At 58.7% G+C, this 113,082-nt stretch carries 111 protein-coding genes and 4 tRNA genes (1 of these 115 only partly in view); 57 read left to right on the top strand and 58 right to left on the bottom strand.

Going from position 1 to position 113,082, the window contains the following annotated elements:
* From GH784_RS15545 to GH784_RS15520, 6 genes are all read right to left on the bottom strand, one after another.
* Nucleotides 1-812, bottom strand: partial view of an outer membrane protein transport protein gene (locus GH784_RS15545; RefSeq protein ID WP_003515621.1) — the 5' portion only. It extends 478 nt beyond the left edge of the window; 812 of the gene's 1,290 nt are visible here — the first part of the coding sequence; it begins with the start codon at nt 810-812; its stop codon lies off the left edge, out of view.
* A 449-nt stretch (nt 813-1,261) separates the two neighbouring features.
* The gene (locus tag GH784_RS15540) at nt 1,262-4,105 is read right to left on the bottom strand and encodes a valine--tRNA ligase (RefSeq protein WP_065702446.1); all 2,844 of its coding nucleotides are present in this window, start codon (nt 4,103-4,105) and stop codon (nt 1,262-1,264) included.
* A 193-nt stretch (nt 4,106-4,298) separates the two neighbouring features.
* The gene (gene popZ / locus GH784_RS15535; RefSeq protein WP_065702445.1) at nt 4,299-5,258 is read right to left on the bottom strand and encodes a cell division protein PopZ; all 960 of its coding nucleotides are present in this window, start codon (nt 5,256-5,258) and stop codon (nt 4,299-4,301) included.
* Between the two features lie 356 nt (nt 5,259-5,614).
* Nucleotides 5,615-6,286 (bottom strand): protein-L-isoaspartate O-methyltransferase family protein, encoded by a 672-nt coding sequence (locus GH784_RS15530; protein WP_003515626.1) that lies wholly within the window; start codon nt 6,284-6,286, stop codon nt 5,615-5,617.
* A 245-nt stretch (nt 6,287-6,531) separates the two neighbouring features.
* Nucleotides 6,532-6,605 (bottom strand) — tRNA-Cys (locus GH784_RS15525).
* A gap of 241 nt (nt 6,606-6,846) precedes the next feature.
* On the bottom strand, nt 6,847-6,999 hold the full coding sequence (locus GH784_RS15520; RefSeq protein ID WP_003515628.1) for a DUF3309 family protein: 153 nt from the start codon (nt 6,997-6,999) through the stop codon (nt 6,847-6,849).
* Between the two features lie 696 nt (nt 7,000-7,695).
* On the opposite strand from GH784_RS15520, the gene GH784_RS15515 reads away from it, so the two are divergent.
* A complete protein-coding gene (locus GH784_RS15515; protein ID WP_003515633.1) occupies nt 7,696-7,977 on the top strand; it encodes a hypothetical protein in 282 nt (93 codons plus the stop codon).
* Nucleotides 7,978-8,060: 83 nt separating this feature from the next.
* Nucleotides 8,061-8,306 carry a DUF982 domain-containing protein gene (locus GH784_RS15510; RefSeq protein ID WP_003515635.1) on the top strand — a complete coding sequence of 82 codons (246 nt, stop codon included), beginning with the start codon at nt 8,061-8,063 and terminating at the stop codon, nt 8,304-8,306.
* A gap of 509 nt (nt 8,307-8,815) precedes the next feature.
* Here GH784_RS15510 and wrbA read toward each other — a convergent pair.
* Nucleotides 8,816-9,415 (bottom strand): NAD(P)H:quinone oxidoreductase type IV, encoded by a 600-nt coding sequence (gene wrbA / locus GH784_RS15500; protein WP_019566148.1) that lies wholly within the window; start codon nt 9,413-9,415, stop codon nt 8,816-8,818.
* A 277-nt stretch (nt 9,416-9,692) separates the two neighbouring features.
* Here wrbA and GH784_RS15495 point away from each other — a divergent pair, with 277 nt between their 5' ends.
* From GH784_RS15495 to GH784_RS15465, 7 genes are all read left to right on the top strand, one after another.
* Nucleotides 9,693-10,484 (top strand): competence/damage-inducible protein A, encoded by a 792-nt coding sequence (locus tag GH784_RS15495; RefSeq protein WP_013636292.1) that lies wholly within the window; start codon nt 9,693-9,695, stop codon nt 10,482-10,484.
* Between the two features lie 87 nt (nt 10,485-10,571).
* Nucleotides 10,572-11,417, top strand: coding sequence for a universal stress protein (locus tag GH784_RS15490; RefSeq protein WP_003515639.1), 846 nt, complete (start codon nt 10,572-10,574; stop codon nt 11,415-11,417).
* Between the two features lie 113 nt (nt 11,418-11,530).
* The gene (gene gpt, locus GH784_RS15485; RefSeq protein ID WP_003515641.1) at nt 11,531-12,028 is read left to right on the top strand and encodes a xanthine phosphoribosyltransferase; all 498 of its coding nucleotides are present in this window, start codon (nt 11,531-11,533) and stop codon (nt 12,026-12,028) included.
* A gap of 22 nt (nt 12,029-12,050) precedes the next feature.
* Nucleotides 12,051-12,323 carry a hypothetical protein gene (locus GH784_RS15480; RefSeq protein WP_153793569.1) on the top strand — a complete coding sequence of 91 codons (273 nt, stop codon included), beginning with the start codon at nt 12,051-12,053 and terminating at the stop codon, nt 12,321-12,323.
* A 382-nt stretch (nt 12,324-12,705) separates the two neighbouring features.
* On the top strand, nt 12,706-16,524 hold the full coding sequence (locus GH784_RS15475; RefSeq protein WP_013636294.1) for a vitamin B12-dependent ribonucleotide reductase: 3,819 nt from the start codon (nt 12,706-12,708) through the stop codon (nt 16,522-16,524).
* 106 nt (nt 16,525-16,630) lie between these two features.
* The gene (locus GH784_RS15470) at nt 16,631-17,260 is read left to right on the top strand and encodes a DUF4145 domain-containing protein (RefSeq protein ID WP_196811689.1); all 630 of its coding nucleotides are present in this window, start codon (nt 16,631-16,633) and stop codon (nt 17,258-17,260) included.
* A 46-nt stretch (nt 17,261-17,306) separates the two neighbouring features.
* Nucleotides 17,307-17,639, top strand: coding sequence for a helix-turn-helix domain-containing protein (locus GH784_RS15465; protein ID WP_019566144.1), 333 nt, complete (start codon nt 17,307-17,309; stop codon nt 17,637-17,639).
* 9 nt (nt 17,640-17,648) lie between these two features.
* Here GH784_RS15465 and GH784_RS15460 read toward each other — a convergent pair whose 3' ends face one another.
* Nucleotides 17,649-18,974, bottom strand: a complete 1,326-nt coding sequence (locus GH784_RS15460; protein ID WP_019566143.1) for an Nramp family divalent metal transporter — start codon at nt 18,972-18,974, stop codon at nt 17,649-17,651.
* A gap of 397 nt (nt 18,975-19,371) precedes the next feature.
* Here GH784_RS15460 and GH784_RS15455 point away from each other — a divergent pair, with 397 nt between their 5' ends.
* Complete coding sequence (locus GH784_RS15455) at nt 19,372-19,596, top strand: hypothetical protein (protein ID WP_013636298.1); 225 nt, start codon at nt 19,372-19,374, stop codon at nt 19,594-19,596.
* Nucleotides 19,597-19,618: 22 nt separating this feature from the next.
* On the opposite strand, the gene GH784_RS15450 is transcribed toward GH784_RS15455, so the two are convergent.
* On the bottom strand, nt 19,619-21,352 hold the full coding sequence (locus GH784_RS15450) for an ABC transporter ATP-binding protein (RefSeq protein ID WP_019566142.1): 1,734 nt from the start codon (nt 21,350-21,352) through the stop codon (nt 19,619-19,621).
* 229 nt (nt 21,353-21,581) lie between these two features.
* Here GH784_RS15450 and GH784_RS15445 point away from each other — a divergent pair, with 229 nt between their 5' ends.
* Entirely contained in the window at nt 21,582-22,820 is a 1,239-nt protein-coding gene (locus GH784_RS15445) for an AI-2E family transporter (protein ID WP_003515654.1), read from the top strand.
* A gap of 154 nt (nt 22,821-22,974) precedes the next feature.
* Here the strand turns inward: GH784_RS15445 and GH784_RS15440 are convergent, their stop codons facing one another.
* A complete protein-coding gene (locus tag GH784_RS15440) occupies nt 22,975-23,430 on the bottom strand; it encodes a GNAT family N-acetyltransferase (protein ID WP_025593662.1) in 456 nt (151 codons plus the stop codon).
* Between the two features lie 107 nt (nt 23,431-23,537).
* On the opposite strand from GH784_RS15440, the gene GH784_RS15435 reads away from it, so the two are divergent.
* Nucleotides 23,538-23,972, top strand: a complete 435-nt coding sequence (locus GH784_RS15435) for a hypothetical protein (protein ID WP_003515657.1) — start codon at nt 23,538-23,540, stop codon at nt 23,970-23,972.
* A 3-nt stretch (nt 23,973-23,975) separates the two neighbouring features.
* Here GH784_RS15435 and GH784_RS15430 read toward each other — a convergent pair whose 3' ends face one another.
* The 3 genes from GH784_RS15430 to GH784_RS15420 form a co-directional block, all read right to left on the bottom strand.
* Entirely contained in the window at nt 23,976-25,130 is a 1,155-nt protein-coding gene (locus tag GH784_RS15430; protein ID WP_065702444.1) for a DUF2336 domain-containing protein, read from the bottom strand.
* 109 nt (nt 25,131-25,239) lie between these two features.
* Entirely contained in the window at nt 25,240-25,851 is a 612-nt protein-coding gene (locus GH784_RS15425) for a flavin reductase family protein (RefSeq protein ID WP_065660862.1), read from the bottom strand.
* Nucleotides 25,851-26,432: a nitroreductase family protein gene (locus GH784_RS15420; RefSeq protein ID WP_025593669.1), complete on the bottom strand. Its 582-nt coding sequence runs from the start codon at nt 26,430-26,432 to the stop codon at nt 25,851-25,853. The genes GH784_RS15425 and GH784_RS15420 overlap by 1 nt, the downstream gene beginning before the upstream one ends.
* A 110-nt stretch (nt 26,433-26,542) precedes the next feature.
* On the opposite strand from GH784_RS15420, the gene GH784_RS15415 reads away from it, so the two are divergent.
* The gene (locus GH784_RS15415) at nt 26,543-27,523 is read left to right on the top strand and encodes a hypothetical protein (RefSeq protein ID WP_003515664.1); all 981 of its coding nucleotides are present in this window, start codon (nt 26,543-26,545) and stop codon (nt 27,521-27,523) included.
* A 57-nt stretch (nt 27,524-27,580) separates the two neighbouring features.
* Here GH784_RS15415 and thrS read toward each other — a convergent pair whose 3' ends face one another.
* The 4 genes from thrS to GH784_RS15395 all read right to left on the bottom strand — a co-directional run bounded on the left by thrS (nt 27,581) and on the right by GH784_RS15395 (nt 31,043).
* Nucleotides 27,581-29,584, bottom strand: coding sequence for a threonine--tRNA ligase (thrS, locus tag GH784_RS15410; protein WP_065702443.1), 2,004 nt, complete (start codon nt 29,582-29,584; stop codon nt 27,581-27,583).
* 131 nt (nt 29,585-29,715) lie between these two features.
* A complete protein-coding gene (locus tag GH784_RS15405) occupies nt 29,716-30,237 on the bottom strand; it encodes a DUF1697 domain-containing protein (RefSeq protein WP_065702442.1) in 522 nt (173 codons plus the stop codon).
* Nucleotides 30,234-30,593, bottom strand: a complete 360-nt coding sequence (gene yidD, locus GH784_RS15400) for a membrane protein insertion efficiency factor YidD (protein WP_065702441.1) — start codon at nt 30,591-30,593, stop codon at nt 30,234-30,236. The genes GH784_RS15405 and yidD overlap by 4 nt, the downstream gene beginning before the upstream one ends.
* A 3-nt stretch (nt 30,594-30,596) precedes the next feature.
* Nucleotides 30,597-31,043 carry an iron-sulfur cluster assembly scaffold protein gene (locus tag GH784_RS15395; protein ID WP_025593674.1) on the bottom strand — a complete coding sequence of 149 codons (447 nt, stop codon included), beginning with the start codon at nt 31,041-31,043 and terminating at the stop codon, nt 30,597-30,599.
* 283 nt (nt 31,044-31,326) lie between these two features.
* Here GH784_RS15395 and folE point away from each other — a divergent pair, with 283 nt between their 5' ends.
* The 3 genes from folE to GH784_RS15380 all read left to right on the top strand — a co-directional run bounded on the left by folE (nt 31,327) and on the right by GH784_RS15380 (nt 33,458).
* Nucleotides 31,327-31,953 (top strand): GTP cyclohydrolase I FolE, encoded by a 627-nt coding sequence (gene folE / locus GH784_RS15390; RefSeq protein WP_003515674.1) that lies wholly within the window; start codon nt 31,327-31,329, stop codon nt 31,951-31,953.
* Nucleotides 31,954-31,980: 27 nt separating this feature from the next.
* Nucleotides 31,981-32,433 (top strand): phosphoribosyl-AMP cyclohydrolase, encoded by a 453-nt coding sequence (gene hisI / locus GH784_RS15385; RefSeq protein WP_013636306.1) that lies wholly within the window; start codon nt 31,981-31,983, stop codon nt 32,431-32,433.
* Nucleotides 32,434-32,531: 98 nt separating this feature from the next.
* A complete protein-coding gene (locus tag GH784_RS15380) occupies nt 32,532-33,458 on the top strand; it encodes a patatin-like phospholipase family protein (protein ID WP_013636307.1) in 927 nt (308 codons plus the stop codon).
* A 136-nt stretch (nt 33,459-33,594) separates the two neighbouring features.
* On the opposite strand, the gene GH784_RS15375 is transcribed toward GH784_RS15380, so the two are convergent.
* Entirely contained in the window at nt 33,595-34,029 is a 435-nt protein-coding gene (locus GH784_RS15375) for a CBS domain-containing protein (protein ID WP_003515681.1), read from the bottom strand.
* Nucleotides 34,030-34,183: 154 nt separating this feature from the next.
* The gene (locus GH784_RS15370; protein ID WP_013636308.1) at nt 34,184-34,957 is read right to left on the bottom strand and encodes a rhomboid family intramembrane serine protease; all 774 of its coding nucleotides are present in this window, start codon (nt 34,955-34,957) and stop codon (nt 34,184-34,186) included.
* A 359-nt stretch (nt 34,958-35,316) separates the two neighbouring features.
* Here GH784_RS15370 and GH784_RS15365 point away from each other — a divergent pair, with 359 nt between their 5' ends.
* From GH784_RS15365 to GH784_RS15355, 3 genes are all read left to right on the top strand, one after another.
* A complete protein-coding gene (locus GH784_RS15365; protein WP_013636309.1) occupies nt 35,317-35,874 on the top strand; it encodes a PAS domain-containing protein in 558 nt (185 codons plus the stop codon).
* A 183-nt stretch (nt 35,875-36,057) separates the two neighbouring features.
* Nucleotides 36,058-36,675 (top strand): PilZ domain-containing protein, encoded by a 618-nt coding sequence (locus GH784_RS15360; RefSeq protein WP_003515693.1) that lies wholly within the window; start codon nt 36,058-36,060, stop codon nt 36,673-36,675.
* Nucleotides 36,676-37,430: 755 nt separating this feature from the next.
* Nucleotides 37,431-38,039, top strand: coding sequence for a transglutaminase-like cysteine peptidase (locus GH784_RS15355; protein ID WP_019566128.1), 609 nt, complete (start codon nt 37,431-37,433; stop codon nt 38,037-38,039).
* Between the two features lie 95 nt (nt 38,040-38,134).
* On the opposite strand, the gene GH784_RS15350 is transcribed toward GH784_RS15355, so the two are convergent.
* Together GH784_RS15350 and GH784_RS15345 are read right to left on the bottom strand one after the other, a co-directional pair.
* On the bottom strand, nt 38,135-38,572 hold the full coding sequence (locus GH784_RS15350; protein ID WP_065702440.1) for a DUF1489 family protein: 438 nt from the start codon (nt 38,570-38,572) through the stop codon (nt 38,135-38,137).
* Nucleotides 38,573-38,637: 65 nt separating this feature from the next.
* On the bottom strand, nt 38,638-40,041 hold the full coding sequence (locus tag GH784_RS15345; RefSeq protein ID WP_013636313.1) for an L-serine ammonia-lyase: 1,404 nt from the start codon (nt 40,039-40,041) through the stop codon (nt 38,638-38,640).
* On the opposite strand from GH784_RS15345, the gene GH784_RS27175 reads away from it, so the two are divergent.
* Nucleotides 40,040-40,306, top strand: coding sequence for a hypothetical protein (locus GH784_RS27175; RefSeq protein WP_019566127.1), 267 nt, complete (start codon nt 40,040-40,042; stop codon nt 40,304-40,306). The two genes, GH784_RS15345 and GH784_RS27175, sit on opposite strands and share 2 nt — an antisense overlap.
* 390 nt (nt 40,307-40,696) lie before the next feature.
* On the top strand, nt 40,697-41,047 hold the full coding sequence (locus GH784_RS15335; RefSeq protein ID WP_003515702.1) for a hypothetical protein: 351 nt from the start codon (nt 40,697-40,699) through the stop codon (nt 41,045-41,047).
* A gap of 1 nt (nt 41,048) precedes the next feature.
* Here the strand turns inward: GH784_RS15335 and GH784_RS15330 are convergent, their stop codons facing one another.
* Together GH784_RS15330 and GH784_RS15325 are read right to left on the bottom strand one after the other, a co-directional pair.
* On the bottom strand, nt 41,049-41,816 hold the full coding sequence (locus GH784_RS15330) for a phosphodiester glycosidase family protein (RefSeq protein WP_065702439.1): 768 nt from the start codon (nt 41,814-41,816) through the stop codon (nt 41,049-41,051).
* 134 nt (nt 41,817-41,950) lie between these two features.
* The gene (locus tag GH784_RS15325; protein ID WP_003515706.1) at nt 41,951-42,112 is read right to left on the bottom strand and encodes an entericidin domain-containing protein; all 162 of its coding nucleotides are present in this window, start codon (nt 42,110-42,112) and stop codon (nt 41,951-41,953) included.
* 192 nt (nt 42,113-42,304) lie between these two features.
* Here GH784_RS15325 and GH784_RS15320 point away from each other — a divergent pair, with 192 nt between their 5' ends.
* On the top strand, nt 42,305-43,081 hold the full coding sequence (locus GH784_RS15320; RefSeq protein WP_065702438.1) for a formyl transferase: 777 nt from the start codon (nt 42,305-42,307) through the stop codon (nt 43,079-43,081).
* Between the two features lie 105 nt (nt 43,082-43,186).
* Nucleotides 43,187-44,107 (top strand): methylenetetrahydrofolate reductase, encoded by a 921-nt coding sequence (locus GH784_RS15315; protein WP_153793568.1) that lies wholly within the window; start codon nt 43,187-43,189, stop codon nt 44,105-44,107.
* Nucleotides 44,108-44,171: 64 nt separating this feature from the next.
* Here GH784_RS15315 and GH784_RS15310 read toward each other — a convergent pair whose 3' ends face one another.
* The gene (locus GH784_RS15310) at nt 44,172-45,110 is read right to left on the bottom strand and encodes a LysR family transcriptional regulator (protein ID WP_003515711.1); all 939 of its coding nucleotides are present in this window, start codon (nt 45,108-45,110) and stop codon (nt 44,172-44,174) included.
* Nucleotides 45,111-45,349: 239 nt separating this feature from the next.
* Between GH784_RS15310 and GH784_RS15305 the strand changes: the two genes are divergently transcribed.
* On the top strand, nt 45,350-45,568 hold the full coding sequence (locus GH784_RS15305; protein ID WP_013636319.1) for a hypothetical protein: 219 nt from the start codon (nt 45,350-45,352) through the stop codon (nt 45,566-45,568).
* A 272-nt stretch (nt 45,569-45,840) separates the two neighbouring features.
* Nucleotides 45,841-46,878: a GlxA family transcriptional regulator gene (locus GH784_RS27740; protein ID WP_003515714.1), complete on the top strand. Its 1,038-nt coding sequence runs from the start codon at nt 45,841-45,843 to the stop codon at nt 46,876-46,878.
* Between the two features lie 162 nt (nt 46,879-47,040).
* Here the strand turns inward: GH784_RS27740 and GH784_RS15295 are convergent, their stop codons facing one another.
* A complete protein-coding gene (locus GH784_RS15295; RefSeq protein WP_065702436.1) occupies nt 47,041-48,516 on the bottom strand; it encodes an NAD(P)H-hydrate dehydratase in 1,476 nt (491 codons plus the stop codon).
* Between the two features lie 113 nt (nt 48,517-48,629).
* Nucleotides 48,630-48,785: a hypothetical protein gene (locus GH784_RS27170; RefSeq protein ID WP_173994982.1), complete on the bottom strand. Its 156-nt coding sequence runs from the start codon at nt 48,783-48,785 to the stop codon at nt 48,630-48,632.
* Nucleotides 48,786-48,874: 89 nt separating this feature from the next.
* Between GH784_RS27170 and GH784_RS15290 the strand changes: the two genes are divergently transcribed.
* The 4 genes from GH784_RS15290 (at nt 48,875) to hspQ (ending at nt 52,138) form a co-directional block, all read left to right on the top strand.
* Nucleotides 48,875-49,213 (top strand): P-II family nitrogen regulator, encoded by a 339-nt coding sequence (locus tag GH784_RS15290; protein ID WP_003515720.1) that lies wholly within the window; start codon nt 48,875-48,877, stop codon nt 49,211-49,213.
* Between the two features lie 74 nt (nt 49,214-49,287).
* Entirely contained in the window at nt 49,288-50,697 is a 1,410-nt protein-coding gene (gene glnA, locus GH784_RS15285; protein WP_003515722.1) for a type I glutamate--ammonia ligase, read from the top strand.
* Nucleotides 50,698-50,795: 98 nt separating this feature from the next.
* Nucleotides 50,796-51,719 (top strand): DMT family transporter, encoded by a 924-nt coding sequence (locus tag GH784_RS15280; RefSeq protein ID WP_075807527.1) that lies wholly within the window; start codon nt 50,796-50,798, stop codon nt 51,717-51,719.
* A gap of 89 nt (nt 51,720-51,808) precedes the next feature.
* Nucleotides 51,809-52,138: a heat shock protein HspQ gene (hspQ, locus tag GH784_RS15275; RefSeq protein ID WP_003515726.1), complete on the top strand. Its 330-nt coding sequence runs from the start codon at nt 51,809-51,811 to the stop codon at nt 52,136-52,138.
* A gap of 128 nt (nt 52,139-52,266) precedes the next feature.
* Here hspQ and GH784_RS15270 read toward each other — a convergent pair whose 3' ends face one another.
* Entirely contained in the window at nt 52,267-52,920 is a 654-nt protein-coding gene (locus GH784_RS15270) for an invasion associated locus B family protein (protein WP_013636323.1), read from the bottom strand.
* 322 nt (nt 52,921-53,242) lie between these two features.
* On the opposite strand from GH784_RS15270, the gene GH784_RS15265 reads away from it, so the two are divergent.
* From GH784_RS15265 to GH784_RS15255, 3 genes are read left to right on the top strand one after another with little or no spacing between them, the layout of a single operon-like run.
* On the top strand, nt 53,243-55,090 hold the full coding sequence (locus GH784_RS15265; RefSeq protein ID WP_065702435.1) for an extracellular solute-binding protein: 1,848 nt from the start codon (nt 53,243-53,245) through the stop codon (nt 55,088-55,090).
* Between the two features lie 39 nt (nt 55,091-55,129).
* On the top strand, nt 55,130-55,798 hold the full coding sequence (locus tag GH784_RS15260; RefSeq protein WP_153793567.1) for a DsbA family oxidoreductase: 669 nt from the start codon (nt 55,130-55,132) through the stop codon (nt 55,796-55,798).
* A 51-nt stretch (nt 55,799-55,849) separates the two neighbouring features.
* Nucleotides 55,850-56,782 (top strand): DMT family transporter, encoded by a 933-nt coding sequence (locus GH784_RS15255; protein ID WP_003515734.1) that lies wholly within the window; start codon nt 55,850-55,852, stop codon nt 56,780-56,782.
* Between the two features lie 57 nt (nt 56,783-56,839).
* Here the strand turns inward: GH784_RS15255 and GH784_RS15250 are convergent, their stop codons facing one another.
* From GH784_RS15250 to GH784_RS15240, 3 genes are all read right to left on the bottom strand, one after another.
* Nucleotides 56,840-57,184, bottom strand: a complete 345-nt coding sequence (locus GH784_RS15250; protein ID WP_013636325.1) for a hypothetical protein — start codon at nt 57,182-57,184, stop codon at nt 56,840-56,842.
* 373 nt (nt 57,185-57,557) lie between these two features.
* A complete protein-coding gene (gene mfd, locus GH784_RS15245) occupies nt 57,558-61,055 on the bottom strand; it encodes a transcription-repair coupling factor (RefSeq protein ID WP_065702434.1) in 3,498 nt (1,165 codons plus the stop codon).
* Nucleotides 61,056-61,058: 3 nt separating this feature from the next.
* The gene (locus GH784_RS15240) at nt 61,059-61,370 is read right to left on the bottom strand and encodes an FAD assembly factor SdhE (protein ID WP_003515739.1); all 312 of its coding nucleotides are present in this window, start codon (nt 61,368-61,370) and stop codon (nt 61,059-61,061) included.
* Between the two features lie 187 nt (nt 61,371-61,557).
* Here GH784_RS15240 and recG point away from each other — a divergent pair, with 187 nt between their 5' ends.
* From recG to GH784_RS15220, 4 genes are read left to right on the top strand one after another with little or no spacing between them, the layout of a single operon-like run.
* The gene (gene recG, locus GH784_RS15235) at nt 61,558-63,663 is read left to right on the top strand and encodes an ATP-dependent DNA helicase RecG (protein ID WP_003515741.1); all 2,106 of its coding nucleotides are present in this window, start codon (nt 61,558-61,560) and stop codon (nt 63,661-63,663) included.
* Between the two features lie 12 nt (nt 63,664-63,675).
* Complete coding sequence (locus GH784_RS15230; protein WP_003515743.1) at nt 63,676-63,948, top strand: hypothetical protein; 273 nt, start codon at nt 63,676-63,678, stop codon at nt 63,946-63,948.
* A gap of 54 nt (nt 63,949-64,002) precedes the next feature.
* Nucleotides 64,003-64,260, top strand: coding sequence for a type II toxin-antitoxin system Phd/YefM family antitoxin (locus GH784_RS15225; protein WP_003515745.1), 258 nt, complete (start codon nt 64,003-64,005; stop codon nt 64,258-64,260).
* Entirely contained in the window at nt 64,257-64,640 is a 384-nt protein-coding gene (locus GH784_RS15220; protein WP_035198363.1) for a type II toxin-antitoxin system VapC family toxin, read from the top strand. Before GH784_RS15225 ends, GH784_RS15220 begins: the two co-directional genes overlap by 4 nt.
* Before the next feature lie 3 nt (nt 64,641-64,643).
* Here the strand turns inward: GH784_RS15220 and GH784_RS15215 are convergent, their stop codons facing one another.
* The 10 genes from GH784_RS15215 to pcsA all read right to left on the bottom strand — a co-directional run bounded on the left by GH784_RS15215 (nt 64,644) and on the right by pcsA (nt 76,001).
* Entirely contained in the window at nt 64,644-65,312 is a 669-nt protein-coding gene (locus GH784_RS15215; RefSeq protein WP_003515749.1) for a DUF502 domain-containing protein, read from the bottom strand.
* Between the two features lie 13 nt (nt 65,313-65,325).
* Nucleotides 65,326-65,829 carry a GNAT family N-acetyltransferase gene (locus tag GH784_RS15210; RefSeq protein WP_065702432.1) on the bottom strand — a complete coding sequence of 168 codons (504 nt, stop codon included), beginning with the start codon at nt 65,827-65,829 and terminating at the stop codon, nt 65,326-65,328.
* Nucleotides 65,826-67,652 (bottom strand): glutamine--fructose-6-phosphate transaminase (isomerizing), encoded by a 1,827-nt coding sequence (gene glmS, locus GH784_RS15205; RefSeq protein ID WP_003515753.1) that lies wholly within the window; start codon nt 67,650-67,652, stop codon nt 65,826-65,828. Before glmS ends, GH784_RS15210 begins: the two co-directional genes overlap by 4 nt.
* A 204-nt stretch (nt 67,653-67,856) precedes the next feature.
* Nucleotides 67,857-69,218 carry a bifunctional UDP-N-acetylglucosamine diphosphorylase/glucosamine-1-phosphate N-acetyltransferase GlmU gene (gene glmU / locus GH784_RS15200; RefSeq protein ID WP_019566111.1) on the bottom strand — a complete coding sequence of 454 codons (1,362 nt, stop codon included), beginning with the start codon at nt 69,216-69,218 and terminating at the stop codon, nt 67,857-67,859.
* A 206-nt stretch (nt 69,219-69,424) separates the two neighbouring features.
* A complete protein-coding gene (locus GH784_RS15195) occupies nt 69,425-70,162 on the bottom strand; it encodes a FadR/GntR family transcriptional regulator (protein WP_003515757.1) in 738 nt (245 codons plus the stop codon).
* Between the two features lie 232 nt (nt 70,163-70,394).
* A complete protein-coding gene (locus tag GH784_RS15190; protein ID WP_003515759.1) occupies nt 70,395-71,468 on the bottom strand; it encodes a BMP family ABC transporter substrate-binding protein in 1,074 nt (357 codons plus the stop codon).
* 37 nt (nt 71,469-71,505) lie between these two features.
* Nucleotides 71,506-72,426, bottom strand: a complete 921-nt coding sequence (locus GH784_RS15185; protein WP_019566110.1) for an ABC transporter permease — start codon at nt 72,424-72,426, stop codon at nt 71,506-71,508.
* Nucleotides 72,426-73,517 (bottom strand): ABC transporter permease, encoded by a 1,092-nt coding sequence (locus GH784_RS15180; protein ID WP_065702431.1) that lies wholly within the window; start codon nt 73,515-73,517, stop codon nt 72,426-72,428. The genes GH784_RS15185 and GH784_RS15180 overlap by 1 nt, the downstream gene beginning before the upstream one ends.
* Nucleotides 73,507-75,063 carry an ABC transporter ATP-binding protein gene (locus tag GH784_RS15175; RefSeq protein WP_003515765.1) on the bottom strand — a complete coding sequence of 519 codons (1,557 nt, stop codon included), beginning with the start codon at nt 75,061-75,063 and terminating at the stop codon, nt 73,507-73,509. Before GH784_RS15175 ends, GH784_RS15180 begins: the two co-directional genes overlap by 11 nt.
* Nucleotides 75,064-75,275: 212 nt before the next feature.
* Nucleotides 75,276-76,001, bottom strand: a complete 726-nt coding sequence (gene pcsA, locus GH784_RS15170; RefSeq protein ID WP_025593712.1) for a phosphatidylcholine synthase — start codon at nt 75,999-76,001, stop codon at nt 75,276-75,278.
* Nucleotides 76,002-76,210: 209 nt separating this feature from the next.
* Here pcsA and GH784_RS15165 point away from each other — a divergent pair, with 209 nt between their 5' ends.
* Nucleotides 76,211-77,419: a UbiH/UbiF family hydroxylase gene (locus GH784_RS15165; protein WP_065702430.1), complete on the top strand. Its 1,209-nt coding sequence runs from the start codon at nt 76,211-76,213 to the stop codon at nt 77,417-77,419.
* On the opposite strand, the gene GH784_RS15160 is transcribed toward GH784_RS15165, so the two are convergent.
* Complete coding sequence (locus GH784_RS15160; protein ID WP_003515770.1) at nt 77,403-78,341, bottom strand: AEC family transporter; 939 nt, start codon at nt 78,339-78,341, stop codon at nt 77,403-77,405. The two genes, GH784_RS15165 and GH784_RS15160, sit on opposite strands and share 17 nt — an antisense overlap.
* Nucleotides 78,342-78,376: 35 nt before the next feature.
* Complete coding sequence (locus tag GH784_RS15155; protein WP_025593718.1) at nt 78,377-79,123, bottom strand: cytochrome c biogenesis CcdA family protein; 747 nt, start codon at nt 79,121-79,123, stop codon at nt 78,377-78,379.
* Nucleotides 79,124-79,464: 341 nt separating this feature from the next.
* Between GH784_RS15155 and GH784_RS15150 the strand changes: the two genes are divergently transcribed.
* From GH784_RS15150 to GH784_RS15140, 3 genes are all read left to right on the top strand, one after another.
* Nucleotides 79,465-79,540 (top strand) — tRNA-Lys (locus GH784_RS15150).
* A gap of 310 nt (nt 79,541-79,850) precedes the next feature.
* Nucleotides 79,851-80,432 (top strand): DUF1003 domain-containing protein, encoded by a 582-nt coding sequence (locus tag GH784_RS15145; RefSeq protein WP_065702429.1) that lies wholly within the window; start codon nt 79,851-79,853, stop codon nt 80,430-80,432.
* Between the two features lie 557 nt (nt 80,433-80,989).
* Complete coding sequence (locus GH784_RS15140; RefSeq protein WP_236735593.1) at nt 80,990-81,469, top strand: pyridoxamine 5'-phosphate oxidase family protein; 480 nt, start codon at nt 80,990-80,992, stop codon at nt 81,467-81,469.
* 11 nt (nt 81,470-81,480) lie between these two features.
* Here GH784_RS15140 and GH784_RS15135 read toward each other — a convergent pair whose 3' ends face one another.
* The 3 genes from GH784_RS15135 to GH784_RS15125 form a co-directional block, all read right to left on the bottom strand.
* Nucleotides 81,481-82,224, bottom strand: coding sequence for a glycosyltransferase family 25 protein (locus tag GH784_RS15135; protein ID WP_065702428.1), 744 nt, complete (start codon nt 82,222-82,224; stop codon nt 81,481-81,483).
* Nucleotides 82,225-82,367: 143 nt separating this feature from the next.
* A complete protein-coding gene (locus GH784_RS15130) occupies nt 82,368-83,624 on the bottom strand; it encodes a YcbK family protein (RefSeq protein WP_065702427.1) in 1,257 nt (418 codons plus the stop codon).
* A gap of 156 nt (nt 83,625-83,780) precedes the next feature.
* Nucleotides 83,781-84,221, bottom strand: a complete 441-nt coding sequence (locus GH784_RS15125) for a VOC family protein (RefSeq protein WP_003515949.1) — start codon at nt 84,219-84,221, stop codon at nt 83,781-83,783.
* A 190-nt stretch (nt 84,222-84,411) separates the two neighbouring features.
* On the opposite strand from GH784_RS15125, the gene GH784_RS15120 reads away from it, so the two are divergent.
* Together GH784_RS15120 and GH784_RS15115 are read left to right on the top strand one after the other, a co-directional pair.
* Complete coding sequence (locus tag GH784_RS15120; RefSeq protein WP_013636345.1) at nt 84,412-84,990, top strand: cold-shock protein; 579 nt, start codon at nt 84,412-84,414, stop codon at nt 84,988-84,990.
* Nucleotides 84,990-85,475 carry a DUF192 domain-containing protein gene (locus GH784_RS15115; protein WP_019567113.1) on the top strand — a complete coding sequence of 162 codons (486 nt, stop codon included), beginning with the start codon at nt 84,990-84,992 and terminating at the stop codon, nt 85,473-85,475. Before GH784_RS15120 ends, GH784_RS15115 begins: the two co-directional genes overlap by 1 nt.
* Nucleotides 85,476-85,534: 59 nt before the next feature.
* Here the strand turns inward: GH784_RS15115 and GH784_RS15110 are convergent, their stop codons facing one another.
* Nucleotides 85,535-85,783 carry a BON domain-containing protein gene (locus GH784_RS15110; protein WP_003515953.1) on the bottom strand — a complete coding sequence of 83 codons (249 nt, stop codon included), beginning with the start codon at nt 85,781-85,783 and terminating at the stop codon, nt 85,535-85,537.
* 211 nt (nt 85,784-85,994) lie between these two features.
* Between GH784_RS15110 and GH784_RS15105 the strand changes: the two genes are divergently transcribed.
* Both GH784_RS15105 and GH784_RS15100 read left to right on the top strand, forming a co-directional pair.
* Nucleotides 85,995-86,264 (top strand): DUF982 domain-containing protein, encoded by a 270-nt coding sequence (locus tag GH784_RS15105; RefSeq protein WP_003515956.1) that lies wholly within the window; start codon nt 85,995-85,997, stop codon nt 86,262-86,264.
* Between the two features lie 583 nt (nt 86,265-86,847).
* Entirely contained in the window at nt 86,848-87,990 is a 1,143-nt protein-coding gene (locus GH784_RS15100) for a ceramide glucosyltransferase (protein ID WP_065702426.1), read from the top strand.
* Nucleotides 87,991-88,044: 54 nt separating this feature from the next.
* Here the strand turns inward: GH784_RS15100 and GH784_RS15095 are convergent.
* A tRNA-Pro gene (locus GH784_RS15095) sits at nt 88,045-88,121 on the bottom strand.
* Between the two features lie 265 nt (nt 88,122-88,386).
* On the opposite strand from GH784_RS15095, the gene GH784_RS15090 reads away from it, so the two are divergent.
* Nucleotides 88,387-88,692 carry an ETC complex I subunit gene (locus GH784_RS15090; protein ID WP_003495468.1) on the top strand — a complete coding sequence of 102 codons (306 nt, stop codon included), beginning with the start codon at nt 88,387-88,389 and terminating at the stop codon, nt 88,690-88,692.
* 51 nt (nt 88,693-88,743) lie between these two features.
* Nucleotides 88,744-88,820, top strand: a tRNA-Arg gene (locus tag GH784_RS15085).
* Between the two features lie 7 nt (nt 88,821-88,827).
* Here the strand turns inward: GH784_RS15085 and GH784_RS15080 are convergent.
* Both GH784_RS15080 and GH784_RS15075 read right to left on the bottom strand, forming a co-directional pair.
* Nucleotides 88,828-89,565 carry a DUF429 domain-containing protein gene (locus GH784_RS15080; RefSeq protein WP_065702544.1) on the bottom strand — a complete coding sequence of 246 codons (738 nt, stop codon included), beginning with the start codon at nt 89,563-89,565 and terminating at the stop codon, nt 88,828-88,830.
* Between the two features lie 64 nt (nt 89,566-89,629).
* Nucleotides 89,630-89,785 carry a hypothetical protein gene (locus GH784_RS15075; protein WP_003515963.1) on the bottom strand — a complete coding sequence of 52 codons (156 nt, stop codon included), beginning with the start codon at nt 89,783-89,785 and terminating at the stop codon, nt 89,630-89,632.
* 236 nt (nt 89,786-90,021) lie between these two features.
* On the opposite strand from GH784_RS15075, the gene GH784_RS15070 reads away from it, so the two are divergent.
* The 4 genes from GH784_RS15070 (at nt 90,022) to GH784_RS15055 (ending at nt 93,596) form a co-directional block, all read left to right on the top strand.
* The gene (locus GH784_RS15070; RefSeq protein WP_065687401.1) at nt 90,022-91,320 is read left to right on the top strand and encodes an efflux RND transporter periplasmic adaptor subunit; all 1,299 of its coding nucleotides are present in this window, start codon (nt 90,022-90,024) and stop codon (nt 91,318-91,320) included.
* A 14-nt stretch (nt 91,321-91,334) separates the two neighbouring features.
* Nucleotides 91,335-92,054: an ABC transporter ATP-binding protein gene (locus GH784_RS15065; protein WP_065702425.1), complete on the top strand. Its 720-nt coding sequence runs from the start codon at nt 91,335-91,337 to the stop codon at nt 92,052-92,054.
* Nucleotides 92,044-93,252, top strand: coding sequence for an ABC transporter permease (locus GH784_RS15060; protein ID WP_003515968.1), 1,209 nt, complete (start codon nt 92,044-92,046; stop codon nt 93,250-93,252). The genes GH784_RS15065 and GH784_RS15060 overlap by 11 nt, the downstream gene beginning before the upstream one ends.
* 62 nt (nt 93,253-93,314) lie before the next feature.
* Nucleotides 93,315-93,596, top strand: a complete 282-nt coding sequence (locus tag GH784_RS15055; protein WP_065702424.1) for a hypothetical protein — start codon at nt 93,315-93,317, stop codon at nt 93,594-93,596.
* 21 nt (nt 93,597-93,617) lie between these two features.
* Here the strand turns inward: GH784_RS15055 and sufA are convergent, their stop codons facing one another.
* The 7 genes from sufA to GH784_RS15020 form a co-directional block, all read right to left on the bottom strand.
* Nucleotides 93,618-94,007, bottom strand: a complete 390-nt coding sequence (gene sufA / locus GH784_RS15050) for a Fe-S cluster assembly scaffold SufA (protein WP_003515971.1) — start codon at nt 94,005-94,007, stop codon at nt 93,618-93,620.
* Nucleotides 94,008-94,119: 112 nt separating this feature from the next.
* On the bottom strand, nt 94,120-94,503 hold the full coding sequence (locus GH784_RS15045; protein ID WP_003515972.1) for an SUF system Fe-S cluster assembly protein: 384 nt from the start codon (nt 94,501-94,503) through the stop codon (nt 94,120-94,122).
* A 23-nt stretch (nt 94,504-94,526) separates the two neighbouring features.
* Nucleotides 94,527-95,777, bottom strand: coding sequence for a cysteine desulfurase (locus GH784_RS15040; RefSeq protein ID WP_065702423.1), 1,251 nt, complete (start codon nt 95,775-95,777; stop codon nt 94,527-94,529).
* Nucleotides 95,770-97,041, bottom strand: a complete 1,272-nt coding sequence (gene sufD, locus GH784_RS15035) for a Fe-S cluster assembly protein SufD (RefSeq protein ID WP_065702422.1) — start codon at nt 97,039-97,041, stop codon at nt 95,770-95,772. Before sufD ends, GH784_RS15040 begins: the two co-directional genes overlap by 8 nt.
* A 24-nt stretch (nt 97,042-97,065) precedes the next feature.
* Nucleotides 97,066-97,821, bottom strand: a complete 756-nt coding sequence (sufC, locus tag GH784_RS15030; protein WP_003507958.1) for a Fe-S cluster assembly ATPase SufC — start codon at nt 97,819-97,821, stop codon at nt 97,066-97,068.
* 72 nt (nt 97,822-97,893) lie between these two features.
* Complete coding sequence (gene sufB / locus GH784_RS15025; RefSeq protein WP_065702421.1) at nt 97,894-99,363, bottom strand: Fe-S cluster assembly protein SufB; 1,470 nt, start codon at nt 99,361-99,363, stop codon at nt 97,894-97,896.
* 200 nt (nt 99,364-99,563) lie between these two features.
* The gene (locus tag GH784_RS15020) at nt 99,564-100,733 is read right to left on the bottom strand and encodes a cysteine desulfurase family protein (RefSeq protein ID WP_065702543.1); all 1,170 of its coding nucleotides are present in this window, start codon (nt 100,731-100,733) and stop codon (nt 99,564-99,566) included.
* Nucleotides 100,734-100,944: 211 nt separating this feature from the next.
* Between GH784_RS15020 and GH784_RS15015 the strand changes: the two genes are divergently transcribed.
* Nucleotides 100,945-101,622 (top strand): alpha/beta hydrolase, encoded by a 678-nt coding sequence (locus tag GH784_RS15015; RefSeq protein WP_003507952.1) that lies wholly within the window; start codon nt 100,945-100,947, stop codon nt 101,620-101,622.
* Nucleotides 101,623-101,695: 73 nt separating this feature from the next.
* Here GH784_RS15015 and GH784_RS15010 read toward each other — a convergent pair whose 3' ends face one another.
* Nucleotides 101,696-102,817 carry an anhydro-N-acetylmuramic acid kinase gene (locus tag GH784_RS15010; RefSeq protein WP_065702419.1) on the bottom strand — a complete coding sequence of 374 codons (1,122 nt, stop codon included), beginning with the start codon at nt 102,815-102,817 and terminating at the stop codon, nt 101,696-101,698.
* A 150-nt stretch (nt 102,818-102,967) separates the two neighbouring features.
* Between GH784_RS15010 and tyrS the strand changes: the two genes are divergently transcribed.
* Nucleotides 102,968-104,221 carry a tyrosine--tRNA ligase gene (gene tyrS, locus GH784_RS15005; RefSeq protein ID WP_065702418.1) on the top strand — a complete coding sequence of 418 codons (1,254 nt, stop codon included), beginning with the start codon at nt 102,968-102,970 and terminating at the stop codon, nt 104,219-104,221.
* 45 nt (nt 104,222-104,266) lie between these two features.
* Here the strand turns inward: tyrS and GH784_RS15000 are convergent, their stop codons facing one another.
* Nucleotides 104,267-107,650 (bottom strand): YhdP family protein, encoded by a 3,384-nt coding sequence (locus tag GH784_RS15000; protein WP_065702417.1) that lies wholly within the window; start codon nt 107,648-107,650, stop codon nt 104,267-104,269.
* A 118-nt stretch (nt 107,651-107,768) separates the two neighbouring features.
* Between GH784_RS15000 and GH784_RS14995 the strand changes: the two genes are divergently transcribed.
* From GH784_RS14995 to GH784_RS14975, 5 genes are all read left to right on the top strand, one after another.
* On the top strand, nt 107,769-108,236 hold the full coding sequence (locus GH784_RS14995) for a peroxiredoxin (protein ID WP_065702542.1): 468 nt from the start codon (nt 107,769-107,771) through the stop codon (nt 108,234-108,236).
* A 14-nt stretch (nt 108,237-108,250) separates the two neighbouring features.
* Nucleotides 108,251-109,081 (top strand): ferritin-like domain-containing protein, encoded by an 831-nt coding sequence (locus GH784_RS14990; protein ID WP_065702416.1) that lies wholly within the window; start codon nt 108,251-108,253, stop codon nt 109,079-109,081.
* Between the two features lie 89 nt (nt 109,082-109,170).
* Complete coding sequence (locus GH784_RS14985) at nt 109,171-110,487, top strand: peptidoglycan DD-metalloendopeptidase family protein (RefSeq protein WP_038491369.1); 1,317 nt, start codon at nt 109,171-109,173, stop codon at nt 110,485-110,487.
* A gap of 219 nt (nt 110,488-110,706) precedes the next feature.
* Nucleotides 110,707-112,221 carry a DEAD/DEAH box helicase gene (locus GH784_RS14980; RefSeq protein ID WP_019567097.1) on the top strand — a complete coding sequence of 505 codons (1,515 nt, stop codon included), beginning with the start codon at nt 110,707-110,709 and terminating at the stop codon, nt 112,219-112,221.
* Between the two features lie 32 nt (nt 112,222-112,253).
* Nucleotides 112,254-112,673: an NUDIX domain-containing protein gene (locus GH784_RS14975; protein WP_065702415.1), complete on the top strand. Its 420-nt coding sequence runs from the start codon at nt 112,254-112,256 to the stop codon at nt 112,671-112,673.
* Nucleotides 112,674-113,082: the final 409 nt, after the last annotated feature.

The following is a 113,082-nucleotide window of genomic DNA, read 5'->3' as shown; positions in this document are numbered from 1 at the left end:
ACCTTGAGTTCGATGCTGTCTGGCATCGAAACGGAGCCATAGATCGGCACCAGCTTGCCGCCGTATTTCGCCAGCGTCGGAGAGATGGACGGCGGCGTCTGCGGAACTCCTCTGACGTCGGCGAAACCGGTCAGGTCATGATCGACGGCGCTGTTATAAACAAGGCTCGCCCGGAAGGCGACCTCGGGGATTTCGTAGGCAACGCCGGCGCGCCAACCCCAACCGTCACCTTCCATCTCAAGTTTGCCGACGCCGCTGAAGCTGGACCAGGCCGGATTGAGGCCAAGAACAGCTGGGCCAAGAACCTGACGGTATTTATAACCGCTGATCTCCTGGTAAAAGCCGCCGCCAATAATCGAGAAGTCGCCCTTGCCAAGATCAAACTTCACACGGCAGGTGGTGGCGTAATTGTGCGACTTTACCTTGGTTTCGATATTGTAGCTCGATCCCTGCCAGATGCCCGGATTGAGGTGCGCGCCCCAAGGCTGCGAATAATCGAACATGCAGTCGCCGAAATCGCCGATTGCCGCCTTGGCGCCGATGCGGGTCGACCAGAAGTTTTCAGAGTCATCTGCGCTCCTTGACCAAGTCGCAGGCAGCGGACCGCTCTTCAGCGGATTGTCACGCGCATTCTCAACCTTGCGCTGTGGCGCAACGAATGTAGCGGAACTGTCGAGAACATAGTCCGACGGGTCGAACAGCAGGTCGATATTGTAGCCACCGCGCTCGAGGCCGCCCGCCAGTGAAGGCGTGACCGCCGCGATGCTGGCTACGAAACATACTGCGCCGCGAAAAAATGCAGTTTTTGCCATCTCTCTCCCCAATCAAGGCAATGTGATCATTGAGAGAGTGAAATGCTTTGCGGCAAATGACAATCTGCCGTGGCGCGGCGCGGTTGCCACCGGATGGCCATTTTTTTACGTAAGTTTTTGATGTTTGGCATCTTACATAATCATTTTAGGCTATTATTCTAATCCAATTAGAAAAAACGACACAAAACGAAACAAACTCCCAATCCACACCGGAAATGTCGCCAAATAACCACAGTTGGACGTTTCCGAAGAAAATCGCTTATCAGGCCGTTTTTATTGATCTTTTTCGTCTTCCCGCGCGGTTTTGTGCGCCTCGCGGCAGAAATAATCGCGCTATCACGCAGTGCATGATTCGCCATTGCAACGCAGCAATGAATTGAGCCGGCCCTGACAGAACGCAAAACGCCCCGTTTTCACGGGGCGTTTTGATTTTACACGCAACAGGAACCTTATCCTGCTTCGCTGACCCGCTGCAGGGCGGTTCGAAGACTTGTCAGCTGAACTTCCAGTTCCGCCTTACGCTCGCGCTCGGCGGCCACAACCTCCGGATCGGCATTGGCCACGAATTTTTCGTTCGACAGCTTCTTGTCGATGCGTTCCATCTCCGCATCCACCTTGCCGATCGCCTTTTCGAGACGGGCCTTTTCGGCCGCGAGATCGACGAGGTTACCGAGCGGCAGGCAGACCGTGGCCTCACCGATGATGATCTGCGCGGAACCTTTTGGCGCCACATCGGCACCACGGATTTCATCGGCACGCGCCAGGCGCCGGATGGCGGCGGCATGGCGGTCCAGCCGCGCTTCTGTCGAGGTATTGGCACCGACCACCACCAGCGATGCGGTGGCGCCCGGCGGCACGTTCATCTCGGCACGCGTAGAGCGGATGCCCGAAACCAGATCGATCAGCCAGTTGATTTCCGCAGCCGCGGCATCGTCGCGGAATTCCGGAGTCGGCCAGTCGGTAAGGCAGAGAAGATCAGCCCGCTCCTCGCCCTCGCCCGCCGTATGCGCCCACAGCTCTTCCGTCATGAAAGGCATGAAGGGATGCAGGAGCTTGTAGATCTCATCCAGAACATAGGCCGCGCAGACCTGCGATTCCGCCTTTGCCGCCTCATCCTCGCCACCGAACACGGGCTTGAGCAGTTCCAGGTACCAGTCGCAGAACTGGTTCCAGACGAAACGGTAGAGGATACCGGATGCATCGTTGAACCGGAAGTTCTCAAGAGCCGCCGTCACATCGCGCGCGGTGTTGGCAAGCTCGGTAAGGATCCACCGGTTGATCGTCAGCGATGCGGTTTCGGCCAGGAAATGTGGATCGCGCTTTACACCGTTCATTTCGGCAAAACGCGTGGCGTTCCATAGCTTCGTGCCGAAGTTGCGATAACCGGCGATACGTGCCGGATCGAGTTTCACGTCACGACCCTGCGCCGCCATGATGGCGAGCGTGAAGCGCAGCGCATCCGCACCGTATTCGTCGATCAGTTCCAGGGGATCGATGACGTTGCCCTTGGACTTGGACATCTTCTGGCCGTTCTTGTCGCGAACGAGCGCATGGATGTAGACGGTGCTGAACGGCTCGACCGGATTGCCGGCATCGTCCTTCATGAAATGCAGACCCATCTGCATCATGCGGACGACCCAGAACGGGATGATGTCGAAACCGGTGACAAGCACATTGGTTGGATAATACCGCGCCAGTTCCGGTGTCTTTTCCGGCCAGCCGAGCGTCGAGAACGGCCACAGCGCCGATGAGAACCAAGTATCGAGAACGTCTTCGTCACGGGTCAGAATTTCACCCGGCTTGAAGTTTTCAAGCTTCTCCTCGACCCAGGCCTTCCACGGACCTTCATGGGCAATATAATGCTGGATAGCGGCCTGAAGCGCCTCTTCCTCGGTCTTTTCAACGAAGACCTGCCCGTCAGGGCCGTACCATGCCGGAATCTGGTGTCCCCACCACAATTGCCGCGAGATACACCAGGGCTGGATGTTCTCCATCCACTGAAAATAGGTGTTTTCCCAGTTCTTAGGCACGAAATTGGTGCGGCCTTCGCGAACCGAGGCAATGGCCGGTTGAGCCAGCGTCTTGTTGTCCACCCACCACTGGTCGGTGAGGCGCGGCTCGATCGGCACGCCGCCACGGTCGCCATGCGGCACGACGTGCTTGTGCGGCTCGATCTTGTCGAGCAGGCCGGCTTCCTCGAAGATTTCGACGATGACCTTGCGGGCGAAGAAACGATCCTGTCCTTCCAGGCGGTCCCATGCGCCGTGCAGCGCCGCCGGATGATTGAGGCCCTCGAGGAAATCCTCGTTTTCCTTGATGGAGATCGTGCCATCGATATTCATGACGTTGATGGCGCGCAGACCGCAACGCTTGCCGACCTCGAAATCGTTGAAGTCGTGCGCAGGCGTGATCTTCACGGCGCCAGTTCCGGCCGTCGGATCGGCATAGTCATCGGCAACGATCGGGATCTTGCGGCCAACGATCGGCAGGATGACATGCTTGCCAATGATGCCCTTGTAACGCTCGTCTTCCGGGTTCACCGCAACACCGGTATCGCCGAGCATGGTCTCTGGCCGCGTGGTAGCAACAACGATGTAATCGCGCGTTTCGAACTCGGTCGGCTTGCCCTCCTCGTCAAATGCGGTCGGGTGCTGATAGCTCACACCCTTTTCCAGCGGATAACGGAAGTGCCAAAGGTTGCCCTTCACTTCCAGCTGTTCGACTTCCATGTCGGAAATCGCGGTCTGCAGCTTCGGGTCCCAGTTGACGAGGCGCTTGTCCTTGTAGATCAGGTTCTGCTTGTAAAGGGTGACGAACACCTCGAGAACGGCCTCGGACAGCCCCTCATCCATGGTGAAGCGCTCACGCGACCAGTCGCAGGACGCGCCGAGACGCTTCAGCTGGTTGAAGATCAAGCCGCCGGATTCGGCTTTCCATTCCCAGACCTTGTCCACGAAGGCCTCACGACCCATTTCGCGGCGGCCCGGAAGCTGCTGTTCCATCAGCTTGCGCTCGACGACCATCTGCGTGGCGATGCCCGCATGGTCCATGCCCGGCTGCCACAACACGTCCTTGCCGCGCATGCGCTCGAAGCGGACCAATATGTCCTGAAGCGTGTTGTTGAGCGCATGGCCCATATGCAGTGAGCCGGTGACATTCGGCGGCGGGATGACGATGGTGAAGGTTTCCGCGCCCGGTTTGGCGTTGGCGCCGGCACGAAAAGCGTTCGCCTCGTCCCAGGCTTTGGCGATTTTCGGTTCGACGGATGCGGAATCGTAGGTCTTTTCGAGCATTTCCTGACCTGAATTTTAGAGTTCTTGTGTGGATTTTTTAAATAAGGATGGATGGTCGAGAGTCAACAGAAACCGACCCGTCAGCGACTATGACCCCATAGCGCCTTCATCTTCAACAAAAAAGCCGCCCCGGTGCCGGAGCGGCCTCTGTTTCATTATCTTGCGCATGTTACAAGATGCGGACGAACAGAGCCTAGCGGCGCGAGCCCCGCGCCACACGTTCGATTTCCTCACGCACGAGACGCTCCACCAGCGTCGGCAGATTGTCTTCCAGCCAGTCCTGCAGCATCGGACGCAGCATTTCGGCGGCCATATCCTCGATTGAGCGTCGTTCGACGCCATCGAAAATTTCCGCAAGTTCGCTGAAGGAACGGGCGATCTGCGCACCGGCAGCCTCGGAAATGAGGTTGAGCGACAAACCGCCCTCTTCCTTGGGTTCGGCCAGATCGAATGACGGCATCTGGACAGCAGGTTCCTGCACCGAAATCTCGAAATGATCCTGGGCTACAGGCGTTTCGATGGCGCCACGCAGCGTCAGCTGGTCGAAGCGGTTCTCGAAAGCTGCGCTCTCGACAGCGGCAGCAGCAGCACGATCCTCGGCGGCAAAAGCTGCCGGCTGTTCACTGGTGCTCGCGGCAGCGGCCGCCAGCAGCGGCCGCACATCCGTCGGGCGCTGCGGCGCAGGGCGTTCAACCTGTTGCGCAGCCGAAGGCTGCGGTACGCTGGAGGAATGAGCGGCCGGGGCCGCCTGCGCGGGCTCACGCTGCGCCTGGGCAGCAAATGCCTGCGGCCCCATGGCAGCGTTGCGGTCGGCGGCAGCGCGAACGCGCGCGGCGACATCGGCAAGCGACATGCTTTTCTCGGCCGAGATTTCCTGCTGTTCTGGCGTCTGCTTTTCGGAGGCCGCGGAAAAATCCTGCACCGGCCTTGCGCCAAATGCCTGGTTTGCGGCTGGGGGAACGCGCGCCGGCGGGCTGATGGCCTCCGTCACGAAGGACGCTTCGCCTGCGCCATCGTCTTCGTCGTCATAGACAGGCGGCAACTGCCCGGAAAACGCGCCGGTAGGCCCGGTCTCGTTGCTTTCGATGATCCGGCGTATGGACGCCAAGATCTCTTCCATGGACGGTTCACGCGCTACGCTTGGCTGAGCCATATCAATCCCCGGTTTCCACTCTCTAGACCGCCTTGCGTCCATACGGACGCCCAAAGGACGCTCCAACATTTTAAATCTGCACACCGTCCCTGTCGAAAATCGCTTCCGGTTTTCGGGCCGATGGCCTGAAAAGGGGTAGAAATACGCACACCCCGAATCACCCTTAGTCTAGGGCAGCATAGTCAGGAACTAAATCACTGATTCGACAAGTTTCGCCGTGATGCACAGCTTTGTGAGAATGGTCTTTTTGGGCAATTGGGTGGGCGAAGCGGGTCTGCCGGTGCGGCACCCGTAAAAAACAAACGCCGGGGCGGAAAGTCCACCCCGGCGTCCAAAACAATGATCGCTTTTAAAGATCAGAAAACGAATTCGGCCGCCTTGGCAAAACCGGGCAGAGGCTTGATCGACGCGTTGAAAGAGGTTGCAGCCGATGTGCTGTTGCCATCGCGACGGTAAACGGTTGCCTTGGCAGCGTTACCGTATCCGACAACGACGACCAGACGTCCGCCATCGCGCAGCTGGTCGGTCAGTGCCGCCGGCACTTCCTCTACAGAGCCGTTGATGAAAATCAGGTCATAGGGTGCTTCGCCCGCATAACCCTTTTCGAGATCGCCGGTGACAACAGCAACATTGTCATATCCGAGTGAGGCCAGCGTCTCAGTCGCCTCAGCCGCCAGCGTTTCGTCGCATTCGAGCGAAACCACCGAACCGGCGAGCTGGGACAGGATGGCCGCGGTATAACCGGCGCCGCCACCGACTTCCAGCACCACGTCTTCCTTGGTCACTGCCGCAAGCTGCAAAAGCTTCGCCAGCGGCGAGGCCTTCATGACGTAACGGGCCGGGCGACCATCCCGGGCGGGACAGATCTGCAGATCCTCGTCCACATAGGCAATCTGCCGCACACCCGCCGGCACGAAAGCTTCGCGCGGCACGCTCAAAAACGCCTTCAGCACAGAATGCGACGTCACGTCGGTCGTGCGCAACTGGCTGTCGACCATGTTGGCGCGTGCGGTTTCGAAATCCATCATATCGTTATCGCCTCAATTTCGCGGATGCCGGTCGGGAAGCCTCGGCCCCAAAAGCTCAAAACGGCACGGGTCTCCCCTCGCCTTTAAACAATCTCATAATTGCCCAAGCCTGCGCTTTCAAGCGCGGTGAGCCCTAAGTGCTGGAAAAAGCGAAATGGCCGGGATTTTTTAGAACAGCAAGGGCAGCCGATGACCGCAAGGTGAGCCAAAGGTTCAAAAAAACAGGTTCTATTCGGTGAAGTTTTTGGAGGCCTCGCCCGGAATTGAACCGGGGTACAAGGATTTGCAGTCCTCTGCGTCACCACTCCGCCACGAGGCCTCACACGCTCATGAATTCGAGCGATGGCGGGCATTTAGAACGAATCCATTATGCGCGCAAGAGGGTTCGTTCCGAATGTGCTGTTTTTTCCGATCCGATGGGCAAAGGGCAATAGTCCACGTCCTAAGCCCTTCGGATTCCGTCATTTTTTGTATCTCACTCATATTCCAGAAGAAACAATGCCCGCGACCGGCGCTTTTGCGCGGGTGCGGGCAGTCGCTGCATCTTCAATGCGGATCGATCAGATGCGACCCAGCAGAACAAGAACGAGGACGATAACCAGAACCAGTCCGAGGCCACCCGAGGGACCATAACCGTAATTGTGGTAACCCCAGCTTGGCAAAGCACCGATCAGGAAAAGAATGATGAGGATAACGAGAATGGTGCCGATCATGTTTAGCCCTCCATGAATAATAGGTATGCGCTGTATTTAATGATCAAACACGCAAAAAGTTCCGTTTACTTCATCCGCTTATGGCGTGGGCCGAGAATGCATCTCCAGCCGATTCAACGGGTTAAACGGCATTTGCGGACAACGCGGCGGGTCGTGCGCGCATGGCGGCAGCAATTAGCTACGCACCACGCCCAGGCCCCGGGGTGATCGACCAAGGTAGCGATTTATTCGAGGTAATTTCTCGGTCTATGTATATCGCATGCCGTTCGTCATACTAAATCAAGTCACCCGTTCCCTGAAACTGGCGGGGGACTGGGAGACCTGGTATCACTGGCAGTGCGCCAGGTCTCACCTGTTTCCTTCTTCTCCGGCGATCTTCCCGCCGCACGCAAACCGTTCCCCAAACAGGCACACGGACATTTTACCTGCGGCGCTGCACGCCACGCTTGCCTTGCCTCTTTCTCTCCGGTTAGACCCCGGATCGGGAGGGAGAAATGAGAATCATATGTCCGGTTTTGCGAACCTCATCCCGCTTTTCATCTTCGGCCTGCTCGTCTACGCTTTCTTCCGCTGGGTCGCGCGCGACACTCAAAATCCGAGACGCAAGTAGCAGTTGCGAATAGCTCTGCCCTTTATCACTCGCGGGGAACCGTTGCGCCTCCATATCGTTTTCGCAGACGCACTTCGGAGGACAGGATGAAAACGCTCGTATCATTGGCCGCAATCGCGCTTACGCTTGCGGGCTGCACGACCTCAGGCCCGGCCGCTTATGTCGAACCGATCCCCGGCAGCATCACCTATAAGGGCCAGCCGCGCACCAAGCTGACGAAATCGCCGATCGGCAGCACCTTCAGCCACGAGTTCCGCATCGACGGCAGCACGAGGGCGGTGGAAACCTATCGCATTGCGCCCGATCGCTCGCTCGAACTCATAGACCGCCGCATCATTCGCGATTGGCTGTTCGGACGCGACGACTGACCGCACCGCGAGCCAACCGAAACCAATTGCGCATCCTGCCCGCTTGGTTTAGAGCCGGGCACGATAACCAACACGGATGAGCGATGAACACGCGCTGGCAAAAACCCGTCCTGATCGCGTTCGAAACGCCGGGCGACTATACGAGCATCGAGACCACGCAGGCGGCGTCCTGGGCCATGATCGAGGATTGGCCGATAGAGGACGGCGATGCGTTGGACGCGGCGTTGCTGGTCTGCGCCGCCGTCGATGCCGGCAGGAAAAAGCCGGAGGATGCGCGCAAGGCCTTCATCGCCGCCGCAATCGAGGCTGGCCTCGACATCAAGGCCTGACGGCATCAAGACCCATGGTCGAGAATTAAAATGGCGTCCTGAGGCGAAACAAGTCAGGACAACAGGTTTAAAGGGTAAAAACAGATGGAAGCTTCTGGAAACATGAAAAAAGCCCTGTTCATATTTCTCCTCTCCTGCCTCGCCATCGGCCTTCTCGGTCACCTCGTGGTCGCCTTCGTCGTTACCGGCTGAAGCACCGATGTCCACTCCGTATTGTGACGGAGCGGCAGGGCATTAAAATTTCCTAAATTTCATTCTGCTGTTATGGAACCGCGATAAATCTTTTCCGTTCTCTCTTCGATCAACAAGGAGGATTGAAATGCGTGACGGATTGAATGGTTTTCTCGAAATTTCCATGCTCGGCGTCGTGATTGCAAGCTGCCTTTTCATGGTCAACCTGCCGATCTGACCCGCCTTAAAAATCATTCCCTGCGGTACCGGCGACGTTAGATGCCGGAGTAAGAAAATGCGGCCTTTCGGGCCGCATTTCTTTTTCCAGCAATGCAGGCTCAAGCAGAAAGCTTGGCGGCCAGCTTGGCTACATGTGCGCCTTGGTAGCGTGCGGCTTCCAGTTCGATAGCGGAAGGCTGACGCGAGCCGTCGCCATCGGTGATGGTGGAGGCGCCATAAGGCGAGCCGCCCTTGATTTCATCGACGCCCATCTGGCCCTGGAAGGCATAGGGCAGACCGACAACGGCCATGCCGTGGTGCAGGAAGGTGGGGAGGAAACCAAGGATGGTCGATTCCTGACCGCCGTGCTGCGTGGCCGACGAGGTGAAGGCAGAGCCGACCTTGCCGACAAGCTTGCCGCCGAACCACAGACCGCCGGTCTGGTCCCAGAAATTGCGCATCTGTGAGGCAACCGTGCCGAAGCGGGTGCCGGCGCCGACGATGATGGCATCGTATTCTGCCAGTTCGTCAACAGTCGCGATGGGGGCAGCCTGATCGAGCTTGAAGTGCGAGGATTTGGCGACTTCCTCAGGAACCAGTTCCGGAACGCGCTTGACGACAACTTCCGCGCCGGCAGACTTCACGCCTTCGGCAACGGCATATGCCATCGTCTCGATATGGCCGTAAGATGAATAATAAAGCACCAGAACTTTTGTCATTTTCTTTGTATCCTTAGGGTTAATCGTCTCAGGCGTACCAGCCAGAAGCCTTTTTAAGAACGCGATGATCATTAGTGGTGACCAGTTACAAGCATGTGATGCAAAGGTAGCCCAGAGGCCGGTCCCACACCAGCGGTGCATCCGCATACGCACTGTTCGCAATCAGTGAACGAAACGCCGGAACGTCAACCTTTCACAGATAGACATTTTTTCAAAACCGCTTTGCATTCACCGGGCGGCGGACTAACGTCGGACAAAACAGCTGACGAGTACCCCCATGTCCAATCCCTCACCCACCCCATCCGTCGTGACCGCCGCCATGCTCGCCATCGGCGACGAATTGCTGTCGGGACGCACCAAGGACAAGAATATCGGGCACCTCGCGGATGTGCTCACCATGTCCGGAATAGACTTGAAGGAAGTGCGCATCGTCGCCGACGAGGAGCACGCAATCGTCGAAGCGCTGAATGCGCTACGCGCCCGCTATGATTATGTCTTCACCTCCGGCGGCATCGGCCCGACCCATGACGACATCACCGCTGATGCGGTATCCGTGGCTTTCGGCCTGCCCTGCGAGCACGATGCCGAGGCTTTGCGGATATTGGGTGACATGTACCGTGTACGCGAGATGGAATTCACCGAAGCGCGCAAGCGCATGGCCCGCATGCCAAGGGGGGCAAGCCACATCGCCAATCCCGTCTCGGTCGCCCCCGGCTTCGTCATCGGCAACGTCCACGTCATGGCCGGCGTTCCGCAGGTGTTTCAGGCCATGCTGGACAATGTCATGCCAACGCTGCGCACCGGCGCGAAAGTCATGTCGCAGTCGGTGCGCTCTCCCTATGGCGAAGGTGACATCGGCACGCCGCTGACCGCAATCCAGAAAGCGCACCCGGAAACCAGCATCGGCTCCTACCCGAAATATGACGGACAACGCTTTTCGACGGAGATCGTCGTGCGCGCCCGTGATGCCACCGTGCTGAAAGCGGCGGCGGATGCAGTGGCGACGATGATCGAAACCATTGGTCAGGAAAAAACACTGTCGGCCAGCAAGGGCGATGCAACCGCCTGAGACGGAAGCGGATTGACCAAAATCAAGGTGGTACCCGGCAAAGGCAGCCACTCTCCCCAAAACGACGCGTCACCGAGGAGCTAAAAAATGGGTTACAAAACGATACTGGCAGTGATCGACAATGTGGAGAACACGCAAAAGCTCGGCGATTTCGTGGTAAGTCTTGCCAACCAGTTTTCCTCGCATGTGATTGGCCTGCACATGGAAACGCTGGCCGCCGTTCCGCTCGTCGCGCCGATGGAAATTCCCGACCCCGCTACCGTTCAGGTGCTTCAGGACGTGGCGCACAAAGAAACCACGGATGTTGGAAACCTCTTCGAACACACGCTGTCTGCCAATGGCATCTCGCATGAGTGGCGCAGCTTTGTAACCTCGGTGGGTTACGCCTCGTCATCGGCAATCGATAGCGCGCGCTGCGCCGATCTCATCGTCGCCCGCCAGAGCAACTCCTCCGCACTCTCCGACAGCCGCTCGGATATAGACGGCTTTCTCCATGAAAGCGGCCGCCCTGTTCTTCTCGTTCCGCATGTGCTGACGGTTGCCAAACCGGTCAAGCGTGTACTGATCGCCTGGAACGGCTCCCGCGAGGCAACACGCGCCACCTTCGATGCCCTGCCCTTCCTGATTGCAGCCGAGAGCGTCGAGATCTTCTCCGTCGATCAGGCCGAGAGCGAAACGCAATCGTCTGGACTTGCCGGAACCGAACTGGCCGCAACACTCGCCCGCCACGGCGTCAACGTCACGGTAACCTCGCAGGAAAAAATCGCCGGCATCTCGCCGCAGGCGGCTATCGAAAACCGGCTGTCAGACCACAGCATCGACCTTCTGGTCATGGGCGCCTACGGCCATTCCCGTTGGTGGGAACTGCTGTTCGGCGGCGTGACGCGCACGCTGCTCGATTCCATGACGGCGATGACGCTTTTGTCGCGTTAAACACCGGTAGCCGTGGATGAAGCCGCAAGAGCCTGCGCGCAATGCTTGCCTTTTTGCGGGTCTTGCGGCTATTAGCCAAAGCCATCGACAATTTTGACCAGATGGTAGACGACATGTCCCTTCCCGATAAAGCCTTTCCCGTAACCTGGGATCAGTTTCACCGCGACGCCCGCGCGCTTGCGTGGCGTCTTGCCGGCCTTGGCCGGGAGTTCCGGGCGATCGTCTGTATCACCCGCGGCGGTCTCGTGCCGGCAGCGATCATTTCCCGCGAGCTGAACATCCGCCTGATCGATACGGTCTGCATCGCCACCCGCCACGATTACGTCAACCAGGGCGACACGGTTCTCCTGAAGGGCGTGGCGCCGGAGCTGATGTCCGACGGCGGCGAAGGCGTGCTCGTCGTTGACGATCTGACCGACACCGGCAAGACCGCACTGGAAGTGCGCGAAATGTTACCGAAGGCGCATTTTGCCTGCGTTTACGCCAAGCCGAAGGGCGTGCCCACCATTGACACCTTTGTCACCGAGGTCAGCCAGGACACCTGGATTTATTTTCCCTGGGACATGGGCTTCACCTATCAGGAACCGATCGCCAAGGGATCGCGCGGCTGATCGCCTGTCGCAACCCAAAACCATGCCTGAAAAGCCGTCCCTTCGGGGCGGTTTTTTTGTGTGGAAATGCTTTTTTGGTAACGGCAAAAAAACACGGAAAAACCGCAGTGTCGCCTTTATGCCGCACCCCGGAAATGCGGGGTTTTCGCTTTCCGCTGCGGAAACCAGCCTCGCGCAAGCTTCAAAGTCTCGCGCCAAGTCACTGATTTTTTTGAACGCTTTTGCTATCCCCGTTTTCCACAGGCGCTGCACACAATATCTTGTGGTTAAAAAACGGTTTCAATCTATGGCTTGACGAATCTATGCCGCAGGAGGAAAGTGACAGTTATGTTGCGGCGGCAACGGACCGGAAAGTAACGAGGCCGGTTCCTTTCAATCTCAGTTCGCAAGTCCAGAAGGGGCGTCCCGACCATCAGGGGGCGGTTCGCCGGTGGATTTTGCGTGCCTTGCGGATACCGCCAAAAACATGACGCGGGGACTGGCGGCAGGAAGCTGTTGATACTATATTTAGTACTCACATGACTCTTGCAGCCAAATAAGCCACGAGATACAGGGATCACATCCAAGGATGAACATCCCTTACAGATCGGCAAAAACCGGCTGCGCGCATAGTTCGCACGGCTGGAACGAATTTTTGCGCCCTTTGCCGGGCGCCCAATGGACGAGGACACGAAACCATGCGCATCGAACGCCGCTTCACGAAGCCCGGCCAATCGTCTTATGCGGAAATCGAATTCCGCAAGGCCGTCAGTGAAATCAAGAACCCGGACGGTTCCATCGTGTTCCGTCTGGCGGATATCGACGTTCCCGCGCAGTTCAGCCAGGTCGCGACCGACGTTCTGGCGCAGAAATACTTCCGCAAGGCCGGCGTGCCGAAGGTGCTTAAGAAGGTTGAGGAAAACGATGTTCCTTCCTTCCTGTGGCGTTCGGTTGCCGATGAGAAGGCCATGAAGGACCTCCCCGAGGGTGAGCGTTATGGCTCCGAAACCGATGCGCGTCAGGTTTTCGACCGCCTGGCTGGCACCTGGACCTACTGGGGCTGGAAGGGCAAATATTTCTCCACCGAGGAAGACGCACTCGCCTTCCGCGACGAGCTTGCCTATATGCTGGCGACCCAGCGTGTAGCCCCCAACAGCCCGCAGTGGTTCAACACCGGCCTGCACTGGGCCTATGGCATCGACGGCCCGGGCCAGGGCCACTTCTACGTCGACCCCTTCACCGGCAAGCTGACCAAGTCCAAGTCCTCTTACGAACATCCGCAGCCGCATGCCTGCTTCATCCAGTCTGTCGAAGACGATCTGGTCAACGAAGGCGGCATCATGGACCTGTGGGTGCGTGAAGCGCGCCTGTTCAAATACGGTTCCGGTACCGGCTCCAACTTCTCCTACCTGCGCGGCGAAGGCGAAAAGCTTTCCGGCGGCGGCAAGTCCTCCGGCCTGATGAGCTTCCTCAAGATCGGCGACCGGGCAGCCGGCGCAATCAAGTCTGGCGGCACCACCCGCCGTGCGGCCAAGATGGTCGTCGTTGATGCCGACCATCCCGATATTGAAGCCTATATCGACTGGAAGGTGAACGAGGAGCAGAAGGTTGCCGCTCTCGTCACCGGTTCCAAGATCGTTGCCAAGCATCTCAAGGCAATCATGAAGGCCTGCGTCAATTGCGAGGCAGATAACGGCGATTGCTTCGACCCGGCCAAGAACCCTGCCCTGAAGCGCGAAATCCGCGCTGCCAAGAAGGACATGGTGCCGGAAAACTACGTCAAGCGCGTCATCCAGTTCGCGCAGCAGGGTTACAAGGACATCCAGTTCAAAACCTACGACACGGATTGGGATTCCGAAGCCTACCTCACGGTTTCAGGCCAGAATTCCAACAACTCCGTATCGCTGAAGGATGACTTCCTGCGCGCTGTTGAAAACGACGGTGACTGGAACCTGACCGCCCGCAAGGACGGCAAGGTCATGAAGACGCTGAAGGCCCGCGACCTCTGGGAAAAGATCTCCCACGCCGCCTGGGCATCGGCCGACCCCGGCCTGCACTTCAACACCACCATGAACGACTGGCACACCTCGCCGGCCGAAGGCCCTATCCGTGCTTCCAACCCGTGCTCGGAATATATGTTCCTCGACGACACGGCCTGCAACCTTGCTTCGCTGAACCTGCTTCAGTTCAAGGATCAGGCAACGAAGCGCATCGACATCGCCGATTACGAACATGCGGTTCGCCTGTGGACCGTCGTTCTCGAAGTCTCGGTCATGATGGCGCAGTTCCCCTCGCGCCAGATTGCCGAACGCTCCTACGAATACCGCACGCTCGGCCTCGGTTACGCCAATATCGGCGGCCTGCTGATGTCCTCGGGCATTCCCTATGACAGCGACGAAGGCCGCGCCATTGCCGGTGCGCTGACCGCCATCATGACCGGCGTTTCCTATGCCACCTCGGCTGAAATGGCAGGCGAGCTTGGCCCCTTCCCGGGCTTCGCGCCGAACCGCGACAACATGCTGCGCGTCATCCGCAACCACCGCCGCGCCGCCCATGGCCTTTCCTACGGTTATGAAGGCCTGTCGGTGAACCCGGTTGCCCTCATCCATTCCGATTGCACGGATCAGGACCTTGTGGCCCACGCTACCGCCGCCTGGGACAAGGCGCTGGAGCTTGGCGAAAAGCACGGCTACCGCAACGCCCAGACCACCGTTATCGCGCCGACAGGTACGATCGGCCTTGTGATGGATTGCGACACGACCGGCATCGAGCCGGACTTCGCGCTGGTGAAATTCAAGAAGCTCGCCGGCGGCGGCTACTTCAAGATCATCAACCGCGCCGTGCCGGAATCCCTGCGTTCGCTCGGTTATTCGGAAAGCCAGATCGCCGAAATCGAAGCCTATGCCGTTGGCCACGGCAATCTCAACCAGGCACCTGCCATCAATCCCTCGTCGCTGAAGGCCAAGGGCTTCACCGATGAGAAGATCGAAGCCGTCAACGGCGCACTGAAAAGCGCCTTCGACATCAAGTTCGTCTTCAACCAGTGGACGCTGGGCGCCGATTTCCTCAAAGGCACGCTCAAGGTTTCCGATGAGCAGTTGTCCGACATGAGCTTCAACCTGCTGGAGCACCTCGGCTTCAGCAAAAAGGACATCGAAGCGGCCAACGTGCACGTCTGCGGTGCGATGACACTGGAAGGCGCACCGTTCCTCAAGAACGAGCACTTGGCCGTATTCGATTGCGCCAACCCCTGCGGCAAGATCGGCAAGCGTTATCTCTCGGTCGAATCGCATATCCGCATGATGGCGGCAGCACAGCCGTTCATTTCGGGTGCGATCTCCAAGACGATCAACATGCCGAATGATGCAACCGTGGAAGATTGCGGCGCAGCCTACATGCTGTCCTGGAAGCTGGCGCTCAAGGCCAACGCCCTTTACCGCGATGGCTCCAAGCTTTCCCAGCCGCTCAACGCTTCGCTGGTGGAAGATGAGGACGACGAAGACTTCGTTGAAGAACTGATCCAGCAGCCGCTCGCCCAGCAGGCCGTGACGATCACCGAAAAGATCGTCGAGCGCGTCATCGAGCGGGTATCGCGCGAGCGTGAAAAGCTGCCGAACCGCCGTCAGGGTTACACCCAGAAGGCAACGGTCGGCGGTCACAAGGTCTATCTGCGCACCGGCGAATTCGGTGACGGCCGCATCGGCGAAATCTTCATCGACATGCACAAGGAAGGCGCTGCCTTCCGTGCGATGATGAACAACTTCGCCATCGCCATTTCGCTTGGCCTGCAATATGGCGTGCCGCTGGAAGAATATGTGGAGGCCTTCACCTTTACCAAGTTCGAGCCGGCCGGCATGGTGCAGGGCAACGACGCGATAAAGAACGCCACGTCAATCCTTGACTACGTGTTCCGCGAACTCGCCGTCTCCTATCTCGGCCGCCACGACCTTGCTCATGTCGATACGTCTGACTTCTCCAATACCGCACTCGGCAAGGGTATCCAGGAAGGCAAGACCAATCTGCTCTCCACCGGCTGGACACGCGGTTACAAGCCGACGCTGGTTTCCAACAACGAAGGCGAACGTGCTGCTTCCGAACCCAAGGGCTCGGCAACGGCAGCCCCCGCCCGCGCCTCGGCCAACGTCACTTCCTTTGCAGGCTCAGCCGCCCGCAAGCTGGAACCGACAGTCGCGATCTCCACCTCGGAAATCGTCTCCTTCAAGCGCGATTATGAAGAACGCGCCAAGGAACTGGCGGAAGAGATTGCCGAAGAGGTAATCGACGACGTGGTTCAGGAAGCCAAGCAGACCGCCACCGCCCTCTTCTCCGACAAGGCCGCCGCCGACGCGGCATCGGCCAAGGCGGAAGCCAAGAAGAAGGAAAACGAACGCCGCATGCGCTCGATCGCGCAAGGCTATACCGGCAACATGTGCTCGGAATGCCAGAACTTCACGATGGTGCGCAACGGCACCTGCGAGAAGTGCGATACTTGCGGTGCGACGAGCGGTTGCTCTTAAGAAATACATGGATAAGTGGTGAATCCACTTTCCAGTCTTGGAAGGTGAAGTGAATATGTCCCGCAGTGATTAAGGTTCACTGCGGGACTTTTTATTGGAGGCATATATGCGCTGCCCACATTGCAATATTAATTTCCATGAAAATTGGGTTCCTGGCAGCTTTAGCCGCAACGGTTATGTTACAAACTGGTCCTACGAAACGGCTGTATGTCCAAGCTGCAAAAAATTGACTATTGTTATCGAAAGCCCATCCGGTAACGCACGGATGGTTGAACCAATGAGTCCCAACCGCGGCTCAATTTCGCAATTTGTTCCAGATGACATTACTCGAGATTACCTAGAAGCGTGCGATGTTCTTCCCATTAGCGCCAAAGCTTCAGCAGCTCTTTCCCGGAGATGCCTGCAAAACATTCTAAACAGCCTAGATTACAAGGCGACGGATTTAGCAAAACAGATCGACGCATTAATTAATGAGACGGATCCCAAAAAAGCGTTACCGATTGGATTACACGAAACGGTCGATGCTATCCGTAATTTTGGAAACTTCTCAGCTCATCCAATAGATGAAAAAACAACCTTGCAAGTGATTGATGTTGAGGCAGAAGAAGCCGAATGGTGCCTTGAAATATTAGAAGAGCTGTTCGAACACTTTTACGAACGTCCCGCAATCGCAGCTCAGAAAAAAGCCGCGTTGGACGCAAAATTGGCAGCAGCAGGAAAGCCACCATCGAAGTAGCAGTCAACACATTCGACGCGCGCAGAGCGCAAGGAATATGACGACAATGGCTGGTAAAACCGATCAAACCGACTGGGCGCGTCTTCACGCAATGACCGACGAAGAAGCGGAAACCAACGCGCTTGCTGACCCCGACAATCCACCGCTTTCCGCCGAACAGCTCGCCTCCGCCTCGAGAATGCTCCGCATCAAGATAATCCGCCGAGCACTGAAACTGACGCAGGAAGAGTTTTCCGCCCGTTATCATATTCCGCTTGGCACCTTGCGTGATTGGGAACAGGGCCGCAGCGAGCCGGATCAACCGGCCCGCGCCTATCTGAAAGCCATCGCCGTCGATCCCGAGGGAACGGCAGCCGCGCTCCGTAGAGGCGCGGCCTGACTCCTTCCCTCACCCCACAAAATCAAACAGCAGCTTCACATTCAGCGCCGCAATTACCACCGCGATAAGCCATGCAAACGCCGAGAGCCATCGCGGGGCGCACAGTTCGCCCATCTTGGCGCGGTCGGCGGTGAACATGACCAGCGGGAAGACGGCGAAGGAAAGTTGCAGGCTTAAGACCACCTGCGTCAGTATCAGCAGTTGAGACGTGCCGCTTTCGCCGAAGGCGATGGTGACGCCGGCGGCGGGGATGATGGCGATGCCGCGGGTGATAAGGCGGCGCAGCCACGGGGCAAGCCGCATCTTGAGGAAACCTTCCATCACGATCTGGCCCGCAAGCGTTGCCGTAACAGTGGAGTTGATGCCACAGCACAAAAGCGCCACCCCGAACAGCGTCGGCGCAATCGCAAGGCCGAGCAGCGGCGCGAGCAGACTATGCGCTTCACCCAGTTCGGCAACATTCGTCTGACCCGTTTTGTTGAAGGTCGCCGCTGCGAGGATGAGGATCGCGGCATTGATGACGAGAGCAAACGTCAGGGCGATGGTTGAATCGAGTGTCGCGAATTTGAGCGCCTCGCGTTTTTCGGCCAGCGTCTCGCCGATGGCGCGCGTCTGCACGATCCCTGAATGCAGATAGAGATTATGCGGCATCACCGTCGCGCCCAGAATGCCAAGCGCCAGATAGAGCATCTCGGGGTTGGTGACGATCTCCGTCGTCGGCGCAAAACCACGAATCACCTGGCTCCAGTCGGGATCGGCCAGCGCCAGCTGAATGGCGAAACACACCGCGATGACGCCGAGAAGCGTGATGACAAGCGCCTCCACCCAGCGGAAGCCAAGCCTTTGCAGATAAAGGATCAGGAACACGTCAAGCGCCGTGATGAGGACGCCGAGTTCGAGCGGAATGCCGAAAATCAGGTTGAGGCCGATCGCCGTGCCGATGACCTCGGCGATATCAGTCGCGATGATTGCGATTTCGGCCAGCAGCCAGAGCACAATCGCCACCGGTTTCGGATAGGCATCGCGACAGGCCTGCGCCAGATCGCGCCCGGAAGCAATCGCCAGACGGGCACAGAGCGCCTGTAGAACGACGGCCATGATGTTCGATATCAGTGCCACCGTCAGCAGCGTGTAGCCGAACTTGGAGCCACCGGCGAGCGACGTTGCCCAGTTGCCGGGGTCCATGTAACCGACCGCGACGAGATATCCGGGTCCGAAGAACGCCATCGCCCGGCGAAACGTACCGGCATTCGGGCTTATCTTGATCGAGCTGTGAACGTCGGACAGCGAGAGATCGTCGCCATTCCGCCGCCATCCAAAGACAGGCTTGTCCATCTTGCGAACTTTCAAATGGAAATTGAATTAATGCAATTGCAAATCATTCGCATAAAAGGGTGTGGACTGGCAAGCGGAGTTTCGAAGCTGTGTGCCGGCGCGAGAGGCCGCAGTAACATTCGGCCTGAACGCAACCATCGGCGCAGCGCGTCATGGATTTAATGAAATGAGACCCCTCCTCCGTCATTCCAGCCTTAAGCCGGAAGCCAGCCAGCCAAGGTCTCTGGGCTGAAAAGACTCTTCTACGCGGCGTAGTAGCCAGTAAACAACGGCAACCCACGGCCAATCCTACCGCGAAACCTCACGGCGTTGTCATCGCTCTGCCCCGCCATTGCGGAACAGCCGCGTGCATGCCCGCGTTTGTCTGTCACGAAGCAACGATAGTCCGGGGAAGTTCATGCGAGACGGCAATAAATTCAGCGTGGCGAACCAGCCTTACCGGTGGCCGAAATATATCATGGCGCAGCGAAGGCCGCGCGACTGGCTGATGACCATCAGCGGCGTGGTGCTGCTGGTCATCGTCGCCGCCGCTGTCGCCATGGGTTATCTCGTCACCAGCCATCCCGGCAAGCCCGAGCCGAATACCGGCATCATCGAGGAAAACGCAGCGGAGAACGCCTGATATGCGGCGCAAGATGCGCCGCTTAACTCAGACCCTGAAGATGCCCGCTGAACTGCGCCTCATGCAGGCGGCTGTAATGGCCCTTGGCGGCCAGAAGCTCGGCATGCGCGCCGGTTTCGGCAATACCCGTCTGGTCTACTACCACGATGCGTGACGCATCGCGGATCGTTGCCAGCCGGTGAGCGATGACGAGCGTTGTGCGGCCCTTGGCAAGCTCCGTCAGCGATTGCTGGATGGCCCGCTCGGTTTCGGTATCCAGCGCCGAGGTCGCCTCGTCGAGAATGAGGATAGGCGGGTTCTTGAGGAACATGCGGGCGATGGCAAGACGCTGTTTCTGTCCACCGGAAAGTTTCACGCCACGCTCACCGATGACGGTGTCGAGTCCCATCGGCATCGCTTCGATGACGCCATCGAGCCGGGCACGCCGAGCCGCATCCATGATCTCGACATCGGAAGCGCCGAGCCGGCCATATTCGATATTCTCGCGGATCGTGCCGCCAAACAGGAACACATCCTGCTGCACGATTCCGATCTGGTTGCGCAGCGAGGCAAGCTTCATCTTGCGGATATCGATGCCGTCAATGGTGATCGAACCGCTGGTGACATCATAAAAGCGCGGCAGCAGCGAGCAAAGCGTCGTTTTGCCCGCCCCCGAAGGCCCGACGAAAGCCACCGTCTCGCCCGCATTGATCTTCAGGTCGATATTGTCGAGAACCTGCTTGCCCTCGGCATAACCGAAACCGACATGGCGATATTCAATGGCGCCGGAAAGCGCCGGTGCCTCGATCGCATCCGGTGCGTCGGTGATATCCGGCGCCGTGTCCAGAAGCTCGGTAAAGCGGCGAAAACCGGCAATGCCCTTCGGATAGGTCTCGATGACCGAGTTGATCTTTTCCACCGGGCGGAAAAACACGCCGACCAGAAGCAGGAAGCCAACGAAGCCCCCTTCCGTCAGGCCGCCATGCAGCACGAACCAGGCGCCGCAGATCATCACGATCATCTGCGTCAGCCGCATGCTCATGTAGCTGAGCGAAGTGCTGGCAGCCATGATCTTGTAGGCATCCAGCTTCGTGCGGCGGTATTTCTGGTTGTCCTTCTCAAACAGCGCGCGTTCGTGGTCCTCATTGGCAAAGGCCTGCACCACCCGCATGCCACCGACATTTTCCTCGATACGGGCGTTGAAATCGCCTACCCGACCGTAGAGCGCGCGAAAGTTCTGCGTCATACGGCCACCGTAACGGCTCGTCACCCAGGCGGTGACAGGCACGACGGCAGCGGTGACAAGCGCCAGCGGCACATTGACCGACAGCATCAGCAGGAAAGCGCCGATGAAGGTCATGATGGCGATGAACAGATCCTCGGGGCCGTGATGGGCCACCTCACCGATCTCTTCCAGATCCTTCGTCAGCCGGCCAACCAGATGACCGGTCTTCTGGTTGTCGAAATAGCGGAAGGAGAGCTTCTGCAGGTGGTCGAAAGCAAGCCGCCGCATGTCGGTCTCGATATTGATGCCGAGCATATGTCCCCAGTAGGTGACGGTCGCCATCAGACCCGTATTCAGGACATAGATGACGAGCAGCCCGACCGATGCGGCGAGGATGATGCCCCATTCGCCACCCGGCAACAGCACGTCCACAAAGGCCTTCACCGCCATCGGAAAGCCGAGTTCGAGCACGCCCGACAGAACCGCGCAGGAAAAATCGAGAATGAACAGACCGCGATAGGGACGGTAATAGGCGAAGAAACGGCGCAGCATGGCGTGACCTGAAGAGCGGGCGCGGCAAGCGGAGGCCGCAATAAAAACGGAGTTCAATTGTCATATTTCAATGCGCGCGCCAAGACCGATGTTCTATTTTTACCAAAATCGTTCAATAGGCTGAGCGATAAACACACAACGGTAATGTGATACGGCTATATTGCACTTATATGTATTGGTGTGACAGAGTGAATGCACCCTTCGGGGAGAATGCGAGAAAGAGCCTGCCGTGAGTAATATTGACAGCCGTAAGCCCAGTGGCGAACCGAGATGGCTTGGTCCTGCAAGCCCGACGCGGATCGCTCTGATCCCGCCAATATCGGCTGCGCGCTGGCTGCTGGTTCTCGTCGCCCTTGCGGGCATCTACTTCTTCCACGGCTTTCTCGTTCCGGTTCTGGCGGCCCTTGTCATCGGCTTCGCCAGCTGGCCGGTCTATACGCGGCTTCTGCGGCAGGTGGGCGGCAACACCACGCTCGGCGCCTCCATCGCCATCATCCTCATCCTCACCTTCCTCGTGGTGCCTATCTTCATCGCCGCTTCCTATACGGCCAGCGAAATCCGCGAATGGTTCGGCTGGGCGGTGCATGTCAACAAGGTGGGCGCACCCGTGCCAGACTGGATCGCGGCGCTCCCCGGCGTAGGCTCCTGGCTCGGCGAGCAGTGGGTGAAATATATCGGCACACCGGGTGCGATCGGCGAAGTGATCCAGCTCGTCAGCGGTGCCAATATCGGCAATATCTACCGGGCGATCCTCGCCGCGGGCAACGGCGCGTTCCACCTGGTGCTGACCCTGCTGTTCATGTTGATCGCGCTGTTCTTTGTCTATCGCAACGGTGCCGGCTTCTCCCATCAGGTCGATCTTGTGGGAGAACGCATACTGCCGACGCGGTGGGAGCGCATTTCCCGCGTCGTGCCAGCCACCATCAGCTCCACCGTCACCGGCATGACATTGATCGCCATCGGCGAAGGCATAATCCTCGGCATCGCCTACTGGATTGCCGGCGTCCCCTCGCCCGTCACACTCGGCGTGCTCACCGGTGTCATGGCGCTCATCCCGGGCGGCGCGCCGCTCTCTTTCACTCTCGTATCGATCTATCTGGTCGCCAGCGGCTCTCCCGCTTATGGCCTGGGGCTATTCATCTGGGGTTCGGTAGAGCTTTTCATCGTCGACAAGACCATCCGTCCGAAACTCGTTGGCGGCCCGATCAAGCTGCCTTTCCTGCCGACCTTTTTCGGCCTCGTCGGCGGCGTCAAGACCATGGGCTTCCTCGGCCTCTTCATCGGCCCGGTGCTGATGGCGCTGCTGGTGGCAATCTGGCGGGAATGGGTGCGAGAGGTGGAAATCTCCACTGGCGCCACCGTCGACGTTCCGCCGACCCCTACAGCTGAAAATGACCCGCTCGACGACATCGTTGCGCGTGAAGAGGATAGCAACGAAGCGACGGCGTTCCGAAAAGCAGCGTCTTAAACCTCGTCTTCGTCATGCTCGGGCCTGTCCCTGGCATCTGCAACCCAACGATGTTACCAGACGTCGGCAGATCCCCGGCACGAGGCCGAGGATGACATGGCCAAGGGCGGCATCGAGTGTTCTGCAAAGCGCGCCGATAGCGCCCGCCTCGCCTTTAAAGCGTCTTCTCCATGAACAGGCTGAGCGGGTCCGGCTTATAGGGCGCAAACGCCTCAATCTCGACAAACCCCGCCTTGCGGTAAAGACCAATCGCCTCCGGCTGGCTGATGCCGGTTTCAAGCCGGATGGCGGTAAGCCCGAGCTCGGCGCCGCGCGCAATGAGCGTATCCATGATCAGCTTGCCGATCCGCAATCCCCTCGCCTCCGGATCGACAAACATGCGCTTGACCTCCGCCGTACCGTCACCCGCCTCCACCAGCGCGCCGCAGCCAACGACACGGCCATCATGCCGCGCCACGAAAAAGGAGACATTGTCCTTTTCCAGCTGGCCGATATCGACCAGATGATTGCTTTCGGCGGGATAAAGCGACGCCATATAGACGTTAGACAGATCGATAAGGCGCAGAACCGCTTCCTGCCGGGGTGTTTCAAGCTTGATTTCGGGGGCCAATGCGATGCCTGCTTTCTCTCAAAAAAATGCGTATTTCGTCGTAATGTCACTGCAATCGGGATAGATGAGTTTCTAGAGCATAATTCCCGACAGAGGCAACACACACCATGAAAACAGCCCTCGTTCTCATGACCTTCCTAGGCTGTGACGACACCGCCACCGATTGCCATTACCTCGCCACCTCGCAGCAGCGCTGGACGAGCATCGAACTATGCGACGCCGTGTCGGAGAAAGAGCTGGAACGTTTCGCAAATGCGTCCTACCCGGTCGTGGTGGCCGTGTGCCAGACACCGGGCGAGCAGACGCCCCAGACTGCGGGCAACGCGCCCGCAACGCAGCCTCCCGCCGCAACGGCCCCGGCCGGAACAGAGGAGCCACCGGCACAGGTCACGCAAAAGGAGGAAGAAAGCCTGACAAAACAGGCGATCAGCCGCGTCAGCCGCATCCTGCCTTCCACTGAAGGCGTGAAGCACCTGCTCGGAACGCCGGTCAGAATGGTGGAAAACAGCTATTCGTGGATTGCCAAGCGGTTCGAGAAGTAAGCCTCAGGCCGCCTCGACCGTCAGCGCTTCCGCATAGTGCCGCGCTTTCTGCCGTTCCTCGGCAATGGTCAGTTTACGCACGGCGTGCAAGAGTTCGAAAAGCGTTTCGGAACCATCGACGTTGCGGAAATGCGCAAGCAGTTCTGCCGATACAGAGGCTGCGGCCTGCGACAGATGCGATCGGGCGGCACGGCGCCACATCAGCGTCGCCTCAATGAAGACATCAACCACATCGCCCAAAAGACCGACGGACTGGAACAGCGCCTTCAGCGCGTGCGGCCGTCCGGTCGCCAGAATGGCGCGCACCTTGCTGTCATCGAGACCTGAGAGATTGACCATCGCCGCCGTGAAAAACTCCAGCCTGCCCGAACAGACGGCATGGATGAGAAGCGCCGGTGTCAGTTCCAGCCTTTGCCGCAGATGCTCCACCAGCGCCGGCAACTCCGGCGACGAAACATTGGCGGCGATGAGGATGGTGGCGGAATCTTCCGCTTCGCGGAAAATACTGTCGGCGCGGTTGCGCGCGATCAGGGCATGAACCAGCGCCGAACCTGCCAGGGCCTCGCTGACGCGCGCCATCAGAAGATGGCGGGTATCGGCGGGCAGCACCTCTCGGCACAGCAGCAGGTCGCGAATGTCGGCGTTGCAGCCATGCCGCTCGGCAATGCGGCGCAGCGAAAACGGTGTGATGAAGGCGTCGTCGTTCTCTAGAAGGATCATCGTTTCCGGCAGATCACCGACTTCGGCAAGTGCTGCGCAGACACCGCGCGGCAGGCCCCGCCTTGCCGCAATGAAGGCGCGTGTCAGGCTCTCGCCGCGCCCGGCAAGATCGACCAGATCGGCCTCGCCAAGAACCGGCGAGCGGGCAATCACGGTGCAGGCAATCTCCGGCTGGTCTTCGGCAAGCGAAACGAGAATGGCGCGCGGCGCATCGGGATCATCCGCCAGCGCCTCGGCAAGTGCCAGCCGCACGCGCGGAGAAGGGTCGTCGAGAAGATAGGTCATCGCCATATAGGCGGCGTCACGGTTCTCCCGCGCCATGTCTGAATGCAGATAGGCACGGCCAAGCGCATTGGCGGCCTTCGCCCGCTCGGTCGATCCAGCCTTTTCAGACCAGCGAAGAAATGCCTGTACGATCACCTGAGCCTCGAAACACATTCGCAACAATGGACGACGGCATCATTGCCGCCGCCATGTATAAAACTCTAGGCGCAAATAGTTTACGTTTGGTTCACCATAAAATTTAACAGTTGCCGGCGAAGAAGTTCTACGGCGCAGTAGACGGACGCTTCAACTGAAACACGTCGCTGCCGCCGTCGCAGTAGTCCATGTAACCCATACGGGCCACCGGACGTGCCAGTCCCATATCGATGCGACCATCACGAATGATCGTATCGTCGATGTGAATAGCCATGACCTGCCCTATCACCATCCACGAGTCCGCCGGCGTGCCGTCGATGTCCTTCAGCTGGATGATCTCGGTCACGCGGCATTCCAGAACGGCCAGCGCCTCCCCCACGAAGGGCGCATCCACCACCCGCCCGTCAACGGCAGTCAGACCGGCAAGCCGGAACTCGTCGACATCATAGTTCACCGGCGCAGAAGACGCGTTCATCCGGTCGACGAGGTGGCGGCTGACGAGGTTGGCGGTGAAGACACCGGTCTCCTCGACATTGCGAAGGCTGTCCTTGCGCCCGCTGGAGGAAAACATCACCAGCTTCGGCCGGTCCGAAATCGCGTTGAAAAACGAATAGGGCGACAGGTTGAAAGAGCCGTCCCGGCCTTTAGAACCAATCCAGCCGATCGGCCGGGGCGCGACGATAGCCTTGAACGGATCATGCGGCAGGCCGTGCTGGTTGGTGTCGGTGGTATAGAACATCAGACGTCCCCAACCCAGGTTACCACATCCGCAAGCTCCGGCCGCGGCCGCTCCACAAGCGGGAATGTCGTTGAGCCGATGTGAATATATCCGGCGACCTTCTCGTCTGCGGCAATCCCCAGTTCCGACAGGAAGGCCGGGTCGAAGGCAAGCCATTCCGTCAGCCAGTTCGCCGCATAACCATTGGCGTTGGCGGCGAAGATGAGATTGAGGCACACCGCACCGGCGGACATGATCTGTTCCCATTCCGGAATCTTGAAATGCGGCTTGGCGGTGCTGATGACGGCGATGACGACGGGAGCGCGCGTGAAGCGGGTGCGCTCCGCGTCCTGCTGCTGCAGGTCCAGTTCCGGGTTCTTCTCAAGCGCGATCCGGAGCGCTTCTTCCCCCAGACGCACGCGGTCTTCGCCGCGATAAACGATGAAGCGCCACGGCGCCAGTTTGCCATGGTCAGGCACGCGCACGGCAAGGCGCAGGATTTCCTCGATTTCCGCTTTCGATGGACCCGGCTCAGCAAGTTGCAGGGCGGGGGTGGAGCGGCGAACCTTGAGATAGTCGAGGAGCTTGATGTCACTTGTCATGATCAAAATTCTTCCATTGTGCTGTCATCGCGAAATTATGGGCCTTGAAATAGCCACGGCATTGGTTTTGAAGTGATGCGGGAAAATCAAGAAGTCAATCGGTATCGAAAATGTCGGCAATCAAAATCGCGGCACGTCTGGCCATTGCGTTCGCCGCGATCGGCGTTTTATCACAGGCAGCCTTTTCGCAAGACGCTTTCAAGGACTTCAAGCAGCTTGGCGGCACGCCTAAAATGCCGAAACTCAATGCTTTCACCGCTCCTACTGCCCCGAATGCCCCCGCAAGCACCGCCCGTGATATCGACATGGAAGCGAAACTGACGAGTGAAGGCGAAGCGGTGAAGGAAGGCCTTTCCTGGCGCGTCTTCAGCCCCATTCCGGGCGCTGACGGCAAATTGCCGATGCTGGCAAGCTCCGAGGGTGGTTCGGCGCAGTTCCATCTGGTACCCGGCGAATATTTCGTCAACGTTGCCTTCGGGCGCGCAGGTGTTACCAAGAAACTCAATGTTCCGAGCTCCGGTAATGTCCAGAAACAGGTGCTGATTCTCGATGCTGGCGGTTTCGTTCTGAATGCGATCGCGGGTTCCGACAAACAGATCTCCGCTAACCAGCTCAAATTTTCCGTCTATTCCTCCGACGCCCGACCGGATGGCGAGCGCGGCCTTGTCATGGCCGACATCAAGCCCAACACCGTCGTTCGCCTCAATGCCGGCACCTATCATGTCGTTTCCGAATACGGCAACGTCAATGCGGTGGTGCGCGCCGATATTCAGGTGGAGGCAGGCAAGCTGACCGAAGCGACCCTGCAGCATCAGGCGGCACAGATCACGCTCAAGCTCGTCTCTGAACAGGGCGGCGAAGCAATTGCCGATACGGCCTGGTCAGTGTTGAACGGCGGCGGCGACGTTGTGAACGAAAGCGTCAGCGCGTTTTCGACCATGGTTCTGGCGGAAGGCGAATATACCGCCATGGCCCGAAACAAGGACAAGGTCTACCAGCGCAACTTCAAGGTCACGTCCGGCCGGGACGCCGATGTGGAAGTGCTGATGAAGGATCAGGCGCCGGAAGACATGACCGGCGATTTCGAATAGGCCTCACTACCCTCAGCCAGTAACGAAAACGGCCCCCGAAGGGGCCGTTGTCTTTTGTCACGCAACCTGCTTCTTCGCCGCAAGCTTGCGCTTTACATCCGGCGGCGTCGCCTCTTCCACGAGGCTTGTAATCGCGTCTTCGAGCGACATCGGCGTCTGGTTCTGGGAACCGAGACGGCGGATGTTGACAGTGCGCTCTTCCGCTTCCTTGCGTCCGCAGACGATGATGACCGGCACCTTGGTCACCGAGTGCTCGCGGACCTTGTAGTTGATCTTCTCGTTGCGGAAGTCGGTTTCGACAGCCATGCCCGCCTCGCGCAGTGCTTCGGCAACCTCGCGGCCATAATCGTCCGCATCCGAAGTGATCGTCGCGACCACGACCTGAAGCGGCGCGAACCACAATGGCATGTGACCGGCAAAGTTCTCGATCAGGATACCAAGGAAGCGCTCCATCGAGCCGCAGATGGCGCGATGGATCATCACCGGCTGCGTCTTTTCGGAGTTCTGGTCGATATAGAAGGCGCCGAAACGTTCCGGCAGGTTGAAGTCCACCTGCGTCGTGCCGCACTGCCATTCACGACCGATGGCATCCTTCAGCGTATATTCGAACTTTGGCCCGTAGAAAGCGCCCTCGCCCGGCAGAATGCCGGTCTTGATGCGGCCGCCGGACTGTTCCTCGATGGTCTTCAGAACCTCCATCATGACGCTTTCGGCACGGTCCCAGAGATCGTCGGAACCGACACGCTTTTCCGGGCGGGTCGAAAGCTTGACGACGATCTCGCTGAAACCGAAATCCTCATAGACCGAGAGGATCAGGTCGTTGATGCGCAGGCATTCCGCAGCCATCTGCTCTTCCGTGCAGAAGACATGCGCATCGTCCTGCGTGAAGCCGCGAACGCGCATCAGGCCATGCAGTGCACCTGAAGCCTCGTAGCGATGGACATTGCCAAATTCAGCAAGGCGAACGGGCATTTCGCGGTAAGACTTCAAGCCATGCTTGAAGATCTGCACGTGGCCGGGGCAGTTCATCGGCTTCAAGGCAAAGACGCGCTGGTCCGCATCCTCGTCATCGGGATGGGTAAAGGCATGGGCGGATTTCACCGCGAACATGTTTTCCTGATACCAACCCCAGTGACCGGAGGTTTCCCACAACGACTTGTCCAGCACCTGCGGCGCGTTGACTTCCTGATAGGTATTGGCAAGCCGACGGCGCATATAGGCCGTCAGCGTCTGGAACATGCGCCAGCCCTTGCCGTGCCAGAAGACCACGCCCGGACCTTCTTCCTGGAAATGGAACAGGTCCATTTCCCGGCCAAGACGGCGGTGGTCGCGCTTTTCGGCTTCGGCCAGAACGTGCAGGTAATTGTCCAGCTCTTCCTGCGTCGCCCAGGCGGTGCCGTAGATGCGCGACAGCATCGCATTGTTGCTGTCACCACGCCAATAGGCGCCGGCTACCTTCATCAGCTTAAAGGCCGTACCGACCTGACCCGTGGACGCCATATGCGGGCCGCGGCAAAGATCGAACCAGTCGCCCTGATAATAGATCTTCAGATCCTGACCTTCGGGAATGGCATCGACCAGCTCAACCTTGTAGTTTTCGCCCTTTGCGGCAAACACTTCCTTGGCCTTCTCGCGCGACCAGACTTCGCGGGTAAACGGCTTGTTGCGCTGAATGATCTCCTTCATCCGCTTTTCGATCTTCGGCAGATCTTCCGGCGTAAAAGGTTCGTTCTTGGCAAAGTCGTAATAGAAGCCATTCTCGATGACAGGGCCGATCGTCACCTGCGTGCCGGGCCACAACTCCTGCACGGCCTCGGCCATGATGTGGGCGGCATCGTGGCGGATGAGTTCCAGCGCGCGGCTGTCCTCACGCGTGACGATTTCTATCTTGCCATCGGTGATTGGCTCGGACAAATCGCGCACGGTGCCATCAAGCGCAATGGCGACAGCCTTCTTCGCAAGCGATTTGGAGATGGATTCGGCGACCTCGCGGCCGGTCGTGCCGGCGGGATAGCTGCGTACGGAACCATCGGGAAATGTAAGGGAAACGGTTTGTGACATCGTCGAATGCTCCTGATCCAGTCCCGCCAACGAATGCGGGTGGTGTTGGAATAAAAAGAACGCCCTCTTTCGCAGATGGGCAGGCAGGCTGATAAAGAATTTTGCCGTTCCAGTCAAAGGTGAACGGCGGCTCAGCGAAGCATTTCGGCAATTCCATTGACGGTATTGGCGTTGCGGGTCGTGCCGATGCCGAGCTTCTTCGTGGTCAACGCAGAGAGAAGCCGGCTTTCGCTTGGCTTGCCGCAAAAGTCGATCCACAGGTCACCGCCGACAATGGCGATCTTTTCCTTCTGGCGGTACTTCTCCAAGAGTCCAAGATAATCCCCGGCAAGCGGCTTGCGCATCACCCTTACGCAGACATCCGGTGGATTGCCATCCGGAAACGGGTTTGTGGCAGTCAGGGCCAGCCAATCAGACGCTGAGCGAACGAGAATATCGACGTGTTTGCCGAACCGTTTTTCAAAGGCACGCTCCAACGCCTCCTCGATTTCGCAGACAGGCGCCTCCGGTGCACGGAAGACCAGATTTCCGGTCGCAACCAGCGTCCTGCATTCCTCAAAGCCCAGCTCCTGCGCCATTTCACGCAGATCGGCCATGATGAGCCGCTTGCCCGCCCCGAGCACGATGCTGTGCAGAAGAGCGACATAGGTCATCGATGCAGCATCCAATACCGCCAGGGCGTCCACCAGTGCTTGTCAGCGGCCAGCGTTTCCGGCACGGGGTCCAGCCCGCTGGTGCCGCCCGGACCGCAACGCGCGACGCGAAATAGCGTCATCCACCCGCCCGGCCAAAGGCCGTGGCGGGCGATCGCCTCATACCCATATTCGGAACAGGTAGGAATGTGGCGGCAGGAATTGCCGACGAAACCCGACAAAGTCAGCTGATAGAGCCGGATGAAGCCAACGCCGAAAAGACGGCCTGGGGTCTTCGCAAACACTCCCCCCCAGTTGCGGGATCGCCCGACCTTATCCCCCGTCTTCTGATGTCCGCAGTCCGGTTCACCGCACATCGCCTAACCCGCAGCGTTCAGAACCGGCCGGGCTTCGATCTGGTCGAGAGCATCGACGACCGCTTCGAAGGTCAGCATGGTCGAGGCGTGGCGTGCCTTGAAATCCCGGACGGGTGAAAGCACCCGCATATCCTCGAAACGGCCTGTCGGCCCCTCGCCGCCCTGTTTCAGCATGGCAAGCATGTCTTCCCGCGCCTGCCGGATCTCACCGCTGGAAGCGCCGACGACATGATGCGCCATGATCGAGGCGGATGCCTGGCCGAGCGCGCACGCGCGAACCTCATGTGAAAAAGCCGTGACAATGCCGCCTTCCACCTTCAGATAGACCTTGAGTTTGGAGCCGCACAGCCGCGAGTGTTTTTCAGCGCTGGCATCGGCATCATCAAGCACGCCGGTCAGCGGAATATTTCCGGCAAATTCCAGAATTCGGTTGTTGTAGATATCGTCCATCATCAGGTATCCGGCGTTCAAGAATGCCCAAAAACGGGACAGGATATTTTTTTCAAACACAGCGTTTGTCGCAGTGGAGCTTTCCTGCCCTTCATTCCCATTATATGCTAACGAGCTTTCTGGACATCAAGCCGATATGAAATTAACGGCTCCGATACCGAAATATCAGCATCGGCCTTGCCAAAATGCTGTAAAACAACCAGATAGCAGCAACGGTGGACGAAGTCCCCGCTACGAAAAACAAAGTTCAGGTGCGGCCTTGACCCGCATCGGGAGAGACGGAATGGATGCGATCGTGAAGAATTTCCCCGGCGCTGGCGCAAAACCCGATGTGGCAGAGGCTCGCCCAAGCCAGACGGAAGCGGAAGAAGCAGTGCGCGTTCTTCTGCGCTGGGCAGGAGAAAATCCCGCCCGCGAAGGACTCCTGGACACGCCGAAGCGGGTTGCCAAGGCCTATCGCGAACTCTTCGCCGGTTACGAGCTGAACGTCCAGGACGTTCTCGGCACGACCTTCGAGGAAGTTGGCGGTTATGACGATGTGGTGCTGGTGCGCGACATCCCCTTCTTCTCCCATTGCGAACACCACATGGTTCCGATCGTCGGCAAGGCGCATGTCGCCTATCTTCCGGCTGGGCGCGTGCTCGGCCTGTCGAAGATCGCCCGCGTCGTTGAAATCTTTGGCCGCCGCCTGCAGACGCAGGAAAACATGACCGCGCAGATCGCAAGATCCATCGAGGAAACCCTGAAGCCGCGCGGCGTGGCCGTCATGATCGACGCCGAACATATGTGCATGTCCATGCGCGGCGTAAACAAGCAGGGGTCCACGACCCTCACCACCAGCTTCACCGGCACCTTCAAGAACGACCCGGCGGAGCAGGTGCGCTTCATGACCATGGTGCGGAACCGCTGACGGTTCCGCTTTTTCCCCGGGGTAGCAATGTCCATTTCGTTTCCGTCTGCGCCTGCGGACAAGGAAGTGCTTGAAAATTCAGGTCTCTTCTCACCGAAATTCGATGCCCACGGCCTTGTCACCGCCGTGGTCACCGATGCGCGTGATGGTGAATTGCTGATGGTCGCCCATATGAATGCGCAAGCCCTGTCGCTGACGCTGGAAACGGGCATCGCCCACTATTACAGCCGCTCGCGCGACAAGATCTGGAAAAAGGGTGAAACCTCCGGCAACCTGCAGACGGTGAAGGAATTCCGCACCGATTGCGATCAGGACGCCGTATGGCTGAAGGTCTCCGTCGCCGGTCATGACGCAACCTGCCATACCGGCCGCCGCTCCTGCTTCTACCGCACGGTCGAGTTGGCCGATGGCAATGCCGTCACCAGAATCACCGACGATACCCGCCATTTCGACCCGGCGACTACCTATTCAGGCACGTGAACGGCCACCTTCCATCCGCCGCACCAATTTGCTACCAATAATTCAGGATTCGGGGAGGAACAGACCGGGTCCTGGGAGCAGGCAGGGAGTGTACGGTCATGTTGGGCTGGGGAAGCAATCGTCATAGTGCTCTTGCGGCTGGCAGCACCGAAACAATCGTCAACGAGATCGTTGATACGCGCCGGATTGCGCTTGCGCTCGGCGGTGGCGCTGCGCGCGGCTGGGCACATATCGGCGTCCTGAGGGCACTAGACGAAGCCGGTGTAAAAATCGGCATGATTGCCGGAACCTCGATAGGCGCGCTGGTCGGCGGTTGTTATCTCGCCGGAAAGCTCGACGAGCTGGAGGAATTTGCCCGTTCGCTGACGATGCGGCGCATTGCCGGCCTGCTCGATCTAACGATTGGCGGCGGCGGTCTCTTCGGCGGCATGCGGCTGACCAAGCGCATGCAGGAGCATCTCGAAGGCTTGCGCGTCGAAAACCTCGAGCACCCTTTCATCGCCGTCGCCACGGAATTGCGCACCGGACACGAGGTCTGGATTCACCAGGGCGACCTCGTCACCGCACTGCGCTCATCCTATGCGTTGCCGGGCATTTTCGAGCCCGTGCAATGCAACGGCCGCACCCTGATCGACGGCGCTCTCGTCAACCCCGTGCCGGTTTCGGTCTGCAGGGCCTATGAGCAGGCGCTCGTCGTCGCCGTCAATCTCAATTACGATCTGTTCGGCCGCTCTGCCGTGGTCAAACATTCCTCTTCGCCCCCGAATGGCGCAGCACCTTCCCTGGAAGGTCCGCCGCGCCCCGGCCTGCCGGGTGTCATGGTGCAGGCCTTCAATATCATTCAGGACCGGATTTCGCGCTCGCGTCTGGCGGGCGACCCGCCCGACCTTATGCTGCATCCCCGTATCAACGATATCGGCCTGTCAGAATTCCATCGCGCCAGCGAAGCCATCGACAGGGGATACGAGGAAACACGCGCCCGCGTTCCCGAGCTGGAGCGCATGCAGCAGGCGTTCCGACGCTAACGTACACTACAAATATTCGTGCTGAGCATTCCAGCTTGCGGTAGCCGCAGCCTCCTAGTCCGTCATTCCTGCGCGTGTCACAGGAATGACGGAGTCGTTTCGAAATGACTATTGCGGACGCGCCGGAAACGAAACCTCATCCGGCGATATAGGCCTTGATATGTTCGGCTTCCGCCTCGATCTCGCCGATCCGCGCCTTTACCACGTCACCGATGGAGATGATGCCGGCCAGACGACCGTCGTCCTCAACCGGAATATGGCGGAACCGCCCTCCGGTCATGATTTCCATCAATTCGTCGGTGGTGGAATTGTGATGACAGCGGATGACGTTCTTCGTCATGGCCACCGAAACGGATTGCAGAAGGGAGGCAGCGCCCTCGCCTGCCACGACCTTCACCAGATCGCGTTCCGTGAAAATACCGAGAACAACGCCGTCGGCATCGGTCACGACGAGTGCGCCGATCTTGTGCGCATTCAGCGTTGCTGCCGCCTCGCCGATGCTTACGCTCGGTCCCACAGTCACGACATTCCGGCCCTTGCGGTCGAGAAGATCTTTTACGAATGTTGCCATGCCTTCCTCCTCCTGTCAGCAATCTGCAACGCGGCGAAGTCTCTCCGCGGTTGCAAATCATGGAACATGGTGCGCTGAGGCCTATGCGAATGCAATCCCGGATGGGACCTGCACAAGCAAATTTGCGCCACGGCCGACAAGGAGCGTGATCGCCCTAGAGCGGGTGTTCCACACTTCCACTGGAAAGGTTCCCGCGGATCGGGCGATCAAACAGGCCGAAGAACAGGAAGCCGAGCAGAAAGCCGAAGACATGGGCATCCCAGGCGACTTCGCCGCCGACATCGCCAAACAGCGGCACGCCGACCGCGATCAGGACATTGCCGAAAAGCCACATCAGCGTGAAGATCAGCACGGTCCTGTTCGAAAGCGCCGCGACAATGCTCTGCCTCGGCATCAGATGGCCGAAAGAGGCGCTGTAGCCGCCGCGCGACGGGAAAGCGAAACGGCATGCGGCTCCCATCAGGGCCGAAACGACACCAGATGCTCCGATCAGAACCGTCACATCGCCCCAGTTCAGCGCCGCGTGGCCAAAAGCTGAAACGGCGGCGGATATGCACCATAACAGCACGAAGCGAAGCGTTCCGATCCGGCGCAGAACCGGCGCGCCAAAGGCCATCAACCACAATCCGTTAAAAAGAATATGCTCGATGCCGCCGTGCAAAAAAGAATATGTCACTGGCGTCCAGAGCCATTCCAGCCCCTGCTGGGATAATGGCACCGCGTAACGCAGCGGAATGAAGCCGAAGGTGAAGATGAACCAGCCGTTGCCATCCTCCGAAAGAAGATAGGCCGGAACCACGAAGGCCAAGAGCAGCGCCGCCAATATGCCGACCAGAAGCGGCGGCAGGTTGAAGACGGGATTATGTGCGTCCTCTTTCAGTTCCTGACTTTCCGAAACCGGCGGCTGTTCGCCGTCGCCGTTGGACATGATTCCATCCCTGTTTTTGTGGAAATTTGCGTCCCCCGAGCAATATAGGAAGCCCAGGCGAAAAAAAAGCCGTCCTGCCTTTCGAGCCACGACGCAAAAACCGCAATCGGTTCAAGCGCCTGTACCCAGGGGCAGTCCGGCCTGCGCGCCCGCCGTAAAGTTACGGGCGAAAGCATCAATTGTGCTGACTGGGAGCATGTCCCCGACATGGCCGCAGCGATGCCACGACCTTGGTCGCCGCGCAATCTCAACCATTTGTTAACCTTAACAAAATCGGTTGGCATGAAATTCGCTACACCACAAGTATCAGACGTTCGGATGGACATGATGTCCCAAAAACGAACATGGAGAACGATGCTATGAAGAGCATGGCCGGACTGGAGATATATGCCTATTGGGACACGCTGCGCGGCAATAAACCTGCGCCCCGCCGAGAAGACTTCGATCCCGCAAAGCTGAAACATCATCTCGGCGACCTCTTTATCCTGACGGACAAGGGAGAAAGAACGCCATTCTTCCGCCTTGCAGGCACGCACCTGTGCGACCTGTTCGGCCGGGAATTGCGCGACAGCCCGTTCTCGGATCTGTGGCCAGCGGCAAGTGCCACCTTCCCCTGCCGTGTCGCACGCGGCATCCTGCAACATCAATTGCCCGTGGTGTTCGATATCGAAGCGGAGGACGACCATGGCGCGGCGCCGCTTGCTTTCGAAATGCTGCTCTTGCCACTAAGTTCGGATAATGACACAGCCCCGAGATTGCTCGGAGCGCTGCTGCCGGAACGGCCCCGTCACGAATTCGCAGCACCGATCAGTTGCCTCGTCATGAAAAGCAGCCGCCTGCTACGCATGGATATCGCGCCGACAACGTATTCTACGAATGCGCGAACCGCTGTCATGCCGCATGCGGTAACCCGCTGACTGCCGCATCCCACCCCGCATGGTGAGGGTGGATCGCGTATGATCGCGCCGGAATTTCGTACGAAATACGTCAAAGCTGTAACGATTTTGACGATTGCAAAAATTGTAAGGGTTAAACAATACAGTCTGTTAACCCGGGCGGCGTAGAGATTTGTCATCATCACTGGTTACAATTGCGCTGCCATGTTCTCATCACGTTCGGTCAACACTGCCCAAACCCTGCGTCCGGTTGAAGAGGTTCACTTCGACGATCCCGTCCGTGTGTCCTTCACCGGCCGCCTCATGTTGCCCGATCACCAGGAATATGATTGCACCGCAACCGAGATGACCGCCGAAAGAGCGCTGTTCGCCTGCTCGGGCATTGCGCGCAACGGTGATCGCGTCATCTCCTATCTGCAGCATATCGGTCGCATCGAAGGAACGGTTACGGCGCTTACCGCGTCAGGCTTCGTCATTGCCATCAATGCGCCCGAACGCAAGCGGGAAAAGCTGGCCGCCCAGCTCGCATGGATCGCCAAGCGCCAGCTGCTCGGCCTGCCGGAAGACCGCCGCCACGACCGCCTGACACCACGCAATACCCGGGCACATCTGATGCTGGAAGACGGCGTGCTTCTCGCCTGCCGGCTGATCGACCTTTCCTTGTCGGGCGCAGCCATCGAGATCGAAAACCGGCCTCCACTCGGCACCAGGGTCCAGCTTGGCAAGAACATGAGCGGCAAGATCGTACGCCACTTCATGGAAGGCGTTGCGGTCGAATTCGACCGGGTCCAGTCGCCCGACGCCCTGATCGAATTTCTCTAGGTCATTTCCCGTAATACCATGGAGCGGTATGTCCGTGCGGCAAGTGCGGCATTCGCCAGATCTTGTCACGGCTATCGCTTTCAGGCGCTCCGGCCGTGAGCCGAAATACAGCCAGCACAGGTCTCTGCGCCTAAAGAGCTTTTCCCGCCACGCAGGCGCACATCGATCCGATTCCGGCTCAAGGCCGGAATGATGGGAGCAGACTGCTTTCGTCTACAAAAATGCCGCTCGTGCATTTGCGCTGACAGTTTAAAATACTGCTTTCCCGCATTGTGGATTCCGTTGAAGCTGACTTCCGTGCTATCCGGTCAGAGTGCCCGGCGCACTCCATTTCGCGTTAGTTCTTGCGCAAAACCGCACTGGAAAATCCCGCTCCAGGCATTTTTTCCAAGAAAAAAACAGTTTTCTTGAAGTTTTTTTCGCTGCCTTTTTGCCCTGTCCCGACTTGAAACACCAATCCCAAAACGGGAAATGCGCGTCTTCGATACGCTCCGCGGCCTGACTACCCAGCATCGCAAAAATATCTCTGTGGCGAAAATCGCTTTCAATACAGCGGCCTAAATGGCTACCAAAAACTTAAGGTCGAGATGCGTAAAATTGTAATAAAATTTGCTTCAAAAACGCGTAAAAACTAACTCGAATACAGTTCAAAACAAGCGCTAATTTGCTGAAATATAAGCTCAAATTGACACGCGCATCTTTCCGCGGGGTCAAAATATACATGCGAGTGTCTCCTCAACACGGGGAGACAAGCAATGAACAAAAACAACCGTTTCGGTTTCTTTCTGATCGCATTCATCGTCAGCGCCATCGCCCATCAGGCCAGCGCTTCGCCATCCGCCGCCATGCGCGTGATTGGCAAGGCCAACCCGCCGATCGGCCACTACGAGTTCTGCCAGACCTATCAGAGCGAATGCCAGCCGACATCGCTGGACAACGGCCCGATGAAACTGACCGAAGAGCGCTGGAAGACGATGCTGGACGTCAACTATACCGCCAACACCACGATCACGCCGATGACCGACATGGAAATCTACGGCGTCGAAGAGCGCTGGGCCTACCCCACCACGGTCGGCGATTGCGAAGATTTCGTGCTTCTGAAGCGCAAAATGCTGATGAACAAGGGCTTCTCCGCCAACAACCTGCTGATCACGGTTGTTCTGCAGCCGAATGGCGAAGGCCATGCAGTTCTAACCGTTCGCACCGATCGCGGTGATTTCGTCCTCGACAACATGCGCAACAAGGTCATGAACTGGTCGGAGACCGAATATACCTACCTGAAGCGTCAGGACACCGCCAATCCCGGACGCTGGGTGAAAATACAGGATGGCCGCGCCACCACTGCGGTTGGCGGCATCAACTGAAGCCATCCAAACCCACGCAAATACCGTCTCCCCAAATGATAAAGCCGGCTCCGCAAGGAAGCAGGCTTTTTCATTTCAATCACATCCATTGACGATTAGAGCAGGCCTAGCTCGGCTAGTTCCCGCTTGAGGTCGGAGGGCATCTCCTCGCCGCCGAAATCACCGCCGCCGAGATCGCGTGGGGCATCGTTGTCCTTGAGGTAGCGCCAGCCCTGAAACGGCCGCTTCGGCGCAGGCGACGTCTCGATCACCTCGGGGCCGAGAATGAGATCGCAGCGGGTAATCCCGTCGTCGCCCTTGAAGGAACGTATGTCGAGAAGTTTCTGCCGTGCCTGCACCTGGCCCTTGATGACCCAATAGAGCGAACCGCCTTCCAGCAATTCTTCAAGCCGTTTCGGGATCATCCGCGTGGTGTGGACGCTGTGCGGCTCAAGGCCAGCGGCGATCGCGGTCAGCGAGCGATGCGCGACCCAGTCTCTCAAATCCTGGAGTGAATCCGCGCCGACGCAAAGTTTTATAAGATGTAGAGGCATGTGCTTATCAATGCCTTTTTGCGTCGGGCGTCAAGCATGTGGACCATGCCTGACGCCCTGCCCGCTCAGCATTCCACAACGTTGACGGCAAGACCGCCGGTGGAAGTTTCCTTGTACTTGTCGCTCATGTCGTTGCCGGTCTGGCGCATGGTTTCGATACAGGCATCGAGCGGCACGAAATGCTGGCCGTCACCCTTCAACGCCAGGGAAGCCGCCGTTACCGCCTTCACCGCACCCAGCGCATTGCGCTCGATGCAGGGCACCTGCACCAGACCGGCGATCGGGTCGCAGGTCATGCCGAGGTGATGCTCGAGCGCGATTTCGGCGGCATTCTCCACCTGTTCTGGCGAACCGCCCATGACGGCGGCAAGGCCTGCGGCCGCCATGGCGGCAGCGGACCCAACCTCGCCCTGACAGCCGACCTCGGCACCTGAAATAGATGCATTATGCTTGATGATGCCGCCGATTGCGGCCGCCGTCAGCAGGAAATCGCGAACATCGTCAACGGTCGCATCCTCGTGGAAATGCCGGAAATACCGGACCGTGGCCGGAACGACGCCCGCAGCACCGTTGGTCGGCGCTGTCACCACGCGCCCGCCCGCAGCATTTTCCTCGTTCACGGCCATGGCATAGACGCTCAACCAGTCATTCGCCATGACAGGATTGAGCCGGTTGCTGCGCCATTCCTCATTTAGCTTCTCGTAGATGGAGCGGGCACGACGGCGCACCTTCAGGCCACCGGGCATGATGCCGTCCACCTTCAGCCCGCGCTCGATGCAGCCGTTCATCGCCTCCCATATCTGGTCGAGGCGCTCGTTCAGCTCGTCGCGGGAGATTACCGTTTCTTCGTTTGCGCGCTTCATCTGGGCGATGGTGCGGCCGGAGCGGCCCGCCATCTCAAGCATTTCCCGCGCCGTGGCGAACGGATAAGGCACACGCGGACCATTATCGATGGTCTTGCCGCGCTGCTTGATCGCCTCCAGTTCCGTATCGGTCACGACGAAACCGCCGCCGACGGAATAATAGATGCGCTTGAGAAGCAGCCTGCCCTGATTGTCGAAGGCGGAAAAGGTCATGCCGTTGGCATGGCCGGGCAGCGGGTTCTTCTTGTCGAAGACCAGATCCTCGGCTGGGTTGAACTCATAGGAGGGGTGGCCGGGTGGCGACACGGTACCGGCCTTTTCAACCTTTTCGATGATCGGGTCCATGGCGTCGGGGTCGACGAGATCCGGCCGCTCGCCCGTCAGGCCGAGGATGACCGCACGGCCGGTGCCGTGGCCAATGCCGGTAAAAGCAAGCGAACCGTGCAGGCTGACCTTCAGGCGCGACACGGAAGCACCCGCCGGACGCGGCCATTCATCACCGAGGATAAGCGCAAGAAAGCGGTTCGCCGCCGTCATCGGCCCCATCGTATGCGAGCTGGAAGGACCGATACCGATCTTGAAGACGTCGAAGACCGAAAGAAACATGAGGCTTACCTTGAATAAGAATGGATTCCACCGCCATCATATCCAAAGCCGCGACGGATCGCCACAAAAGAGCGGCACCGGCTTTTGCAGCTGCGACATACAGGCCGCAGAAACGAAAACAGCACGGTTTCCAGAGGAAACCGCGCCGTTTCAAAACCCGTCATTCATGAGAAGTGCTTATGGGCTGCCAAAAATGTACGTCAATGCGAGAAATGCGGCAAAGCCTGCAAGCGCGCGCAAGGTGACGGCCCAACAGGATTTCTGAGCGGTTTCTTCCATGATTACTCCAGCTATTCACTCTCCGGGCGATCTTCAAGACCGGGCCCGTTGGGGGAAGCATTTATTAAAATCCGGCGCAGAACGCAAATGCAAAAAGCGGCTAAATGAAGGCGTTTTTGACGGGCTGCCATTCGTCAGTTGCATAGGTGTGTGAAAAAACAAGGCTTTAGATCGGCGCTTTCGGGTTACCCATTTTTGCCGTTCGCCTCAATTTGAACCAAAGTGTAACTGGTTTATGAAGGTTTCGCACAAACACCTGTTGAAGCCAGCGGCAATCGGCATTCCAGAGTTGAATTTCAGTGTCCGGACTGTTGTGCCTTGAAAGCCTTTCGGCTCTGCCTTATCGACAGAAAACGGCAACGGGATTCGTCATTACATGCAGCAGGCATCATCTTTTCCGGACCGCGAGACGGTCGCATCGAAACTTGCCTCGCTTGCAAGCGAGGACAAGGCGTGGGTGCTGCTTTTGATGGAAAACGTGTTGCAGGATGAAAACCTGCTGGCCGGCCTCAATCTCTATCTCGATCAACAGGCCAATGCCCGCTTCCTCAACAGTCTGAAACTGGAGACATCAGGCGAATGGCTGGGCTGTAACGCCCCTGCCCGCCTGCAGATACGCATCACGGAAGCGGCCAAGGCCAGCCAGCATCCTGCCTATCTGGCCTTCCGCAAGGGACTGACGGCATCGGCAGGCCTCGAAAAAGCCTACCCCAAGGCACCGATCTGACTTAGTCAGGCACCCTGTCGACGACAGCGATAATCGGCCCCATGGCAAACAGGGAATCGCGCCTTTTCATCGCGGGAATGTCGACACTGGAAATCGTCCCGTCGAGATACAGCGCGTTTGGCGCATCCAGCGCATCCCTGAACAACGTCGCGAAGTCGTAAAAACGCACGGTGTTTTCCGAAATCGCGAAATGCACCATGCCGTCGCGCGACACGCCGACGCCGTTGCGGCGTTTCAGGCTGTCGCTATCGGGCAGAAATCGCGGATGCAGCTTTCCATCGATCACCAGCATCGGGCCGGACTGGGTGGCAAAATCCGGCTTCAAGCCGGCAGAGACATAGGCCTGCGTTTCCAGAACGCCCGCCATTGCACCCTTCAGATAAAACACGCCGTTCGGCAGAAGATGGAAATTGCCCCACCCGCCGCCGGTAATAATCGGCGAACGTTCGACGCCGTTTTCGACAAAGAGGCCAACGGGAGAATAGTCGGAATGATACATGCCGCCATTCATGGCGAAGACGCTGAACATGTGCTGCCGCCACAGGGCGGAGGAGAGATCGGAGAAGGAGCGATATCCCTCACCCGAGACATGATCGCGGTCGTAAATCCGGATCATGCTTTTCGCCGGATCGAAACTGCAGACGATGTAACGTCCGCCCGCATGCTCCATGGTTTTGCAGAAATCCACCTGTCCGCCCGCCTTAGCCGAAAACGGCAAAAGCAATGGCAGCAGCAAGCTAATCAGTCTTTTCGTCACCAGTCTTTTCATCAACGCCCGCTCATGCCCTCTCGCCCCATCTTAGTACGGCGCGATTCTTACACATGAACTGTGACGGTGAAATCAGGTCAAAGAAAAGGCGTCCCCTTCATTCAGGGAGACGCCAGACCTTGGAGGGGAGAGACTTAGCGACGCGCGGCGCGGTCTACGCTACGACCTGCGTCCTGCGTGGCGTCCACTGCATTTGCCGTATCCCGGCCAACGCCGCGAATGGTATTACCGCAGGAACTCAAGGTCACGACGGTCAACAAAGCCACGAAAACTGTCGAAAGAATACGTGTGATCATTTGAAATAACTCCCCTATGACTTGCCGTCCAAAGGCAAGCGCCGATGTGATATGCGTCACAATAACGTGAGCATTGGAAATCGGTTCCACCGGCGTTTGAAAAAATCCCGTCGGTGAAAATTAACATGGTTTTGAACTTCGCGAGGGAAACTCGGGCGCAGGGATCATGATCGGGAAAATCGTGTGGGTGACATGACTGAGATAAACAATCGGCTACTGGTGATGACGGCGGGGGGGCTGAACCCCAATGTCATGATCAATGCGCTGGCCGCCCGGTTTCCGGATATCCATGTCATCGTGGAGCAGGCGGAAAGCAAATCGGCCATTCTGAAAAGACGGGCGCGGCGGCTCGGCTGGATGACAGCCGCAGGCCAGATGGCGACGATGATCGCCTCCCGGCTCGGCAAACGCTTCACTGTTCGGCGCACCAATGAGATCATTGCCGAACATGGCCTCTCTGCCGATCTCGGCCAGGCAGTTCCTGTTACACATGTTGCCTCCCTGAACGACGAAGAGTGCCACAAGGCCATCAACACCTTGCAACCGGCGGCGATCTTCACCATTTCCTGCCGCCTTCTGACACCGGCAACCCTTCAAGCTCTGCGCTGCCCGGTCATCAATTTCCACGCCGGCATCAATCCCGCCTATCGCGGCCAGATGGGCGGTTATTGGGCGCTGGTGGAAAAGGACCGGGGTAATTTCGGTGCGACCGTGCATCTGGTCGACAAGGCCGTGGATACCGGCGCAACCCTTTACGAAAAGCGGCTGAAGCCCTCGCCTTCCGATACCATTGCCACCTACCCCCTGCTTCTGACCGCCGCCTCGGTCGATATTGCGGTCAGCGCTATCGAGGACGCCCTTTCCGGCAGCCTTGCGCCGCAACCGCCCTTGCCTGGCAAATCGGTGCTGCGGTTTCCGCCGACGATCTGGACATGGCTGTGGAACGGCCTCACCAAACGTGTCTGGTGAGAACAACCAGCCATTGCCGCCAGCCAAACGCATGAAATCAAGCTTCGTCGCAGATGCAGGGCTGTCTTGCCGCAACAGGCAAAGACGTGGGCAAAAAAGCGGTGCATGATAAGGAAAAGGACCAAATTCAAATTGCACGATATCTCGACCTCTCCCGCCATTGCCGCCTCCATTGAAGCCTCACCCGCACAGGTGCTCGGCCCGGCAAGTCTTGCCGGTATCTTTCCACAGGGCGTGCGTGTTTATCTGACAGACACCGGACAGGCCTCGCAGGACAGGCTGGTCGACGCTGCAAAACATCTTCGCGATCTCGGCTACACACCAGTGCCGCATCTCGCGGCACGGCGCATATCGTTTCGCGTGCAATTTGAGGAGCAGGTGAAGCGGCTGGCAGGCGAAGCGGGTGTGTCGGATGTGCTGGTAGTCGGCGGTGGCGTCGCCACGCCGGCTGGTCCCTTCGCATCCAGCATGGATATGCTGTCGACCGGCATTTTCGATCGCTGCGGGATCAATCAGATTGCAATCGCCGGCCATCCCGAAGGCAGCCCCGATTTCAGCGATGAGACGGCGACGGCCGCCTTGAAGTTGAAGTATGATTTTTCCGAAAGAAGCGATGCGGCAATGCGCATCGTCACCCAGTTCGGCTTCGACCCCGCGCGCTTCATCGCCTGGGCGGAAGGACTTGCCGCCTCCGGCATCGACTTGCCGGTGCATATCGGCGTCTCCGGTCCGGCCAGGATCACGACGCTGCTGAAATATGCAGCACTCTGCGGCGTCGGCAATTCCATCGCCTATCTGAAAAAGAACGCGCTCTCCCTGACGACGCTGGCCAAGGGCCATTCACCGGAAAGCGTGGTCGGCCCTATCGAACGGCACTGGCAGGCAAATCCGGCAGGACCGATCCGGCAAATCCACGTCTTCCCCTTTGGTGGGCTACAGAATTCGGCAGACTGGCTGGCCGGTCGTGGAAGTTGGCAAATCGGCGATGCGGACTTTTCTGCAAAGCGGGGCACGGTAGCGATCTAGGCACACCTTTGCCTATGGCGCGACGGACGCTCGCCGTCGCGCATTCCCGTTATAAAGATCTACCTCAGGCCGCCTTGGCGACCTCGACAAAGGCGTTGCGGATGCTTTCCGCGACCGCAAGGATAGGGCGCGAGGGTCTTTCGCCGGTGATCAGGCGAATATCGAAATAACCAAGTTCCGGCAGGCCTTCCTTGTCGCTCAGAATGACCATGTCGTTCTGCACATAGGAGCGCGGCAGGGGCGCGATGGCGAGATCGGCGGCAATTGCTGCGCGCTGCGCCATGGTATGGCCGCTGAGATAGGCCACGCGGAAATTGCGACCCCGCTTTTCAAGCGAGTTGATCGCTTCCGAACGCCAGATGCAGCCCTCTTCCCAGATCGATATGGGCAGCGGATCGCGCAGATAGGCCGTACCGCATTTTGCCCCTGCCCAGACGAGACGTTCGCGCATCAGCACCTCGCCCGTATCCCGCAGCGGATGCGACGCACAGTTGACCAGTGCCAGATCCAGCCGCCGTTCATCCATGCGCTTGTAGAGATTGGAACTGGAATCGATCGTGACATCGATCATGATGCCGGGGAAAACCTCGGCAAAACGCTTGAGGATACCCGGGAGCAAACCGCGCTCGCCAATATCTTCCGGCGCACCGAGCCTGACGACGCCAGACAGTTCAGGCATGACGAAACGCGACACGGCCTCGTTAGACAGCGCGATCATGCGGCGCGCATAGGTCAGAAGCGTTTCGCCATGCGCCGTCAAAGTCACCGAGCGGGCATCGCGCAGGAACAACGTCGTCTTCAGCTGTTCCTCCAGCTTCTTTATCTGCATGGAAACGGCGGACGGCGTTCTGAACACCACCTCTGCAGCGGTGGAGAAGTTCCCGGTCTCGGCAATCGCGACGAAGGTTCTCAGAATGTCGTTATCCAGCAGCGGCAACGGTTGGCGGAAAGTTACGGTCATGGCACGAACCTTCAAATATTTTGATTTATAGATGGATATCATTTCGTTTGATTGAATGTCAACACAGGCGCACCATCCCGGACATCGAATGACAGGGCAACTAACACCTTGTCGGAATGAAGCGCTGGCCCATCACGGAACGACAGAAAGTCCGGCAGGCGGCGAGCGCGAGTCATTCCGAAAACTGATGAATGACATAAAATTCATTCTCTTGTTTGATGAGATATGTAAGCGCATACCGAAGTCGTAAACAGGATCGTGGTTCACGAAAGGATCAAGACATGGCCATGATACATTATCACCCCGCAGCGAGCCGTTCATCGCAACGCCCCTCGACCGGTAGCTGGCTCCAGCGCCTGTCCGGCCAGATTTCCGCTCTCCATACGTCATGGAAGCGCGCAAGAATGCTCCGCGCGCTGGAAGGTTTGCCGCCTGAAACATTGAAGGACATTGGATGGCCGACAACCGACAGCAACCGCATCAGGGTCATCCGCAAATGATGCGCAACCCCATGGCTCGCAACCGTCCCAGGACTTGCGAGCCATCCCCGTCAATCCCGAGACGCGCCGGCAGAGGCGTAAAATGACCTGCCTGTTTTACATGCGACACGACGCCCTTTAAAAAGGCTTGTCGCAAATTTTGCATATTTCAAAAGCTATTTTTTGACAGCCCGGATTTCACGGCGTATTTTTCGTTAAAGATGTCGGAAACAGGACATCCAGAAGACCGATTCCAAGGGAGGAATTGCGTATTCGCAACGGAGCACGGGCAAATGAGCAGGAACTCCCAGAAGAAACGCTCAATCGTCTTTTTTCTCATTCCGCAATTTACCATGCTGCCGTTCGCCGCAGCGGTTGAAACGCTTCGCATCGCCAATCGCATGCTGGGGTATCAGGCTTACGAATGGCGCCTCGCCTCGCTCGACGGCCAGAAGGTCATGTCATCAAGCGGCATCTGTCTTGAGGTCGACACCTGTCTTGCCGATGAGCGCCGATATGTCAGCGGCGAAAACCGCGTTGAAATGGCGATCATCTGTTCGGGCATCGATGTCGACCAGCACATCAACAAATCCGTCAATGCCTGGCTGCGTGAAGCCTATAATCGCGGCATCGCCATCGGCAGCCTCTGTACCGCCGCGCATATCCTCGCGCAGGCTGGTCTCTTGAACGGCAAACGCTGTGCGATCCACTGGGAGAACCTGCCTGGTTTTTCCGAAGCCTTCCCGCAGGTGGAAGTCTATGCCGATCTCTTCGAGGTGGACAGCAACATCTATACCTGCGCCGGCGGCACCGCATCGCTCGATATGATGCTGAGCCTGATCGGTCAGGATTTCGGCGAAAATCTCGTCAACCGCGTCTGCGAGCAGCAATTGACGGACCGGGTGCGCAGCCCCAACGACCGCCAGCGCCTGCCGCTGCGTGCGCGCCTCGGCGTTCAGAATAGCAAGGTCCTGTCGATCATCGAATTGATGGAAGGCAATCTGTCCGAGCCGCTGTCGCTGCTCGACATCGCCGATGCGGCCGATCTGTCGCGCCGACAGGTGGAGCGTCTCTTCCGGCAGGAAATGGGCCGCTCACCCGCCCGCTACTATCTTGAAATCCGCCTGGACCGCGCCCGCCACCTGCTGGTGCAATCGGCCATGCCGGTGGTCGAGGTTGCCGTTGCCTGCGGTTTCGTCTCCGCTTCGCATTTCTCCAAGTGTTATCGCGAAATCTACAATCGCACGCCGCAACAGGAACGGGCGGAACGCAAGCTGCTGATCAGCGCTTCGCGGATGGCAACCGCGAGCCAGGGCAAAGCCGCGCACTGACGCTGCTTTAAACCTCTAGGGCGAAAAAGCCCTCGCCTCAGTGATGAAAACCTCCCCCCGTCATGCCGGACTAGATCCGGCATCCAGCCACGACGCGTCTGCGCAGCGAAAGGTATCTCCTGCGATCAAGTCCGGGGTGCCGGAGTGGACAACAACTCAAGGTCACGCAAACGGCCGCACCGCGTAGGCGAGATCCTCTGCCGTCATACCTGCACCCGCCCTGCTGCCCGCCTCGCCATGCAGCCAGACACCGGCAGCGCCGGCCTCAAAGGCAGGCGTTCCCTGCGCAAGCAATGCGCCGATGATGCCAGCCAGCACATCGCCTGACCCCGCCGTCGCAAGGCTCGACGGCGCATTGGTATTGACCAGCGCGCGGCCGTCCGGCGCGGCGATGACCGTATCCGCACCCTTGTAGACCAGCACTGCGCCGCTGCGCGCCGATGCGGTCTGCGCCTTCTCGATCTTGCTCAGTGACGTGTCAGCGGCGAGATCGGGAAAGAGCCGGGCAAACTCGCCCTCATGCGGCGTCAATACGAATTTCCCCGCGCCTGAAATCACCCGGTCGAAGAGGGTTTCCGGGCAGTCCTTGAAAGCGGTGATCGCGTCGGCATCCAGCACCACCACCTTGTCCCCGAGCAGGGACACGAATTGCCGCGCCTTTTCGAGATCGCCGAAACCGGGACCGAGGACGAAAGCGCCGTGGCGTTTGTCGTCCAGCCAGTGGCGCAGATCGTCCGCATCATCCAGACCGGAGCTCATCACCGCCGTCAATGTCACCGAAAGCACGTCGAGCGCCTGCTTCGGTGCGGCGATGGTGACGATGCCCGCCCCCGCCTTCAGCGCTGCAATTGCCGTCATGCGGCTTGCTCCCGTCGCATGTGGCGGTCCGGAAAAGACGGTCAGATGCCCACGGCGGAATTTATGCGTTTCCATTTCGGAGCGGGGCAAGGCGTCGCGCCAGACAAGTGGATCGTTTTCCGCAACCGATCCCGCATGAGCGGCTAGAATACGGGAGGGGATACCGATATCGAACACCTCAAGCGTCCCGCACAGTTCCCGCCCCGGCATCAACAGATGGCCGGGTTTTCGCGCCATGAAGGTTACGGTCCGCTCCGCCTTGAACGATGCGCCCAGAGGCACGCCCCTCCTGCCGCAAAGACCAGACGGCAGATCGACGGCGAGAACCGGCACGGCTGCCTGCGTCACCGCATCGATCACGCGCCGAAGCTCCGACGGAATCTCGCGGGACAATCCGGCACCGAACACCGCGTCAATCACCACGTCTCCAGCCATGGGTACATAGTCGCCAAGCGGCAGGGCTGTGACGCCGCTGCCCTCGAAAGCCGTGCGGGCATCGCCTTTCATGGCCGTGACTTGGCCAAGATGATGAACCGCAACTGTCGCCCCGCTTTGCACAAGCGAGCGTGCCGCAACGTAACCATCACCGCCATTATTGCCGCCTCCGCAGAGCACGACGAAACGCAGCGCGTCCGGATAGTAGCGAAGGGCCGAAGCAGCGACCGCCTGCCCTGCCCGCTCCATAAGATCGTATAGGGGAATGCCGGATTGGCCTGAGGCCGCATCGATGCGGGCCATCACGGCAGCGTCGATAAGAGAGAGATTCAATAGGGATTTCATGGAGCGATCATCCCTTCAAAACGCCGGAAAGGCAATCGATACAAAAATAAGCAAATGCCTGCGGCGAAATAATAATCAAATGCATAAAATATAAACAAATCAACAAAACGCCGTCAGTGAATTCCGAAATATTCAACATAACTAAAATAAGGAAAACCGACAGAATTGATGACGGATTTTTCGGGTTTTGGCGAGAAATTGGCTGGAAAACCACAAAAAGCGAATGCATTTTGTGCCAGAAAGCCGGGCAAGCGAAGTTTTTTCTTCAAGCCCGCTTCCGATCTGGCACAATACGTGCATTCTTGTGGCAGAGCGGGAATAACCTGCTTTAACGGGAGAAGCGGAGAGATATTTTCTCATGAAAAAGATCGAAGCGATCATTAAGCCTTTCAAGCTCGATGAAGTGAAGGAAGCCCTTCAGGAAGTCGGACTTCAGGGAATCACGGTCACGGAAGCAAAAGGCTTTGGTCGTCAGAAGGGCCACACGGAACTCTACCGCGGAGCAGAGTACGTTGTGGACTTTTTGCCGAAAGTGAAAGTCGAAGTCGTACTGGCGGACGAAAATGCGGAAGCCGTCATTGAGGCTATCCGCAATGCGGCACAGACCGGACGTATCGGCGACGGAAAGATTTTCGTTTCCAACGTCGAGGAAGTCATCCGAATCCGTACCGGTGAAACAGGCGTGGACGCCATATAATCGGAACCAGGTCCTGAGCCGGGGAGGCTCAGGTTTTTCACCTCGTCACCACCACACTCAAGGAAAACGTTTAAATGACGACCGCAAACGATATCTTGAAGCAGATCAAGGATAACGACATCAAGTTCGTGGACCTGCGCTTTACCGACCCCAAGGGCAAGCTGCAGCATGTCACCATGGATGTTGTCTGCGTAGACGAAGACATGTTCGCCGATGGCGTCATGTTCGACGGCTCCTCGATCGCCGGCTGGAAGGCCATCAACGAATCCGACATGGTGCTGATGCCCGATCCGGCAACTGCCCATACCGATCCGTTCTTCGCCCAGTCGACCCTCGTCATCCTTTGCGACATTCTCGACCCGGTTTCCGGCGAAGCCTATAACCGCGACCCGCGCGGCACCGCCAAGAAGGCCGAAGCCTACCTCAAGGCCTCCGGTATCGGCGACACCATCTTCGTTGGCCCCGAGCCGGAATTCTTCGTCTTTGACGACGTGAAGTACAAGGCAGACCCTTACAACACCGGCTTCAAGCTGGACTCGTCGGAACTGCCGTCCAACGACGACACGGATTACGAAACCGGTAACCTCGGCCACCGTCCGCGCGTCAAGGGCGGTTACTTCCCGGTTCCCCCGATCGACAGCCTGCAGGACATGCGTTCCGAAATGCTGACGGTTCTCGCTGAAATGGGCGTCGTCGTCGAAAAGCACCACCACGAAGTCGCCTCCGCGCAGCACGAGCTGGGTGTGAAGTTCGACACCATGGTATCCAGCGCCGACAAGATGCAGATCTACAAGTACGTCGTGCACCAGGTCGCCAATGCCTATGGCAAGACGGCAACCTTCATGCCGAAGCCGATCTTCGGCGACAACGGCTCGGGCATGCACGTGCACCAGTCGATCTGGAAGGGCGGCAAGCCGACCTTTGCTGGCGACGAATATGCCGGCCTGTCTGAAAACTGCCTGTACTACATCGGCGGCATCATCAAGCATGCCAAGGCCATCAACGCCTTTACCAACCCCACCACCAACTCCTACAAGCGTCTGGTACCGGGTTATGAAGCTCCTGTTCTGCTGGCCTATTCCGCCCGCAACCGCTCCGCATCGTGCCGTATTCCCTTCGGCTCCAACCCGAAGGCGAAGCGCGTCGAAGTCCGCTTCCCGGACCCGACCCAGAACCCCTATCTCGGTTTTGCAGCCATGCTGATGGCCGGCCTCGACGGCATCAAGAACAAGATCCATCCCGGCAAGCCGATGGACAAGGACCTTTACGACCTTCCTGCCAAGGAACTGAAAAAGATCCCGACCGTCTGCGGCTCGCTGCGCGAAGCGCTGGAAAGCCTCGACAAGGATCGCAAGTTCCTGACCGCCGGCGGCGTGTTCGACGACGACCAGATCGACTCGTTCATCGAGCTGAAAATGCAGGAAGTCATGCGCTTCGAAATGACCCCGCATCCGGTCGAATTCGACATGTACTACTCTGCCTGACCGGCATTTGGGACGCCTTTAGAGGCGTCCCTTCCCGCTCGGCGGTTTTCCCCTGGAAAGCCGCCGTTTTCTTTTGATGCCCAGCCATGTCGCGAACAATGTCGATCAAGCCAGCCTCTCAGCAAACGCGCCTCACGGACTGGCTCATCTTTCTGGCGGTACCGTTCTTTTTCTCCAGCAACATCATTTTCGGCCGCGGCGTCATCGGCGAGGTCTCGCCCTTCATTGCCGCCTTCATTCGCTGGATCGGATCGAGCCTCATCATCGCTCCGTTCATGATCGCCGACTGGCGGAACTGCCTCGCCTTCGTGCGCCAGAAAACGCTGCTCTGGCTCGTTCTTGGCATTCTCGGCATGGGCGTCTGCGGTGGCGTGGTCTATTGGGGCCTCACAATGACGACGGCTGCCAACGGTACGTTGATCTATACGACTTCGTCGCTATTCATCATCCTGTTCCAGCGCATCTTTCAGGGCCGCCCGATCCGCAGGCTCGAAGTGGCGGGCATGATCATCGCTTTTGCGGGCGTGGCGGCCATCGTGCTCAAGGGCGATATGTCCGCTCTCTGGCAGATGAAATTCAACATTGGCGATTTTGCCATTCTGACGGCAGCGATTGCCTTTGCGGTCTATTCGCTGCTATTGCGCGATCCCGCGGCGCGGCAGATGGCCTCGTTCAGCCTTTTCGGCCTCATCGCCTTCTCCGGCGCGCTGGTCCTGCTCCCGCCGGCAGCGGTCGAACTGGCGCATGGTGGCTTGCTGCCGGCCACGGCCATCGCCTGGGCCAAGATCGGCGGCATCATCCTGTTCGCCTCACTGCTTGCCTTTTATTGCTTCACCCATACGGTCCGCGTTTTCGGCCCCGCCACGGCAGGCATCACGCTTTACATGATGCCACCCGTCTCGATTGTCATGGCCACGCTTTTTCTTGGTGAAACGTTTGAAACATATCACGCCATCGGCATCGTGCTGGTTACCGGCGGCGTCGTCATCGCCACCGCACCGATCGGCCGCAGGGTCGCTTAAGAGCATCACGGGAAAAAGGGCCGGATACCGCTAGCCCTTGATATTTCCCAATCCGCACCCAACTATTAGTGGGAAAGGAAGTTCATACCATGAAACAAAGAGACGCAAAATTTACGCTTGGCGAGATCGTCCGCCACAAGGTGTTTCCGTTCCGCGGTGTGGTGATTGACGTGGATCCGGAATATGCCAATACGGAAGAGTGGTGGAACGCCATCCCCGCCGATATTCGCCCGGAGCGCGACCAGCCCTTCTACCATCTTCTGGCGGAAAACGATGAGACGGAATATGTCGCTTACGTTTCCGAACAGAACCTCGTCCACGATGAAAACGAGGCGCCGCTCCGCAACCGCAATATCGAGCGGATGTTCGACAAGGCGCCCAACGGCGAGTGGCGGCCGAAGATGTCGCTCGCGCATTAGCGCACGCCCGATTTGACAACAGTCATAAGGGCGCTGTGCGCTTTGACTGAAAATACGTCGGATCAAAACCGCGCATAAAAAAAACCGGCCTGAAAACAGGCCGGTTTTTTCGTGTTCTCGTAAAGAGATCAGGGCTTCGGCGCGCCCTTTGCGGCGTCCTGAGCAGCTTCCAGCTTCTTGCGAGCCTCTTCAGCCTTTTTCTGCATGCCTTCCTGAAGGCTGCGCTGGCTTTCTGCGAGCTGCGACTGGGTGATAGCCGCGCCGTCATAAGCGCCGGTAAAGCCGGTAAGCGCGATCTTGATGGGGTTCGGCGCGCGGCGGAAGTTGATCGAGGTGAAGACGATCTCGTTGCCCTTTTTCAGCGACGCAATCATGGCGTCCGTCAGCGGAACTTCGGCCGTGCACTTGTCGGGAAGGCAAACAGCGTAATCGAGCTTCTGACCCTTGCCACCGTCGATCTGCATCATCACACCCGGGGGAATGAGGCGCGCGGTCGGAACGGAAACCTGGAGCAGCTTGCGGTTGACCTTGCCCTCGACAGTGATGAGGCCGACGGCAGTGATCATCTGGCCGTTCTGGGCAAGAACCACGTTCTGCACGACGCAGACATCGTTGTCTTCCTGCTTCGAGCAGGTCTTGAACCAGCCGAGCGGCGGAGCGCCAGCGCCCTGATTGGCGGGAGCATCCTGTGCCTGCGAGATGGCCGGAGCGGAAACCGCGCCCAGGGAAAGAACGAGAGCGGACAGAGCTGTCCGGGTGAATGTGTTTGCCTTTTGCATCATAAGAGTTCCGTCTCCTGAATGTCTGCCAGAACAGAACCGCGGGTCCTGCTCGCCGATGGCGGTATCCTTCTGCCCGTTCAACTGTCGTTTAAATGAGGCAAATGCGTGACCCGTCTCTTCCGGCCACCCTGTTACATGCCGTTCGCGGCGATATCCAGCACTTCTTTAACTTTTTCTTGAGGCAACCCAAGATTTCCCGCCCTCGCATGGGTCCAGCCATGGGCTTGTGCTACATATTCGCCAGAATCATAACAAAAAACCAATCATGACGATAACCGACCACGACGACAAAACGGACCGACAGTTGAGACAGGATAGTGACATGCGCAAGCTTGCGGCCCTCATCCCCGCATTGTTTCTTTGGGGAACGGCCCTGCTTTCTCCGGAAATTGCCGTGGCGCAGCCGCTTCACGCCATTTCCATGCACGGCACGCCGGCACTTCCCGCCGACTTCCGGCACTTCCCTTATGTCAATCCGGACGTGAAAAAAGGTGGTCGCATATCATACGGTGTCGTCGGCACCTTCGACAGCCTCAACCCCTTTGTTCTCAAGGGAATGCGCACCACGGCGCGCGGCGTCTGGGACCCTGAATTCGGCAATCTCCTTTACGAGCCGCTGATGCAGCGCTCGAGCGACGAGCCTTTCAGCCTTTACGGCCTGCTTGCGGAAACCGTGGAGTGGGACGAGGAACGCACCTTCACCCAGTTCAACATCAATCCCAAGGCCAAGTGGTCGGATGGCGAGCCGGTGACGCCTGACGATGTTATCTTCACATTCAATCTCCTGAAGGAAAAAGGCCGTCCGCCGTTCAACAGCCGTCTAGACGGCGTGGCGAAGCTGGAAAAGATCGGCGAACACGGCGTCCGCTTCACCTTCAACGACAAGGCGAACCGCGAAACGCCGCTCATTCTCGCCTCTTCCACCCCCATTTTGCCTAAACACGCGATCGATCCGGAAAAATTCGAACAGGCGGGCCTCGGCGCTGTCGTCGGCTCGGGTCCATACCGAATCAAGACATTGCGGCCGGGTGAACGAATCATCTGGGAGCGAAACCCGGACTATTGGGGCAAGGATATCCCGAGCAAGGTCGGCTTCGAGAATTACGACGAGATCAGCATCACCTATTTCCTTCAGGTCACCACCATGTTCGAGGCCTTCAAGAAAGGCGATATCGACATCTATCCCGAAGGCGACGCCATCAACGGCACCTCCGATACGTCCCATTGGGGCCAGGCCTACAACTTCCCCGCCGTTCATCGCGGAGATATCGTCAAGGATGTGTTCCAGCCACGTCTGCCATCGGGCATGTTCGGCCTTGTCTTCAATACCCGCCGCGCGGTCTTTGCTGACGAAAAGGTGCGCGAGGGCCTGTCCTATGCACTCGATTTCGAGTGGATGAACAAGAACATTCTCGGCGGCGCCTTCAAGCGTACGCAAAGCTACTGGCAGAACTCCGCGCTCGGTGCCTATGGCAATGCCGCAGATGAGCGCGAACTTGCGCTGCTTGGCGATGCGGCCAAGAGCATGCCGCCGGAACTTCTGGCGGGAACCTACGCCATGCCCACCACCGACGGAACCGGCGCGGACCGCAAGGTCCTGAAGCTCGCCGTCGATAAGCTGAAAGAGGCCGGATACAGCATCAAGAACGGCAGGATGTCCGATGCCAATGGCCGCCAGCTCGCATTCGAAATCATGACGCAGAACCCGGCGCAGGAACGCATAGCGCTTGCCTATCAGCGTTCGCTGAACCTGATCGGCGTCGCCATGGGCATCCGCTCCGTTGACGATGGCCAATATCAGGCACGCTCCAACAGCTTCGATTACGACATGATCATCCGGTCCCTGCCCTCATCGCTCTCGCCGGGCGCCGAGCAGCTCAACCGCTGGAGTTCATTGTCGCGGGATGCGCAGGGCAGCTTCAACTATGCGGGTGCGGCCAGCCCCGACATCGACCGCATGATCGAGGCCCTGTTGCAGGCCCGATCCACGGAGGATTTTCAGGCGGCAGTGCGTGGTTATGATCGTCTTCTCGTCGCCGGCCACTATGTCATTCCGCTCTACTACATCGGCGCGCAATGGATAGCCCGCTGGAAATATATCGACCGCCCGGATATGACCCCGATATCAGGCAATCAGAAACAGACCTGGTGGGATGCGAGGGCGCAATAACCCGCCCCTGCTCGGTCCAAGACAACGGAAGATAAAGCCATGGAACGCATCGTTATCGACGTCGTATCGGATATGGTCTGCCCCTGGTGCTATCTGGGCAAGGCAAGGCTCGATCTTGCCATTGCCGAGGTGCAGGACGAAATCAGCGTCGACGTGAACTGGCGACCTTACCGGCTCAACCCGGATTACCCGCCTGAAGGCGTTGACCAGAAGGCCGCGCTTGAGGAAAAGCTCGGCAAGGAGCGTCTCGAGCAGGCCCATGCCTCGCTGGTGGAACTCGGAAAACAGGTCGGCATCCACTACGATTTCGATGCAATCAAGATTGGCCCGAACACGCTCGACGCACATCGCCTGTCGCTCTGGGCCCATGCTGAAGGCCGTGACGTTCAGGAGAGGATCGTCACCGCTTTGTTCAAGGCGAATTTCGAGGAAGGCCGCAATATCGGCGATCACGCCGTGCTGACCGATATCGCCGAAAAGGCGGGCATGGACGCCAAGGTGGTAACACGGCTTCTGGCGTCGGATGCGGACAAGGACACGGTGATTGCCGAAATTGACGCGGCGCAGCAAATGGGTGTTTACGGCGTACCGTTCTTTATCGTTGACCAGAAATACGCCATCAGCGGTGCACAAACGCCTGATGTATTGATTGCTGCACTGCGGGATATTGCAAAAATCAAGGCGGACGAGCATAAGTCGATGAACTGACGGTCGAACACCGGCAGCTTGCCGTAATCGATAAACTGTTGGTGTTTTCCCGTGTCCGACCAGACCCTGAAAGGCATTCTGCTTGCCTTTGCCGCCTTCGCTGCCTACGCTTGGAGCGACGCGAGCGTTAAACTCATTGAAGGCCAGATTTCGCCGATCGAATCGGCCTTCTTCGGCGCCCTGTTCGGCCTCATCGCCCTGCCCTTCATCCGCAAGCGCAATGATCGCTGGGTGGATGTGGTGAAGACGACCAACCGGCCTTTATGGATCATCCGATTTTTTGCCGCCGGTACGGGTGCCGTCGGCAGCGTCACCGCTTTCACCCATCTTTCCATGGCCGAAGCCTTCGCGTTGATCTTCCTTCTTCCTTCTTTCGTCACCATCATGTCGGTGGTGTTTTTGAAGGAACAGGTGGGCATCCGCCGCTGGTCTGCGGTCATCATCGGTTTCCTCGGGGTGCTGGTCATCCTGCGGCCGGGTTTCCGTGAACTCGGCATCGGCCATATCGGCGCCATCATCGGTGGCTTCAGCGGCGCACTCAGCATCGTCATCTTCCGCGCCATGGGCCCATCGGAAAAGAACGTCTCGCTGTATGGGGCCGGCGTACTGGGCTGTCTTACCATTAGCGGCATCGCCATGGTGCCGACCTTCATCATGCCGGGCGGCGAACAATGGTTGCTGCTGGCGGGATACGGCCTGCTCGGCGCGCTTGGCAACGTGCTTGTCATGTATGCTGCCCAATATGCGCCCGCCGCCATGATCGGCCCAACGCAATATAGCCAGATGCTCTGGGCGATTCTGTTCGGTTACCTGATTTTCGGCGACCGCATTGATGGCTGGATGTTGATGGGCATCGCCCTGATCGTCGGCTCCGGCCTGCTGACGCTGATCCGCGAGAAGCAGCGAAAAGTGCCGCTTCCCGCCTCCATCGCCGCAACTGACCAGAATGTGGCTGTCGGGATCACGCCGGAAGACGAGCGCTAAAGTCGAAAATGCATGAGAACCAGCGACGCATGTTTGCGTCGCTGGCATGGCATTCGATCAATCACAAACCCTGACCCGATACATGTCGCCCCAGGCGTTCTGTCGCCAGGCCACATGGCAGCGAGGATAAACCGGCTGGTAAACAACAGGCGGTCCATAAGCTGGCGCGGCGTAGACGGGTGGACCATAGGCCGGTGCATAATAAGCGGGGCCATAAGCGTAACCGGGATGCCTTGCCCCGGCGATGAGCGCTCCGCCAATGATCGTTCCTGCGATCCCGGCGGCAAGGCCGCGGCCGAAATTATTGCGCGCTTCCGCCTGACTGGTGGTGGCAATTGTGGTGCCCGCAATTGTCAAAGCAACCAGACCAGCGGTGGCAAACCTGTTGATGTTGGTCCACATCGTCCTGCTCCTTCAAGACCCGGCGGCTTTACGATCCGCCGCACCGGGTATGAAGGAAAGATTACGCCCGCGAAGACTACCGATACATGTCCGTTTCGTTACATCGCGGTAATTTTCGCTGAAGGCAGTGAGTGGAGTTTTCGAGGGATTGGCTGATGGAAATGAGCCGACGATGGGTGGCTTACCCCCCTCTGCCCTGCCGGGCATTTCCCACACAGGTGGGGAGATCGATATGCGGCAAGGTTTTGCCTATATCAACGTTAGAGAATGAAGTGGTGACAGCGCGTCTTGCCGATCTCCCTCCTTGTGGGGGAGATGCCCCGCAGGGCAGCGGGGGGTAAGCCCCACCCACCGCCCCCACAAAGGCTTAAATCTACGACCGAGCCAGCTCCGCCAATTGCGTCATGACCATCGCCGCACCCGCCAGCCTCTTTTCCGGCGTCGGCAGATCGCGGTTCAGGAACAGGCTGTGGTCCGGGCGGATCTTCGCCATCGATCCCTGCTTGCCGATGTAACCGACAAGCGCTGCCGGATTGGGGAATTCCTTGTTGCGGAACTGCACAACCACGCCTTTCGGCCCGGCATCCACCTTCTCGACATTGGCCGTGCGGCAGAGCGACTTGATGTAGACGATCTTGAGGAGATGCTGCACTTCCTTCGGCAGCGGGCCGAAACGGTCGATCATTTCTGCGCCGAAACCGTCGATCTCGCCTATATCCGCAAGCTCGCCGAGACGGCGGTAGAGACCCATGCGCAGATGCAGATCGGGGACATAATCTTCCGGAATCATGACCGAGGTGCCGACCGAGATTTGCGGCGACCAGCCGCTGTCGCGCACCTCTTCGTCACCCTTCACTTCGGCCACGGCCTCTTCCAGCATCTGCTGGTAAAGCTCGAAACCGACTTCCTTGATGTGGCCGGACTGTTCTTCGCCAAGCAGATTGCCCGCGCCGCGAATATCGAGATCATGGCTGGCAAGCTGGAAACCGGCGCCGAGTGTGTCGAGCGATTGCAGCACTTTCAGCCGCCGCTCCGCCATCGTCGTCAACACCTTGTTGACCGGCAGGGTGAACAGCGCGAAGGCGCGGACCTTGGAACGACCGACACGGCCACGCAGCTGGTAAAGCTGGGCGAGACCGAACATGTCGGCACGGTGCACGATCAGCGTATTGGCGGTCGGCACGTCGAGGCCGGATTCGACGATGGTGGTCGAAAGCAGCACATCGTATTTGCCGTCATAGAAGGCGTTCATGATGTCTTCGAGTTCACCCGCCGCCATCTGGCCATGCGCCACCGCCACTTTCAGTTCCGGCACATCCGACTGCAGGAATGCATGGATGTCAGCGAGATCGGCAAGGCGCGGGCAGACATAAAAGCTCTGGCCACCGCGATAATGCTCGCGCATCAGCGTTTCACGGATTACCAGCGGATCGAAGGGCGAAATGAAGGTGCGAACCGCCATGCGGTCCACTGGCGGCGTGGTGATGAGCGACAGCTCGCGCACGCCGGTCATGGCCAGCTGCAAGGTGCGCGGAATGGGTGTTGCCGACAGCGTCAGCACATGCACATCGCTTTTCAGCTCCTTCAGCCGCTCCTTGTGCTTCACACCGAAATGCTGCTCCTCATCGATGATCAGCAGGCCGAGATTGGCGAAGCTGATGCCCGCACCGAGCAGCGCATGGGTGCCGACGACAATGTCGGTCTTTCCATCAGCCACTTCCTTCTTGGTGAGCGCAAGCTCCTTCGAACCCACAAGGCGCGAGGCCTGCTGCACCCGGATCGGCAGACCGCGAAACCGTTCGGAAAAGGTACGGAAATGCTGTCGCGCCAGAAGCGTGGTCGGCACCACCACCGCCACCTGAACGCCATTCATGGCGGCAAGGAAAGCGGCGCGCAAGGCCACTTCGGTCTTGCCGAAACCGACATCGCCGCAGATCAGGCGATCCATCGGCCGCCCGGCACCGAGATCGTCGCGAACAGCGTCGATGGCGTTCAGCTGGTCCTCGGTCTCGTCATAGGGAAAACGGGCGGCAAACTCGTCGTAAAGCCCGTCCGGTGCGATAAGCGCCGGCGCGTGGCGCACCAGACGCGCGGCTGCAATGCGGATAAGCTCGTCGGCCATATCGAGCAGGCGCTTCTTGAGCTTGGCCTTGCGCATCTGCCATGCGCCGCCACCGAGCTTGTCGAGCGTGGCTTCCGCGGCATCAGAACCATAACGCGAGAGAAGATCGATGTTTTCGACCGGTAGGAACAGCTTGGCGTCGTCGGCATAATGCAGTTCCAGGCAGGCGCGCGGCGCGCCCGCTGCCTCGATGGTCTGGAGACCGACGAAGCGACCGATGCCGTGTTCGGCGTGAACCACGAGCGAGCCTTCGTCCAGCCCCGCCACTTCCGCGATGAAATCCGCGCCGCGCTTGCGGCGCTTGGAACGGCGCACCATGCGGTCGCCAAGAATATCCTGCTCGCCGATGACTGCGAGCGTTCCGGTCTCAAACCCGGCTTCGAGGCTCAGCACTGCCGAAGCCGCCTCACCCTTGCCGAGTTTCTCCACCTCTTTCAGCGATGTCACCGGCTTGATCTTTTCAAGCCCGTGTTCGTTCAAGACCTGCAACAGCCGGTCGAGCGAACCTTCCGACCAGCCGGTGATCAAAACCTTCCAGCCCTTGGCCCGGCGCTCGGCAATGTGCTTTACCGCCAGATCGAAAACATTGACCCGCTCTTCGCTGTCGCCTTCCGTCGGTGGACGTGCCCAGCGCGGACCAACATGGGCATCAAGCGTCGCAACCGGGCGGCCTTCGCTATCGTGTTCGTTGAAGGGCGTCAGCCGCACCGCATTGACGCTCGCAAGCGCCGCCTCGAAGCTCTTGCCGTCGAGATAGATTTGCCCAGGCGATACCGGCTTGTATGGCGCGCCCTGCGTCGAGCCCTTGGTCTCGCCGGAAGCCCGCCGCGCCTCGTAATAATCGAGGACCAGCTTGGAGCGTTCCTTCGCCGCCTCGCGCGCCGTATGGTCGGTGACGATACGGAAACCGCTGAGATAATCGAAGGCGGTTTCCAGCTCCTCGTAAAACAGCGGCAGCCAGTGCTCCATACCGGCATAACGGCGACCTTCGGAGACAGCCTGATAAAGCGCATCGTCGCGCGTCGCCGCACCGAATAGCGACAGGTAATTCTTTCGGAACCGGCCGATCGTATCCGGCGTCAGCGTCACTTCGCTCATCGGATTGAGATCAAGCGAGCGCGCCTGTGCGATGGTGCGCTGGCTGGCCGGATCGAAGGTGCGGATGCTTTCCAGCGTATCGCCGAAGAAATCGAGCCGCACCGGCTCTTCGGTGCCCGGCACGAAGACATCGAGAATGCCGCCGCGCACGGCGAATTCACCCACTTCACGCACCGTCGCCACCCGGTCGAAACCGTTGCGCTCCAGCCGCGCGGCGATGTCCTCCATGCGGATCTGGTTGCCGGGCTTGGCCGAAAAGCCCAGGCTCTCGATAACGTCGCGCGGCGCCATCTTCTGCAGCATGGCGTTGACGGTGACGAGAACGATGGCCGGATGCGGTTTCTTGGCGTGATTGATGAGGCCGGCAAGTGCCGCGAGCCGGCGCGCCGAGGTGTCCGCACTCGGTGACACGCGGTCATAAGGCAGACAATCCCAGGCCGGCAGCGTCAACACCGGAATATCCGGCGCGACAAAACCAAGAATCTGTTCGAGATCGGCGACCCGCTGGCCGTCCGACATCACGTAAGCCACCGATGTTCCCGCCCGCGCCATATCGGCGAGCAGTAGGGCTTCCATGCCGGAGGGCACGTTTCCGATGGTCAGCGGCGTATCGGCCGACGCCACCAGCTTTGCATCGAATCCGGCTATCATGTTTCAGGCCTTCAGGGTTTCGGCTGTGACGAGATCGAAATCGGGACGGTAAGAGGCGATCTTCTCGAACAACGGGGTCTGGAATTTTTCCGGCACCGGCAGGGCACCTGTCACCATCTTGACGAGGTCGTTATCCTCTTCCGCCATGATGATTTCCAGCTCGTCAAGCTGATCGTCGGAAAGCCCGGCAATATTGTCTTCCGCAAATTGCCCGAGCACCAGATCCATCTCGCGAATGCCCCGGTGCCAGCAGCGGTAAAGTATCCGCCTGCGCCTCGGATCGAGGTCGGCGCTCGTGCGCACCAGTCCAGTCATCGCATTCACCTTTCGGTTGGCTATTCAACAGGATGTTGATTGCGCCCTCCTATAGAACAGGAGGCGAACGCTTGGAACCGGTTTTTATCGAAATAATGCCACGGCGGCTAAAATCTGCCGGTGATAAACAGCCTTTGTCGGGCGCCACGTCTTGCATAACGCGTCCCCTTCCCCGATTTTGCTGAGCATGCGTCCCGCCATTCTCGATCCGCTATTTGCTTCCGTCTCCACCCTTGCCGGTGTGGGGCCGAAGCTTGCCGACCTTCTGGCCAAACTGCTGAGCCGGGAAAATGCCGACGACACCCGCGTGATCGATCTTCTGTTCCACGCGCCATCAAACGTCATCGACCGGCGCAACCGCCCGGGCATCGCGCTTGCCGCTCCCGGCGCCATTGTCACCATTCAGGGACGTGTCGACCGGCATCAGCCAGCTCCACCAGGCAATCGTTCCGCGCCCTACCGTGTTTTCCTGCATGACGAGACCGGGGAACTGGCGCTGACCTTCTTCCGCGCCAAGGGAGACTGGCTTTCCAAGGCCTTGCCCGTCGATGAAGAGGTTCTCGTCAGCGGCAAGGTGGACTGGTTCAACGGCCGCGCCTCCATGGTGCATCCGGATTTCATGGTGAAGCTTTCCGAATCCGAGAACCTGCCGCTGGTCGAAGCCGTTTATCCAATGACAGCCGGGCTGTCTCCGAAGGTGCTGCGGCGGGCAATTGAAGGCGGACTTTCGAAACTGCCGGTCTTTCCCGAATGGATCGACGAAACGCTGAAGACCCGGCAGGGGTTCGGCGACGTGGCATCGAGCTTCCGTGAGTTGCACGATCCGCGCGACAGCGCCGATATCGATCCTCAGGCCCCGGCACGCAGACGGCTCGCCTACGACGAATTTCTGGCCGGGCAGCTGTCACTGGCGCTGGTGCGGCAAAGACTGCGCAAGGTCGCGGGCCAGCCGATCCGCGCCAAGGGGGACATTGCTGCAAAAATCCTGTCGCAACTCCCCTTCTCCCTGACGCCGAGCCAGAATGCCTCGGTGAAAGATATCCTGACCGATATGGCCAGCGAGGACCGTATGTTGCGGCTGTTGCAGGGCGATGTCGGCGCGGGCAAGACGCTGGTGGCGCTGATGGCTATGGCAACCGCCGTCGAGGCCGGCGGACAGGCGGTGTTGATGGCCCCGACCGAAATTCTTGCCCGGCAGCATTTCGCCACCATCTCCAAACTCGCCAATGCCGCGGGCATCACGGTTGAGGTGCTGACCGGCCGCACCAAGGGCAAGGAGCGTCGCGAGATCGAAGAACGCGTGGCCTCCGGTGAGGCACAGATCGTCATCGGCACGCACGCGCTGTTCCAGGACAGCGTGAGTTACAAGAACCTCGTGCTGGCCGTGGTGGATGAGCAGCACCGTTTCGGCGTACACCAGCGCCTGCGTCTCACCGCCAAGGGCATCACGCCGCATATGCTTGTTATGACCGCCACGCCCATTCCGCGCACGCTGGTGCTGGCCGCCTTCGGCGACATGGATGTATCAAAACTCACCGAAAAACCGGCTGGCCGAAAACCCATCCAGACCGTGACAATCCCCACAGAGCGCATCGGCGACATCGTCGAGCGGCTGCGCGCCGCGCTGAAGGAGGGCAAGAAGGCCTACTGGATCTGCCCGCTGGTGGAGGAGACGGAAGAGTCCGACCTGATGTCGGCGGAAGAACGACATGCGGTTCTCTCGCAGATGCTCGGTGTCAATATCGGTCTCATCCATGGGCGCATGAGCGGCCCGGAGAAGGACGCCGCCATGCTGGCTTTCAAGAACGGCGAAACCCGGCTGCTGGTGGCAACGACAGTGGTGGAAGTGGGTGTCGACGTTCCGGACGCCACGATCATGGTCATCGAACATGCCGAACGTTTCGGCCTGGCTCAGCTTCACCAGCTGCGTGGCCGGGTTGGACGCGGTGACGAGGCCTCCACCTGCATCCTGCTCTACAAGGGGCCGCTCAGCGAAAACGGCCGCGCCCGACTTTCCATCCTGCGCGACAGCGAGGACGGCTTCCTGATTGCGGAAGAGGATTTGAAGCTGCGCGGCGAAGGCGAACTCCTCGGCACCCGCCAGTCCGGCACCCCGGGCTTCCGCATCGCCAGCCTCGAAGCCCATGCCGACCTCCTGGAAATCGCCCGCAAGGACGCCGCCTATGTCATCGAGCGCGACCCCGAACTGACCGGCCCGCGCGGCGAAAGCCTGCGCACCCTGCTCTATCTGCACCGCCGCGACGAAGCTATCCGCTTCCTGCACGCCGGCTGAAAGTGAACCGCCATGAACATGATCGACCCACGCCGCCCACCGCCCGCCTTCAGAAAGGGCTACGCGCTCTGCTCACCGCAAAACATCCTGCAACCCGACACCTTCGCCAAAAGCCAGAAGAAAGCGATCGGCAAGGCCTTCAAAAAGCCAGGCCGCAAGAAGGCATGGACAGAGGCACTGGAACAGGGCTGGAGCGTGCGGCTGGTCTACATGCGGCTTTTCGTCCCCGTGTTCCATGCGACCACGACGGGAACAGAGGTGGATGATCTCGATGACGAGGATTGATTTGGTCCATTCAATAGACTAATCTAAAGCGAGATTTAACGCTTAAGGTTAGCCATGCAGATATCCGTAACTGATGCAAAAGGCCAACTGACAGAATTGGTACGACGCGCCGAGGCCGGGGACGAAATCATTCTCACCCGGCATGGTCATGCAGCAGTGCGGCTGGTTCCAGTGGTTGTTGTGGCGGATAAAAAATCCCGCAGGGCCGTGCTTGATAAAGTGCGCGCGGCCGTCGCGACCAAGAGCGACGATGGCCCGGATGCCGCGCATAGTCAGGATTTCCTTTACGACGAGCACGGCCTTCCAAAATGATGGTCATCGATACATCTGCTCTGCTTGCAATCCTGCTTGATGAACCCACAGCAGATGCATGTGCCATGGCTCTCGATACGGATGAACCATTGCTGATATCCGCCGGTACGCTTGCCGAAGCTGTGATCGTAGCGCAAAGACGTGGCCGCAGCCGGGAACTCGAGATGCTGATCGAAGGGCTGAGCGTCGAAATCAAACCCGTTACTGCTAAATCAATCCGTGGCATTTCGGAAGCCTATCGCATCTGGGGAAAGGGTATCCACCCCGCCGGGCTGAATTTCGGAGACTGCTTTGCCTATGAGCTGGCAAAAGCTGAAGGCTGCCCTTTGCTTTATGTCGGCAACGACTTTTCGCAAACAGATATCAGCGGCCTCCTGTAAGGCTCAAACCGGCGCAATCATTTTCGGCGGCGTGAAATCCGGAGCCACCAGTCCACCTGAAATCAGCAGTTTCGCCGCGTCTTCCGGTGTCATGTCCAGCATCACGATCTTGTCCTTCGGCACGAACAGCAGGAAACCCGCCGTCGGCACCGGAGTCGGTGGCAGGAAGACGGCAACCATCTCCTGGCCCATCTCGTTGAAGCGATGGGCAAGCTCTCCCTTGACCTCCGAGGATACGAATACCATCGCCCAAGTGCCGGGTGACGGAAACTCGATCAGGCCGACCTTCTTGAAAGAGTTCGAATGCTCTTTCAGGACGGATTCGAACAGCTGCTTGATGCTCTTGTAGATCGGCCGCACCAGCGGCATGCGGTTGAGAACGGATTCGCCGACGCCGACGATCCATTTGCCAATGAGGTTGTTGCCGAGAAAGCCGATGAGTGTGATGCCGATGACGGCGATCAGCAGGCCGAAGCCGGGGATCGCCACATCGAAATATTGCTCGGGATCGTAACGGGCGGGAATATAGGGCTTAACCCAGCTATCCGCCCATTGCAGGAAGCTCCATACCAGCCACATGGTGATGGTGACAGGCGCAAGGATGAGGACGCCCGTGAGGAAGCTGTTGCGCAGACGGGCTGCGAATGAAATTTTGACTGGAATATCGGTCATTTACCGTTCGGAATTAAGCGTTGTCGCTATCGAAACCCAGATGAAAACCGACAATGCCGGATGGAGTTCCGCCATGCAAGCGAAGAACTGTGAAATATTCGTCAGGAATCCCCTTGCCGCTCAGGCCCTCAACATGGCGAAAACCGAAGCGGCCGTAATAGTCCGGATCGCCAGCGACAACTGCGCCAGAAGCACTCAGACGGTCCAGCGCGGCAAGCCCTTCCCGAACCAGCCCCGAGCCGACACCCTGCCTTTGCCGGTCCGGCGCCACCGATAAGGGCGCAAGACAGAACCAGCCGGTCTCGCCGCCCGACAGTGTTACCGGTGAAAAACCGATATGGCCGATGATGCCTTCGCTGTCCTCGGCAACCAGAGAAACAGTCAGCGCACCGGCCTTGCGAAGCCGTTCGACGATCACATGTTCCGTCTTGTCGCTGTAGTCGACGTTACGGAAGGCATCTTCCGTAACGCGAGCAATCGCTTCTTCATCACCTTGCCGCTCCGGCCGGATGATCATTCCACCGTCACCGATTTCGCCAGATTGCGTGGCTGGTCCACATCCGTGCCCATGAAGACGGCGGTGTGATAGGCCAGCAGCTGGATCGGCAGCGAGAAGACCATCGGCGCGATCAGCTCGTCGACATTGGGCAGCGTGATCGTCGCCATGGTGTCGAGCTTGGACGCAGCGGCGCCCTTCTCGTCGGTGATGAAGATGATGCGGCCACCGCGCGCGGCCACTTCCTGCATGTTCGAAACGGTCTTTTCAAAGAAGCGGTCATGCGGCGCGATGACGATGACAGGCATGTTCTCGTCGATCAGTGCGATTGGCCCATGCTTCAGCTCGCCGGCTGCATATCCTTCGGCGTGGATATAGGAAATTTCCTTGAGCTTCAGTGCGCCTTCCAGCGCCAGCGGGAAGCTGGTGCCGCGGCCGAGATAAAGTACATCCTTGAAGCGCGACAGATCGCGCGACAGCGCCTCGATCTGCGGCTGGATGAGGTTCAGCACCTTGCTCATGATGCGCGGCATCTCGATAAGCTGTTGCACCAGCTCCTTTTCCTCGCCTGGCTTCAACGTGCCGCGCGCCTTGCCCGCGGCAACCGCGAGCGAAGCGAGCACGGCAAGCTGGCAGGTGAAGGCCTTGGTGGAGGCCACGCCGATTTCCGGGCCGGCGAGGATCGGAAAGATCGCATCCGATTCGCGCGCCATGGTCGATTCACGTGTATTGACCACTGCGCCGATCTTCAGTCCCTCTTGCTGGCAGTAACGCAAGGCCGCCAGCGTATCGGCGGTTTCGCCCGATTGCGAAATGAACAGCGCGGCCTGCGTGGGAACGAGCGGGATCTCGCGGTAACGGAATTCCGATGCGACATCGATTTCCACCGGCAGGCGCGCGTAACGTTCGAACCAGTATTTGCCGATCAGGCCGGAAAGATAGGCCGTGCCGCAGGCGGAAATGGCAAGGCCGGAAAGCCTGGCGAAATCGATTGCCTTATCGGCATCCTTCACGGTTTTGGAGGCGAAATCCACATAGTGGCTGAGCGCATGGGAAATGACTTCCGGCTGCTCATAGATTTCCTTTTCCATGAAATGGCGGTGGTTGCCCTTGTCGACCACGAAAGCCGTCGCCTGCGAAATCTGGCGCTCGCGTTTCACCGGCTTGCCGGAGAAATCGATGATTTCCGCACCGTCACGGGTCACAATGGCGCAGTCGCCATCCACCAGATAGGTGATCTCATTGGTGAAAGGCGAAAGCGCGATTGCGTCGGACCCCAGGAACATCTCGCCCCTGCCGTAACCGACGGCAAGCGGCGGGCCGGAGCGCGCCGAAAGCAGCGTATTGGGATCGTCCTGAAACATCACCACCAACGCATAGGCACCGGTCACGTGGTTCAGCATCTTCAGCATCGCCTCGCGATGGCCAAGCCCTTCGCGGGTGTATTTTGCCAGAAGCTGCGCCACCACTTCGGTGTCGGTCTGGGTGGTGAAGGTTGCACCCTCGGCGCTCAGTTCCTCGCGCAGTTCAGAGAAGTTTTCGATGATGCCGTTATGAACGACGGCAACGCCTTCGACGAAATGCGGGTGGGCGTTGGTTTCGTTCGGCACGCCATGCGTCGCCCAGCGCGTATGCGCGATGCCGACGACACCTGGCAGCGGCTTTTCAGAGACCAGCTTTTCCAGATTGAACAGCTTGCCTTCCGCCCGGCGACGGTCCATCGCGCCATTGTCGATGGTGGCGACACCCGCCGAATCGTAACCGCGATATTCGAGGCGCTTCAGCGCATCGACAAGCCGTTCAGCAACGGGCTGCGTTCCGACAATTCCGACAATTCCGCACATATATTTCTCCAGACGGCGATCTCTTCACCGAAACTTCCAGAGTATTTCCGCCTTTCCCTGAAATGCGAAAATACACCACCTTTTTGTTCTGATGCATTTCCGGACGTAAAACCGCTGCGCACCTTTACTGGAAATGCTTTAACCGTTTCTCTGAAATCGGCAATTATCCCGCCGGTCACTTTCAGTATCGCTCGGTAACGTCATCTAAGAGGATTTTTTCTTCGCTTCCTTCAGCGCTTTCGCCCGCTCGCGCAACGCGACCGCCCTGCCCGGTTTCACCTCCTGGCGCGCGCGCCCGAAAGCCAGCGCATCGGCAGGCACGTCATCGGTAATCACGCTGCCGGAGGCGATATACGCCCGCTCTCCAATGGAGACGGGAGCAACCAGCGACGAATTCGAGCCGATGAAGCTGTTGGCTCCGATCCGCGTTTCGGACTTGTTGTAACCGTCATAATTGCAGGTGATGGCACCCGCGCCGATATTGCTGCCTGCACCCACGAAAGCATCGCCGATATAGGTCAAATGGTTGACCTTTGCGCCCTCGCCGATCTCGGCCTTCTTGACCTCACAGAAATTGCCGACCTTGGCGTTGGCGTGCAGGTTTGCACCCGGACGCAACCGCGCAAATGGACCGACAACCGCACCCTGGGCCAGATAGGCCCCTTCCAGATGCGAAAATGCATGAATGATCGCACCCGGCTCGATCGTCACGCCGGGACCGAAAACGACGTTGGGCTCGATCAGGACATCCTGACCGATCTTCGTATCGAAGGAAAGGAATACTGTCTCAGGCGCGATCATCGAAACGCCGTCGACCATCAATTCGTGACGGCGGCGCTCCTGCCAGAGCCTCTCGATGAAGGCGAGTTCAGCGCGGTTGTTGCAGCCGGTCAATTCCTTTTCCGGCGCATCGATGGCAATGGCGCGGCGGCCGAGAGAACGGGCGATCTCGACGATGTCAGTCAGATAATATTCGCCCTTCACATTGCTGTTGCCGATCCGATCCAGCAGATCCAGCGCATTGCGGCCGTTGATGGCCATCAATCCGCTGTTGCACCAGGTGACCTTGCGCTCCTCGTCGGTGGCGTCCTTTTCCTCTCGGATCGCGACCAGCTCGCCATTCTCGACCAGAAGCCGCCCGTAACCCGTGGGACGGTCAGTATGGAACCCGATAACGGCGACATCGGCACCGTCGGCAATCGCCTCGCGCGCCCTGTCGAGCGTGGCTGAGGTGATGAGCGGCACATCGCCATAAGCGACGATGACATCGTCAAAACCGCGTTCGATCGCCTCGCGTGCGGCAAGAACCGCATGCCCGGTGCCCTTGCGTTCCTTTTGCAGGAAAGCCTCGACCTGCAGGCCCTTGAGACTTGCCGCAGCAGCGACATTGTCGGCATCGCGCCCGACCACCAGCGCCACCGCGCCGACGCCCGCTCCAGCAACAGCCTCCACCACATGCCCGATCATCGGGCGTCCAGCGACCGGATGAAGCACCTTGGACTTCGAAGACTTCATGCGCGTGCTGTCGCCCGCTGCGAGAATAACGGCTAGAGAGCTGCGCTCCATAAGACCTCCAACACCCCGTCACCGGCCACAGGCGGCCCGGACAGGGGCAATGTTTGACTTTACGCCGGCCAGCACTGCGGACGGGCGTATGGGTGATTTCTTTCCGGCACTGCTATAACGGCGCCCCACTTAAGAAACCATGCAAATCTCCACCAAATTTCCACGCCGATTTTCATCAAACGTGATCAGCGGCAGGCTGGCATGATCTATGGGCGGGAGTTACGGGCCGTGAATTCGAGTATCTGCTGACGGCCGTTTTCAATCAGCCTTTCCATCTCGCGCCGGGCTGCCCCCTCATCACGCAGGCGAAACGCTTCAACGAGTCGCAGGTGAGAGGCAGACACGTCGGAAATCTCGTTGGGATCGGCTTCCGGGTTGCTCATCCGGAAAATGCCCGCCAGCGCCGCCTTTATCAGCGAACCGACGGTGCGCATGAACGGGTTGCCGGACATTTCGGTGATGAGAACGTGGAAATTCATATCCGCAAGCGCGCGCTTTTCCTTGGAATAAGCCGTGTTGCCCATCTCGTTGGCGTAAGCGACAAGCCTTGCGATATCGGCGTCTTTTGCCCTGGCGGCAGCAAGACCCGCGCCATAGGGTTCGAACGCCTGGCGGATATCGTAGAGATGCAGCAGGAATTCCTCGCTGACACCAGCCTCGAAGTGCCAGAGCAGCACCTCGCTGTCGAACATGTTCCAGCTTTCGCGCTCCGTCACACGGGTACCGATGCGCGCCTTGGGGGAGATCATGCCCTTGGCGGTGAGCGTCTTCATCGCCTCGCGAAGCACCGTTCGAGAGACTTTCAGCCGCTCCATCAGCTCGGCATCGCCCGGCAGGATGTCACCCGTCTTGAAAACTCCGGACACGATATCGAGACCGAGCTTGTGAACGACCTGAGCATGATTTGTCCGCAACTTTCGAAAACCGATCGCCGCATCGAGCATTCCGCGCTGCAAATTCCATGTCCTTCCGTTCGGTTGAAGATGTAAAAATCGCGCCTGACTTGTGTAATCCAGGAAAGCAGCCCGATTTTCAACGCAGAATACAGTGAAAAACATCAACGCGCGTGAAAAGCAAAGCCAAACTTCGTTCGAACAATAAAACACATCAAAATAACAAAGACCGCGCATGAATTGCATGCGCGGTCCCGTTAGCAGCTAGTACCTGCGTGTCACATTATTGCGGCAGCTTGTCGTCCACGCCGGCAACGTAGAAGTTGAGGCCGAGCAGAACGCCGTCTTCAGCCTTCTCACCCGCCTTCAGCCATTCCGAACCGTCCTGCTTCTTCACCGGACCGGTAAAGGGGTGCAACTCGCCCGACTTGATCTTGGCTTCGGTTTCCTCAGCCATCTTCTTCACGTCATCAGGCATGTTGGTGTAAGGCGCCATGGTCAGGATGCCGTCCTTCAGGCCGTCCCAGATGGATTCGGACTTCCACGTGCCGTCAAGCAGGGCCTGCGTGCGCTTGATGTAATAAGCGCCCCAGGTGTCCTTGATCGCGGTCAGCTGTGTCTCCGGACCGGCCTTGATCATATCGGAAGCCTGACCGAAGGCCTTGATGCCGCGCTCGGCTGCAACCTGCATCGGAGCCGTCGTATCGGTGTGCTGCGTCAGGATATCGACGCCCTGGTCGATAAGCGCCTTGGCGGCATCGGCTTCCTTGCCGGGGTCAAACCAGGTGTTGGCCCAGACAACCTTGACCTTGAACTCAGGATTGACGGACTGCGCGCCAAGAACGAAAGCGTCGATGCCCATCACCACTTCCGGGATCGGGAAGGAAGCGATGTAGCCGGCAACACCCTTCTTCGACATCTTTGCGGCGATCTGGCCCTGAATGTAGCGGCCTTCATAGAAACGCGAATTGTAGGTCGCGACGTTTTCGGCGGTCTTGAAGCCGGTGGCGTGCTCGAACTTCACCTTGGGGAACTTCTGGGCAACCTTAACGGTCGCATCCATAAAGCCGAAGGAAGTGGTGAAGACCAGCTCACAGCCGGAACGTGCCATGCGCTCGATGGCGCGTTCGGCATCCGGGCCTTCCGGAACGCTTTCGAGGAACGGCGTTTCGATCTTGTCGCCGAAATGCTTCTGCAGCTCTTCGCGACCGATTTCGTGCGCCTGCGTCCAGCCGCCATCGGTGCGGCTGCCGACATAGATGAAGCAGACCTTCTTTGCGTCGGCGGCCTCAGCCGAAGAAACGACGCCTCCAAGAGCCGCTATGGAAGCAGCAAGTGCGATGACCAGTTTTTTCATTTTTACCCCTGTTTGGTTTGGAGACTGGAAGTTTTTCTCACCGGTCCGGCACGAAGGATTTACCCAGTGATGCCGGCGTGTTGATCAAGGTCGTGCGGCGATTATGCGAGATGATGACCAGCACGACAATAGTTGCGATATAGGGCAGCGCCGAAAGCAGTTGCGACGGCACGCCAATGCCGAATGCCTGGGCGTGCAACTGCCCGATGGTGACAGCGCCGAACAGATAACCGCCTGCCAGCACCCGCCATGGACGCCAGGACGCGAAGACGACGAGCGCCAGTGCGATCCAGCCACGCCCGGCCGACATGTTTTCCACCCATTGCGGCGTATAGACCAACGAAAGCTGCGCACCAGCAAGCCCCGCGCACGCACCGCCAAACATGACAGCCAGATAGCGTGTGCGGATGACGTTGATGCCAAGCGCATGGGCAGAACCGTGATTGTCGCCGATGGCGCGGATCTTGAGACCCGTGCGGCTCTTGAACAGAAACCAGCTTATGCCGGCAACGAGCGCGATGGACATGTAGAAGATCAGGTCTTGCCGGAACAGCAAGGGGCCGATGAATGGTATCTCCGACAGCACCGGAAAGACGATGGGCTGCAGCTTGACGCCCGGCAGGCCAACGAAGCTTTCGCCCAGCATGCCGGAAACGCCAAGACCGAGAATGGTCAGCGCAAGGCCCGTCGCCACCTGGTTGGTAACGAGCGTCAACGTCAGGAAACCGAAGAGCAGCGAGAAAACCGCGCCCGACGCGATACCGGCCAGAATGCCGAGATAGGGCGAACCGGTCATATGCGCGGCAGCGAAAGCGCAGACCGCACCCATGATCATCATGCCCTCGACGCCGAGATTGAGGACGCCGGAGCGTTCCGCCACCAGCTCGCCCGAGGCGGCAAGGACGAGCGGTGTGGCGGCAGTGATGACCGTGAGAAGGATGGCCTGAAGCATATCCATCATGCCGCTCCTTGGCTGTTATGCGCCTTGCCGGTGAAGACGACCTTGATGCGGTAGAAGATCAACGTATCGCAGGAGAGTACGAAGAACAGCATCAGCCCCTGAAACACACGCGTCACCTTGTCAGACACACCGATGGAAAGCTGCGCCGCCTCACCACCAAGATAGGTCAGTGCAAGCACCAGCCCGGAGAGGATGATACCGAGCGGATTGAGGCGGCCTAGAAAGGCGACGATGATGGCGGTGAAGCCGTAACCCGGAGAAATGCTGGGCTGAAGATGGCCGATGGAGCCGGAGGCTTCCGAAATGCCCGCAAGCCCGGCAAGCGCGCCGGAAAGCAGCATCGAAAACCAGACCATGCGGCTCGATGAGAAACCGGCAAAACGCCCTGCCCGCGCCGATTGGCCAAGAACCGTAACCTCGAAGCCTTTCAGCATGTAACGCATCATGAACCACAGCGCGATGGCCGCTACGATGGCAAACACGAAACCCCAATGCGCCCGGCCCGATGCCAGCATTTCCGGCAGCACTGCGCTCTCGTTGAAGGGTTTCGTCTGCGGGAAGTTATAGCCGCCCGGATCGCGCCAGATGCCGCGCGTCAGCCAGTCGAGAAAAAGCTGCGCGACATAGACCAGCATCAGGCTGACGAGGATTTCGTTGGTGTTGAACTTCGTCTTCAACAGCGCCGGAATACCGGCATAGAGTGCGCCACCGATGGCGCCCATAACCAGCATCAACGGCAGGATGAGTGGCGAATGCCAGTCCGGATAAAGCACCGGCAGGATGGAACCGGTGATCGCGCCGATGGTGAATTGTCCTTCCGCGCCGATGTTCCAGTTGTTGGAGCGATAACAGATAGACAGGCCAACCGCGATCAGGATCAGCGGTGCGGCCTTGATCGCCAGCTCATGCAGCGACCAGACCTCCAGCAGTGGCTCGATGAAAAAGGCGTAAAGCGCATCAAGCGGATTTTTACCGAGTATGGCGAACATGATGGCGCCGACGAGCAGCGTCAGCACCAGTGCCAGAAGCGGCGAGAGAAGGGTAAATAGCTTCGAGATCCCTGCCCGTTTTTCAAGCTCAATGCGCATGCTGGGCGGCTCCTGACTGTGTGTGGACGCCGCCCATCAGCAGGCCGATCTTTTCAAGCGTCATGTCTTCCACCGGATAGGCCTGCGAAAGCTGCCCATCGGAAATGACCGCGATATTGGTGGCGACCTCGAAGATTTCATCTAGGTCCTGGCTGATGACGATGACGGCAGAGCCGGCTTTGGCGAGATCGACAAGCGCCTGCCGGATACGGCTCGCCGCCCCCGCATCCACACCCCATGTCGGCTGGTTGACAACAAGCACGGCCGGTTGACGATCGAGTTCGCGCCCGACGATGAATTTTTGCAGATTGCCACCTGACAGCGATCCCGCCAGCGGATCTGCCCCGCTTTTGCGCACATCCATGGTTTCCGATATGCGCCGCGCCGCCGCCTTGATAGCCGAGCCCCTGACGATGCGCAGAAAACCACCCGTCAGAAATGCCTTGCGGTCGGAGCGCGCCCGCGCCAGCAGAAGATTGTCGGAAAGGCTCATGCCGGGAACGGCGGCATGGCCGTGGCGCTCCTCGGGTACGAAACCGGCGCCCATCAGCCGTCGGCCATTGATGCCGATACGACCGACCGGCTTGCCGCGGAGATGGATCGCATCATTATTATAGACGGGATATTCGCCCGAAAGCGCATCGAACAACTCGCCCTGCCCGTTTCCGGCGACCCCGGCAATCGCCAGCACTTCGCCGGCGCGCACAGTCATGGAAACCGCTTTCAACGCCACGGCAAAGGGCGTGCGTGGCGCAACGGAAAGCCCCATGACTTCGATCTGCGGTTGACCGAGGGCATCGCCCGTCGGTCGCGAAACGCTTGCGACATCGCTACCCACCATCATGCGCGCCAGAGATGCCGGTGTTTCCTTGCGCGGATCGCAGGCGCCCGTAACCTTGCCATGGCGCAGAACGGTGGCGCGGTCGCAGATACGCTGCACCTCTTCCAGCCGGTGGCTGATATAAAGCACCGAACGGCCTTCGGCCTTCAGCTTCGCCAGCGTCTCGAACAGTTTGTCCGCCTCCTGCGGTGTCAAAACCGAAGTCGGCTCGTCGAGAATGATAAGGCGCGGGTTCTGCAACAGGGCGCGCACGATCTCGATACGCTGGCGCTCGCCAACCGAAAGATCGGCGACATGCGCATTGGGATCGAGCGGCAGGCCATAGGCGCGCGAAAGCTGTTCCGCTTCCTTGGCGATTTCCTTCAATGAAATTTTCGGGTCCAGCGACAGGGCGATGTTTTCAGCAACCGTCAACGCCTCAAACAGGGAGAAATGCTGGAAGACCATGCCGATGCCGAGCCTGCGGGCCTCGCTTGGCGAACCTATGGAAACCGGCTGACCCTGCCAGACGATATCACCCTCGCTCGGCGAGAGCACGCCGAACAGCATCTTGACGAGCGTGGACTTGCCCGCGCCGTTTTCACCCAGAAGCGCGTGGATTTCGCCCGGCGCTATATCGAGGTCGATGCCGTTGCATGCGGCGAAATTGCCGAACAGCTTGGTCAGCTTGCGAACGGACAGGAGAGGCACGGCCTCCGGCGCCATAGTTCCAGTCACGAATTCCCTCTCTACACCGGCTACCCATGCTTTCTTCGAAGCATTTCAGCAACCGTGGTCATTGTTCCCAATCAGGCTACAACACGTATGCAATGCTGCGCGATCATGATTTATTGATAACTGTTTTGCTGCTGCGCACAACTGAAAAAGACGTTGCTTAAATGCAATTTGCACAAGCAATAAACGGCTTTACGCTTTTCTTATTTCGCGCCGAGCGCGGGGAAAAACTGCAATATTCCGCCGATGCAATAGAGATAAAGCCCGCTCGCTACAAAGCCGATCACCGCCCAGGTCGGCGTTTCGAAATGCATCAGCAACGCATAACCGCCAAGCGCACACCAGACGAATACGATTGCCAGATTAAGCGGCCGCAATCGCTTCACGCGCACCGGATGCAGGAAATTGATCGGCAGGAATGTCAGGAACACCGAGACGGTAACGACAGTCATGGCTGTTGTGGCGCTGGCATCCATGACGAACAGCGTGAACACCACCATGTTCCACACCACCGGAAAGCCGGAGAAGAAATATTCGTCCGTCTTCATGCCCATGTCGGCGTAATAGATGGCGCTCGACACCACGATCATGCCAGCCGCAACGAAGGATAGCGGCTCGCCGATCATGCCGCTCTGGTAAAGCGCAAAGGCGGGCAAGAGCACATAGGTGACATAGTCGATGATATTGTCGAGCGTATCGCCGGACCAGTTGGGCAGAACTTCCTTCACCCGAACCTTGCGGGCGATGGGCCCGTCAATGCCATCCACCAGCAGCGCAAGCCCCAGCCACCAGAACATGTCGACAAAGCGGTGTTCGGAAGCGGCGACGACGCCAAGAAAAGCCAGAAACGACCCGGACGCCGTCAAAATATGAACGGAAAAGGCGCGGATTTCCGCGTAGGGAACACGCTTGTAGTTGAAAATTTTCATGGTCAGCGTCTGCGCCCCGCTTTTCATCCGCCCTGTTCATTCCGGTATGCGGCCATTCACCACGCTTTGCAACCGGCTGATCTGGCTTATCCTAGGACTAATATAGCGGTACAACCAACGAATGTTTACGCCGGGATGTTCCGGGGTCAAAGTGGATTTACCCGCGCAAAGCCTTTATGATGCCTTGGAAATAACAACGGATCAGGACCATGAGACACTTCGATATCGCCATCACTGGTGCGGGACTTGCGGGCCAGATTGCGGCCATAGCGCTTGCGCGGGCGGGCCGCCACGTGGCGCTTGTTGCGCCCCCCAGCGAAAAGAAGGACCGGCGCACGACGGCGCTGATGGACCAGTCGATCCGCTTCATGGACCGCCTAGGCCTCTGGTCGCGCATAGCCCCTGCCGCAGCCCGTCTTTCCACCATGCAGATCATTGACGGCACCGACCGCCTGCTGCGCGCGCCCACCGTGCAGTTCCGCTCCTCTGAAATCGGGCTGGATGCATTCGGCTGGAATATTCCCAATGAGGCGCTGCTTGGCGTGCTTAGCGAAGCGGTCGAACAGGAACACAGTATTACCCGCTTCGAAACCACCGCCGAGACGATTGATATCGGCAACGACCGTGTATCGTTAACACTTGGCGATGGTGAAGCGCTCTCCGCAGATTTTCTGATCGGCGCGGATGGCAGGAAGTCGATGGTGCGGGATGCAGCCGCAATTGGCGTCAAATCCTGGTCCTATCCGCAGACGGCCATCGTTTTGAACTTCAGCCATAGCCGGCCGCACGGCAATGTCTCGACAGAATTCCATACGCCCACGGGACCTTTCACGCAGGTTCCCCTGCCCGGCGACCGCTCCAGCCTCGTCTGGGTTGTCACTCCAGCGCAAGCGGAAGAGCTGACGGCACTGCCGCTTGAAGCGCTCAGCCTCAGGGTGGAGGAGCGCATGCAATCCATGCTCGGCGCCGTTACGGTGGAAGACAGCGTGCAGGCATGGCCACTGTCTTCCATGACCGCGCATCGCTTCGGCAAGGGCCGCGTCGCCCTGATCGGCGAGGCTGCACATGGTTTCCCGCCCATCGGCGCACAGGGTCTGAACCTCAGCCTGCGCGACATCATCGCCCTCACCGACCTGCTCGGCGCCGTCTCCGACCGCCCGATTGCGGCGGATGCCGGCAGTAGCTTCGACCGCAAGCGGCGGGCGGATGTCTACACCCGCACCCTCAGCGTCGATCTCCTCAACCGGTCGCTGCTTTCCGATCTACTGCCGGTGCAGATGGCGCGTGCGGCTGGTCTGCATGTGCTATCCGGCATCGGCACGCTCAGAAGCATGGTCATGCGCGAAGGCATCGAGCCGGGGCGCGGGCTGAAGGCCCTGCCCTCGCTGCTGTTCGGCAGCTTCAAAAAGGCTGGATGAAATAAACCACGCCCGTCAGCGTGAAGACCGAAAGCACCGTCGAGATCAGGATCGTCGCCGACGCCCTCTCCTGCCAGACGTGATATTGCTGGCCGATGACGAAGACATTTGTCGCGGTCGGCAAGCCCGCAAGCAGCACGGCGGAATAGATCCATACCGGTTCGAACCGCCCGAGCGACGAGAGCACAAGATAAGCGGCAAGCGGATGCAGGATAAGCTTTGCCGGGACGATATAGCTGATTTCGACCGGCACCCGCTTCATTGGCCGCAGCGCCAGCGTGACACCCATGGCAAACAGAGCGCAGGGTGCCGCCGATTGCGCCAGATAATCCACCAGCCGCTGCACCGCCTCCGGCGGCTGCCATGAAAGCGAAGCGGCCAGAAAACCGGCGATTACCGACACGATGAACGGGTGAGTAATGACCTTGCGCGCCACATCCAGCGCAAGCCTTGCTGCAGAGCGCTTGTCACCGCCCGCAACCGCCATCATCGCCGGTGCGACGATGAAATGGGCGGCGTTTTCGAGACAGACGATCAGCGCGACGGGCACTGCCGCTTTTTCACCGAGCGCCAGAAGCGCAAGCCCCGGACCCATATAGCCAATATTGCCGTAGCTTGCCGCGAAACTCTGGATCGTCGTTTCGGCGAGATTGTTCTTTCTCACGAACCGGCCGATCAGGAACACAGCCAAGAAAATGCCGTAGGTGCAGGCAAGACTGGCGGCAACGAAATCCATGCGCGTCAGTTCTTCCACCGGCGTTTTCGACACCAGCTTGAAAAACAGCGCCGGAAGCGCCGCATAGATGATGAAGGTGTTCAGCCAGCCCATCGCCTCGACCGGCTGTTTCGTTATGCGCGCCGCGCCGTAGCCGATGAAGATCAGGCCGAAAAACGGCAAAAGCAATCCGACGATATCGGCCACAGTCTTTCCCCCGCGTATGAAATACGCGGGGAGGCTTAGCCGATTTTCATCAGGATCGGAAAGGTCTCCTGGAACCAGATCGCCACATTGGTGATGAAACCGGTCATGAAAGCGAGGCCGGTGAGCACCAGCAACACACCCATCAGCTTTTCCACAAGACCGAGATGGCGGCGGAAACGGACGAGGAAACGCATGAAGGAACCGGAAAAGGCTGCAGCAATCCAGAATGGCACCGCAAGGCCAAGCGAATAGACCGCAAGCAGCATCGCGCCATCTCCAACCGTGTCACGCGAGGCGGCAACGCCGAGGATCGCGCCGAGGACAGGACCGATGCAGGGCGTCCAGCCGAAGGCAAAGGCAAGGCCCATGACATAGGCGCCGGAAAGCGTAGCCGGTTTGCCCGCCCCCTGAAACCGCGCCTCACGCGAAAACAGGCCAATGCGGAAAACACCGAGAAAGTTAAGGCCCATCAGGATGATGATGAAACCGCCAATCTTGGCGAGAATATCGAGGTTCTGGCGCAACAGCGTGCCGATCGTCGAAGCACCGGCACCCAGCGCCACGAAGACCGTGGCAAAACCGAGCGTGAAGAAGAAAGCCGAAAACAGCACGGCCCTGCGGATTTCAGGCCGCGGCGCGGTATTCTCCGTCCTGAACTGCTCCACCGAAACACCGGCCATATAGCAGAGGTAAGGCGGCACCAACGGCAGGACGCAGGGCGACAGAAATGAAAGGGCACCGGCCAGAAGCGCGCTGAACAGGGAAATATCGGCAATCGACAAGAAAGAACTCCGCATTGACGCATGTCTCCCAAAAGCGGGAATCGGTTTTGGGATAACGTCACGCGCAAAAAGATCAGCAAGGCACGTCGCGATTCCCGAGATTCGCCGCGTTTCACGCTCTCATTTTGGCGCATGCCATTGCCGCAAAACGATTTCACCCGTTTGCCAGACATGTCTGAAGCCGCTTTTATCCCCAGCCGCCCCCTCTCTCCAATCACCTTTTCGGGGGTGCGACAAAAAAAACCGGATTGATTGTAGAAAGCGCTTTTTTTGGGTTGACCGAACGGATCGCTCTACCTATGTTCCGCGCACTTCCGAAGGGCATCCCAGCCCCGACACGGGAGAGCGTAGCTCAGCCGGTAGAGCAACTGACTTTTAATCAGTAGGTCCAGGGTTCGAATCCCTGCGCTCTCACCACCTTTATCAAAGATATCAGTAAGTTAAGACGCATAATGCCCATCGATATGTTCGCTGGCGGTAACGATATGCGCTTGCGCCGCGTGACTTGAAGTTGCGTTACGACAGATCTCGTCCCTGAAACTGCCTCCCAGAAGAACGCAAATCGCCGCCCTCCCTGACACGCCGTCCCCTGGCTCGCGAACCGGCCGATAAGGCAGCTCAATGCAAAGCATGGTACGATGGCGTGTGCTAATACCTGATCCGTGTAGGGGCGACCTTCGGTCCGGAGGCGGTCGTCGGAGTGACGCGAGCCAAGGGAGAAAGAACGATGGCAACCCGTATCGAAGACGACAGTGACATGCTCATACCTCAGGACCTGGCGGAGGGAGCGAGCCGTTATCTGGGGAAACCGCTTGAGCTGCTGCCGGACAGGGAAAAAGCAATATTTCGTCGTCTTGCAGCAAGGCGCACCATCTCGGCGGACGCGAATGCGGTTTTCGACGAGAGACTGACGCCCGGCCAGCGGCTTGCGGATGCGGTTGCCAAATTCGGTGGTTCCTGGACCTTTATCCTTATATTTGCGGCTTTGCTTGCGATATGGCTGAGCGCAAACATCATCGCGGCTTCGAACGCCTTCGATCCCTACCCGTTCATTTTCCTCAACCTCATCTTATCCATGCTCGCAGCGGTTCAGGCGCCGGTGATCATGATGAGCCAGAACCGACATGCGGCCAAGGATCGGATCGACGCCGCACATGACTACGAGGTCAATCTGAAGGCAGAGATCGAAATAATGGCGCTGCACGATAAGTTCGATCGGATGCGCTCTATCGAGCTGAAAGCCCTCGTCGATAAACAGCAGCAGCAGATCGACCTTTTGACAAAACTCGTGCTGAAACAACCAGGCTAGAAAATTTACGACAAAATACGGAAAATCGCGCCCGCGCGCCGATTCCATGTGCAACGGAACGCGCTTTGTGTGCCGGTGGTACAGTAGCAGCTGCAGCACTTCATGGATGGTTTCCAGACAAGCTATGTGCTTGCGCATCCCTCATATAGAGCGCAGAATAAATCAATGGCAGCATTTGAAGCGGGCGCTGTTATGTAAAGGTGCATCTGCCTTGGCCCCAACCAAAGGAGGACGAAATGTCTTCCACCAATCGAAAACGAAATGTCGATCCAGATCGTGCGCCACTGCTCGTCAAGGCGATCGACAGGCTTGAAAAGGGTGCTGCAACGTTATGCGGTTCGTCGAAATTCGACGCGTGCAGGCCAGTTCTGATCGCCGCCATTCGACGTGGTTCCGGCAGGCGTAAACCAATCCCGGCTGCGTCGGCTCCTCACCATAAGAACCGGGACATATTTCAGTCTACCCAAAAATCCGGAAGCCCGGCTGTCGAGAGATGGGAAAATGAAGGCGGCGCGATCAGATGATCGTTGTCGCCTGCCCAGAACGGAGTGATCATCATGGCGTCAAGTGTCCATCTGGAAGAAATGACATCGGCGGAATGCATCGCATTCCTTTCCCGGATGAGCTTCGGGCATCTTGCCTGTATCGATCATGACAGGCCCTATGTGGTGCCGATCCATTTCGTGTTTCACGAGGGTGGAGTCTACAGCTTCTCGATGATGGGAGCCAAGATAGAGAATATGCGCCTGAACCCTCATGTTTGCCTTCAGGTTGATGAGGTCAAAAACACCAGCACATGGACAAGCGTAATTCTCCATGGCCTCTATCAGGAGCTTGAAGATAACGAGCAATGGCAAAGCGAGCGGATCTACGCCTGGTCTCTGATCCAGAAACACCCGAACTGGTGGGAGCCGGGAGGCTCAACGATCCATCCGCACGAAAATGGAACAGACTCCACCAAGCCGATTTTCTTCAGCATCCAAAAAGAAAGCCTCACGGGCCGCAAAGCGGTCCAGAGGGAAGATTTCGTGCGTTAAGCGGCCTCCCTCTACAGATAGGCGTACACATACCGCGCAATATTGTCATAAAAACTGGAGAGATAGGCTGGCACCCGGTTCAACCGGGCAAATTTGCTGCCGCGATATTCCGCGCGCGTGCCGACCAGCGTGTCCGGATCGCCGAAAGGCAGAAAATCTTTTTCGGTGACGTATACATGCGTGCCGTAACCCCAGCCGCATTCCAGCGCCCGGTCGAAAGGCAGCGTCATCACCCTTGCCGCTTTCAGAAACTTCTCCGCTCCACCGCGTGAGATGATATAGCAGGCCGACGATCCCTGTGGCCCGTATATGCAGCGCCCCAGCTTGTCTCCGAGAGCGCTGGTCTTCCTAGCTCTGAAACCTCTGTGGCGGTGATTGGTCAGCTTTACGATGGAATTCTCAGGCATGATCGCGATCATTGCCTTGACCCGATCGGAGAAGTCAGGCGTGAAGGCAACATCATCCTCAACGATCACGGCAACCGGCACATCCGTGGCGAGGAATATCTCCAGTGCCTTGATATGGCTGGCATAACAGCCATACTCCCCAGGCAAGGCATGACGGCCGTTGCGAAGCTCAAAGCCGCGCCTGTTAAAATCCGTCCATTCGGCAGCGGGAATGGTCTTACCGTCAACACCTTCCACCGGGCGCAAATCTAGCCCAAGACCTGATGCTCCGTTCAGCATCTTTTCAAGACGGGCGCGCGCTCTGGCGATGGAGATGATGTAAACGGGAAAAGCGGATATCGGCAGCATTCGGAAAGCACCATGCGCATAGGGTCGGGAAACCGTCTCCTACAGCATGTGGCGCACCCTGTCTGCATGCCGTGATTTCCATGCCGGCAGAATTTCGGGCGAGCAACGCGCAAGCTTTGATGGTTCGAGAATGCGGCGCGAGATTATTTACGCGGGGCGGTGCGGCGGCAGCGCCAGTTCCAGTCTCTGGCTTCGCCCGTATCCATGTGAACCGATTCGGTGTGGCAATAGGTGCCTACACCACCACGCTGCGGCATCGAGCGCAGATAGGACGCAAGCTCCCATTTGGAAACGCCCTTGATCTGGATGTCGGCTGCATCGCAGGTGTAGTGCTTGGAACCCTGCCTTATGCCCTTTGGCGGGCGATAACCCGAGGTGACGATGGCCGGGCTGTTGTAGTGGCGCTCGACATCCTTGATCATGCGCACCAGTTCCGGCTTGAAACAACCGACTTCAACATGATCGGTCTGCAGGAAAAGCCCGTTCGGAGAAACTCGGGTGAGGCCGGAGAGCGAGGCAAGCTTCATCAGGCCGGCCGGCTGGTCATCCTCGTCTTCGAGATGCGCATCGTCGAATTCGTCAGACATCATCGAACGGCCGGAAAGCGCTATACCCATCGTCCTGTCCGATCCGCCGGAGAGCGCCGCAACCTGCGTATTCTCCGCCGTACCGTTTTCGATCATTTTCGGAAGGCGCTTCTTGGCCGCACCGGCGAAGAAAGCTGCCAGCGGCACTACTGTGCCCTCACTTTCCTGCCCCTCGCCTGCCCGTTTTGCGGCTCCAGAAGACTGTGCTGAAGCAGCTGCGAGCTGTTCCGACGCATTTTGCGGCGCTGGTACGGGAACCGCCTGACGGTTTTCGCTGTGCTGTTCTGCCGGTACCGGCACGGCAGTCGGCACTTGTCCCGTTGCGGATACCGGTTGCGGCTGTGTCGCCTGCACTGGTGCCGAATAGACGCTGCTGACGGCGGGCGCGATCCCCTGGGAAGGTGCGCCCGCTGCGGCTGTAGCTCCCGCCGCAACGGCAGGTCTGCTTGAATATATGCTTGATGTACCCGCGGAAATCGCCGTCGGCTGCGTCGTCAGGCCGCCAATATCGGCGGCGGCACCGTAGCCTTGTGCGGGGCCACCGGGCGCCTGCGGCTGGGCCGCAACGGCCCCGCCGGTTGCGGAGGCCACGGCGGGATCCACGTAATGCCCCTGCTGCTGTTTGGCGGCCGGACTATGAACCGCCGATGCCGCCTGCGCCTTCTGCTCGGCGGAAATCGCCGGCTTTTTGCTGTTGGCAGCCATGTCGTCATCCGTCACCGCTGAAACGCATCCGGCAAGCCCGAGCAACGAAACCGCGACAACAAGACGCTGACAGGCAACGCGTCCTTTCGCGCTATCGACAGCTTTCATGGGTGGCCTCCGTATCTTGCATTTACAACAGCAGCACGGGAACGGAATCGTCTGCTTTTTCAAAACAGGCATGCCGTTTCGATTCGCGGACTATGCCTCAACCCATCCGGACAAGGCAAGAGTGACCGAAATCGTCGCTTCTGGTCGGGAAAACCCCTACCAGGAACCCGTATTCTGCATAGATATCCACGGTTCGGCTGGCGCGAGGCTTTCGCCCTTCTGCAAGATTTCGAAGGAAATACCGTCGGGCGAACGAACGAAGGCCATGTGACCGTCACGCGGCGGCCGGTTGATCACGACGCCATTTTGCTGAAGGTGGGCACAGAAGTCGTAAATATTGTCGACCTCATAGGCCAGGTGCCCGAAATTGCGGCCGCCGGTGTAATCTTCGGTGTCCCAGTTGTAGGTGAGTTCAAGGGAAGGCGCCTTTTTTTCCCGCGCCGCAGAGATATCGTCGCGCGCTGCAAGAAAAACCAGAGTGAAACGGCCTTTTTCGTTTTCGATCCGGCGTATTTCCTCGAGACCCATCAGGTCGCAATAGAATTTCATTGATTCGCCAAGGTCTTTGACGCGAACCATCGTGTGCAGATACCGCATTTTCTTCCTCTCCAATACGCTTTTCCGGGCCATAAACGCATGATCGCAAGCCCCGGACAAGGACGGCGACATAAAAGCAGCTACGCAAATCAAAAACTAGGGCTTGCGTGGAACCGTTACCAAGATGTTAATCTGGTACACAGGAATCAGTTGACCGGTGTGTGGCGCGTAATCGAGGGGTTGGCAGGATATGGCTGATAGGATGTCATCGAAAACGATAGTCGATGTCGAGGACCTTTCGGCCGATGCCGTGGACCTGACCGAAATCACCGGCGCGGTGAAATGGTTCGACGTTGCCAAGGGTTTCGGCTTTATCGTGCCTGACAATGGCATGCAGGACGTGCTGCTGCATGTCTCCTGCCTGCGTCGCGATGGGTATCAGACCATTCTCGAGGGTACGCGCATCGTTGCCCTCATCCAGCGGCGTGACCGCGGCTTTCAGGCCTTCCGCATCCTGTCGATGGATCAGTCCACCGCCGTTCACCCGTCGCAGCTGCCGCCGGTGCGCACCCATGTGCAGGTTACGCCGTCAAGCGGGCTTGAGCGTGCAATCGTCAAGTGGTTCAACCGCACCAAGGGTTTTGGCTTCTTGACGCGCGGCGAAGGCACTGAAGATATTTTCGTGCATATGGAGACGCTGCGCCGTTTCGGCCTCACGGAACTGCGTCCGGGCCAAGTGGTGCTGGTGCGCTTCGGCGATGGCGACAAGGGTTTGATGGCGGCGGAAATCCACCCCGACAACCCGGCCCCGATCGGGATGTCGCACTGATGGCCGCTGTGTTTCGCAACTTGATGAAGAGCGCCGTTCTGGCGCTTCTTTTTTTCACGCTCTCAAGCGCAGCACAGGCTCAACAACAGCAGACGTTTCAATCCGAACCGCTGACGATAGAGACCGCCTCCGGAGAAACCCACGAATTTGTTGCGGAACTGGCGCTGGACAACGCCCAGCGCGAACAGGGCCTTATGTTTCGCAAGTCCATGCCGCTTGGAAGCGGTATGCTGTTCGATTTCGGCAAGGAGCGGGATGTAGCCATGTGGATGAGGAATACTCTCATTCCGCTCGACATGCTGTTCATCGCACGGGACGGGCGCATAACCCATATCCACGAAAACGCCGTGCCACATTCAGAAGCGATCATCAGCTCCCGTGGGTCGGTCAAATTCGTGCTTGAACTGAATGGCGGCACTGCCAAACGCTACGGCATCAAACCGGGCGATGTGGTTCGCAGTGCACAAATCGGCAACCGGAAATGACATTGCCGCGTTACTGCGTCTGAAAAGGCCGGACGACGTTTCGCCCGGCCGGCAAGATCTCAGTAGACCGGCTCGATATGGCTCAAAATCCGGCAATTGGAAATGGATGCGGCAAGATTGATGGCAATGTCGATTGCCTCGACCGAATCCGCCGTCCCTTCAAGATAGATCACGTCATTTTCGACGGTTGCGGAAATCCGCGACTTCTCGAGACCGTTTTCGAAAGCCAGTGCAGAGGTGATGGCCTCGCACACACCCGCCATGCGGTCTCCAAAAAAGCTTTCCTGAATGCCTGACAAATTGAACATGTGCGTTCTCCTTCTTGGCTGTTACAACGCCCGAATCACGGTTTTGTTCATCTCCGGTTCATCAATTCGTTCATCTTCCATTCATCTTGGCAAATTGGAACCCCCTGCCCGATCACATTTTAGGTGATCGGGAACCATTTTGTGAGGTGAGCATTTCGCGCATGGGAGTGAAATCTGCCGTCAAGGCGCATGAAACAGGGAGGAGAATGACATGCTGATTAACAAAACGGAGCCGTGTCACCACGCCTCGTGGATGAAGCCGGTGGCGATCCACCTGCCGCTATCCGCAGCGGTGGAAATCTACAGCCCTCTGGTGGCGCTGGACATGTTGATGTACCGCTGGCCGGACGAACACGGACCGGAATATGAGGACGCACGCAGGAACTGTCTCGATGCTATCGCCGGAAAATGCGACATCGAAAAAGCGCGGGAATCGTTTCTGGTCGCAAGCAGCCACGCGCATATTCTGAACATCCACTAGCTCGTCAAGCGGAAAGCTTTGTGAATATTATCGACTAAATATCAATCACTTACGGTGATGACAACCGGATGAGCGGCAAGTCGATCTGCGTTCATCAACATGGCTCCAGAGGTCAAAACAACGGGCAATCCACCTGCGTGGATCGCCCGTTTGATTGAAGCCTGAGCTTCGTCCTATTCAAATGGCCGGGCGCACAGGGATCGGGAGGTTGCTGTGAGATACACCGTCTTAATTTTCCCCATGCACCGGCAGTCAATACTCGGATAGATTTCTGTCTTACAATCGGTGTTTCGACGTGACTATTCCTGATAGCGCGACACGCCCGCTTCGTCGTTATGGCATTCAACCAGGCAAACGACCGTCTCCCCTAGCGAAGAGGTAGTCTGCAAAAACCGTTCACGCTTTCTCGGTAACAAACGCGGCATCGACCCGTGCGCCAGGGGCGCATGAACGACCGAAGTCGGATCCTGCCTGCGGAACATGACATGTAACTGTCATGCAAACGTTATAATCCGCAATGACGAATTCCATGGAATCGGTTGGCGGGTAAACCGCTGAAAGCTTGGGAGTGGAACTGGCCAGCATGGAAACTGTTTTTGCCCTTTGCGCAATTCTGCTCCTCGCCTTCAATCTTCTCGGCGTCGTTCTGGCAGGCTGGCGGCTGAAAAGATGCGATACGGACAACGCACTTGTCCGGCAGAAACCGCCGGTATCACTGGTGGTGCCGCTGCGCGGCATCGAAACTTTCACACCGCTGACGCTGTCGCGCGCCTTCCAGCTCAACTGGCCGGACTATGAGCTTCTGTTCTGCGTCGCCGACGAGTTCGATCCCGTGATCGAGGAAGTGCGCAAGGCAAGCGCGGCCTTCCCCGCAGTTTCAGCGCAATTGCTCATCGGCGATGATCGCATCAGCGCCAATCCCAAACTGAACAATTGCGTCAAGGGCTGGCGTGCTGCCCGGCACGAATGGGTCATTCTGGCCGATTCCAATGTTTTGATGCCGCAATCCTATATCGAAACCATGATGTCGGCCTGGCGGCCGGATAGCGGACTGGTCTGCTCGCCACCGCTCGGCTCCCGGCCGAATGGCTTCTGGGCGCACGTGGAATGCGCCTTCCTCAACGGCTCGCAAGGCCGCTGGCAATATGCGGCGGAAGCCATCGGCATGGGCTTCGCGCAGGGCAAATCGATGTTGTGGAACAAGCCATTCCTGGAAGAGCGCGGCGGCATCCGCGCGCTCGCCGCCGAAATCGCCGAAGATGCCGCTTCCACGAAGCTGGTCAGAAATGCCGGCCGCAAGGTACACCTGGTGTCGGCCCCGTTCGAGCAGCCGCTCGGACAGCGCCATGCCGGTGAGATCTGGTCGCGGCAGACCCGCTGGGCGCGGCTGCGGCGCGTCACCTTCCCGCAATATTTCGCCCCGGAAATCCTCACCGGCGCGCTTCCCCCGCTCCTCTTCGCACTTGCTGCCGCCGTTGCCGCGGATGTGAACCTTGCCGTCACCGCGATTGCCGTACTCGCCATCATGTATGGCCCGGAACTGGCGCTCGCAGCTCTCAACCGGTGGCCGGTATCCCTCTATACCCTTCCGGCAATGGTCGCGCGGGATGTCATCATGCCATTCGTCTGGGTACGCAGCTGGATCGGCAGCGCGGTTGCATGGCGCGGCAATGTCATGACGATCGGCACGGCCGAAAGCACATTGGCCGGACCTTCAGCGGACTGAACGGAAGCTTTTATTTGAAGGGGTTACACCGACAAGCGAATGTTTCGCTTTAAATGGTCGGAGTGGAGAGATTCGAACTCCCGACCCTCTGGTCCCAAACCAGATGCGCTACCAGACTGCGCTACACTCCGCCGAGGCGATGGCTGGGGAATACACGGTTCACCCGCAGTCCGCAACAGGGAAATTCATCTTTGTTGAGCCCATTGTCTCGATTGTTGAAAACTCATGCAACGCGATGGGACCGTGAAGAGGCCGCAAGGGATAATCGTCTTGACTCTCACATGGAGTCGGTCCATTTCAAATTCAGCGTTCCTGACACGATTTGGTTATTCTATTCAGGTACGTGAATAGTAATCCGGGGCGCATGCCCCACCGCCCAACCGGAGCAGTTTCGACATGTCTGCGAAGATTTACCGCCCTGCAAAGACCGCCATGCAATCCGGCAAGGCGAAAACCAATGTCTGGGTTCTGGAATTCGACGCTGAGGTCCCGCGCAAGATCGATCCGATCATGGGATACACCTCGACATCCGACATGAAGCAGCAGGTCAAGCTGACATTCGAGACGCAGGAACAGGCCGAAGCCTATGCGCAGCGCAAGGGCATCGAATACCGCGTCATCCAGCCAAAGGAAGCAACCCGCAAGGTTGTATCCTACACGGATAATTTCCGCTTCAACCGCACCCAGCCCTGGACGCATTGAAGAAGACGCACTGAACGATTTTCAGCCGGAGCAATAATAGTCCGGCACGACGGCCCCTTAGCTCAGCTGGATAGAGCGTCGACCTTCTAAGTCGAATGTCGCAGGTTCGAATCCTGCAGGGGTCGCCATCTCCATCTAAACTGCCGCTTTCGGGATCCAGATCGCGGAAATGTCGTCGCCATACGGCACTGCCTCACTCTCCAAAGCACAAATCCCGACCCAGGCGCACACGACGGCATCCATCTTGTCCTCAAAAGCCTTCATCTCCCATCCCTTTGCGTTCGTCGCGGGAATGATGAGTGCATCGGCAACCCCACCTATCCGTCGATCCAGATGTGCGATGATGGAAGACCAGACCTCGAGGAGTTTGGCGCGACGGTCTGCGGACGTATCCGACCGCCAGTAGCTGCCGACTTTTCCCTGCTTATACGGAAGCCGTTTCGCGGCGTTGGTCAGTTCAACAAGCGCAGGGTGCGGGTAGACTTCGAGCAGACCGGGACTGCTGATTTCCCTGGTTAATAACGGATATCCCGCAAGTTCAAACCCCATTTTAAGATCATCACTGACCTTGCCGGGCCTGATTGCATTTGGGGTGTGGGTGCCGCATTGCCGGGAACCATAGGCGGAAGACACCAGATTGTCAGAAGCACGGCGGGCAGTAATCGGTTGATGCGAGAGCGGCATATCAATCGTAACGAGATCGATCTTGCATCCCGCAAGGGCTTCTGCGGCCGCCAGAAGCGCCGATGCTTCGGCAACTGATCCCCTTGGGCGATCAGCGAGAACCGGGATATCGGTTCCACAAGCAAGGAAGCCTACGTAGGAAGATGCGGCGGCACGCAGCGTCCAGCCTGTTCCATCGTTGATGACCAAGGCGACCCCGCTTGGCTGGGTAACAGTCCATGCGGCGTCTATACCCAATACGGCTTTCAGAGCGTCACCCCTGCCCGAACAGCGTAAAATACCCCCAGGCGGCGGCGAAAAAAGCGATGATGGCGGCGATCGTCAGGGCTTTTTTCGATTTTGGCCCAAGCGGCTGGCGCGGCTTTTTCGGGGGCGCCGGTTTGCGGAACTTCACCACATTGTCGTTCATTATATCATCGTCCTGCATGTCGCTGCTGAAACCGGCGCCACATCAATGGCATCGGCCTTTTCGGATTTATCTCTAGCAGACCAGAGCTATCATAAATATTACCAAGTTTTCACTTCCCCCTTTGGGCAAGCTATGTCACTTCCCACAATCAGAGGAATACAAACAGCGACAGACGGACCGGAAACAGGGGTTGGAAACAATCCTCTGTGGTATTTTGAATTTTGCGGGTGACGAAAATGAATGACGCCAACACCAATGGCCGCGACACGGAAAACAGCCAGCCCGATCTGCGGGACATTCTGGGTACCAGCAGGTCAGGTAGAAAGAAGAAGTCGCGCCGCTATCTCTATGCCGCAGCAGCCGTGGTGCTGATCGGCGGGGGCCTTGGTTATTATTACCAGTCGCGTGCCGCAGGCGTCGCCTATACCTACACCACGGAAGCGGCGAGACAGGGCGACCTTTCCGTCATCGTAACCTCCACCGGCTCAGTCCAGCCGACCGATCAGGTCGACATATCGAGCGAATTGTCCGGCACCATTCGCAAGGTCAACGTTACCTATAACAGCCCGGTCAAATCAGGCGATATTCTGGCGGAACTGGACACCAACAAGCTGGAGGCCGACGTGCAGAGCGCCCGCGCCAAGCTTGCCTCCGCCAAGGCCAATGTGCTGAAGGCGCGCGCCGATCTCGGCTCGGCAAAAACATCGATGGAGCGTCTGCGGTCCCTCGTCCAGAGCCGGGTCTCCAGCCAGCAGGATCTGGATGCCGCGCAGTTCAACCACGATGCCGCCGGCGCCACGCTACAGGTCAACGAGGCGACCGTGCTTTCGGCGGAAGCGGATTTGCGGCTGGCCGAGGTCAATCTCGGCAAGGCGAAGATCGTCTCGCCCATCGATGGTGTCATCCTCACCCGCAGTGTCGATCCCGGCGCCACCGTTGCCTCCTCGCTCAACGCTCCCGTGCTGTTCACCATTGCTGGCGATCTGCGCCATATGGAATTGCAGGTGTCGGTGGATGAGGCGGATGTCGGCAAAGTCGAGACCGGGCAGAAGGCCACCTTCAACGTCGATGCCTATCCCGACCGTAGCTTCCCGGCTGAAATAGAGACCGTGCGTTTCGCCTCCGAGACCGTGTCTAACGTAGTGACCTACAAGGGCATATTGACGGTGGACAATGAGGAATTGCTGCTGCGCCCCGGCATGACGGCAACCGCCAATATCGTCGTCGAGGAGATCAAGGATACGCTGCTTGTGCCGAATTCCGCGCTCCGATATACGCCGCCGCGCGAATCCGCCTCCCGTGGCGGTGGCTTGATGAGCCTGTTCCGCCCTCCCCGCATGGGCCGGTCGCAGAACCGCGATGCCGGTCCGGCCGCGACAGGCAAAAGAACGGTGTGGGTGCTGCGTAACAACACACCAGTCTCGGTTTCGATCGAAACCGGCTCCACCGATGGCCAGCATACCGTGGTAAAATCGGGCGAGTTGAAGGCCGACGATCTGGTGATTACCGACGCCTCAGCCCGCAACGCCGGCTGACGGAGGAAAACCACATGCAACAGCCGCCGCTCATAGAATTCCGCGATGTCGTCAAGCAATATGGCCGGGGCGAAGCGACGATCCGCGCGCTTGACGGCGTCAGCCTGTCGATCCACGAGAAGGAATTCGTCGCCATCATGGGGCCATCCGGCTCCGGCAAATCCACCTCGATGAACATCATCGGCTGCCTGGATGTGCCGACATCGGGCGAATATTTGTTTCAGGGCGTGCCGACCAGCGGTTTCGACAATGAACATCTGACGCTGCTGCGCCGCCACATGCTGGGTTTCGTGTTTCAGGGCTTCAACCTCCTGTCGCGGACCTCGGCGGTGGAAAATGTCGAGCTGCCGCTCGTGTACCGGGGCATGAAAGCCTCGGAACGGCGCGCGCGCGCCATGGAGGCGCTGGCACAGGTGGGTTTGAATGGCCGCGAGCACCACACGACGCAGGAGCTTTCCGGCGGTCAGCAGCAGCGTGTGGCCATTGCGCGGGCCATCGTCACCCGCCCCGCTCTGCTTCTGGCCGACGAACCCACAGGCAACCTCGACACCAAAACCAGCGCCGAGATCATGGAGCTGATCACCACGCTCAACCGCGACAAGGGCATTACGGTCGTCATGGTCACGCATGAAGAGGATATCGCTGCCCATGCGGGACGCCTTCTGCGTTTCCTGGACGGCCATCTCGCCTCCGACAGCGCAGCGGAAAACAAGGAGACTTCCGATGTTCTTTGAAACGTCGCGTCTTGCGCTGCGCGCCATCAGCCGCAACCTGCTCCGCTCCTTCCTCACCGTGCTCGGCGTCGTCATCGGTGTTGCCGCCGTCATCGCCATGGTAACCATCGGCAACGGCACGACTGAACAGGTGAAATCGGAATTGTCGCGGCTCGGCACCAACATGCTGTTCGTGCGCCCCGGCCAGTTCGGGCCCGGCCGCGCCAGCACGGAAGCCAAACGTTTCGATGATCGCGATGTTGAGGCGATCCGCAACCAGATCAGCGGCCTGCGCGCCGTTGCTCCTCAAAACCGCAGCTCCGCCGCAACGGTCATTTTCGGCGGCAAGAACCATCAGACAAGCGTCATCGGCACCACCAATGATTATCTTGTGGCACAGGACTGGACGCTTGCGCTGGGCCGTGACTTCCAGCCGGCCGAAGATCGCGGCGGGCAGATAGGCTGCATCATCGGCGAAACGGTGCGGCAGGAACTGTTCGGTGCGGAAAACCCTGTCGGCCAGACGATCCGCGTCAGCAACATCTCCTGCCCCGTCATCGGTGTTCTCGCCCGAAAAGGCCAATCCGGCCTCGGCGACGATCAGGATGATACGATCATCATGCCGCTCAAAATCCACCAGCGGCGCATCGGCGGCACCACCACCATTTCCTCCATCATGGTCTCCGCGCAGGACGGCGTTTCCACCGCCAAGGTGCAAAGCGACCTGCAGAACCTGCTAAGGGAACGGCGGCGCATCAACATTGGCCGCGAGGATGATTTCACCGTCAACGACATGACGCAGATCGCCTCGGCCATGACCGGCACGACGACGCTGCTCACAGGGCTTCTGGGTGCGGTTGCAGCCGTCAGCCTGCTGGTCGGCGGCATCGGCATCATGAACATCATGCTGGTTTCGGTAACCGAGCGCACCCGCGAGATCGGCATTCGCCTCGCCATCGGCGCACTGGAAAAACAGGTACTGACGCAGTTTCTGGTGGAAGCCGTCATGCTCTCTGCCCTGGGCGGCACGGTCGGCATCTTGACGGGCCTTGGCCTTGCCTATGGCGTCGTCAGCTTCCTCAACGTGCCCTTCGTCACCAGCCCGTCAATCATCTTCCTCGCCTTCGCCTTCTCGGCTGCCATCGGCGTGATTTTCGGCTATTTCCCGGCGCGGCGGGCAGCGAGTTTGAGCCCGATCGAGGCGCTGCGACACGAGTGAAACGAGCCGTCGAGGCTGCAACGGCCTCAACGGAAAAGGTTCATGATTTACGGAGAGTTTCGATGTTCAAATCGGTATCGGATAGCGCCGCTGCTGCAGACGGCGGTTCGCTTGCGCTCTTCGTGGAACGAATTGACGGGCAAACGGAACTGTTTGTGATCAATCGCTCCCTCGCGTCACGCGGAACGCCCGACTACAACAAAGTCAGCTCCAGCCTTCGACCACTTGCCGAGGAGGATTGCGGGAAGATTGCAGCAGCTCTCGAGCCGCTTTTGACAACGACGCCATCGATTCATCCGCTGGCGGATTTTATCGATACGCTGAAACAGCAAACATCCCTCTGATCGGAAAAATGGCGCAGCCAATCAAACGCTGGCTTCAGCCTCGCGCTGCTTCGCCAGCGCCGCCAGATCGGCAGGCTTCAGTTCCACCGACTCACCGCAGCCGCAAGCGGATGTCTGGTTCGGGTTGTTGAAGGTGAAGCCGGAGCGCATCTTGGTCACTTCAAAATCCATCTGGGTGCCGAGCAGATAGAGCACGGCGGAGGGCTGAACCCACACCTTGGCTCCATCGAATTCGACCAGATCGTCCTTCGCATCCGCTTCCGTCACGAGGTCGATGGTATATTCCATGCCCGCGCAGCCGCCCTTCTTGATGCCGACGCGCACACCCTTGGCGTCAGGGCCGGAATTCTCGACGATTGCTTTAACGCGCGAGGCAGCAGCCCCGGTCATGGTCATGATCGCAAAGCCCATGGGCTTAATTCTCCTTCGACAATCGAGTTCAAGGCTCGATGTTTATGGATTTCAATTTAATAGTGCTTGAAGGCGCCATCAAGGGATGACGCCTGTCAAAATCACGTCAGTCTCAATACCAGCCGACGGCGACCTGAGCCTCTTCCGACATGCGGTCCGGCGTCCACGGCGGATCGAAGGTCATCGACACTTCGACACCGGAAACACCTTCGACCGCGCCGACGGCATTTTCCACCCAGCCCGGCATTTCGCCGGCAACCGGGCAGCCCGGTGCTGTCAGCGTCATGACGATCTTGACCATCCGGTCGTCCTCGATATCGATCTTGTAAACGAGACCGAGTTCGAAAATATCGGCCGGAATTTCCGGATCGTACACGGTTTTCAGCGCCGCGATCACGTCGTCGCTAAGACGCGCCAGTTCGTCGGGCGCAATGGAAGACGGCTTTGCAGCGTCTTCGGTCACATCATGGGTCTTTGCAGTGGCTTCGGCAGTCATGGTCCTGAACCTCAATCCTGATATCAGGCGAAAAATTTGCGCGCATAATCAAGCGCCTCGACAAGACGATCTACTTCGGCGCGGGTATTGTAAAGGCCGAACGATGCTCGGCATGTGGAGGTGACGCCGAACCGTTTCAAGAGCGGCATGGCACAATGGGTGCCGGCACGCACGGCAACGCCGCGCCGGTCTATCACCATCGACACGTCATGGGCATGGATGCCCTCGAGTTCGAAGGAGAAGATACCGCCCTTATCAGGCGCATTGCCGATGATTCGCAGTGAGTTGACCTCGCGCAGCCGCTCGGCAGCATAGGCCGCAAGATCAGCCTCGTGGGCTGCAATCGCGGCACGGCCGAGATTTTCCATATAATCAAGCGCATAGCCAAGACCGATAGCCTGCACGATGGGCGGCGTTCCCGCTTCGAAACGATGCGGCGGCTCGTTATAGGTCACATTGTCTTCGGACACGTCGAGGATCATCTCGCCGCCGCCCTGGAACGGCCGCATCTCGCTCAGGCGGTCAGCCTTGCCATAGAGCACGCCGATGCCCGAGGGACCGTAAAGCTTGTGGCCGGTCATGACGTACCAGTCGCAATCGATATCGCGCACGTCAACCGGCATGTGAACCGCACCCTGAGAGCCATCGACAAGCACCGGAATGCCGCGCTCATGGGCGATGCGGCAGATTTCCTTGACCGGCACGATGGTGCCCAGCGCATTCGACATATGGGTGATGGCAACGAGCTTGGTGCGCTCCGTCAGGCTTTTTTCGAAAGCCTCGATATGGAACGCGCCGTCATCATCGACAGGCACCCAGACAAGCTTGGCGCCCTGCCGCTCGCGAATGAAATGCCACGGCACGATGTTGGAGTGATGTTCCATGATCGAGATGACGATCTCGTCGCCCTCGCCGATCTTTGGCATGCCGTAACCGTAAGCAACCGTATTGATCGCCTCGGTGGAGGATTTGGTGAAGACGATCTCGTCCACCGAACCGGCATTCAGGAAACGGCGCACCTTTTCGCGCGCCGCCTCATAAGCGTCGGTTGCGGCATTGGAGAGGAAATGCAGGCCACGATGCACATTCGCATATTCATTGGAATAGGCATGCGAAACGGCGTCGATCACCACCTGCGGTTTTTGAGCGGACGCGCCGTTGTCAAGATAGACCAGCGGCTTGCCATAGACCTCGCGCGACAGGATCGGGAAATCCTTCCGCACGGCTTCAACGTCATAAGGGGCCGCCAATGCGGCGCGTTCGCTCTCAGGCATGATGTTCCAGCCAGCCGGAGATGATAGTCTCTAGCGCCTCTACCAGATTTTCTTCTTCCAGTTCCTCGGCGATCTCAGCGACGAAGGCATTGACGAGCATCGCCCGCGCTTTTGCCCGCGGCACGCCGCGCGCCATCAGATAATAGAGATGGTTGTCGTCAATATCGGCAACCGTCGCACCGTGACCGCACTGAACGTCGTCGGCGAAGATTTCAAGCTCCGGCTTTGCCGAGAACTCGCCATCGTCAGACATCAGCAGCGTATTGCACGCCATCTTCGCATCGGTCTTCTGGGCATCGGGGGCAACCCGGATCATGCCCTGGAAAATGCCCTTTGCACGGTCGAAGACCACGTTGCGGAACACTTCCGTCGAGGTCGTGTTCGGCACGTTGTGGCCAAGAACCATCGTCACGTCGGTATGGGTTTCGCCGCCCAACAGGTTGACGCCGCGAACGATGAGGTCAGTACCCTCGCCGTCCACGTCGATGCGCAGTTCCTGCCGCACCAGCTTACCGCCGGCATTGATGACGAATAGACGAATCTTGGCGTCCGCACCGATTTTCATGCGCAGCTGGCCAAGATGAATATCGGCCGCGCCCTGTTGCTGCAGGATGATCCAGGTCACTTCCGCACCGTCTTCGACAACGATGTCGGTGACGGAGGAAACCAGGGCGGCATCCGAAGTCACCGAAAGGTGACGCTCGATGACGGTCGCCTTGGAACCCTTGCCGAAGCGCACCGGGAAGCGGCTGTGAACCTGACCTGCGCCATGGATCGCCTGCAATTCGATCGGCTTTTCGATCTCGGCATCAGCGGGAATGTCGAGCATCAGGCCGTCGCGCACAAAGCTGCCGTTGATACGGCCGATCACGTCGTCCTTGCTGGCTTCCGCAAGGCCTGTGGCGGCCGAGCCGTCAAGCAGGCTCTCGGCAAAGCTGGAAACGCTGATGTCTTCGATCTTGCCCACATTGGCCGTGCCATGCAGCACGTAGGCGACGGACGAGCCGGCGACAACAGACGCCTGCTTGTCGATAACAGGTGCGGGCTGGTCCTCGGGAATGGCACGCAACAGGCTCTTGAGATCGGTATAGTGCCACGCCTCGATGCGGCGGGTCGGAAGACCGCCGGTCTTCAGATCGTCGAACAGCACGTCACGGGCGGCGACAACCGCACCATTGCCCGGCAATTCGCTGAACTTGGCGGTATAGGCGTCGATCAGCGCGGTTTCCGCTGGCGTCAGCCGATTGGTCGTTTGAATGTTCATGGACATCACCTCCTGGCCTCTGGCTTAGGCCGCTTCACCGATGATGTCGGCGTAACCATTGTTTTCCAGCTCCAGCGCCAGGGCCTTGTCGCCCGAACGGATGATCTTGCCCTTGTAAAGAACGTGAACGCTATCAGGCACGATGTAATCGAGCAGGCGCTGGTAGTGGGTGATGACGACAGTGGCGCGATCCGGCGACTTCAGCGCGTTGACGCCATCAGCCACGATCTTCAGCGCGTCGATGTCGAGGCCGCTATCGGTTTCGTCGAGAACGCAGAGCTTCGGCTCCAGCAGCGCCATCTGCAGGATTTCGGCGCGCTTCTTTTCACCGCCGGAGAAACCAACGTTAAGCGGACGCTTCAGCATGTCCATGTCGATCTTCAGATCGCCGGCAGCTTCCTTGACGCGACGGATGAAGTCCGGTGTCGTCAGCTCGGCCTCGCCGCGCGCCTTGCGCTGCTCGTTCATAGCAACCTTGAGGAACTGCATGGTGGCAACACCCGGAATTTCGACCGGATACTGGAAGGCCAGGAAAATACCCTTGGCAGCGCGCTCGGCGGCATCCAGTTCCAGAATGCTTTCGCCGTTATAGAGGATGTCACCGGAGGTGACTTCATAGTCTTCGCGGCCCGACAGGATGTAGGACAGCGTCGACTTGCCGGAACCGTTCGGGCCCATGATGGCCGCAACTTCACCGGCAGCAACCTTCAGGTTGAGGCCCTTGATGATCTCGGTTTCGGTATCGGCGATCTTTGCGTGCAGGTCGATGATTTCAAGCATGGTTTTATCCTAAGAATAGTGTGAGCGAAGGTGCGCGAAACCGCGCACTCAAAGTGCGTATTCGTATGACGATCAGCCGACCGAACCTTCCAGCGAAATGCCGATCAGCTTCTGCGCTTCAACCGCAAACTCCATCGGCAGCTGCTGGATAACATCCTTCACAAAGCCATTGACGATCAGTGCGATCGCCGACTCCTCGGGGATGCCGCGCTGCAGGCAATAGAACAGCTGGTCTTCGGAAATCTTCGACGTGGTCGCCTCATGCTCGAAATGAGCAGACGAGTTCTTCGCCTCGATATAGGGCACGGTATGCGCGCCGCACTTGTCGCCGATCAGAAGCGAGTCGCACTGCGTGAAGTTGCGCGTGTTGGTCGCCTTGCGGTGAGCCGAGACCTGCCCGCGATAGACGTTTTCCGAGAAACCGGCGGCAATGCCCTTGGCGATGATGCGGCTCGACGTGTTCTTGCCGAGATGGATCATCTTGGTGCCACTGTCGATCTGCTGATGGCCGTTGGAAACCGCGATCGAATAGAATTCGCCACGGCTGTCGTCGCCGCGCAAAATGCAGGACGGGTATTTCCAGGTGATGGCCGAGCCGGTTTCAACCTGCGTCCACGAAATCTTCGAACGGTTGCCACGGCAATCGCCGCGCTTGGTCACGAAGTTGTAGATGCCGCCCTTGCCGTCCTTGTCGCCCGGATACCAGTTCTGGACGGTGGAATATTTGATTTCGGCATCGTCGAGTGCCACGAGTTCGACCACGGCGGCGTGAAGCTGGTTCTCGTCGCGCTGCGGCGCGGTGCAGCCTTCCAGATAGGAGACGTAGGCGCCCTCTTCAGCGATGATCAGCGTGCGCTCGAACTGTCCGGTGTTCTTTTCATTGATGCGGAAATAGGTGGAAAGCTCCATCGGGCACCGCACGCCCTTCGGCACGAACACGAATGAACCATCGGTAAAGACGGCCGAGTTCAGCGTTGCGTAAAAATTGTCCGTCTGCGGCACGACCGAACCGAGATATTTCTTCACCAGATCAGGATATTCGCGCACGGCTTCGGAGATCGACATGAAGATCACGCCGGCCTTTGCCAGTTCCGCCTTGAAGGTGGTGACAACGGAGACGCTGTCGAACACGGCATCCACGGCCACACGACGGTTTTCCACGCCGGCCAGGATTTCCTGTTCCTTCAGCGGAATGCCCAGCTTCTCGTAAACCTTCAGCAGCTCCGGATCGACTTCGTCCAGCGACTTGGGGCCGGGCGTGCTTTTCGGTGCGGCATAATAATAGAGATCGTTGAAGTCGATCTTGGGGTAGCTGACGCGCGCCCATGTCGGCTCGTCCATCGTCAGCCAGCGCTTGTAAGCCTCAAGACGCCATTCCAGCATCCATTCCGGCTCCTGCTTCTTGGCCGAGATGAAGCGGATCACCTCTTCCGAAAGGCCCTTCGGGGCCTTGTCGACTTCAATTTCGGTTTCGAAGCCGTATTTATACTGGTCCACATCGATCTGGCGAACCTGATCGATCGTTTCCTGAACCGCTGCCATGTCGTTCTCCAATCTCGCCGGAGCCAAGGTCCGGTGGCTTGTCAACGTATCAAGGCGGATAGCCGCCTTCATCCATCTTCGGGCAAATAATCCGGGCCCGTATAAACGGGGCGGAGCTTATACCCATGTAAGTGCGGGATGGCGCTTTTCACACATCCCGGCAAGCGGAAAATTGCTATTCCGCAATTCTTTGCCGCATTTTAAGCGGCCTGACCGGTCAGCCTGCGCCGCCCGGCAATTTTCGTAAAGGCTGCGAGCGCGTGCTCGATATCCGCCTCATCAGTCGCATGACCAAGGGAAATCCTGAGTGCGCCAAGCTTGGGATCGCGTCCCATCGCCGTCAGCACATGGCTTTCACCCACCTTGCCGGAAGAGCAGGCCGAACCGGCCGAGAGCGCAATGCCTTCGATATCGAATGCAATCTGGCCCGTTTCCGCCTTCAAACCGGGCAAGGTGAAAAACGTGGTATTGCCGACACGGCCGACATCCTCACCGTAGATGATCACGTCAGGCGCGACTGCCCGCATGCCGTCTTCCAGCCTTGCGCGCAGCTCTGCAAGACGCGTCGCTTCGGTCTCGAGGTTTTGCGCAGCAATAGCGGCGGCGGCACCGAAACCGATGACCGACAGGGTATTTTCAGTACCGGAACGATGTCCCTTTTCCTGGCCACCACCATGGATCAGCGGCTTTGGCATCATCACCTCGCCGCGGGACACCAGCGCCCCAGCACCCTTCGGGCCACCAAGTTTGTGGGACGAGATCACAAGGAAATCGGCATCCAATGCATTGATATCGAGCGGAACGCGGCCAGCAGCCTGCACGGCATCGACGACCATCAATCCCCCTGCTGCATGTGCAAGCCGCGCCGCTTCAGCCACCGGCTGAAGAATGCCGGTCTCATTATTGACCAGCATGCAGGCGACCATCGGCAGACCAGTGGACTTGTCGTGCGCTGACAGCAGCGCCTCAAGGGCCGCAAGATCGATGACACCCGCTGACGTAACGGGAATTTCCGTAACGTCAGCCTTGTCGAACCGGCCCCCTTCGCGAAAAGCCGGGTGTTCGATCGCCGAAACGTAAAGACGACCATAGCGTACGGGAGCGCGCCCCATCTTGAATTCAGGCGAAAGCACCAGATTGGCCGCTTCGGTCGCACCGCTCGTAAAGGTCACATGCGACGCCTGGGCACCGCAGACCACAGCAACGTCACGACGCGCGGCCTCGACGGCCGCACGGGCTGCGCGCCCTTCCCGATGTACGGAGGACGGATTACCCGTGATATCGAGAGCGCGGACAAGAGCATCCCGCACGGCAGGCAAAAGCGGCGCCGTGGCGTTCCAGTCCATATATGTGCGCGTCAAAACCGTCATCGCGGAAAAGCTTCGCTCAATCTTCCATGCGCCAAAACGCATTTTTCTTGAAATTACAGTTGCGCTTGCCTTATGACACGGTCCGAGTGCTTAAGCACACGCAAAGTTTCGAATTATTCTAAACTGCGTTCTAGAAAAGATGACACAGTTCGTCAAGTCTTCTCGTCGGAAGAATGCGGTTGGAGAATGAAAAAACACGACCGGAGTACCAATGCCCGAAGTCATTTTTAACGGCCCTGCGGGTCGCCTCGAAGGCCGTTATCAACCCTCCAAGGAAAAGAGCGCGCCGATAGCGATCATCCTTCATCCGCACCCGCAGTTCGGCGGCACGATGAACAACCAGATCGTTTATCAGCTCTTCTATCTTTTCCAGAAGCGCGGTTTCACGACGCTCCGGTTCAACTTCCGCTCCATCGGCCGCAGCCAGGGCGAGTTTGACCATGGCGCCGGCGAGCTTTCCGATGCCGCATCCGCTCTCGACTGGGTGCAGAGCCTGCATCCCGATTCGAAAAGCTGCTGGGTCGCCGGTTATTCCTTCGGCGCCTGGATCGGCATGCAGCTTCTGATGCGTCGCCCGGAAATCGAAGGTTTCATGTCGATTGCGCCGCAGCCCAACACCTACGACTTCTCTTTCCTCGCCCCCTGCCCGTCTTCCGGCCTCATCATCAATGGCGACGCCGACAAGGTCGCGCCTGAGAAGGACGTCAACGGTCTGGTCGAAAAGCTGAAGACCCAGAAGGGCATCCTCATCACCCACCGCACCCTTCCCGGCGCCAACCACTTCTTCAACGGCAAGGTTGATGAGCTGATGAGCGAATGCGAGGACTACCTCGACCGCCGCCTGAATGGCGAACTGGTTCCGGAACCGGCCGCGAAGCGCATTCGGTGATTTAGGAGCGCAGCTTAGGTCATTGTTGATCTACCTACAATGATCGACGGCGGGCTTGGCTCGCCGTCGTCTATTACGCCCTGACCAAAACCCCACCCGTAACCGGCTCATTCACACCGGTCGTCCCCGGATATGTTAGCGGCAGCCCCTTCAGCGATCGCACCGCCAGATACGCCCAGGCCTCCGCCTCCATCGCCCCGCCGTCGAACCCCGCCTCTTCCGCCGCGATTACCCGCGCACCCTGCTTGGCAGCAAGGCTCGCAAACTCTTCCATGATAACAGGATTGAGCCGCCCGCCGCCGCAGATCACATAGGTCTTAGCCGCCTCCGGCAGATAGCTCGCCGATTTGAGGATCGCGGTACCCGTCAGATGCGACAGCGTGCGTGCGCCGTCCGCCAGCGAAACCTCGCCCTTTTGCGGCGGCACGAAATCGCTGCGGTCAAGCGAGCGGCGGATATTGGCCGAGAAGAACGGACTTTCCATGTAGCGCGTCACTAGAGAGGCAACGACGCTGCCGCCCGCCGCCGTCCTGCCGCCCTTGTCGAAGGCTTTGCCCGTATGCGCCTCGATCCACTGGTCGATCAGCATATTGCCGGGACCGCTGTCGAAAGCCGCAAGCCGCCCTCCCTCGCCGATATAGGTGAGATTGGATATGCCGCCGATATTGACGAAGACGGCGGGCGTTTCGAAGCCATCAGGCAGATTGGCGGAGAGCGCCATGTGGTACGCAGGAATGAGCGGTGCGCCCTGCCCGCCATGCACCATGTCGTTGGCACGCATGTCGTAAACCACATCGATACCGGTTTCCTCGGCCAGAAGCGCGCCGTCGCCGATCTGCACGGTCAACGCCTCATCCGGCCGATGCAGCACCGTCTGGCCATGAAAACCGATCACGTCGATATCGCTGGCTTCAAGCCGGTGGCGGTGGAGGAAGGATTTGACTGCCGCCGCATGGGCAAGCGTCAGCTTGCGTTCCGCATCCGCGAGGTCACCCGGACGCTCGCGCCGTTCGCGAATGGCTTTGGCCGTAACCAGCGCCTTCTGCCACGTGGCGCGCAGGCCCGGATCATAGGGGAAATAACCGCTCGGCCCATGCCGGACCACGTTTTCGCCATCCGTGCGCAACAGGGCGATATCGATGCCGTCCATCGACGTCCCGCTCATCAGCCCGATTGCCGTTTTGACCTCGCCCACGCGCTGCTCCCTTTCAATATCGAATCATGCGGAGATGAATCGCCGTTATTCATGGCCGAAACGGGTGCACTTTTCAAAAAACAATGGTAAAGCCCCCCGCGTTCATTGACAGACAATGACGGCAAAGGTCCAACCAGAAAGAAAAAGGTTATGTCCAGGTTCAAGTCCGATTTCCTCCGCACGCTCGATGAGCGCGGCTTCATTCACCAGATCTCCGACGAGTCGGGTCTCGACGAACTGTTCGCCAAGGAAACCGTGACCGCCTATATCGGCTATGACCCGACGGCCTCCAGCCTGCATGTCGGCCACCTCACCCAGATCATGATGCTGCACTGGATGCAGAAGACCGGTCACCAGCCGATTTCGCTGATGGGCGGCGGCACCGGCATGGTTGGCGATCCCTCCTTCAAGGAGGAGGCCCGCAAGCTGATGACAATCGACATGATCGAGGACAACATCACCTCGCTCAAGCACGTCTTCGCCAACTACCTCGATTACGATCGCGCGGAAAATCCGGCGCTGATGATCAACAATGCCGACTGGCTGCGTGGGCTCAACTACCTCGAATTCCTGCGCGACGTCGGCCGCCACTTCTCGGTCAACCGCATGCTGTCCTTCGACAGCGTGAAGACGCGCCTCGACCGCGAGCAGTCGCTGTCCTTCCTCGAATTCAATTACATGATCCTCCAGGCCTACGATTTCGTGGAGCTGAACCAGCGTACCGGCTGCCGCCTGCAGATGGGCGGCTCTGACCAGTGGGGCAACATCATCAACGGCATCGATCTAGGTCACCGCATGGGGACACCGCAGCTCTATGCGCTGACCTCCCCGCTTTTGACCACCTCTTCGGGTGCGAAGATGGGCAAGTCCGCGTCCGGTGCCGTCTGGCTCAACAAGGACCTGCTGCCGGTCTATGATTTCTGGCAATACTGGCGCAACACGGAAGACGCGGACGTGGTTCGCTTCGCGAAGCTCTTCACCACGCTGCCGATGGATGAGATCGCACGCATCGCCGCCCTTGGCGGATCTGAGATCAACGAGGCGAAGAAAATCCTCGCAACCGAAGTCACGGCCATTCTGCATGGCCGTGCCGCTGCCGAAGAAGCAGCCGAAACGGCGCGCAAGACTTTCGAGGAAGGCGCGCTTGCTGAAAACCTGCCCTCCATCGAGGTTCCGGCATCCGAACTCGATGCCGGCGTCGGCGTCCTGTCGCTCATCGTCCGCGCTGGCCTTGCCGGCTCGAATGGCGAAGCCCGCCGTCACGTTCAGGGCGGCGCGGTAAAGATCAACGACAAGGGCATATCCGACGATCGCCAGATGATCGGTTCCGCCGAGATCACCGGCGATGGCATCATCAAGCTTTCGGTTGGCAAGAAGAAGCACGTTCTCGTTCGCCCGGCGTAACACCCGCGCAAATCATCAGATGAAGGGCCGCGGAAGCGGCCCTTTTTATTGAAACTCGAAAATCTGCCTGAAGACGCCCGGCGCTATCAGTGACAGCGGGTTTATAGTCAGCTTCGGCTGGTCCGTCTGTCCGGAAAGCTTGAAGGTAATGCCGAGCAACCCGCGGTCGCGGCCGTTGCCGAGGAAGATGCCGATGAAAGGCAACTCGCCGAACAGCCGGTTCAGGCCATAGGCGGGCATAAAGGTGCCTGTCATGTCCATACGGCCGTTCTGGTCTTTCAGCAGGCCCTGGAAGGTCGCACCGATCTGTTCGCCGCGCACCACGCCGTTTTCCACCGCAACCGAGCCGTTGACGTAAACGAGCCGGGCAAAACCGCGCTGGAATTTCTCCGAGCTGACATCGATATTGCGGCGGACCGCCGTGTTGAGGCTCCGGCCGTCATCGCCCGTCGGCGTGGCGACGATATCCTGAAGCTTCGCTTCGTTGACAACGGCGAAATTGCGCAGATCGAGCGAACCGCTCCAGTCGCTGCCGTTGACGGTCGAGAGTGCGAGATTGAGAAGACCACCGCGAATGCGGGTGTAGATATTGGTGAAACGGGCAAGAGAACCGGCATCGCTGCTGGTAAGCGTCACGGTTCCCGTCGCGCCGCGATTGGTCGTCTGCGCCACAACCGCCTGGCCCCTGCCGGTGACGCCGCGAAAATCAACCGAACGGACCTTGCCGTCACGCACACTGACATCGGCACTGACATTGGAAAGGATCTCGTCGTTGAAGCCGTAGACCTTGTCGAGTTGCGCCTTGATGGCAAGGGACGGCTGCGAACGCGATGTGCCGTCACCTGCCCCTGAGGAACTGCGAAGCTTTGAGAGGAAAGGCCGGAGATCGGCCGATTTTCCCGAAGCGTTGATGCTGTATCCGTTTTTGGAGGCAGTGACGGCGACGGCGTAATTGTCGGAAGGTGACAATTGCACGCGGCTGAGATCGGCCGAAATCAGCCCGTTCTTGGTGAAGGTGACATCTCCGGCAGCGCCGAAGCCGTCCCCGGTTAGGGAGAAATCACTGATCGTCGTGCGGCCATCGCTGCTTTCCAGGGTAAAGGTCGCTTTTGCCGGAATACCGACGCCCTTGCTCCATCCAAGCCCCGGCAGAATGATAGACGCCTTCGCCAGATCGAGCTGTATCTCCTGACTTTTCGTATCCGCGCCATCGATTTCCACAACGGTCGTGCCGCCAAGAACCGTGGAAAGCTCCGGTGCAAGCTTGGCGACCTGCGTCTCGTTCAGGGTTGCTTTCAGCGACAGCGTTGGAGCAACGTCGCTGTTCTTGCGCACCGGCTCCGTCATCTCGATAGACATCGGCACATCGTCCACCCGGCCCTTGCCTTCAAGCTTGAGCTGCCGGTCGTTGATGGACATGAAACCGTCAAGCGCGGTCACCTTGCGGCCGGCAAACGGCTTTGTCAGCGACAGGTTCTTCAGATCGAGATCGGCCGTCCAAACCGGCGGCGGTGGATTTTGGCTGGAAAGCATGCCGACGGTCAGCTTTGCATTCGCCGTCACGTCGCCGGTGAAGTCATCCGGTTTGAACTGCGTATCCTTGAGCGCATTGATAGGCTTCAGCGTCGCAAGCTCCGCCACGGCATCTGCCGAGCCCGAAACGTTCAACTCGAGATTTCCAAGCAGGGGCTTTGCATAGACGTCGGACATGGAGAACCGGCTGTCCTCCAGCGCAAGCGACCGATTGGAGGCGAAATAGGATGTCGCGTTCTTGAGATCGACATTCATCCGACCGCCGACGAGATTGAAATGCGCATCAACGTCGCGCAGCGGCGGAATGTCGCCGGTAGTATTGAGACGCGTACCGTCGATATCGAAGCGGATCTGCATTTCGCTCTCGCCCAGCACCAGCGGGCAACCGGGACCGCACATCCGTCCCTGAGGAATGAAGATCGCAATCGAGCCGTTCGTGACCGTGCCGCCATAAAGATTGGAGACCACCCACTCGCGCGGCTTGTGCGCCATCCAGAACGGCCAGAGCTGCTTGACCGCCGTGGCCTCCATCTTGGGAATCTGCCCGGCAAAACTGATTTCAGGCGAGCCCTGGCCGAAGCGGATTTTCAGCGAGCCTGCCATGTCTCCAAGCGGGCCGGTAACGTATAGCGAGGGAACCTCGAGCTGCCTGGTCGCGACATTGAATTGCCCGTCCGCCTTCAAGCTGAAAGGAACGGGGTCTTCGCCAGAGGCTTCGGCCGAGGCAACCGCATTGTCGATCCGCAGCGAAAGACCGAAGCCCTCTTGGGTATCCGTGATTTCCCCAGTGACCGGAATAGCCGTTCGCCCAAGGTCGATCCGCGAATTCCCAATGACAAGACTGTTTTTCTGAAAATCGTAGCGCGCGTTGACGGTGCCGGCCGTGAAGGGCTGAGCCTCGCCGCCGATAAGAAGCATTCCATTGCCCATGCCGAGCGAGATTTCCAGCCGCGGCTCATGTCCGGGCATGGAACGCCGGGCGAGGATGCTGACACCGGTCTTGACGTTCAGCCCCTCATGAAGATTGCCTTCAGGATCGAATTTTTCCAGAAAAGGACCGATGTCGAAACCGTCGATGCGCGCGTCGAAACCGTCGATCACACCGCCTGATCCCGATGTCTTTAGCGACAGGCTCGCGATTTCGCCGTTAAACAGCGTTTCACCCTCAAGCGAATATCCGCCCTGCTGGTCAGGGGTCAACGAAAGTTCACGCACTTCGACGACGCGTGGCTTGCCGGCTTCGCTCGGTGGCAAGTGGATCGAAACGCTGGAAATATCGATTTCCTCGGTTCCGCTGCTTAAAAACGCCTGCGCCAATTTGTCTAGCTGGGAAAACGCCGCCTGCAACTGCTGCGGCACCGCGTCCAGCCGGATGCTGGCGAGATCGAAACCGTTACCCTTGGGCAAAAGGGCCGTATCGAGTTCCATCCCGTCGGCCTCGAGGCTTTGCACGGAGACGCGTCCGGTCAAAAGCGCTAGCGGATCGAGCGCCATGCCGATAGCCCTTGCCCGGCTCAAATGCTGGCCGGATTCCTTCTCGACGATATCCACATCCTCGGCCACCAGCGCAAGCCGCAGCCCGGTCGAGAACCTGATGGCCGAAGAACCGATTCGCGCGCTGTAGTGGGGTCCGAGCGCCCGTTCGAGCGCCTGCTGCGCCTGGCTGGAAAGGGCATTGTCGATCGATCCGGTTTCGACGGAGACAATGATGCCGCCGATGGACAGGAAGGCCAGTACGAAAAGAGCAGCGAAAATCTTGATGAGAGCACGCGCCATGGAGCGCGGCGCCGGGCAATGCACGATGAGAGGATCTTCGGCCTGCGCCGAAGGAAGATCATGCAGCGCAACGATATCGCGCTTGCTGAACTTGACCTTTTCACCCCTTACTTCAGCCATACGCCCGTGTTTGCCCCTGAATAGCTTTTGTTTCGCCTCAACACTGGACGACGCCCGGTTTCGCTATATATCGAATGTGGCGACTTTCACTCAACATCCCGGCGAAAGAAAGATGATTATGACAGAACTGACGATTGGCAGCCCTGCCCCGGATTTTACTTTGCCCCGCAACGGTGAAGGAACGGTGACATTGTCCGGCCTGCGAGGCAAGGCGGTCGTTCTCTATTTCTACCCGAAGGACGACACATCCGGCTGCACCGCCGAAGCGATAGATTTCAGTGCCCTTGGCGCGGAATTCGAGGCCGCCAATACTGTCGTCATCGGCATTTCCCCTGATAGCGTCAAAAGCCACGACAAGTTTGCTGCAAAGCACAAGCTTTCGGTGATGCTGGCCGCCGACGAGGAACAGAAGGCTCTTGAGGCCTACGGCGTCTGGAAGGAAAAAAGCATGTATGGCAAAAAATACATGGGTGTCGAACGCACCACCGTCCTCGTAGCACCTGACGGTACGATCGCGGAAATCTGGAACAAGGTGAAGGTTCCGGGCCACGCACAGGCCGTTCTCGACGCCGCACGGAAGCTCTGAGAGACGCCCCTGTCGTGACGCCCACCTTCAGGATCATCTCGCTGCGCGGCGGCGCCACCGAGGCGATTGCCTGCGCCGATCTCGACAGAAAAACCGCACTGGCGCAGGAAACGGCGACACGATGGTTCGAGCGCCGCCTGTCGCTGCGCTCCCCCCTAGATCCACCCCTGCCCGAACGTCCGGGCAGGCCGGATAAACCGGAACTCGTTCCGCCGACCGCCGTGGAGCGCCGCTCCCTCCACAGCGTCAAGGGTCGCATAGCGCTGCTGCACGCCATCGCCCATATCGAGCTGAACGCCGTTGACCTCGCGCTCGACATCGCCGCCCGTTATGCCAGCGAGCCGGTGCCGCATTCCTTTTTCAACGGCTGGATGCAGGTTGCCTTCGAGGAGGCGAAACATTTCCGGCTGGTGCGGGAAAGGCTGCGAAACCTCGGCGCGGATTACGGCGATCTGCCCGCCCATGACGGGCTCTGGCAGGCGGCGCATTCAACCCGCAACGACCTCACCGCGCGGCTCGCAGTCGTGCCGCTCATCCTCGAGGCGCGCGGACTGGACGTGACGCCCTCCCTGCAGGCGAAGATGCGCGAAACCGGAGACCTTGAAAGCGCCGCCGTTCTCGATGTCATCTACAATGACGAAAAGGGCCATGTCGCCATCGGCGCCAAATGGTTTCGCTTCCTGTGCGCCCGTGAAAAGAAGGACCCGGCAGCAACCTTCAGACAACTGGTACGTGCCAATTTCCGCGGACCGCTGAAACCGCCCTTCAACGACCTCGCCCGCGCCGAAGCCGGGTTGACGCCATCCTTTTACCGCTCCCTCACCGCTGTCAGCAACAGCGGCTGACGCCCGCAGCCCGGCGCATGGTGCAAAACTTCGTTAACCTTAACGAAGTATGATTTCCTGTGAGAAATCGGCCAGTCCGGAGAGAGATTTTGACTGATACAGCGGAAAACCGGGTATTCGGCAAAAAGCGGCAGCAGCACGTTCTGGTGCTGGCAAGCGGTGACAAGGTCCGGCACATGACGATCCGGCCTTGGATGACGGCGCTTGCCGGCTGCACGATCGGCCTTTTCTCGCTCGGTTATCTGGGCGCCACCGGCTATCTCATCCTGCGTGACGACCTGATCGGCGCGACCATGGCGCGCCAGACCCGCATGCAGCACGATTACGAAGACCGTATCGCCGCGCTGAGGGCGCAGGTGGACCGCGTTACCTCAAGACAATTGCTCGACCAGCAGGTGGTTGAAAAGAAAGTGGAAAAACTGCTGCAACAGCAGGCGGCACTCACGTCCAGACACGGGCGGATGAGCGAATTGCTGGAGCGCGCGGAAAATTCCGGCATCGCCGCCTCCACGGCCACGGCCCCCATTCCAACCGCGCCCTCCTCGCTCTCGAACGCGATGGCACCGGAAAAACGCGCCGATCTGACAGGTGGCCTCTCCGCCATAGAAAATCTGATGGCGCCCCGCCCGTCGCAGCCGGAAAAGCCAGCCGGAACCGACAAGCGGGCGTCCTATGTGCCCGAAAACGGCGAAACGCCTTCCGACCGCGCCGACCGCGTGTTTTCCAAGGTCACGCTGTCGTTGAAGGATATCGAACGCCAGCAGATATCACGGATCGCCAGACTGACCAGCGACGCCGAGGACAAGGCGAGCGCGATGCAGGATATCATCCGGCAGGCGGGTCTGAAAATCGACGAAAGTGGCACGGACGGTGTCGGCGGCCCCTATGCGGACCCGCAGGGGAATGAAACCGATCCCTTCAATATGTCTCTGACCAATCTAGACAATGCGCTCAACCGGCTGGATATCGTGAAAGAAACCGCAACCGCCCTGCCCTTTGGCAATCCGGCCCCCGGCAGGGCGATCACCAGCCGATTCGGAAACCGGCTCGACCCGTTCCTTGGACGGCCTGCCTTACATACCGGCATCGATTTTCGCGCCGAAACAGGCGCCGACGTCAAGGCGACGGGCGCTGGAAAGGTGACGGTTGCGGAAAATTCCGGCGGCTACGGCAATATGGTCGAGATCGATCACGGCCAGGGCGTATCGACGCGATTCGGCCATCTCTCCACCATTCTGGTCAAAGCCGGCGACAAGGTGGAGGCCGGCGACATCGTTGGCCGTGCCGGCAGCACCGGCCGCTCCACCGGTCCGCACGTACATTACGAGGTCCGCCGCAACGACACGCCTGTTGATCCGATGCGGTTTCTGGTCGCCGGGGCCGAGCTTAAAACCTATCTCAAATAGCAGTCCGATTTTAACGCTTTTTTCGCCCTTTTTGCGATAAATCGCCCGAAACCGCGTCCAAGGCTCAAAAGCCTCGCCAACGTCTCGCCGTTTCGCGCGCATTTCCGGTTGTTTCCTTGACTTTCTGGCAATTTGGGCATATCCCCGCGCCAAGTCTTTGCAAGTGTCGCAGCGGCACGCAGGTATTCTTACCGAACCAGAACGGAAAAAGTTCTTCCTTTGACAACATTCTCTGATCTTGGCCTGAGCCAAAAAGTTCTTTCCGCTATTGCAGATGCCGGCTACACGACGCCGACACCCATTCAGGCTGGCGCAATTCCGCCCGCTCTCGAAAAGCGTGATATCTGCGGTATCGCACAGACCGGCACGGGGAAAACCGCATCCTTCGTTCTGCCGATGCTCACACTGCTGGAAAAAGGCCGCGCACGCGCAAGAATGCCGCGCACGCTGATCCTCGAGCCGACCCGCGAACTGGCGGCACAGGTAGCCGAAAACTTCGAGAAATACGGCAAGAATCACAAGCTGAACGTCGCCCTTCTGATTGGTGGCGTTTCTTTTGAAGATCAGGACCGCAAGCTTGAGCGCGGTGCCGATGTTCTCATCTGCACGCCCGGCCGCCTTCTCGACCATTGCGAGCGTGGCAAGCTCCTGATGACCGGCGTTGAAATCCTCGTGATCGATGAAGCCGATCGCATGCTGGATATGGGCTTCATTCCCGATATCGAACGCATCGCCAAGATGATTCCCTTTACCCGGCAAACCCTGTTCTTCTCGGCCACCATGCCGCCGGAAATCCAGAAGCTTGCCGACAGGTTCCTGCAAAACCCGACCCGTATCGAGGTTGCCAAGCCCTCCTCCACGGCAAAGACCGTTACCCAGCGCATCGTCGCTTCGCACAACAAGGACTATGAGAAGCGCGCTGTCCTGCGCGATCTCGTCCGTGCCGAAGAAGCCGAACTCAAGAACGCGATCATTTTCTGCAATCGCAAAAAGGACGTTGCCGACCTCTTCCGTTCGCTGGATCGTCACGGCTTTTCCGTTGGCGCGCTGCATGGCGACATGGACCAGCGTTCGCGCACGACCATGCTGCAGAACTTCCGGGACGGTCAGCTGACGCTGCTGGTCGCTTCCGACGTTGCAGCCCGCGGTCTTGATATTCCCGATGTCAGCCACGTCTTCAACTTCGACGTTCCCATTCATGCCGAAGACTATGTCCACCGCATTGGCCGTACCGGTCGTGCTGGCCGTTCGGGCAAGGCCTTCACCCTCGTCACCAAGAGCGATGCGAAATATCTCGACGCGATCGAAAAGCTGATCACCGAGAAGGTCGAATGGCTGAACGGTGACCTGTCCTCCCTCCCCGCGCCCATGGAAAGCTTTGAAAGCAATACCGGCCGCCGGGGCACCAAGGAACGTGGCGGCAGAGGCCGCGACAGAAACCGTCGCGATGCACCTGCATCGCCGGTAGAAAACATCAATCAGGGTGCACAATCCACCACTGTGGATACGGACATCGCGGCTCACGGAGAAGACAAGGTGAAGGCAGAACGCAGACCGGAAAAGACCCCGCGCAATTCCGAGCGCAACAGCCGCAACCTGAACCCGCTGCACGCCAATGACGACAACCGCGACCGTCGCCGCCATTACCGTGACCATGACGATGGCCCGACGCCTGTTGGTTTCGGCGATGACATTCCCGCATTCATGCTGATCGTGGCCAACGCCAAGGGCTGAACCCCGATGGCCTGACGCAGGAAACAATACGCATGACGCCGACGATCAAGCCAGGACAAGATTTTCCAGGCGTCGGCGTTGGGCTCGCCATATTGCGTGATGGCCGCCTGCTTTTATGCCGGCGCTTGAAAGCGCCGGAAGCCGGATACTGGAATATTCCGGGCGGCAAAGTCGATCACCTTGAATCATCCCTCGCCGCAGCACGGCGAGAAGCTGAAGAAGAGACCGGGCTGACAATCGGCAAGGTCGAATTTCTCTGTCATAGCGAATATATCAATGTCGCAGACCGGCACCATTGGGTCTCGCTGATCTTCGTCACCTGCGACACGCAGGGTGAGCCGGTACTGACAGAACCGGACAAGCTTTCCGATATCGGCTGGTTCGACCCCGATAACCTTCCCGAACCCATCTCCGCCTTTGCAAAAGACGCGCTGGCTGCTCTGACGAAATAAAGCCGCATAGCGGACGGAAACGGCATCAGCGCTGAGCGGCGTGGGCTTTTCGCGGCACTCAACGGCGTCTTGAGCTACACTAAAAACAGGCCTCGCCTGCGACAGACGCGACGCTCCTGCGCGATTTGCTTTCGGAAAACCCAATGCTGGAAGAATATCTTTTCGGGAAGCGTTTTGAATGCAATTTAAAATTGCTTAAATTAGCATCAAATAAAAAACCGCCCCGGTTGCCCGAAGCGGTTTATACGTAATGAAAATAATAGAATATAGAATGTAATATAGTTTGGCAGTGCTTAAGTTCGGAACACTTCCGAGGCTTGTTACAGCCAATTTCAGTCGTCCCCTGAAACACCTATATCTAATCTAACCATTTACTTTTCGTCAAGCAGATCTTCTCGCAAATGCGAAA

This window comes from Agrobacterium tumefaciens (assembly GCF_009649785.1).
GTDB classification, from domain to species: domain Bacteria; phylum Pseudomonadota; class Alphaproteobacteria; order Rhizobiales; family Rhizobiaceae; genus Agrobacterium; species Agrobacterium tumefaciens.
The sequence above is the reverse complement of the archived record's forward strand: the minus strand, read 5'-3'. Positions and strand labels throughout refer to the sequence as shown.

Bases quoted from the DNA above. Each gene is read 5' to 3' on its own strand.
- GH784_RS15460 (WP_019566143.1), bottom strand. From the start codon at position 18,974: ATGGACAAGCCTGTCTTTGGATGGCGGCGGAATGGCGACGATCTCTCG.
- GH784_RS15375 (WP_003515681.1), bottom strand. From the start codon at position 34,029: ATGGCAACATTCGTAAAAGATCTTCTCGACCGCAAGGGCCGGAATGTC.
- GH784_RS15210 (WP_065702432.1), bottom strand. From the start codon at position 65,829: ATGATCATCCGGCCGGAGCGGCAAGGTGATGAAGAAGCGATTGCTCGC.
- GH784_RS15465 (WP_019566144.1), top strand. From the start codon at position 17,307: ATGGCTGGTAAAACCGATCAAACCGACTGGGCGCGTCTTCACGCAATG.
- pcsA (WP_025593712.1), bottom strand. From the start codon at position 76,001: ATGAAAATTTTCAACTACAAGCGTGTTCCCTACGCGGAAATCCGCGCC.
- GH784_RS15450 (WP_019566142.1), bottom strand. From the start codon at position 21,352: ATGCTGCGCCGTTTCTTCGCCTATTACCGTCCCTATCGCGGTCTGTTC.
- GH784_RS15335 (WP_003515702.1), top strand. From the start codon at position 40,697: ATGCAGCAGGCATCATCTTTTCCGGACCGCGAGACGGTCGCATCGAAA.
- GH784_RS15265 (WP_065702435.1), top strand. From the start codon at position 53,243: ATGCGCAAGCTTGCGGCCCTCATCCCCGCATTGTTTCTTTGGGGAACG.
- GH784_RS15425 (WP_065660862.1), bottom strand. From the start codon at position 25,851: ATGTTCTATACCACCGACACCAACCAGCACGGCCTGCCGCATGATCCG.
- GH784_RS15370 (WP_013636308.1), bottom strand. From the start codon at position 34,957: ATGTCCAACGGCGACGGCGAACAGCCGCCGGTTTCGGAAAGTCAGGAA.
- GH784_RS15250 (WP_013636325.1), bottom strand. From the start codon at position 57,184: ATGTGGACCAACATCAACAGGTTTGCCACCGCTGGTCTGGTTGCTTTG.
- GH784_RS15470 (WP_196811689.1), top strand. From the start codon at position 16,631: ATGCGCTGCCCACATTGCAATATTAATTTCCATGAAAATTGGGTTCCT.
- GH784_RS14995 (WP_065702542.1), top strand. From the start codon at position 107,769: ATGACAGAACTGACGATTGGCAGCCCTGCCCCGGATTTTACTTTGCCC.
- GH784_RS15175 (WP_003515765.1), bottom strand. From the start codon at position 75,063: ATGGCGCCGGAGGCCGTGCCTCTCCTGTCCGTTCGCAAGCTGACCAAG.
- GH784_RS15130 (WP_065702427.1), bottom strand. From the start codon at position 83,624: ATGAAAGCTGTCGATAGCGCGAAAGGACGCGTTGCCTGTCAGCGTCTT.
- GH784_RS15270 (WP_013636323.1), bottom strand. From the start codon at position 52,920: ATGATGCAAAAGGCAAACACATTCACCCGGACAGCTCTGTCCGCTCTC.
- GH784_RS15455 (WP_013636298.1), top strand. From the start codon at position 19,372: ATGCGAGACGGCAATAAATTCAGCGTGGCGAACCAGCCTTACCGGTGG.
- yidD (WP_065702441.1), bottom strand. From the start codon at position 30,593: ATGTGCGGTGAACCGGACTGCGGACATCAGAAGACGGGGGATAAGGTC.
- GH784_RS15000 (WP_065702417.1), bottom strand. From the start codon at position 107,650: ATGGCTGAAGTAAGGGGTGAAAAGGTCAAGTTCAGCAAGCGCGATATC.
- GH784_RS15145 (WP_065702429.1), top strand. From the start codon at position 79,851: ATGGCAACCCGTATCGAAGACGACAGTGACATGCTCATACCTCAGGAC.
- sufB (WP_065702421.1), bottom strand. From the start codon at position 99,363: ATGGCAGCGGTTCAGGAAACGATCGATCAGGTTCGCCAGATCGATGTG.
- GH784_RS15405 (WP_065702442.1), bottom strand. From the start codon at position 30,237: ATGACCTATGTCGCTCTTCTGCACAGCATCGTGCTCGGGGCGGGCAAG.
- GH784_RS15480 (WP_153793569.1), top strand. From the start codon at position 12,051: ATGCCTGAAAAGCCGTCCCTTCGGGGCGGTTTTTTTGTGTGGAAATGC.
- GH784_RS15240 (WP_003515739.1), bottom strand. From the start codon at position 61,370: ATGACTGGACTGGTGCGCACGAGCGCCGACCTCGATCCGAGGCGCAGG.
- hisI (WP_013636306.1), top strand. From the start codon at position 31,981: ATGTCCATTTCGTTTCCGTCTGCGCCTGCGGACAAGGAAGTGCTTGAA.
- sufD (WP_065702422.1), bottom strand. From the start codon at position 97,041: ATGAACATTCAAACGACCAATCGGCTGACGCCAGCGGAAACCGCGCTG.
- GH784_RS15345 (WP_013636313.1), bottom strand. From the start codon at position 40,041: ATGTTTCTTTCGGTCTTCGACGTCTTCAAGATCGGTATCGGTCCTTCC.
- GH784_RS15435 (WP_003515657.1), top strand. From the start codon at position 23,538: ATGAAAACAGCCCTCGTTCTCATGACCTTCCTAGGCTGTGACGACACC.
- GH784_RS14975 (WP_065702415.1), top strand. From the start codon at position 112,254: ATGACGCCGACGATCAAGCCAGGACAAGATTTTCCAGGCGTCGGCGTT.
- GH784_RS15125 (WP_003515949.1), bottom strand. From the start codon at position 84,221: ATGCGGTATCTGCACACGATGGTTCGCGTCAAAGACCTTGGCGAATCA.
- GH784_RS15430 (WP_065702444.1), bottom strand. From the start codon at position 25,130: ATGTGTTTCGAGGCTCAGGTGATCGTACAGGCATTTCTTCGCTGGTCT.
- GH784_RS27740 (WP_003515714.1), top strand. From the start codon at position 45,841: ATGAGCAGGAACTCCCAGAAGAAACGCTCAATCGTCTTTTTTCTCATT.
- GH784_RS15075 (WP_003515963.1), bottom strand. From the start codon at position 89,785: ATGAACGACAATGTGGTGAAGTTCCGCAAACCGGCGCCCCCGAAAAAG.
- GH784_RS15115 (WP_019567113.1), top strand. From the start codon at position 84,990: ATGGCCGCTGTGTTTCGCAACTTGATGAAGAGCGCCGTTCTGGCGCTT.
- GH784_RS15065 (WP_065702425.1), top strand. From the start codon at position 91,335: ATGCAACAGCCGCCGCTCATAGAATTCCGCGATGTCGTCAAGCAATAT.
- GH784_RS15420 (WP_025593669.1), bottom strand. From the start codon at position 26,432: ATGACAAGTGACATCAAGCTCCTCGACTATCTCAAGGTTCGCCGCTCC.
- mfd (WP_065702434.1), bottom strand. From the start codon at position 61,055: ATGATAGCCGGATTCGATGCAAAGCTGGTGGCGTCGGCCGATACGCCG.
- GH784_RS15330 (WP_065702439.1), bottom strand. From the start codon at position 41,816: ATGAAAAGACTGGTGACGAAAAGACTGATTAGCTTGCTGCTGCCATTG.
- popZ (WP_065702445.1), bottom strand. From the start codon at position 5,258: ATGGCTCAGCCAAGCGTAGCGCGTGAACCGTCCATGGAAGAGATCTTG.
- sufA (WP_003515971.1), bottom strand. From the start codon at position 94,007: ATGGGCTTTGCGATCATGACCATGACCGGGGCTGCTGCCTCGCGCGTT.
- GH784_RS15495 (WP_013636292.1), top strand. From the start codon at position 9,693: ATGTCCAATCCCTCACCCACCCCATCCGTCGTGACCGCCGCCATGCTC.
- GH784_RS15105 (WP_003515956.1), top strand. From the start codon at position 85,995: ATGCTGATTAACAAAACGGAGCCGTGTCACCACGCCTCGTGGATGAAG.
- GH784_RS15225 (WP_003515745.1), top strand. From the start codon at position 64,003: ATGCAGATATCCGTAACTGATGCAAAAGGCCAACTGACAGAATTGGTA.
- GH784_RS15290 (WP_003515720.1), top strand. From the start codon at position 48,875: ATGAAAAAGATCGAAGCGATCATTAAGCCTTTCAAGCTCGATGAAGTG.
- GH784_RS15140 (WP_236735593.1), top strand. From the start codon at position 80,990: ATGGCGTCAAGTGTCCATCTGGAAGAAATGACATCGGCGGAATGCATC.
- GH784_RS15315 (WP_153793568.1), top strand. From the start codon at position 43,187: ATGATAAGGAAAAGGACCAAATTCAAATTGCACGATATCTCGACCTCT.
- GH784_RS15185 (WP_019566110.1), bottom strand. From the start codon at position 72,426: ATGGATATGCTTCAGGCCATCCTTCTCACGGTCATCACTGCCGCCACA.
- GH784_RS15230 (WP_003515743.1), top strand. From the start codon at position 63,676: ATGAACATGATCGACCCACGCCGCCCACCGCCCGCCTTCAGAAAGGGC.
- GH784_RS15320 (WP_065702438.1), top strand. From the start codon at position 42,305: ATGACTGAGATAAACAATCGGCTACTGGTGATGACGGCGGGGGGGCTG.
- GH784_RS15215 (WP_003515749.1), bottom strand. From the start codon at position 65,312: ATGACCGATATTCCAGTCAAAATTTCATTCGCAGCCCGTCTGCGCAAC.
- GH784_RS15135 (WP_065702428.1), bottom strand. From the start codon at position 82,224: ATGCTGCCGATATCCGCTTTTCCCGTTTACATCATCTCCATCGCCAGA.
- GH784_RS15090 (WP_003495468.1), top strand. From the start codon at position 88,387: ATGTCTGCGAAGATTTACCGCCCTGCAAAGACCGCCATGCAATCCGGC.
- GH784_RS15045 (WP_003515972.1), bottom strand. From the start codon at position 94,503: ATGACTGCCGAAGCCACTGCAAAGACCCATGATGTGACCGAAGACGCT.
- recG (WP_003515741.1), top strand. From the start codon at position 61,558: ATGCGTCCCGCCATTCTCGATCCGCTATTTGCTTCCGTCTCCACCCTT.
- GH784_RS15520 (WP_003515628.1), bottom strand. From the start codon at position 6,999: ATGATCGGCACCATTCTCGTTATCCTCATCATTCTTTTCCTGATCGGT.
- GH784_RS15165 (WP_065702430.1), top strand. From the start codon at position 76,211: ATGAGACACTTCGATATCGCCATCACTGGTGCGGGACTTGCGGGCCAG.
- GH784_RS15325 (WP_003515706.1), bottom strand. From the start codon at position 42,112: ATGATCACACGTATTCTTTCGACAGTTTTCGTGGCTTTGTTGACCGTC.
- GH784_RS15015 (WP_003507952.1), top strand. From the start codon at position 100,945: ATGCCCGAAGTCATTTTTAACGGCCCTGCGGGTCGCCTCGAAGGCCGT.
- GH784_RS15475 (WP_013636294.1), top strand. From the start codon at position 12,706: ATGCGCATCGAACGCCGCTTCACGAAGCCCGGCCAATCGTCTTATGCG.
- GH784_RS15055 (WP_065702424.1), top strand. From the start codon at position 93,315: ATGTTCAAATCGGTATCGGATAGCGCCGCTGCTGCAGACGGCGGTTCG.
- GH784_RS27175 (WP_019566127.1), top strand. From the start codon at position 40,040: ATGAGGCTTACCTTGAATAAGAATGGATTCCACCGCCATCATATCCAA.
- GH784_RS15295 (WP_065702436.1), bottom strand. From the start codon at position 48,516: ATGAAATCCCTATTGAATCTCTCTCTTATCGACGCTGCCGTGATGGCC.
- GH784_RS15260 (WP_153793567.1), top strand. From the start codon at position 55,130: ATGGAACGCATCGTTATCGACGTCGTATCGGATATGGTCTGCCCCTGG.
- GH784_RS15395 (WP_025593674.1), bottom strand. From the start codon at position 31,043: ATGGACGATATCTACAACAACCGAATTCTGGAATTTGCCGGAAATATT.
- GH784_RS15195 (WP_003515757.1), bottom strand. From the start codon at position 70,162: ATGCTCGATGCGGCGATCGGTTTTCGAAAGTTGCGGACAAATCATGCT.
- glnA (WP_003515722.1), top strand. From the start codon at position 49,288: ATGACGACCGCAAACGATATCTTGAAGCAGATCAAGGATAACGACATC.
- glmU (WP_019566111.1), bottom strand. From the start codon at position 69,218: ATGGAGCGCAGCTCTCTAGCCGTTATTCTCGCAGCGGGCGACAGCACG.
- GH784_RS15110 (WP_003515953.1), bottom strand. From the start codon at position 85,783: ATGTTCAATTTGTCAGGCATTCAGGAAAGCTTTTTTGGAGACCGCATG.
- GH784_RS15365 (WP_013636309.1), top strand. From the start codon at position 35,317: ATGAAGAGCATGGCCGGACTGGAGATATATGCCTATTGGGACACGCTG.
- sufC (WP_003507958.1), bottom strand. From the start codon at position 97,821: ATGCTTGAAATCATCGACCTGCACGCAAAGATCGCCGATACCGAAACC.
- GH784_RS15355 (WP_019566128.1), top strand. From the start codon at position 37,431: ATGAACAAAAACAACCGTTTCGGTTTCTTTCTGATCGCATTCATCGTC.
- GH784_RS15415 (WP_003515664.1), top strand. From the start codon at position 26,543: ATGTCGGCAATCAAAATCGCGGCACGTCTGGCCATTGCGTTCGCCGCG.
- GH784_RS15540 (WP_065702446.1), bottom strand. From the start codon at position 4,105: ATGCTCGAAAAGACCTACGATTCCGCATCCGTCGAACCGAAAATCGCC.
- GH784_RS15380 (WP_013636307.1), top strand. From the start codon at position 32,532: ATGTTGGGCTGGGGAAGCAATCGTCATAGTGCTCTTGCGGCTGGCAGC.
- GH784_RS15515 (WP_003515633.1), top strand. From the start codon at position 7,696: ATGAAAACGCTCGTATCATTGGCCGCAATCGCGCTTACGCTTGCGGGC.
- folE (WP_003515674.1), top strand. From the start codon at position 31,327: ATGGATGCGATCGTGAAGAATTTCCCCGGCGCTGGCGCAAAACCCGAT.
- GH784_RS15360 (WP_003515693.1), top strand. From the start codon at position 36,058: ATGTTCTCATCACGTTCGGTCAACACTGCCCAAACCCTGCGTCCGGTT.
- GH784_RS15020 (WP_065702543.1), bottom strand. From the start codon at position 100,733: ATGACGGTTTTGACGCGCACATATATGGACTGGAACGCCACGGCGCCG.
- GH784_RS15220 (WP_035198363.1), top strand. From the start codon at position 64,257: ATGATGGTCATCGATACATCTGCTCTGCTTGCAATCCTGCTTGATGAA.
- GH784_RS15070 (WP_065687401.1), top strand. From the start codon at position 90,022: ATGAATGACGCCAACACCAATGGCCGCGACACGGAAAACAGCCAGCCC.
- thrS (WP_065702443.1), bottom strand. From the start codon at position 29,584: ATGTCACAAACCGTTTCCCTTACATTTCCCGATGGTTCCGTACGCAGC.
- GH784_RS15060 (WP_003515968.1), top strand. From the start codon at position 92,044: ATGTTCTTTGAAACGTCGCGTCTTGCGCTGCGCGCCATCAGCCGCAAC.
- glmS (WP_003515753.1), bottom strand. From the start codon at position 67,652: ATGTGCGGAATTGTCGGAATTGTCGGAACGCAGCCCGTTGCTGAACGG.
- GH784_RS15280 (WP_075807527.1), top strand. From the start codon at position 50,796: ATGTCGATCAAGCCAGCCTCTCAGCAAACGCGCCTCACGGACTGGCTC.
- GH784_RS15510 (WP_003515635.1), top strand. From the start codon at position 8,061: ATGAACACGCGCTGGCAAAAACCCGTCCTGATCGCGTTCGAAACGCCG.
- hspQ (WP_003515726.1), top strand. From the start codon at position 51,809: ATGAAACAAAGAGACGCAAAATTTACGCTTGGCGAGATCGTCCGCCAC.
- GH784_RS15350 (WP_065702440.1), bottom strand. From the start codon at position 38,572: ATGCCTCTACATCTTATAAAACTTTGCGTCGGCGCGGATTCACTCCAG.
- GH784_RS15310 (WP_003515711.1), bottom strand. From the start codon at position 45,110: ATGATATCCATCTATAAATCAAAATATTTGAAGGTTCGTGCCATGACC.
- GH784_RS15100 (WP_065702426.1), top strand. From the start codon at position 86,848: ATGGAAACTGTTTTTGCCCTTTGCGCAATTCTGCTCCTCGCCTTCAAT.
- gpt (WP_003515641.1), top strand. From the start codon at position 11,531: ATGTCCCTTCCCGATAAAGCCTTTCCCGTAACCTGGGATCAGTTTCAC.
- GH784_RS15120 (WP_013636345.1), top strand. From the start codon at position 84,412: ATGGCTGATAGGATGTCATCGAAAACGATAGTCGATGTCGAGGACCTT.
- GH784_RS15040 (WP_065702423.1), bottom strand. From the start codon at position 95,777: ATGCCTGAGAGCGAACGCGCCGCATTGGCGGCCCCTTATGACGTTGAA.
- GH784_RS15530 (WP_003515626.1), bottom strand. From the start codon at position 6,286: ATGATGGATTTCGAAACCGCACGCGCCAACATGGTCGACAGCCAGTTG.
- wrbA (WP_019566148.1), bottom strand. From the start codon at position 9,415: ATGACAAAAGTTCTGGTGCTTTATTATTCATCTTACGGCCATATCGAG.
- tyrS (WP_065702418.1), top strand. From the start codon at position 102,968: ATGTCCAGGTTCAAGTCCGATTTCCTCCGCACGCTCGATGAGCGCGGC.
- GH784_RS15190 (WP_003515759.1), bottom strand. From the start codon at position 71,468: ATGAAAAAACTGGTCATCGCACTTGCTGCTTCCATAGCGGCTCTTGGA.
- GH784_RS15180 (WP_065702431.1), bottom strand. From the start codon at position 73,517: ATGCGCATTGAGCTTGAAAAACGGGCAGGGATCTCGAAGCTATTTACC.
- GH784_RS15490 (WP_003515639.1), top strand. From the start codon at position 10,572: ATGGGTTACAAAACGATACTGGCAGTGATCGACAATGTGGAGAACACG.
- GH784_RS15305 (WP_013636319.1), top strand. From the start codon at position 45,350: ATGGCCATGATACATTATCACCCCGCAGCGAGCCGTTCATCGCAACGC.